This window comes from Streptomyces sp. NPDC059850 (genome assembly GCF_042731515.1).
Lineage (GTDB): Bacteria > Actinomycetota > Actinomycetes > Streptomycetales > Streptomycetaceae > Streptomyces.
Genome location: NZ_JBHWJI010000016.1, coordinates 1 through 114,092 on the forward strand (window position 1 = coordinate 1; position 114,092 = coordinate 114,092).

The 114,092-nt window shown below is 70.2% G+C and carries 103 protein-coding genes, 1 tRNA gene and 1 pseudogene (1 of these 105 running past the window's edge); 39 read left to right on the forward strand and 66 right to left on the reverse strand.

Features of this window, described 5'->3' with window-relative positions:
* Nucleotides 1-91: 91 nt before the first annotated feature.
* From ACFV9T_RS15245 to ACFV9T_RS15260, 4 genes are all read right to left on the reverse strand, one after another.
* Nucleotides 92-2,599, reverse strand: a complete 2,508-nt coding sequence (locus ACFV9T_RS15245) for an ATP-binding protein (RefSeq protein WP_385440202.1) — start codon at nt 2,597-2,599, stop codon at nt 92-94.
* Between the two features lie 136 nt (nt 2,600-2,735).
* Nucleotides 2,736-3,059 carry an STAS domain-containing protein gene (locus ACFV9T_RS15250; RefSeq protein WP_385440204.1) on the reverse strand — a complete coding sequence of 108 codons (324 nt, stop codon included), beginning with the start codon at nt 3,057-3,059 and terminating at the stop codon, nt 2,736-2,738.
* 161 nt (nt 3,060-3,220) lie between these two features.
* Complete coding sequence (locus tag ACFV9T_RS15255) at nt 3,221-4,069, reverse strand: 3-hydroxyacyl-CoA dehydrogenase family protein (RefSeq protein ID WP_385440206.1); 849 nt, start codon at nt 4,067-4,069, stop codon at nt 3,221-3,223.
* Between the two features lie 80 nt (nt 4,070-4,149).
* Complete coding sequence (locus ACFV9T_RS15260; RefSeq protein ID WP_385440208.1) at nt 4,150-4,791, reverse strand: TetR/AcrR family transcriptional regulator; 642 nt, start codon at nt 4,789-4,791, stop codon at nt 4,150-4,152.
* Nucleotides 4,792-4,876: 85 nt separating this feature from the next.
* Here ACFV9T_RS15260 and ACFV9T_RS15265 point away from each other — a divergent pair, with 85 nt between their 5' ends.
* The 3 genes from ACFV9T_RS15265 to ACFV9T_RS15275 are packed head-to-tail and all read left to right on the forward strand — an operon-like array spanning nt 4,877 to nt 7,043.
* Nucleotides 4,877-5,662 (forward strand): ABC transporter ATP-binding protein, encoded by a 786-nt coding sequence (locus tag ACFV9T_RS15265; RefSeq protein ID WP_385440521.1) that lies wholly within the window; start codon nt 4,877-4,879, stop codon nt 5,660-5,662.
* A 17-nt stretch (nt 5,663-5,679) separates the two neighbouring features.
* Nucleotides 5,680-6,435 (forward strand): ABC transporter permease, encoded by a 756-nt coding sequence (locus ACFV9T_RS15270; protein ID WP_385440210.1) that lies wholly within the window; start codon nt 5,680-5,682, stop codon nt 6,433-6,435.
* 35 nt (nt 6,436-6,470) lie between these two features.
* A complete protein-coding gene (locus tag ACFV9T_RS15275; protein WP_385440212.1) occupies nt 6,471-7,043 on the forward strand; it encodes a cob(I)yrinic acid a,c-diamide adenosyltransferase in 573 nt (190 codons plus the stop codon).
* 754 nt (nt 7,044-7,797) lie between these two features.
* On the opposite strand, the gene ACFV9T_RS15280 is transcribed toward ACFV9T_RS15275, so the two are convergent.
* Nucleotides 7,798-8,349, reverse strand: coding sequence for a hypothetical protein (locus ACFV9T_RS15280; protein ID WP_385440214.1), 552 nt, complete (start codon nt 8,347-8,349; stop codon nt 7,798-7,800).
* A 154-nt stretch (nt 8,350-8,503) separates the two neighbouring features.
* On the opposite strand from ACFV9T_RS15280, the gene ACFV9T_RS15285 reads away from it, so the two are divergent.
* Nucleotides 8,504-9,712 carry a sensor histidine kinase gene (locus ACFV9T_RS15285; RefSeq protein ID WP_385440216.1) on the forward strand — a complete coding sequence of 403 codons (1,209 nt, stop codon included), beginning with the start codon at nt 8,504-8,506 and terminating at the stop codon, nt 9,710-9,712.
* 37 nt (nt 9,713-9,749) lie between these two features.
* Entirely contained in the window at nt 9,750-10,412 is a 663-nt protein-coding gene (locus ACFV9T_RS15290; RefSeq protein WP_385440218.1) for a response regulator, read from the forward strand.
* Nucleotides 10,413-10,428: 16 nt separating this feature from the next.
* Here ACFV9T_RS15290 and ACFV9T_RS15295 read toward each other — a convergent pair whose 3' ends face one another.
* The 26 genes from ACFV9T_RS15295 to ACFV9T_RS15420 form a co-directional block, all read right to left on the reverse strand.
* The gene (locus tag ACFV9T_RS15295) at nt 10,429-10,878 is read right to left on the reverse strand and encodes a DUF2550 domain-containing protein (RefSeq protein WP_385440220.1); all 450 of its coding nucleotides are present in this window, start codon (nt 10,876-10,878) and stop codon (nt 10,429-10,431) included.
* Between the two features lie 120 nt (nt 10,879-10,998).
* Entirely contained in the window at nt 10,999-11,376 is a 378-nt protein-coding gene (locus ACFV9T_RS15300) for a F0F1 ATP synthase subunit epsilon (protein WP_385440221.1), read from the reverse strand.
* A 112-nt stretch (nt 11,377-11,488) separates the two neighbouring features.
* Nucleotides 11,489-12,931, reverse strand: coding sequence for a F0F1 ATP synthase subunit beta (atpD, locus tag ACFV9T_RS15305; RefSeq protein WP_385440226.1), 1,443 nt, complete (start codon nt 12,929-12,931; stop codon nt 11,489-11,491).
* A 5-nt stretch (nt 12,932-12,936) separates the two neighbouring features.
* Nucleotides 12,937-13,851 (reverse strand): F0F1 ATP synthase subunit gamma, encoded by a 915-nt coding sequence (locus tag ACFV9T_RS15310; protein ID WP_385440228.1) that lies wholly within the window; start codon nt 13,849-13,851, stop codon nt 12,937-12,939.
* Between the two features lie 2 nt (nt 13,852-13,853).
* Entirely contained in the window at nt 13,854-15,425 is a 1,572-nt protein-coding gene (gene atpA, locus ACFV9T_RS15315) for a F0F1 ATP synthase subunit alpha (RefSeq protein ID WP_385440231.1), read from the reverse strand.
* A 90-nt stretch (nt 15,426-15,515) separates the two neighbouring features.
* On the reverse strand, nt 15,516-16,331 hold the full coding sequence (locus ACFV9T_RS15320) for a F0F1 ATP synthase subunit delta (protein ID WP_385440233.1): 816 nt from the start codon (nt 16,329-16,331) through the stop codon (nt 15,516-15,518).
* The gene (locus ACFV9T_RS15325) at nt 16,328-16,888 is read right to left on the reverse strand and encodes a F0F1 ATP synthase subunit B (RefSeq protein ID WP_385440235.1); all 561 of its coding nucleotides are present in this window, start codon (nt 16,886-16,888) and stop codon (nt 16,328-16,330) included. The genes ACFV9T_RS15320 and ACFV9T_RS15325 overlap by 4 nt, the downstream gene beginning before the upstream one ends.
* Before the next feature lie 37 nt (nt 16,889-16,925).
* Nucleotides 16,926-17,168 (reverse strand): ATP synthase F0 subunit C, encoded by a 243-nt coding sequence (atpE, locus tag ACFV9T_RS15330; protein WP_385440236.1) that lies wholly within the window; start codon nt 17,166-17,168, stop codon nt 16,926-16,928.
* A gap of 73 nt (nt 17,169-17,241) precedes the next feature.
* The gene (atpB, locus tag ACFV9T_RS15335; RefSeq protein ID WP_385440524.1) at nt 17,242-18,111 is read right to left on the reverse strand and encodes a F0F1 ATP synthase subunit A; all 870 of its coding nucleotides are present in this window, start codon (nt 18,109-18,111) and stop codon (nt 17,242-17,244) included.
* Nucleotides 18,112-18,315: 204 nt separating this feature from the next.
* Nucleotides 18,316-18,771, reverse strand: coding sequence for a hypothetical protein (locus tag ACFV9T_RS15340; RefSeq protein ID WP_385440239.1), 456 nt, complete (start codon nt 18,769-18,771; stop codon nt 18,316-18,318).
* 233 nt (nt 18,772-19,004) lie between these two features.
* The gene (locus ACFV9T_RS15345) at nt 19,005-20,357 is read right to left on the reverse strand and encodes an MraY family glycosyltransferase (protein ID WP_385440241.1); all 1,353 of its coding nucleotides are present in this window, start codon (nt 20,355-20,357) and stop codon (nt 19,005-19,007) included.
* 134 nt (nt 20,358-20,491) lie between these two features.
* Nucleotides 20,492-21,160, reverse strand: coding sequence for an O-methyltransferase (locus ACFV9T_RS15350; RefSeq protein ID WP_385440243.1), 669 nt, complete (start codon nt 21,158-21,160; stop codon nt 20,492-20,494).
* A 44-nt stretch (nt 21,161-21,204) separates the two neighbouring features.
* Nucleotides 21,205-22,485, reverse strand: a complete 1,281-nt coding sequence (gene glyA, locus ACFV9T_RS15355; protein WP_385440245.1) for a serine hydroxymethyltransferase — start codon at nt 22,483-22,485, stop codon at nt 21,205-21,207.
* Between the two features lie 67 nt (nt 22,486-22,552).
* Nucleotides 22,553-23,215, reverse strand: a complete 663-nt coding sequence (locus ACFV9T_RS15360) for a protein-tyrosine-phosphatase (protein ID WP_385440247.1) — start codon at nt 23,213-23,215, stop codon at nt 22,553-22,555.
* Nucleotides 23,212-23,859, reverse strand: coding sequence for an L-threonylcarbamoyladenylate synthase (locus ACFV9T_RS15365; protein WP_179936762.1), 648 nt, complete (start codon nt 23,857-23,859; stop codon nt 23,212-23,214). The genes ACFV9T_RS15360 and ACFV9T_RS15365 overlap by 4 nt, the downstream gene beginning before the upstream one ends.
* Before the next feature lie 49 nt (nt 23,860-23,908).
* Nucleotides 23,909-24,754 carry a peptide chain release factor N(5)-glutamine methyltransferase gene (gene prmC, locus ACFV9T_RS15370; RefSeq protein ID WP_385440248.1) on the reverse strand — a complete coding sequence of 282 codons (846 nt, stop codon included), beginning with the start codon at nt 24,752-24,754 and terminating at the stop codon, nt 23,909-23,911.
* A gap of 46 nt (nt 24,755-24,800) precedes the next feature.
* A complete protein-coding gene (gene prfA / locus ACFV9T_RS15375; protein WP_385440250.1) occupies nt 24,801-25,871 on the reverse strand; it encodes a peptide chain release factor 1 in 1,071 nt (356 codons plus the stop codon).
* A gap of 156 nt (nt 25,872-26,027) precedes the next feature.
* Entirely contained in the window at nt 26,028-26,252 is a 225-nt protein-coding gene (gene rpmE / locus ACFV9T_RS15380) for a 50S ribosomal protein L31 (protein WP_385440252.1), read from the reverse strand.
* A 160-nt stretch (nt 26,253-26,412) separates the two neighbouring features.
* Entirely contained in the window at nt 26,413-27,534 is a 1,122-nt protein-coding gene (locus ACFV9T_RS15385; RefSeq protein WP_385440254.1) for an LCP family protein, read from the reverse strand.
* A 317-nt stretch (nt 27,535-27,851) separates the two neighbouring features.
* A complete protein-coding gene (gene rho / locus ACFV9T_RS15390) occupies nt 27,852-29,999 on the reverse strand; it encodes a transcription termination factor Rho (protein ID WP_385440256.1) in 2,148 nt (715 codons plus the stop codon).
* A 400-nt stretch (nt 30,000-30,399) separates the two neighbouring features.
* Nucleotides 30,400-31,314, reverse strand: a complete 915-nt coding sequence (thrB, locus tag ACFV9T_RS15395; RefSeq protein WP_385440258.1) for a homoserine kinase — start codon at nt 31,312-31,314, stop codon at nt 30,400-30,402.
* 485 nt (nt 31,315-31,799) lie between these two features.
* Entirely contained in the window at nt 31,800-32,906 is a 1,107-nt protein-coding gene (gene thrC / locus ACFV9T_RS15400) for a threonine synthase (RefSeq protein WP_385440260.1), read from the reverse strand.
* An 82-nt stretch (nt 32,907-32,988) separates the two neighbouring features.
* Complete coding sequence (locus tag ACFV9T_RS15405) at nt 32,989-34,281, reverse strand: homoserine dehydrogenase (protein ID WP_385440262.1); 1,293 nt, start codon at nt 34,279-34,281, stop codon at nt 32,989-32,991.
* A 108-nt stretch (nt 34,282-34,389) separates the two neighbouring features.
* Nucleotides 34,390-35,781: a diaminopimelate decarboxylase gene (gene lysA, locus ACFV9T_RS15410; protein WP_385440264.1), complete on the reverse strand. Its 1,392-nt coding sequence runs from the start codon at nt 35,779-35,781 to the stop codon at nt 34,390-34,392.
* Between the two features lie 17 nt (nt 35,782-35,798).
* Entirely contained in the window at nt 35,799-36,704 is a 906-nt protein-coding gene (locus ACFV9T_RS15415) for an arginine--tRNA ligase (RefSeq protein WP_385440267.1), read from the reverse strand.
* Between the two features lie 114 nt (nt 36,705-36,818).
* Nucleotides 36,819-37,250 (reverse strand): response regulator, encoded by a 432-nt coding sequence (locus ACFV9T_RS15420; RefSeq protein ID WP_385440269.1) that lies wholly within the window; start codon nt 37,248-37,250, stop codon nt 36,819-36,821.
* Between the two features lie 215 nt (nt 37,251-37,465).
* Here ACFV9T_RS15420 and ACFV9T_RS15425 point away from each other — a divergent pair.
* Nucleotides 37,466-37,537, forward strand: a tRNA-Arg gene (locus tag ACFV9T_RS15425).
* 302 nt (nt 37,538-37,839) lie between these two features.
* On the opposite strand, the gene ACFV9T_RS15430 is transcribed toward ACFV9T_RS15425, so the two are convergent.
* The 4 genes and pseudogenes from ACFV9T_RS15430 to ACFV9T_RS15445 form a co-directional block, all read right to left on the reverse strand.
* Nucleotides 37,840-39,120: an IS701 family transposase gene (locus ACFV9T_RS15430; RefSeq protein WP_385440272.1), complete on the reverse strand. Its 1,281-nt coding sequence runs from the start codon at nt 39,118-39,120 to the stop codon at nt 37,840-37,842.
* Nucleotides 39,121-39,229: 109 nt separating this feature from the next.
* Nucleotides 39,230-40,000, reverse strand: coding sequence for a transposase (locus tag ACFV9T_RS15435; protein ID WP_385440273.1), 771 nt, complete (start codon nt 39,998-40,000; stop codon nt 39,230-39,232).
* A 53-nt stretch (nt 40,001-40,053) separates the two neighbouring features.
* On the reverse strand, nt 40,054-40,755 hold the full coding sequence (locus ACFV9T_RS15440) for an HNH endonuclease signature motif containing protein (RefSeq protein WP_385440276.1): 702 nt from the start codon (nt 40,753-40,755) through the stop codon (nt 40,054-40,056).
* Between the two features lie 69 nt (nt 40,756-40,824).
* Nucleotides 40,825-41,673: pseudogene (locus ACFV9T_RS15445) on the reverse strand (tyrosine-type recombinase/integrase); the annotation flags it as partial.
* Nucleotides 41,674-42,532: 859 nt separating this feature from the next.
* Between ACFV9T_RS15445 and ACFV9T_RS15450 the strand changes: the two are divergent.
* Genes ACFV9T_RS15450 through ACFV9T_RS15465 form a run of 4 tightly spaced genes read left to right on the forward strand, consistent with a single transcriptional unit; the run spans nt 42,533 to nt 49,275 of the window.
* Nucleotides 42,533-44,113: a type I restriction-modification system subunit M gene (locus ACFV9T_RS15450; protein ID WP_385440278.1), complete on the forward strand. Its 1,581-nt coding sequence runs from the start codon at nt 42,533-42,535 to the stop codon at nt 44,111-44,113.
* A gap of 22 nt (nt 44,114-44,135) precedes the next feature.
* Nucleotides 44,136-44,909, forward strand: coding sequence for a hypothetical protein (locus ACFV9T_RS15455; RefSeq protein WP_385440280.1), 774 nt, complete (start codon nt 44,136-44,138; stop codon nt 44,907-44,909).
* Nucleotides 44,906-46,162: a restriction endonuclease subunit S gene (locus ACFV9T_RS15460; protein WP_385440283.1), complete on the forward strand. Its 1,257-nt coding sequence runs from the start codon at nt 44,906-44,908 to the stop codon at nt 46,160-46,162. Before ACFV9T_RS15455 ends, ACFV9T_RS15460 begins: the two co-directional genes overlap by 4 nt.
* The gene (locus ACFV9T_RS15465; RefSeq protein WP_385440285.1) at nt 46,159-49,275 is read left to right on the forward strand and encodes a type I restriction endonuclease subunit R; all 3,117 of its coding nucleotides are present in this window, start codon (nt 46,159-46,161) and stop codon (nt 49,273-49,275) included. The genes ACFV9T_RS15460 and ACFV9T_RS15465 overlap by 4 nt, the downstream gene beginning before the upstream one ends.
* Before the next feature lie 487 nt (nt 49,276-49,762).
* Here ACFV9T_RS15465 and ACFV9T_RS15470 read toward each other — a convergent pair whose 3' ends face one another.
* Complete coding sequence (locus tag ACFV9T_RS15470; RefSeq protein ID WP_385440288.1) at nt 49,763-49,957, reverse strand: DUF397 domain-containing protein; 195 nt, start codon at nt 49,955-49,957, stop codon at nt 49,763-49,765.
* The gene (locus tag ACFV9T_RS15475) at nt 49,954-50,832 is read right to left on the reverse strand and encodes a Scr1 family TA system antitoxin-like transcriptional regulator (protein WP_385440290.1); all 879 of its coding nucleotides are present in this window, start codon (nt 50,830-50,832) and stop codon (nt 49,954-49,956) included. Before ACFV9T_RS15475 ends, ACFV9T_RS15470 begins: the two co-directional genes overlap by 4 nt.
* Before the next feature lie 139 nt (nt 50,833-50,971).
* Between ACFV9T_RS15475 and ACFV9T_RS15480 the strand changes: the two genes are divergently transcribed.
* Complete coding sequence (locus ACFV9T_RS15480; protein WP_385440293.1) at nt 50,972-51,451, forward strand: ATP-binding protein; 480 nt, start codon at nt 50,972-50,974, stop codon at nt 51,449-51,451.
* On the opposite strand, the gene ACFV9T_RS15485 is transcribed toward ACFV9T_RS15480, so the two are convergent.
* The 3 genes from ACFV9T_RS15485 to ACFV9T_RS15495 form a co-directional block, all read right to left on the reverse strand.
* A complete protein-coding gene (locus tag ACFV9T_RS15485; RefSeq protein ID WP_385440527.1) occupies nt 51,423-53,750 on the reverse strand; it encodes an ATP-binding protein in 2,328 nt (775 codons plus the stop codon). The two genes, ACFV9T_RS15480 and ACFV9T_RS15485, sit on opposite strands and share 29 nt — an antisense overlap.
* A 94-nt stretch (nt 53,751-53,844) precedes the next feature.
* Nucleotides 53,845-54,480, reverse strand: a complete 636-nt coding sequence (locus ACFV9T_RS15490) for a DUF6879 family protein (RefSeq protein ID WP_385440295.1) — start codon at nt 54,478-54,480, stop codon at nt 53,845-53,847.
* The gene (locus ACFV9T_RS15495; protein WP_385440297.1) at nt 54,473-54,742 is read right to left on the reverse strand and encodes a hypothetical protein; all 270 of its coding nucleotides are present in this window, start codon (nt 54,740-54,742) and stop codon (nt 54,473-54,475) included. Before ACFV9T_RS15495 ends, ACFV9T_RS15490 begins: the two co-directional genes overlap by 8 nt.
* 189 nt (nt 54,743-54,931) lie before the next feature.
* Here ACFV9T_RS15495 and ACFV9T_RS15500 point away from each other — a divergent pair, with 189 nt between their 5' ends.
* The 7 genes from ACFV9T_RS15500 (at nt 54,932) to ACFV9T_RS15530 (ending at nt 60,449) form a co-directional block, all read left to right on the forward strand.
* Entirely contained in the window at nt 54,932-55,711 is a 780-nt protein-coding gene (locus ACFV9T_RS15500) for a hypothetical protein (RefSeq protein WP_385440300.1), read from the forward strand.
* Entirely contained in the window at nt 55,708-57,027 is a 1,320-nt protein-coding gene (locus tag ACFV9T_RS15505; RefSeq protein WP_385440302.1) for a 7-cyano-7-deazaguanine synthase, read from the forward strand. Before ACFV9T_RS15500 ends, ACFV9T_RS15505 begins: the two co-directional genes overlap by 4 nt.
* 101 nt (nt 57,028-57,128) lie before the next feature.
* A complete protein-coding gene (locus ACFV9T_RS15510; RefSeq protein WP_385440304.1) occupies nt 57,129-57,392 on the forward strand; it encodes a CopG family transcriptional regulator in 264 nt (87 codons plus the stop codon).
* Nucleotides 57,389-57,802: a DNA-binding protein gene (locus tag ACFV9T_RS15515; RefSeq protein WP_385440306.1), complete on the forward strand. Its 414-nt coding sequence runs from the start codon at nt 57,389-57,391 to the stop codon at nt 57,800-57,802. The genes ACFV9T_RS15510 and ACFV9T_RS15515 overlap by 4 nt, the downstream gene beginning before the upstream one ends.
* 55 nt (nt 57,803-57,857) lie before the next feature.
* Entirely contained in the window at nt 57,858-58,679 is an 822-nt protein-coding gene (locus ACFV9T_RS15520) for a hypothetical protein (RefSeq protein WP_385440307.1), read from the forward strand.
* 122 nt (nt 58,680-58,801) lie between these two features.
* On the forward strand, nt 58,802-59,470 hold the full coding sequence (locus ACFV9T_RS15525; protein WP_385440309.1) for a lytic polysaccharide monooxygenase: 669 nt from the start codon (nt 58,802-58,804) through the stop codon (nt 59,468-59,470).
* Nucleotides 59,471-59,588: 118 nt separating this feature from the next.
* Nucleotides 59,589-60,449 carry a hypothetical protein gene (locus tag ACFV9T_RS15530; RefSeq protein WP_385440311.1) on the forward strand — a complete coding sequence of 287 codons (861 nt, stop codon included), beginning with the start codon at nt 59,589-59,591 and terminating at the stop codon, nt 60,447-60,449.
* 6 nt (nt 60,450-60,455) lie between these two features.
* Here ACFV9T_RS15530 and ACFV9T_RS15535 read toward each other — a convergent pair whose 3' ends face one another.
* The 4 genes from ACFV9T_RS15535 to ACFV9T_RS15550 all read right to left on the reverse strand — a co-directional run bounded on the left by ACFV9T_RS15535 (nt 60,456) and on the right by ACFV9T_RS15550 (nt 62,305).
* The gene (locus ACFV9T_RS15535) at nt 60,456-60,800 is read right to left on the reverse strand and encodes a hypothetical protein (RefSeq protein WP_385440314.1); all 345 of its coding nucleotides are present in this window, start codon (nt 60,798-60,800) and stop codon (nt 60,456-60,458) included.
* Nucleotides 60,801-60,856: 56 nt separating this feature from the next.
* Nucleotides 60,857-61,330 (reverse strand): hypothetical protein, encoded by a 474-nt coding sequence (locus tag ACFV9T_RS15540; protein WP_385440315.1) that lies wholly within the window; start codon nt 61,328-61,330, stop codon nt 60,857-60,859.
* A gap of 80 nt (nt 61,331-61,410) precedes the next feature.
* Complete coding sequence (locus ACFV9T_RS15545; RefSeq protein ID WP_385440318.1) at nt 61,411-61,794, reverse strand: DUF427 domain-containing protein; 384 nt, start codon at nt 61,792-61,794, stop codon at nt 61,411-61,413.
* A gap of 31 nt (nt 61,795-61,825) precedes the next feature.
* Nucleotides 61,826-62,305, reverse strand: coding sequence for a MarR family winged helix-turn-helix transcriptional regulator (locus tag ACFV9T_RS15550; protein ID WP_385440529.1), 480 nt, complete (start codon nt 62,303-62,305; stop codon nt 61,826-61,828).
* Nucleotides 62,306-62,454: 149 nt separating this feature from the next.
* Here ACFV9T_RS15550 and ACFV9T_RS15555 point away from each other — a divergent pair, with 149 nt between their 5' ends.
* Complete coding sequence (locus ACFV9T_RS15555; protein ID WP_385440319.1) at nt 62,455-64,764, forward strand: MFS transporter; 2,310 nt, start codon at nt 62,455-62,457, stop codon at nt 64,762-64,764.
* A gap of 109 nt (nt 64,765-64,873) precedes the next feature.
* Here ACFV9T_RS15555 and ACFV9T_RS15560 read toward each other — a convergent pair whose 3' ends face one another.
* Together ACFV9T_RS15560 and ACFV9T_RS15565 are read right to left on the reverse strand one after the other, a co-directional pair.
* Nucleotides 64,874-65,104, reverse strand: coding sequence for a hypothetical protein (locus tag ACFV9T_RS15560; protein WP_385440321.1), 231 nt, complete (start codon nt 65,102-65,104; stop codon nt 64,874-64,876).
* A 63-nt stretch (nt 65,105-65,167) separates the two neighbouring features.
* Nucleotides 65,168-66,394: an MFS transporter gene (locus tag ACFV9T_RS15565; protein ID WP_385440322.1), complete on the reverse strand. Its 1,227-nt coding sequence runs from the start codon at nt 66,392-66,394 to the stop codon at nt 65,168-65,170.
* A 101-nt stretch (nt 66,395-66,495) separates the two neighbouring features.
* On the opposite strand from ACFV9T_RS15565, the gene ACFV9T_RS15570 reads away from it, so the two are divergent.
* The gene (locus ACFV9T_RS15570; protein WP_385440325.1) at nt 66,496-67,509 is read left to right on the forward strand and encodes a LysR family transcriptional regulator; all 1,014 of its coding nucleotides are present in this window, start codon (nt 66,496-66,498) and stop codon (nt 67,507-67,509) included.
* On the opposite strand, the gene ACFV9T_RS15575 is transcribed toward ACFV9T_RS15570, so the two are convergent.
* Together ACFV9T_RS15575 and ACFV9T_RS15580 are read right to left on the reverse strand one after the other, a co-directional pair.
* Complete coding sequence (locus ACFV9T_RS15575; RefSeq protein WP_385440327.1) at nt 67,420-68,280, reverse strand: polysaccharide deacetylase family protein; 861 nt, start codon at nt 68,278-68,280, stop codon at nt 67,420-67,422. The genes ACFV9T_RS15570 and ACFV9T_RS15575 overlap by 90 nt on opposite strands.
* Nucleotides 68,280-68,792 carry a GNAT family N-acetyltransferase gene (locus tag ACFV9T_RS15580; RefSeq protein WP_385440330.1) on the reverse strand — a complete coding sequence of 171 codons (513 nt, stop codon included), beginning with the start codon at nt 68,790-68,792 and terminating at the stop codon, nt 68,280-68,282. The genes ACFV9T_RS15575 and ACFV9T_RS15580 overlap by 1 nt, the downstream gene beginning before the upstream one ends.
* A gap of 320 nt (nt 68,793-69,112) precedes the next feature.
* Here ACFV9T_RS15580 and speB point away from each other — a divergent pair, with 320 nt between their 5' ends.
* Both speB and ACFV9T_RS15590 read left to right on the forward strand, forming a co-directional pair.
* The gene (gene speB / locus ACFV9T_RS15585; RefSeq protein WP_385440331.1) at nt 69,113-70,117 is read left to right on the forward strand and encodes an agmatinase; all 1,005 of its coding nucleotides are present in this window, start codon (nt 69,113-69,115) and stop codon (nt 70,115-70,117) included.
* A 37-nt stretch (nt 70,118-70,154) separates the two neighbouring features.
* Complete coding sequence (locus ACFV9T_RS15590; RefSeq protein ID WP_385440334.1) at nt 70,155-70,691, forward strand: hypothetical protein; 537 nt, start codon at nt 70,155-70,157, stop codon at nt 70,689-70,691.
* 6 nt (nt 70,692-70,697) lie between these two features.
* Here ACFV9T_RS15590 and ACFV9T_RS15595 read toward each other — a convergent pair whose 3' ends face one another.
* Complete coding sequence (locus tag ACFV9T_RS15595; RefSeq protein ID WP_385440336.1) at nt 70,698-71,807, reverse strand: ferritin-like domain-containing protein; 1,110 nt, start codon at nt 71,805-71,807, stop codon at nt 70,698-70,700.
* 119 nt (nt 71,808-71,926) lie between these two features.
* Here ACFV9T_RS15595 and ACFV9T_RS15600 point away from each other — a divergent pair, with 119 nt between their 5' ends.
* The 4 genes from ACFV9T_RS15600 (at nt 71,927) to ACFV9T_RS15615 (ending at nt 75,447) form a co-directional block, all read left to right on the forward strand.
* On the forward strand, nt 71,927-72,853 hold the full coding sequence (locus tag ACFV9T_RS15600) for a diiron oxygenase (RefSeq protein WP_385440338.1): 927 nt from the start codon (nt 71,927-71,929) through the stop codon (nt 72,851-72,853).
* Nucleotides 72,854-72,927: 74 nt separating this feature from the next.
* Nucleotides 72,928-73,746, forward strand: coding sequence for a TetR/AcrR family transcriptional regulator (locus tag ACFV9T_RS15605; protein WP_385440340.1), 819 nt, complete (start codon nt 72,928-72,930; stop codon nt 73,744-73,746).
* A gap of 10 nt (nt 73,747-73,756) precedes the next feature.
* Nucleotides 73,757-74,020: a hypothetical protein gene (locus ACFV9T_RS15610; protein WP_385440342.1), complete on the forward strand. Its 264-nt coding sequence runs from the start codon at nt 73,757-73,759 to the stop codon at nt 74,018-74,020.
* A 149-nt stretch (nt 74,021-74,169) separates the two neighbouring features.
* The gene (locus ACFV9T_RS15615; RefSeq protein WP_385440344.1) at nt 74,170-75,447 is read left to right on the forward strand and encodes an NlpC/P60 family protein; all 1,278 of its coding nucleotides are present in this window, start codon (nt 74,170-74,172) and stop codon (nt 75,445-75,447) included.
* On the opposite strand, the gene ACFV9T_RS15620 is transcribed toward ACFV9T_RS15615, so the two are convergent.
* The 5 genes from ACFV9T_RS15620 to ACFV9T_RS15640 all read right to left on the reverse strand — a co-directional run bounded on the left by ACFV9T_RS15620 (nt 75,444) and on the right by ACFV9T_RS15640 (nt 81,416).
* Complete coding sequence (locus ACFV9T_RS15620; protein WP_385440346.1) at nt 75,444-76,697, reverse strand: styrene monooxygenase/indole monooxygenase family protein; 1,254 nt, start codon at nt 76,695-76,697, stop codon at nt 75,444-75,446. The two genes, ACFV9T_RS15615 and ACFV9T_RS15620, sit on opposite strands and share 4 nt — an antisense overlap.
* A 76-nt stretch (nt 76,698-76,773) precedes the next feature.
* Nucleotides 76,774-77,415: an ATP/GTP-binding protein gene (locus tag ACFV9T_RS15625; protein WP_385440347.1), complete on the reverse strand. Its 642-nt coding sequence runs from the start codon at nt 77,413-77,415 to the stop codon at nt 76,774-76,776.
* A 4-nt stretch (nt 77,416-77,419) separates the two neighbouring features.
* A complete protein-coding gene (locus ACFV9T_RS15630) occupies nt 77,420-77,848 on the reverse strand; it encodes a DUF742 domain-containing protein (protein WP_385440349.1) in 429 nt (142 codons plus the stop codon).
* Nucleotides 77,845-78,330 (reverse strand): roadblock/LC7 domain-containing protein, encoded by a 486-nt coding sequence (locus tag ACFV9T_RS15635; RefSeq protein WP_385440351.1) that lies wholly within the window; start codon nt 78,328-78,330, stop codon nt 77,845-77,847. The genes ACFV9T_RS15630 and ACFV9T_RS15635 overlap by 4 nt, the downstream gene beginning before the upstream one ends.
* On the reverse strand, nt 78,327-81,416 hold the full coding sequence (locus tag ACFV9T_RS15640; RefSeq protein ID WP_385440354.1) for a nitrate- and nitrite sensing domain-containing protein: 3,090 nt from the start codon (nt 81,414-81,416) through the stop codon (nt 78,327-78,329). Before ACFV9T_RS15640 ends, ACFV9T_RS15635 begins: the two co-directional genes overlap by 4 nt.
* Nucleotides 81,417-81,747: 331 nt before the next feature.
* On the opposite strand from ACFV9T_RS15640, the gene ACFV9T_RS15645 reads away from it, so the two are divergent.
* Nucleotides 81,748-82,521 carry a protein phosphatase 2C domain-containing protein gene (locus ACFV9T_RS15645; protein ID WP_385440357.1) on the forward strand — a complete coding sequence of 258 codons (774 nt, stop codon included), beginning with the start codon at nt 81,748-81,750 and terminating at the stop codon, nt 82,519-82,521.
* Between the two features lie 464 nt (nt 82,522-82,985).
* On the opposite strand, the gene ACFV9T_RS15650 is transcribed toward ACFV9T_RS15645, so the two are convergent.
* Nucleotides 82,986-83,519 (reverse strand): MarR family winged helix-turn-helix transcriptional regulator, encoded by a 534-nt coding sequence (locus tag ACFV9T_RS15650; protein WP_385440359.1) that lies wholly within the window; start codon nt 83,517-83,519, stop codon nt 82,986-82,988.
* A gap of 216 nt (nt 83,520-83,735) precedes the next feature.
* On the opposite strand from ACFV9T_RS15650, the gene ACFV9T_RS15655 reads away from it, so the two are divergent.
* Both ACFV9T_RS15655 and ACFV9T_RS15660 read left to right on the forward strand, forming a co-directional pair.
* A complete protein-coding gene (locus ACFV9T_RS15655) occupies nt 83,736-84,617 on the forward strand; it encodes a lysozyme (RefSeq protein WP_385440361.1) in 882 nt (293 codons plus the stop codon).
* Nucleotides 84,618-84,684: 67 nt separating this feature from the next.
* Entirely contained in the window at nt 84,685-85,269 is a 585-nt protein-coding gene (locus ACFV9T_RS15660; protein ID WP_385440364.1) for a TetR/AcrR family transcriptional regulator, read from the forward strand.
* A 72-nt stretch (nt 85,270-85,341) separates the two neighbouring features.
* Here the strand turns inward: ACFV9T_RS15660 and ACFV9T_RS15665 are convergent, their stop codons facing one another.
* The 3 genes from ACFV9T_RS15665 to ACFV9T_RS15675 form a co-directional block, all read right to left on the reverse strand.
* The gene (locus tag ACFV9T_RS15665; protein ID WP_385440366.1) at nt 85,342-85,893 is read right to left on the reverse strand and encodes an NAD(P)H-dependent oxidoreductase; all 552 of its coding nucleotides are present in this window, start codon (nt 85,891-85,893) and stop codon (nt 85,342-85,344) included.
* Between the two features lie 100 nt (nt 85,894-85,993).
* Nucleotides 85,994-88,408 carry an endopeptidase La gene (lon, locus tag ACFV9T_RS15670; protein WP_385440368.1) on the reverse strand — a complete coding sequence of 805 codons (2,415 nt, stop codon included), beginning with the start codon at nt 88,406-88,408 and terminating at the stop codon, nt 85,994-85,996.
* 37 nt (nt 88,409-88,445) lie between these two features.
* Nucleotides 88,446-88,670 (reverse strand): hypothetical protein, encoded by a 225-nt coding sequence (locus ACFV9T_RS15675; RefSeq protein ID WP_385440370.1) that lies wholly within the window; start codon nt 88,668-88,670, stop codon nt 88,446-88,448.
* 159 nt (nt 88,671-88,829) lie between these two features.
* Between ACFV9T_RS15675 and ACFV9T_RS15680 the strand changes: the two genes are divergently transcribed.
* From ACFV9T_RS15680 to ACFV9T_RS15695, 4 genes are all read left to right on the forward strand, one after another.
* Nucleotides 88,830-89,564: a spermidine synthase gene (locus tag ACFV9T_RS15680; protein WP_385440372.1), complete on the forward strand. Its 735-nt coding sequence runs from the start codon at nt 88,830-88,832 to the stop codon at nt 89,562-89,564.
* A 141-nt stretch (nt 89,565-89,705) separates the two neighbouring features.
* The gene (locus ACFV9T_RS15685) at nt 89,706-90,446 is read left to right on the forward strand and encodes a response regulator transcription factor (RefSeq protein ID WP_358623761.1); all 741 of its coding nucleotides are present in this window, start codon (nt 89,706-89,708) and stop codon (nt 90,444-90,446) included.
* Nucleotides 90,443-91,651, forward strand: a complete 1,209-nt coding sequence (locus ACFV9T_RS15690) for a sensor histidine kinase (RefSeq protein ID WP_385440374.1) — start codon at nt 90,443-90,445, stop codon at nt 91,649-91,651. Before ACFV9T_RS15685 ends, ACFV9T_RS15690 begins: the two co-directional genes overlap by 4 nt.
* Before the next feature lie 233 nt (nt 91,652-91,884).
* Nucleotides 91,885-95,715 (forward strand): multifunctional oxoglutarate decarboxylase/oxoglutarate dehydrogenase thiamine pyrophosphate-binding subunit/dihydrolipoyllysine-residue succinyltransferase subunit, encoded by a 3,831-nt coding sequence (locus tag ACFV9T_RS15695; protein WP_385440376.1) that lies wholly within the window; start codon nt 91,885-91,887, stop codon nt 95,713-95,715.
* 73 nt (nt 95,716-95,788) lie between these two features.
* Here ACFV9T_RS15695 and fxsT read toward each other — a convergent pair whose 3' ends face one another.
* Nucleotides 95,789-99,460 carry an FxSxx-COOH system tetratricopeptide repeat protein gene (gene fxsT, locus ACFV9T_RS15700; RefSeq protein ID WP_385440378.1) on the reverse strand — a complete coding sequence of 1,224 codons (3,672 nt, stop codon included), beginning with the start codon at nt 99,458-99,460 and terminating at the stop codon, nt 95,789-95,791.
* A gap of 206 nt (nt 99,461-99,666) precedes the next feature.
* Nucleotides 99,667-100,677, reverse strand: coding sequence for a methyltransferase domain-containing protein (locus tag ACFV9T_RS15705; protein ID WP_385440380.1), 1,011 nt, complete (start codon nt 100,675-100,677; stop codon nt 99,667-99,669).
* Between the two features lie 194 nt (nt 100,678-100,871).
* On the opposite strand from ACFV9T_RS15705, the gene ACFV9T_RS15710 reads away from it, so the two are divergent.
* Complete coding sequence (locus ACFV9T_RS15710; protein ID WP_385440383.1) at nt 100,872-102,170, forward strand: XRE family transcriptional regulator; 1,299 nt, start codon at nt 100,872-100,874, stop codon at nt 102,168-102,170.
* A gap of 63 nt (nt 102,171-102,233) precedes the next feature.
* Nucleotides 102,234-102,416, forward strand: coding sequence for a DUF6104 family protein (locus ACFV9T_RS15715; RefSeq protein ID WP_385440385.1), 183 nt, complete (start codon nt 102,234-102,236; stop codon nt 102,414-102,416).
* A 27-nt stretch (nt 102,417-102,443) separates the two neighbouring features.
* Here the strand turns inward: ACFV9T_RS15715 and ACFV9T_RS15720 are convergent, their stop codons facing one another.
* Both ACFV9T_RS15720 and ACFV9T_RS15725 read right to left on the reverse strand, forming a co-directional pair.
* Entirely contained in the window at nt 102,444-103,259 is an 816-nt protein-coding gene (locus ACFV9T_RS15720) for a BTAD domain-containing putative transcriptional regulator (RefSeq protein ID WP_385440387.1), read from the reverse strand.
* A 20-nt stretch (nt 103,260-103,279) separates the two neighbouring features.
* Nucleotides 103,280-103,942 carry a TetR/AcrR family transcriptional regulator gene (locus tag ACFV9T_RS15725; RefSeq protein ID WP_385440390.1) on the reverse strand — a complete coding sequence of 221 codons (663 nt, stop codon included), beginning with the start codon at nt 103,940-103,942 and terminating at the stop codon, nt 103,280-103,282.
* Nucleotides 103,943-104,075: 133 nt separating this feature from the next.
* On the opposite strand from ACFV9T_RS15725, the gene ACFV9T_RS15730 reads away from it, so the two are divergent.
* On the forward strand, nt 104,076-104,696 hold the full coding sequence (locus ACFV9T_RS15730) for a malonic semialdehyde reductase (protein ID WP_385440392.1): 621 nt from the start codon (nt 104,076-104,078) through the stop codon (nt 104,694-104,696).
* 85 nt (nt 104,697-104,781) lie between these two features.
* Here ACFV9T_RS15730 and ACFV9T_RS15735 read toward each other — a convergent pair whose 3' ends face one another.
* Genes ACFV9T_RS15735 through ACFV9T_RS15745 form a run of 3 tightly spaced genes read right to left on the reverse strand, consistent with a single transcriptional unit; the run spans nt 104,782 to nt 109,022 of the window.
* The gene (locus tag ACFV9T_RS15735) at nt 104,782-105,180 is read right to left on the reverse strand and encodes a nuclear transport factor 2 family protein (RefSeq protein ID WP_385440394.1); all 399 of its coding nucleotides are present in this window, start codon (nt 105,178-105,180) and stop codon (nt 104,782-104,784) included.
* 27 nt (nt 105,181-105,207) lie between these two features.
* Nucleotides 105,208-106,143: an NAD-dependent epimerase/dehydratase family protein gene (locus ACFV9T_RS15740; protein WP_385440531.1), complete on the reverse strand. Its 936-nt coding sequence runs from the start codon at nt 106,141-106,143 to the stop codon at nt 105,208-105,210.
* Nucleotides 106,144-106,202: 59 nt separating this feature from the next.
* A complete protein-coding gene (locus tag ACFV9T_RS15745; protein WP_385440397.1) occupies nt 106,203-109,022 on the reverse strand; it encodes an AMP-binding protein in 2,820 nt (939 codons plus the stop codon).
* Between the two features lie 253 nt (nt 109,023-109,275).
* Here ACFV9T_RS15745 and ACFV9T_RS15750 point away from each other — a divergent pair, with 253 nt between their 5' ends.
* The 3 genes from ACFV9T_RS15750 (at nt 109,276) to ACFV9T_RS15760 (ending at nt 111,933) form a co-directional block, all read left to right on the forward strand.
* A complete protein-coding gene (locus tag ACFV9T_RS15750) occupies nt 109,276-110,211 on the forward strand; it encodes a DUF4097 domain-containing protein (protein WP_385440399.1) in 936 nt (311 codons plus the stop codon).
* Complete coding sequence (locus ACFV9T_RS15755; RefSeq protein ID WP_385440402.1) at nt 110,211-111,317, forward strand: helix-turn-helix transcriptional regulator; 1,107 nt, start codon at nt 110,211-110,213, stop codon at nt 111,315-111,317. Before ACFV9T_RS15750 ends, ACFV9T_RS15755 begins: the two co-directional genes overlap by 1 nt.
* 160 nt (nt 111,318-111,477) lie before the next feature.
* The gene (locus ACFV9T_RS15760) at nt 111,478-111,933 is read left to right on the forward strand and encodes a TIGR03668 family PPOX class F420-dependent oxidoreductase (protein WP_385440405.1); all 456 of its coding nucleotides are present in this window, start codon (nt 111,478-111,480) and stop codon (nt 111,931-111,933) included.
* A 21-nt stretch (nt 111,934-111,954) separates the two neighbouring features.
* Here ACFV9T_RS15760 and ACFV9T_RS15765 read toward each other — a convergent pair whose 3' ends face one another.
* Nucleotides 111,955-114,092, reverse strand: the 3' portion of a protein-coding gene (locus ACFV9T_RS15765) for a hypothetical protein (RefSeq protein WP_385440407.1). It continues 643 nt past the right edge of the window; the window shows 2,138 of its 2,781 coding nt (coding positions 644-2,781); its start codon lies off the right edge, out of view — the gene reads right to left on this strand; its stop codon occupies nt 111,955-111,957.

Here is a 114,092-nt window from a genome sequence, read left to right on the forward strand (position 1 = left end):
TTTGTGTATAAGCCACCGGCGTAACCCCGGTGGGGGTCGGGGGGCTTTGCCCCCGGTTTCGGGAAGGGGCGGGGTGGGGGAAGAAGCCCCGTTACGCGGAGGCGCTTGGCGATGTCGCCGGGCCGCCTGGCGACGGCGGGCCGCTGGCCGTGGTTGAGGTGGATGTCGCCGTGGTCGGCGGGGCCGTGGGCCTGGTTGGTGTGGGAGACGGGGGCGGGGTCGTAGGACCGCCCGTCGTGGGACCGCCCGTCGGGGCGTGCGTGGGCTCGTGCGTGGTCGGGGGCGTCGTCGGTGCCGACGGAGTCTGCGGCTGCGACGGGTCACCGGTTGTCGACGGGTCGGACGGCGTGGGCGACCCGCTCGGGGTCCCGCCGCTCGACGGCACCGAGGACGGCGACGACAGCGGCACATTGCTCAGCCCCGGCTGCGGCGCCTGGCTCGGGGCGTCCGACGGCTCGTCGGCCGTCAGGTCCTTGTCGTCGTCCTGCTTCGACGCCGACTCGCGCGGCTTGACCCGGTCGGACGAGGGCTTGTCGTTGTCGCCGCCGATGGCTCCGAGGGTCACTACGGTGCCCAGCACGGCCACCAGCAGCACCCCGGCCCCGGCGGCGGCCATGTTGCGGCGGGTGCCGGTCAGCGCCAGGTTCCGGAGACTGCCCAGGCGGCGCGGCTTGGTGGAAGTGGGGTTGGAGGCAGGGGCGGGGGCGGGTTGGGTCGGTAGCGCCGCCGTGGCCGCTACCGGGGGTATCTTCGTCGTCTCGCCCACCGGCGTGATGACCGCGGTCACCTGTTCCTCCGGCGAAGGCGAAGACGACGGCGAAGGCGCCGCCGCCGCCGGGGGCCGCGTCCGTACGACGCCCGGCCCGAACGCGTCCGGCATCGCCGCGCCCGTACGGTCGCTCACCAGCGCCAGCGCCCGCCGCCCCGCGACCGTTCCGCGCTTGTCCGCGAGCGCGCCGCGCAGCCCGATGGACGCCTCCAGCTCGGCGCGGGCCCGGTCGAGGTTGCCGGTGCACAGGGCGAGGACACCCAGCTCGTGGTGGAAGTACGCCTCGTCGGCGACCTGTCCGGCCAGCCGCGCCGACTCCTGCCCGTGCCGCACGGCCCGTTCCCAGGCACCCCAGTGCAGCGCCGCCGCGAAGGCGGGGGCGGCGGCGCGGGCCAGATCGACGGCGGCGTCGGCGTGCCCGGCCTCCCGGCCCGTGACCAGGGCGGCCATCGCGGCGAGTATCGCGTCCGCCTCGACGGCGACGCGCTCGGGCGCCACCGAGGGGTGTGCGGCCCACCAGGTGTAGTGCTGGGCCACGGTGTGCGCCCGCCCGGCGGACGCGGCCGCGTCGCCCGCGTACCCGTCCGCCGCGAGCTGGTCCGCGACCCCGGCCGCCAGCCGGTAGTGCGGGCCCACGGTGGTGACCAGGCCGTGGGCGAGCAGTTCGCCAAGCGCCGCGTCCGCGTGCGGATCGTCGGTGAGGGCGGGCAGATGGGCCTGGTGCGGGCATTCGCCGCCGAGCGCGACCGCGAACCGCAGGGCGTCGCGGGCCGCTTCGCCCAGCCCCGCGGCGAGCAGCGCGGCCGGAGCCGCGGCCTCGGGGATCGGGGGCAGGGGCGGCACCGCGTCACGCGGTTCGGCGTCACCCTCCGCAGCGGTGTCAGCGGACGCGTCGGCGGGCGCGTCGGCGGTGGCGTCACCGGCAGCCGCCTCGCGCTGGCGCAGCAGCGCACCCGCCTGTACGAACCGCAGCGGCAGCCCCTCCGACTCGAACCACAGGTCCGCCGCCCAGCTCGCCTCGTCCTCCGCCAACGGGCGCCGCAGGGCCCGCTCCAGCAGCTCCAGACCGGCGGTGCGGCTGAGCCCGGAGAGGAAGACCTCTTCGAGGTGCGAATCGGCGGACGGGGCCGCGACATCCGGCGTGGCGGAGATCAGGAAGGCGCATTCGGGGGTCGCGTCGAGGAACTCGTCCAGCGCGGCGCCGCCGAACTCGATGTCGTCGAGGACGACGACCGCGCCGATCTCCTGCACCACCTCCAGCAGTTCCGCCCGCTCGGGCCGGTACAGCGGGGCGCGGTAGACGGCCGCGTAGAGGTCGTACAGCAGGTCGGTGGGGGTGCGGTGGTAGCCGGAGAGCCGTACGACGCCGTCCGGCGCCAGGCGGTCGCAGTCCGCCGCGACGGCCTCCAGCAGCACGCTGCGCCCGGCGCCGGAGGGCCCGGTGACCCGTACGGAACGGCCTCGGGCCAGCAGCCGGGCCAGTCGCTCGCGCTCCTCGTCCCGCTCCAGCATCGGCAGGTCGGGCACCACCGTGCCGGACGGCCGGGGCGCGGCGGCGGCCCGGCGCAGCTCGGCGCGCTGGTCGGGGGTGTGCCGCTCGGGCCGGGCGGCCCTGGCGGACCGCTCGCCGGGCGGGCAGGGCTCTATCTCGCTGCCGTCGACCGGGTTGACGGTCAGCAGATGGTCGCCGGTGACGATGCGTACGGTACGGACGGGACCGGCGGGCACGTCCGCGTCCCGCGGCGGCTGCGGCTCGGCGGCGGCGTCCGCGGGACGCGGGCTCGGGTCGTCGTGGCCGTGCTCGTGCGGTGCGCGGTGGTGCTGCTCCATGGCCCAGTGCCCCCCAGATGCGTGGCGCGCCGATGTGTGCCGCCGTAGGGATGATGTCCGGCGAGTGCCGGACAAGACCTCGTCACAGTATCCACCGGCCCCGGAACGGCCCGCGCCACCCCGGGGATTCGGGGGTTCAGACGCGCGGCAGCGTCTCCGCTTCGAGCCCGCCCTCGATCGCCAGGATGCGGTGCAGTCGGGTGGCCACCAGCAGCCGCTGCATCTGCGGTGGCACCCCGCGCAGGACGAGCCGACGGCCCACCCGGCCCGCTCTCCGGTGCGCCCCCATGATCACGCCGAGCCCGGTGGCGTCCCAGGAGTCCAGCTCGGTCAGGTCGAGTACGAGATCTCCGCCGCCGGCGTCAACGGCGGTATGCAGGGCCGTACGGGCGTCCGCCGCGCTTCGGACGTCCAGTCGGCCCCCGACGACCAGCTCGGCGTGGTCGCCCCTGATGTACATAATGCGCTCCCCTGGATGGTGCGAGTCGTCGTGTCGTCAATGCGCCATTTCTCTCTACAGAACTGACTGCCCCACACCCGAGGAAGTTGCCGTCTGTAAGCGAACCGATACCGAATTCACCCGAGAGGGTGAGTTCCGGGCCTGGCGCCGCACCAGGGCCCTCAGTAGCGGTAAAAGCCCCCACCGCTCTTGCGGCCGATGTCACCCGCGTCGACCATCCGGCGCATGATCTCCGGTGGCGCGAACTTCTCGTCCTGGGACTCGGTGTAGATGTTGTCGGTGGCGTGCAGCAGGATGTCCACGCCGGTGAGGTCGGCCGTCGCGAGGGGTCCCATCGCGTGACCGAAGCCCAGCTTGCACGCGATGTCGATGTCCTCGGCCGTGGCGACCCCGGACTCGTAGAGCTTGGCGGCCTCGACCACGAGTGCCGAGATCAGGCGCGTGGTGACGAAGCCCGCGACATCGCGGTTGACGACAATACAGGTCTTGCCCACGCCCTCCGCGAACTCCCGTGCCGTGGCGAGCGTTTCGTCGCTCGTCTTGTAGCCGCGCACCAGTTCGCACAGCTGCATCATCGGGACGGGAGAGAAGAAGTGGGTGCCCACGACCCGCTCCGGGCGCTCCGTGGCGGCGGCGATCTTGGTGATCGGAATGGCGGAGGTGTTGGACGCGAGGACGGTGTCGTCCTTGACCAGGCCGTCGAGGGTGCGGAAGATCTCCCGCTTGACGTCGATCCGCTCGAAGACAGCCTCGACGACGATGTCCGCGTCGGCGGCGGCGTCGAGGTCGGTCGTGGTGGTGATGCGGGCCAGCGCCTGTTCGGCGTCCGCGGCGTCCAGCTTGCCCTTGGAGACGAACTTCTCGTAGGAGGCGCGGATTCCGTCCGTGCCGCGCCGCAACGCCTCATCGGTCACGTCGCGCAGCACGACGTCCCAGCCCGCCTGGGCGGAGACCTGCGCGATGCCGGACCCCATGAGTCCGGCTCCGATGACCGCGAGCTTCTTGGCCACGACACACCCCTTCGTCGACGTTCGGTGTGCGTGGACCTTAACGCCCGTTCACCCCTTGCGGCAGCCCCTAGTAAGGCGCGTCACGGTGTGTTCTTCACCGCATAGTTGAGCACCGTGTCGCTGAGAAGCGCCTCCATGACGTCGACCTTCCGGAGGGCGTCCTCGGCCACCTCGTCCACGTCGCCGCCCTCGGCCAGGCCGTGGATGATGCAGCGCTGAACGGCGTTCTGCAGCCCGACCAGTTGGTGGGCGATGAACTCGGGGGTCGGGTCCTCGGGCGCGGCGTCCGCCTCCTCGCGGAGGGTGACACCGAGCCGGTTGACCGCCTTTCCCTGGATGGTGAACAGCCTGGCCATCAGGGTGGGCGACTCCGTGAAGACCTGCCGGAAGCGGTCGTAGCCCGGGGTCAGCCCGACGTACGCGTGCCGCTCCCGGATGTCCTGGCGCAGCTGCTCCGCGATGGCCCGAGCCGCCGACCGGCCGGGCGCGCGCTCCCGTACGAGCCGGGAGGGGCGGTCGACGATCTCCTCCTCGCGGTCGACGAACAGGTCTTCCTTGGCCGGGAAGTAGTTGTAAACCGTGTTGACGGAGACCTCGGCCGCCTCGGCGATCTCCGCGATCGTCACCGTCTCGAAGCCGCGCTCCATGAACAGCCCGGTCGCGACATCCGAGATGTGCTGCCTGGTCTGCCGCTTCTTCCGCTCCCTGAGCCCTTCCGCCATGCCCTCATCCTAGCTTCGCTGGGTTGGCTGCATCTTTGGGGTCATTGCAAAATTTAGGTGACCCTGCTTTTCTATCGGCATGCCCATCCCAGTCATCACCACGAGCGGGCTCACCCGCACCTTCCGGACCAAGAGCGGCCCCGTGGAGGCCGTCCGCGGCATCGACCTGACGGTGGAAGCCGGGGAGATCCTGGGCTTCCTCGGCCCCAACGGCGCGGGCAAGACCACCACGCTCCGTATGCTCACCACGCTGCTCCCGCCCACCGGCGGCACCGCCACGGTCGCCGGTCACGACCTCGCCGCCGACCCGGCCGGGGTGCGCCGCCGCATCGGGTACGTCGCCCAGTCCGGCGGGGTCGACCCCACCGTCTCCGTACGGGAGGAACTGGTCACCCAGGGCCGCCTCTACCGGCTGTCCCAGCCCGAGGCCGTCGCCCGCGCCGGTGAACTGGCCCGTGAGCTGGAGCTGACCGACCTGCTGGACCGGCCGTGCGCCGCCCTCTCCGGCGGGCAGCGGCGCCGCCTGGACATCGCGCTCGGCCTCGTCCACCGGCCCGGCATCCTGTTCCTGGACGAGCCGACGACCGGGCTCGACCCGGCCGGGCGCGCCGACCTGTGGGACCTGATCCGGCGGCTGCGCGCCGAGCACGGCATGACCGTCTTCCTGACCACCCACTACCTCGACGAGGCGGACGCGCTCGCCGACCGGCTCATCGTCGTCGACCAGGGCCGGGTGGCCGCCGAGGGCACGGCGCAGCGGCTCAAGACGGAGTACGGCGGCTCGCCGGACGCCACGCTCCAGGACACCTTCATCGCCATCACCGGGCGCCGCGTCGCCGCACCGCGCGAAACCGCCCCGCTCACCGTCTGAAGCCGGAGGAAGTCCGTATGCCCCACGTCATCTCCGACACGGCCCTGATCTTCCGCCGTCACCTGCGCCAGACCCTGCGCTCCAAACCCGCCATGGTCTTCGGCCTCGTCCAGCCGCTGCTGTTCCTGGTCTTCTTCGGCCCGCTGCTCACCGGCATACCGCTGGGCGGCGAGGGCGACTCGTGGCAGACCATCGTCCCCGGCATCCTCATCCAGCTCGGCATGTTCAGCGCCTCGTTCGCCGGGATCGGCATCATCTTCGAGAAGAACATGGGCGTCATCGAGCGGATGCGGGTCACCCCGGTCAGCCGACTGGCCCTGCTCATGGGGCGGGTGCTCAAGGACGTCGTCCAGCTCCTGCTCCAGTCCGTGGTGGTCGTCCTCGTCGCCCTCGCCCTCGGGCTGCGCGCGCCGGTGCTCGGCATCGTGATCGGCTTCGGCTTCGTCGCCGTGCTCACCGTCTCGCTCGCCTCGCTCTCGTACGCGCTGGCCATGCGGGTGGAGTCGCCGCAGGGGTTCGGCCCCGTCATCAACTCCGTCACCATGCCCGCGATGCTGCTCTCCGGGATCCTGCTGCCGATGTCGCTCGGGCCGCGCTGGCTCGACATCACCTCGCACTTCGTGCCCTTCCGCTACCTCGTGGACGGCGTACGGGCCGCCTTCGCGGGCGACTACGGGGACGGGCGGATCGGGCTGGCCTGCCTGGTCGCCACCGGGCTCGCCGCCGTCGCCGTCACCCTGGGCACCCGCCTCTTCCAGCAGGCCGGGGCATAGGGGGATGGCCCCCGGCTGCGCGTAGGCTCGGCCCCATGGTCAATCTCACCCGCATCTACACGCGCACCGGGGACCAGGGCACCACCTCCCTGGGCGACATGAGCCGCACCGACAAGACCGACCTGCGGATCGCCGCGTACGCCGACGCGAACGAGGCGAACGCCGCGATCGGGGTGGCCATCGCGCTGGGCTCGCTGCCGGACGAGGTCGCCCGGGCCCTGGTCCGCGTCCAGAACGACCTGTTCGACGTGGGCGCGGACCTGTCCACCCCGGTGGTCGAGAACCCCGAGCATCCGCCGCTGCGGGTCGAGCAGAGCTACATCGACAAGCTGGAAGCGGACTGCGACCGCTTCCTGGCGGACCTGGAGAAGCTCCGCAGCTTCATCCTCCCCGGCGGCACCCCGGGCGCGGCCCTGCTGCACCAGGCGTGCACGGTCGTCCGGCGGGCGGAGCGGTCGACGTGGGCGGCGTTCGCCGAGCACGGCGACGCCATGAACCCACTCACCGCGACCTACCTCAACCGCCTCTCGGACCTCCTCTTCATCCTGGCCCGCACGGCCAACAAGGAGGCAGGCGACGTCCTGTGGGTCCCCGGCGAAAACCGCTGACGCGACCTGTTCCCCACCCCGCCCCTCCCCGAACCGGGGCAAGCCCCGGCCCCCGGGCGTCTGTGGGAGACCGGGGCGCGGCCACCGCAAGGCGCGCGTGGGGACGGGACTCCCCCGGTGAGAGCCGCTGCCGCGGGGGCTCGGGGCAGGCCCCGGACCCCGGACGCCCGCGAGGCAGCCACCACAGAGCGGGAACCGGTGGCGGCCCGGGACGTAGTCCCCACGAGAGTCGGGGCAGGGCCCGGCGCGGCCCAGCATGGCCCCGAGAGCGCACCCCAACCGGCGACCCAGCGGCGGCGCCCCCAACCGAAGCCCGGCGGCTCAACCCCAGCGGGCCCGGGGAACCCGGAGCCAGGGCGCAACCCCCAGGCCGGGCCAGGGGCACACACCCCGCCCGAGCCCCAGGGGCGGAGCCCGGGTGGGGGCCAGGCACGCAACCCCAACCGGCGCCAGGGGACGGAGCCCCAACCAGAGCCCGGGGCGCAACCCCAATCGGGACCCGAGGCGGAGCCCCAACCGGAGCCCGGGGGCGCAACCCCAACCGGGGCCCAGGGCGCAACCCCAACCGGGGCCCAGGGCGCAACCCCAACCGGGGCCCAGGGCGCAACCCCAACCGGGGCCCAGGGCGCAACCCCAACCGGGTCCGGGGCGGAGCCCCATCGGGGCCGGGGCTCAGCGCCCCCCCCTGCTGGGGGGCCGGGGGTGTCCCCCGGTTTCGGGGAGGGGCGGGGTGGGGGACTTCCGCCGGAGGCGGCTACCGCGCGTTCGACTCGGCGGGTTCCCGCTTCGGCCACACCGTGTAGGCCAGCGCGATGATCACGTTGATGCCCATGACGAACAGCATCCTGGACTGCCACTCGCGCAGCGAGCCCACGTCGCCGTCGTCGCCGACGTACCAGATCGCGCCCTGGAGCAGGGCCATCGCGATGACCGCCGCCAGGATCCAGCGGGCGGCGGTCTTCCATTCGTGGGCCGCGCGGGCCATGCCGTACTTCGGTGGCTTCACCGGCGGCGGGCCGTCGAAGAAGCGGTGGGCCACCCGGGCGTCGACCCACTTGATCGTCTGGTGGCCCAGGGCGACCGAGAAGCCGATGTAGGTCGCGGCGATGCCGTGCCTCATGTCCGGCTCCGCGCCGTTCTTGAGGTCGATGGCGGTCGCCACGAACAGCACCACCTCCAGCAGCGGTTCGCACAGCAGCACGGCCACGCTCGCACGCGGCATCTTCGCCACGTACCGCAGTGCGAGCCCCACGGCCAGCAGTACCCAGAAGCCGACCTCACAGGCGATGATCAGCGCGACAATCACGGTTCGCTCCCCTCGTTTTCTCCTTCCTCAGCCTTCCGCCCGATCCGGGGGCCCGCCTCGTCGCGGGCGATGAGACCGGGCTGCATCCTTCGATGTAGGGAGGCGGGACCGGGAGGGGAGGCCACGGGGCCGTGGCACGTGCTGTGATGGGGGCATGCCCCAACGCCCCCACCGCGACGACGTGCTGATAGGCCTCGCCGGAGTGTTCGGCGGGGTGTTGCTGTGGACGCTGGGGCTGCACAACAACCCGCCGTTCTTCGGTACACCCCAGTGGCTCGGCCTCGTCGCCCTGGCCGTCATCTCGGGCGCGGAGCTGCTGCGGCGTACGGCACCGGTCGCGGGGCTCGGCATCGGGACCGCCGCCGTGGCCGCGGACCTGTGCAGCGGCGGGCTCGCCGCGACGCTGCTGATGTACACGGACCTGATCTACGCGTGCGTCATGTACGGCACCCCCGCCACCGCCCGCCGCCTCCCCCGGCTGTGCGTGCTGGTCACGGCGGTGGCGACGGCCGTGCCGCTGGCGGTGGTCCGCGAGCCGTGGACGCTGCTGATCGGCATGCTCGTCGCGGTGTTCACCATCAGCCCGGCGTGGACCGGCGTACTGGTCCGCAACCACCGCGAAGAGGCCGCCGCCGCCCGCCTGGAGGCCGAACGCACCGCGCTGCTCGCCGAGCTGGACCGCCGGGAGGCGGTCACCGCCGAGCGCGCCCGGATGGCCCGCGAGCTGCACGACATGGTCGCCAACCACCTCTCCGCGATCGCCATCCACTCCACCGCGGCGCAGACCCTCAAGGACCCGGCCGCGACGGAGGAGGCCCTCGGCGTCATCCGGGACAACAGCGTGCGCGGACTGGCCGAGATGCGACGGCTCATCGGGCTGCTGCGCGACGCGCGCGAGGAGGACCACGCACCGTCCGCCGCGCCCACCCTCGGCGCCCTGGACTCCCTGCTGGAGCAGGCCAGAACCAGCAGCCCGCCGCCGCCCGGCGGCCAGGACTTCGTCCTGTACGACGAGCGCCCGGCGGGCTCCGCCCCGCTGCCCGCCCCGGTCGAACTCGCCGCGTACCGCATCGTCCAGGAGTCCCTGACCAACGCCCTCAAGCACGCCGGGCCGGGCAGGGTGGACGTCACGCTGGCCCACCCCGCGTGCGGTACGGACGGCGGCGCCCTGGAGGTCAGGGTGACCAGCCCGTACGGCGGCGACCGCCCCGCGCCACGGGTGCCCGGCTCCGGCACCGGGCTGATCGGGATGCGGGAACGGGTGACGCTGCTCGGCGGCACCCTCGACGCGGGCCCCGTCCCCGGACCCTCCGGCACCGTGTGGCGGGTCCGCGCCGCGCTGCCGCTGGGCGACGGGGCCTGACGGGGCCTGAGCCATCCACCATCCACAAGGAGCAGCGGTGAATCAGCTACAGCCCACGCCGGAGACGACCAGAGTGCTCGTCGCCGAGGACCAGGCCTCGGTGCGCTCCGGGCTCGTGCTCATCCTGCGGTCGGCGCCCGGCGTCGAGGTGGTCGGCGAGGCCACCGACGGTCAGCAGGCCGTGGAGCTGGCCCGGGAGCTGCGCCCCGACGTGGTGCTGATGGACATCCAGATGCCGCGCCTCGACGGGGTCTCCGCGACCCGGCAGGTGGTCGAGGAGGGGCTGGCCGACGTCCTCGTACTGACCACCTTCGACCTCGACGAGTACGTGTTCGGGGCGCTGCGCGCCGGGGCAGCCGGGTTCCTCCTCAAGGACAGCGACGCGGCACAGCTGGTCGAGGCGGTCCGTACGGTCGCACGCGGCGAGGGGCTGATCGCACCCGCGGTGACCCGGCGGCTGATCGCGGAGTTCGCCCGCTCGGGGAGCGCGACAGCCGACCCCTCGGTGCTCTCGGTGCTCACCCCGCGCGAGCGCGAGGTGCTGGGCGCGCTGGGCCAGGGGATGTCGAACGCGCGGATCGCGGAGCATCTGACCATGGCGGAGGCGACGGTGAAGACCCACGTCAGCCGGGTGCTCGCCAAGCTGGAGCTGCGCAGCCGGGTGCAGGCCGCCGTCCTGGCCCAGGAACTGGGCGTCTAAAACAGAAAAAGCCCGGCTACGCGACGTTGACGCGCTGGCCGGGCGGGGCGGCCTCCAGCCAGGCCAGGAAGCCCGTCAGGGCGTCCTCGCTCATGGCCAGCTCCAGCCGCGTACCGGTGTGCCGACAGGCGAGGATCACCGCGTCGGAGAGCAGGGCCAGCTCTTCCTCGCCCTTGGGCGTACGCCGCTCCAGCACCTCGATCGAGGCCCGCTCCAGGGTGCGCCGGGGGCGGAACGCGTACGAGAAGACCCGGAACCACTCGATCCGGTCACCGTTGTAGCGGGCGATGCCGTACACCCACCCCTTGCCGCTGGGCTCCGCCTCGGGTCCGGGCGCGCCCCAGCGCATGGAACAGTCGAAGGTGCCGCCGGACCGCTGGATCAGCCTCCGCCGCAGCCCGAAAACGAAGAGTCCCGCCACCACCAGCGCGACGACCACGCCGCTCACGAGCAGAGCGAGGACCATCTTCACCGACCTCCTCGCCTCATCCGGAAAAACCGCACCTGCATCGCCTCAGCCGCGGACCGCTGAAGAGGAGCTCCAGCGAGGTCCGCGGCTGAGGTTTCCGACCGTAACGTGACAGGCTCAGTGCACTCCCGCCACCGCACGCAGCCGGACGTCGGCGCGCCGCTCGGCGGCGGCGTCCGCCGCCGACTTCGCGCGCTCCAGCGCCCGCTCCGCGCGCTTGACATCGATTTCGTCGGACAGCTCCGCGACCTCGGCCAGCAGCGAGAGCTTGTCCTCCGCGAACGAGATGAACCCGCCGTGCACCGCGGCGACGACCGTCCCGCCGTCGCTCGTACGGATGGTCACCGGGCCGGACTCCAGCACACCGAGCAGCGGCTGGTGGCCGGGCATGACGCCGATGTCACCCGATGTGGTGCGCGCGATGACCAAGGTGGCCGTGCCGGACCAGACACTACGGTCCGCCGCGACCATCTCGACGTGCAGCTCAGCAGCCAACGTGGCTCCTCGGGTCTGAAACCTGCCGGGTACGACAGGGCTTTCGTCAAAGAATAACGGGCGTGCGGGGAGGGGCGGGACCGGGCCCACCCCTCCCCCATGAGCACCGGGCTCAGGAGACGCCCAGCTCCTTGGCCTTGGCCTTCAGGTCGTCCAGGCCACCGCACATGAAGAACGCCTGCTCCGGGAAGTGGTCGTACTCACCGTCGGCGATCGCGTTGAACGCGGCGATCGACTCGTCCAGCGGCACGTCCGATCCGTCGAGACCGGTGAACTGCTTCGCCGCGTGGGTGTTCTGCGACAGGAAGCGCTCGATGCGGCGGGCGCGGAAGACGGTGAGCTTGTCCTCCTCGCCCAGCTCGTCGATGCCCAGGATGTTGATGATGTCCTGGAGGTCCTTGTACTTCTGCAGGATCGACTTCACGCGCGAGGCGCAGTCGTAGTGGTCCTGCGAGATGTAGCGCGGGTCCAGGATCCGGGACGTCGAGTCCAGCGGGTCCACCGCCGGGTAGATGCCCTTCTCCGAGATCGGCCGGGAGAGCACCGTGGTCGCGTCGAGGTGCGCGAAGGTGGTCGCCGGGGCCGGGTCGGTGAGGTCGTCCGCGGGGACGTAGATCGCCTGCATCGAGGTGATCGAGTGACCACGGGTCGAGGTGATGCGCTCCTGGAGGATGCCCATCTCGTCGGCCAGGTTCGGCTGGTAGCCCACCGCGGAGGGCATGCGGCCGAGCAGGGTCGAGACCTCGGAACCGGCCTGGGTGAAGCGGAAGATGTTGTCGATGAAGAACAGCACGTCCTGCTTCTGCACATCGCGGAAGTACTCCGCCATGGTCAGACCGGCGAGGGCGACGCGCAGACGGGTGCCCGGGGGCTCGTCCATCTGGCCGAAGACCAGCGCGGTCTGCGGGAGCACGCCGGACTCGGCCATCTCCTCGATCAGGTCGTTGCCCTCACGGGTGCGCTCGCCGACACCGGCGAACACGGAAACGCCCTCGTGCAGCTTGGCCACACGCATGATCATTTCCTGGATGAGGACGGTCTTGCCGACACCCGCGCCGCCGAACAGACCGATCTTGCCGCCCTTGACGTACGGGGTCAGCAGGTCGACGACCTTCAGGCCGGTCTCGAACATCTCGGTCTTCGACTCGAGCTGGTCGAACGCCGGGGCCTTGCGGTGGATCGCCCAGCGCTCGGTGACCTCGGACTCGGCCTCGGGCTCGTTCAGGATCTGGCCCAGGGTGTTGAACACCCGGCCCTTGGTGACGTCGCCGACGGGCACGGTGATGCCGGTGCCGGTGTCGGTCACCGGGGCCTGGCGGACCAGGCCGTCGGTGGGCTGCATGGAGATGGCGCGGACCAGGCCCTCGCCCAGGTGCTGCGCGACCTCGAGGGTCAGGGTCTTCTTCGCCCCGTCCTCGGCCGGGTCGGCGATCTCGACGTGCAGCGCGTTGTAGATCTCCGGCATCGCGTCGACGGGGAACTCCACGTCGACGACCGGGCCGATGACCCGCGCGACGCGGCCCGTCGCCGTGGCCGTCTCAACAGTGGTGGTCATAGTTGTCAGTCACTCCCCGCAGAGGCGTCGGCCAGAGCGCTCGCGCCACCGACGATCTCGCTGATTTCCTGGGTGATGTCGGCCTGGCGGGCCGCGTTGGCAAGCCGCGTGAGCGACTTGATGAGCTCATCGGCGTTGTCGGTGGCCGACTTCATCGCCCGCCGGGTGGCCGCGTGCTTGGAGGCGGCGGCCTGCAGGAGGGCGTTGTAGATGCGTGCCTCGACATACCGCGGCAGCAGGGCGTCCAGGACGTCCTCGGCCGACGGCTCGAACTCGAAGAGCGGAAGGATCTCGCCCTTCTTCTGCTGCTCCTCCGCCTTCTCCTCAAGGCTGAGGGGCAGCAGCCGGTCCGCGACCGGGGTCTGCGTCAGCATCGAGACGAACTCAGTGGACACGATGTGCAGCTCGTCCACGCCGCCGTCGGCCGTCTCCTGGAGCACGGCCTCGATCAGCGGTCCGCCGATCTTCTTGGCGTCGGCGTAGGTCGGGTTGTCGGTGAAGCCCGTCCACGACTCCGTGACCTTGCGCTCACGGAAGGTGTAGTAGGCGACGCCCTTGCGGCCGACGATGTAGGTGTCGACCTCCTTGCCCTCGCCGGTGAGCCGCTCGGTGAGCTGCTCGGCCGCCTTGATGACGTTGGAGGAGTAGCCGCCCGCGAGACCACGGTCGCTCGTGATGAGCAGCACCGCGGCGCGCGTCGGGTTCTTGGACTCCGTGGTCAGCGCGTGCTGGGTGGTGGAGCCCTTGGCCACGGCGCCGACCGCGCGGGTCAGCTCGGTGGCGTACGGGGTCGACGCCGCCACCTGCCGCTGCGCCTTGACGACGCGCGAGGCGGCGATCATCTCCATCGCCTTGGTGATCTTCTTGGTCGCGGAGACGGACTTGATCCGCCTCTTGTAGACCTTGACCTGGGCACCCATACTCAGCCCTCGCCCAGCAGCTTGCCGTCCGAGGTCTCGAACTGCTTCTTGAAGCCGTCCACGGCCTCGCCGAGCGCCTGGATCGTGTCGCTGGACATCTTGCCGCCCTCGACGATGCTGGTCAGCAGGCCCTTGTGCTCACGGTGCAGGTAGTCCAGCAGCTCACGCTCGAAGCGGCGGACGTCCTCGACCGGGACATCGTCCATCTTGCCGTTGGTGCCGGCCCAGACGGAGACGATCTCGTCCTCGGTGGAGAACGGGGCGTACTGGCCCTGCTTCAGCAGCTCGACCATGCGCGCACCGCGCTCCAGCGACGCCTTCGAGGCCGCGTCCAGGTCGGAACCGAAGGCGGCGAACGCCTCCAGCTCGCGGTACTGGGCGAGGTCCACGCGGAGCCGGCCGGACACCTGGCGCATCGCCTTGTGCTGCGCGGAGCCACCGACTCGGGAGACCGAGATACCGACGTTCAGGGCCGGGCGCTGACCGGCGTTGAACAGGTCGGACTCCAGGAAGCACTGACCGTCGGTGATGGAGATGACGTTGGTCGGAATGAACGCCGACACGTCGTTCGCCTTGGTCTCGACGATCGGCAGACCGGTCATCGAACCGGAGCCCATCTCGTCGGAGAGCTTGGCGCAGCGCTCCAGCAGCCGGGAGTGCAGGTAGAAGACGTCACCCGGGTAGGCCTCACGGCCCGGCGGGCGGCGCAGCAGCAGCGACACGGCGCGGTACGCGTCGGCCTGCTTGGACAGGTCGTCGAAGACGATCAGGACGTGCTTGCCCTCGTACATCCAGTGCTGACCGATGGCCGAGCCGGTGTAGGGGGCCAGGTACTTGAAGCCCGCCGGGTCGGACGCCGGGGCGGCGACGATCGTCGTGTACTCCAGCGCACCGGCCTCTTCCAGCGCGCCGCGCACGGACGCGATGGTGGAGCCCTTCTGGCCGACGGCGACGTAGATGCAGCGGACCTGCTTCTTCGGGTCGCCGGAGCGCCAGTTGTCACGCTGGTTGATGATCGTGTCGACGCACAGCGCGGTCTTGCCGGTCTGCCGGTCGCCGATGACCAGCTGACGCTGGCCACGGCCGATCGGGGTCATGGCGTCGACGGCCTTGTAGCCGGTCTCCATCGGCTCGTGGACCGACTTGCGGTCCATGACCGTGGGGGCCTGCAGCTCGAGGGCGCGGCGGCCCTCGGTCTCGATCTCGCCGAGGCCGTCGATCGGGTTGCCCAGCGGGTCGACGACGCGGCCGAGGTAACCCTCGCCGACAGCTACCGAGAGAACCTCGCCGGTGCGGTGCACCTGCTGGCCCTCTTCGATGCCGCTGAACTCGCCGAGGACAACGGCACCGATCTCGCGCTCCTCAAGGTTGAGGGCGAGGCCGAGGGTTCCGTCCTCGAACTTCAGCAGTTCGTTCGCCATGGCCGAGGGAAGACCCTCGACCCTCGCGATGCCGTCGCCGGCAACGCTGACCGTACCGACCTCCTCGCGCGAGGCCGCGTCCGGCTTGTACGCCTGGACAAAGTTCTCCAGCGCGTCCCGGATCTCCTCCGGCCGGATCGTGAGCTCCGCCATCTGGGTTCCCTGCTCTCCTTGTTGGGCCCGAAGTAAGTGACTACGGCCCAACTCGGGCCGCTTACATGCTTGTTGAGTTGGTGGCTTAAGTCAGCCGGCCATCCGTCGGCTCGCCTCTTCGAGGCGGTCCGCGATGGTCCCGTTGACGACCTCGTCGCCGATGCGCACCACGACTCCGCCGAGGACCTCCGGGTCCACGTCGAGGTTGAGGTGCACCTGGTGTCCGTACAGCCCCGCCAGGGCGGCGCCGAGGCGCTCCTTCTGCCGGTCGCTGAGCGGCACCGCCGAGGTGACGACCGCGACCATCCGGTCCCGGCGCGCCGCGGCGAGCCTGGACAGCTCGTCGAGACCCGCCTCCAGGCTACGTCCGCGCGGCTGGGTGACCAGACGCACGACAAGCCGCTCGGTGACCCGGTCGGCCCGGCCGCCCAGCAGCTCGCGGACCAGTCCGGCCTTGGCCGTACCGTTCGCGCGCCGGTCGGCCAGCGCCGACCGCAGCTCGGACGAGGAGGAGATGATCCGGCCGAACCGGAACAGCTCGTCCTCTACGTTGTCGAGGGTGCCGGCCCGCTGGGCCGCCACCAGGTCGGCGCTGCTCGCCAGCTCCTCGACCGCGTCCGCGAGGTCGCGCGAGCGCGACCAGCGGGAGCGGACCATGCCGGAGACCAGGTCCAGGACCTCGCCGCCGACCTGCCCGCTCAGCAGCCGCTGGGCCAGCTCGGCCTTGGCCTCGCCGGACTGCGCCGGGTCGGTGAGGACCCGGCGCAGCGAGACCTCACGGTCGAGCAGCGCGGTGACGGCGGCCAGCTCGTCGGCGAGCTTCCCCGCGTCGACGGACGTGTTGTCCGTCAGCGCGTCGAAGCGCTCGCGCGCGGCAGCCAGTGCCTCCCTGCTCGCTCCGTTCATCGTCCGGCCTCGGCCTTCGAGCCGTCGGCCGCCTTGGCCTCGAGGTCGTCGAGGAAGCGGTCGATGGTGCGGCTCTGCCGGGCGACGTCCTCGAGGGACTCGCCGACGATCTTGCCGGCCAGGTCGGTGGCGAGCTTGCCCACGTCCTGGCGCAGCGCCGTACCGGCCTGCTTGCGCTCTGCCTCGATCTGGGCGTGACCGGCCGCGACGATCTCGTCACGCTGCCGCTGGCCTTCCGCGCGCATCTCAGCGATGAGCGCGGCGCCCTGCTCCTGCGCCTCCTGGCGCAGTCGCGCGGCCTCGTGGCGGGCGTCCGCCAGCTGGGCGCGGTAGTCCTCGAGGACCTGCTGGGCCTCGGCCTGAGTTGCCTCGGCCTTCTCCATTCCGCCCTCGATCGCCGCGCGACGCTCGTCCAGAACACGGTTGATGTTCGGGAGGAGCTTCTTGGCGAAGAAGAAGAAAACGATGGCGAAGGCGATCAGGCCGATGACAAGCTCTGGGAGCGGCGGGAGCAGGGGATTCTGCTTCTCCTCCGCAAGGAATTCCAGGGCGATCACATCAGTACCTTTCGTCGCAACAGCTATCGGCAGGTGATCACGGGCCGTAGACGAACGGCATGACCAGACCGATCAGGGCGAGCGCCTCACAGAGCACGAAGCCGAGGATCTGGTTGGCACGGATCAGACCGGCAGCCTCGGGCTGGCGGGCCATGGCCTGGGTGCCGTTACCGAAGATGATGCCGACGCCGACGCCGGGGCCGATCGCGGCGAGGCCGTAGCCGATCGAGCCGACGGAGCCGGAAAGACCTTCAGCAGCGAGGGACTGGAGAGCGGACATGCCGGTTCTTCCTTCTGTTTCATGGGCCGGTGGGGGTTGGCCACCGGATGTCTTGCGGACTGGGACAGGGTGCTCAGTGGTGCTCGGCGAGAGCGCCCTGAATGTAGCTGCAGGCCAGCAGGACGAAGACGTACGCCTGAAGGGCCTGGATGAACAGCTCGAAGGCGGTCAGGAGGATGACCATCACGAACGAGATGCTCGCGTAGGCGATTCCGATGCCGTTCAGCAGGTACCAGCTGGCGATCGTGAAGATCAGCAGCAGGACGTGGCCCGCGAACATGTTGGCAAAGAGCCGGACGGCGTGGGTGAACGGCCGGATGAGCAGGTTGGAGAACAGCTCCAGGACCATGACCAGCGGCAGGACCGGGCCGAGCGACTTGTCGTAGCCCGAGATGTTCTTCAGGCCACCGACGAAGCCGTGCTTCCGGAAGGTGAGGCTCACCCACAGGACGTAGACGATCGCGGCGAGCCCCGCAGGGAAGGCGATGATCGACGTCGCCGGGAACTGGGCCAGCGGAATCACGGACCACAGGTTCATGATCCAGATAAAGAAGAACAGGGAGACCATGAGGGGGACGTACTTGTCGCCCTCCTTCTTCCCCAGGGCCTCGTAGACGATGCCGCGGCGCACGAAGTCGTAGCCCGCCTCACCGACCATCTGGAGCTTGCCGGGGACGACCTTCGCCTTCCCGAAGGCGGCCCAGAAGAACGCCACGACGACGATGGTCGCCAGCCCAGCCAGCAGCATCGGCTTGTTGATCTCGAAGCCGCCGATCGTGGCGATCGGTTCGAACGTGAACGAGTGAAGCCCTGGGGCCGGGAAGCCGCACCCGTCGAAGATGTGGCAATCGGTCTCGAAGGCGAGCGTCTGGTCAGGACTCACCGCGAGCTCCTTCAGCGTGGCGCATGGGTACGGCAACCTCGATGTGTCGGCGCGGCGCATGGCCACGGAACGGCACTGGACTGGTTCTTACGAATGTGGGGGCGGCTTGTATGCACAAGGCCGATGGGCTCACGGGCAGCAGCTGCATGGGCCGCCGATTCCGTCCCGTGGAATCCGGGGGTTCAGCCGCCTGCGCCCGCTGTGCCTCAGATGGCACCGGACGATAGCAGGTGAGCGCAGGCGCCTTTATACCGGGCCTACAGATCACGATGCGGACCCGGCAGGGGAGGCTTCGCTCTCCCTCGCCGGCTTCCGTTCGTGTTCGGCTTCCGGTTGCACGTAGAGAATCTTGGCCTTCATGTGAGCACGGGTCTGCGCCGTGATCCACGTCAGTGTCGCAGCAAGCAGAGAGAACGCGAACGCCCGGGTGCTGAAGAGAGTGGTGTCCTTGAAGACGGCCAGCAGCACGGCGATGAGCAGGAACTGCACCATGTAGAGGGCGAGCGCCATCATCTGGAACAGCTGCGGAAGATACTTCCCGGTGCGCTCAAGCACGATCAGGTCGATCGTCATGACCGCAGCTACGAGAATCGCCCCGAAGGCGGCCCCGATCGCGCCCTTTCCACCGGCGAGCACAGAACTGACGGCGACGGCGACCACCGCGACAACGGCGGTGGGCACGGCGCAACTGAGCAGCGTTCTGGCGTCGTTGGACTGCATGAAGGGTTTCTCCGGCAAGAGTCGGAAGCAACGATTCGTCGTGGACGAGCGTATCCCCGGGGAAGGGAAGAACCTCACGGCGAAGGACCGTCGCACTACGGTCCTTGGGCTCTAGCACCGGGTTTAGTGAACGGTATCACAAACTATTTGATGAGGTCTTTACCTGCTCAATGTGCTGCACGTCACACGAGTGGGTTACGGAGGGTGTATGCCGTTGACGCGCTCTGTAGCCCTTACTGCGGGCTTCCGATCTTCCTGCGGTGCGGGAAACGGGACCGGTCGCCGATCGCGGTGGCGCCGTTGAGCCCGGCCGGAACCGGCTCGGGGGCGGGCTCGGGCTCCTCCGGCCGGGCCACCGGCGCGGGCTCGGTGGCCTGAACGGCCTCGGCGGGCTGCGCGATCTGCTCCGGCGCGGCCGCCCGGCGCCGGTAGCGGGGCGGTACGAACGCCTCCGCCCACCGCGGCACCCGCGGGGTGAAGCGCGGTAGCAGCAACAGCACCAGCCCCACCCCGCTCAGCACGACGATCGCGAGGACGAACCACACACCCGCCGAGTTCACCGAGTACGCGACCGCGCCGAAAGCGATCAGCGCCGACCAGAAGTACATGATCAGCACGGCCCGGCTGTGCGAGTGGCCGATCTCCAGCAGCCGGTGGTGCAGATGGCCACGGTCCGCCGCGAACGGCGACTGGCCGCGCCAGGTGCGCCGGACGATGGCGAGCACCAGGTCCGCGAAGGGCACCGCGATGACGGTCAGCGGCAGCAGCAGCGGGATGTAGACCGGCACGGTGGCGTGCACCGCGGCCGTCTCCGAACCGGCGAACAGCTTCATCGCGTCCGGGTCCACCTGGCCCGTGATCGAGATCGCGCCCGCGGCGAGCACCAGCCCGATGAGCATCGAGCCCGAGTCGCCCATGAAGATCCGCGCGGGGTGGGCGTTGTGCGGCAGGAAGCCCAGGCACATGCCCATGAGGACGGCGGCGAACAGGGTCGCGGGGGCGGCCGCCTCCAGTCCGTAGCCGAACCAGATGCGGTACGCGTACATGAAGAACGCGGCGGCGGCGATGCACACCATCCCGGACGCCAAACCGTCCAGCCCGTCAACGAAGTTGACCGCGTTGATGGTGATGACGACCAGCGCCACCGTCAGCAGCGTGCCCTGCCAGGGGGTCAGCGAGACGGGCCCCACACCGGGCACCGGCAGCCAGAGGATGGTCAGACCCTGGAGCACCATCACACCGGCGGCGATCATCTGGCCGCCCAGCTTGATGAGCGCGTCCACGCCCCACTTGTCGTCCAGCACCCCGAGCAGCCAGATGAGCCCGGCGCCGGAGAGCAGCGCGCGCGGCTCGTTGGACGTCTCGAAGACGTCCTTGAGGTTGGTGAGGTGAGCGGCCACCAGCAACCCCGCGCAGAGGCCGCCGAACATGGCGATGCCTCCGAGCCGCGGAGTCGGCTCACGGTGCACATCGCGGGCCCGGATCTCCGGCATCGCACCAGCCGCGATGGCGAACTTCCGCACCGGCCCGGTGAGCAGATACGTCACCGCAGCCACGATGCACAGAGTCAGCAGGTATTCACGCACCTATTCCCCAGACGTCGCGAGGCAGATCAGGGAACCACACCCTAGGAGACCTCACCCTAGCCTGCTCCGGTTCCCGGTGTGCCGGGGACCAGCGGAGGTGACCGCCAGGTGACGTTCGCCACCCGGGCGCCGGCTCAGCGCGCCTTCTTGTGCAGCAGGGTGACGCCGTCGGCCACCGGCAGGAGCGACAGCTCCACCCGGTGGTCGTCGCGCAGGAAGGCGTTCAGCTCACGAATGGCGACGGTGTCGGGGTCCTGAGCGGCGGGGTCGATCACCCGGCCGAAGAACAGCGTGTTGTCGACGGCGATGAGTCCGCCGGGCCGCACCAGGTCGAGAGCCGCCTCGTAATACGTGCGGTAGCTCGCCTTGTCGGCGTCGATGAACGCGAAGTCGAATGAGTTCGCGCCGCTTTCGGCAAGGAGCCCGGAAAGCGTTTCGGCGGCATTGCCGATACGGACGTCAATACGGTCGGCGACGCCCGCCTTGGCCCAGTACTCGGCGCCGATATCGGGCCATTTGCTGGTGATGTCGCACGTGACCAACCGCCCATCCGGGGGGATGGCCCGCGCCATGCACAGCGTGCTGTAGCCGGTGAACGTCCCGACCTCCAGGACGTTCCGGGCGCCGATCAGGCCGACCAGAAAGGCCAGGAACTGTCCCTCTTCGGCCATCACCTGCATGGCCTGCCCCATCGGCAGTTCACCGGTGAGTTCCCGAAGGTCGCGCAGAATATCGTCTTCGCGCAGCGATACGTCGCGCACATAGGACAGAATTTCCGATGAGGATTCGACCTGATTCGCCATGCGATCAAAGTATTACCGGACCTCACGACGGCGCAATACCGGGGTTACGGCTGCGGATACGGCGGAAAAGCGGCGGCCAGCTCCCTGACCTCCGCGCGCACCCCGCCCCCGCCCCCGCCGGGCGCCGGCTCGTCCGCGCGCAGAGCGGTCGTCAGCAGCGCGCCGATGCGCGCCATCTCGGCCTCCCCCATGCCCTGCGTCGTCACCGCCGCGCTGCCCAGCCGCAGCCCCCGGACGCAGCCGCCGGGTTCGGTGGCGGAGGCCAGCGCGCAGGTGTCCAGGATGATCCCGGCGGCCGCGCAACGGGCCTTCGCCGTACGGCCGTCGAGCCCCAGCGGGGACACATCGACGGTGATCATGTGGGTGTCGGTGCCTCCGGTGGCCACTGTCAGCCCCTCCGCCGCCAGCCCGTCGGCGAGCACCCGCGCGTTGGCGACGACCTGCCCGGCGTACGTGGCGAACGCGGGCGCGGCGGCCTCGCCGAACGCCACCGCCTTGGCCGCCACGGTGTGCATCTGGGCGCCGCCCTGAGTGAAGGGGAACACGGCGCGGTCCGCCCGCTCGGCCAGCTCCGCGCCGCACAGCAGCATTCCGCCGCGCGGCCCGCGCAGCACCTTGTGCGTGGTGGCGCACACGACGTCCGCGTACGGCACCGGGCTCGGCGCCGCCTTCCCGGCCACCAGCCCGATGGGGTGCGCGGCGTCGGCGACGAGGTACGCGTCCACCTCGTCCGCGATGGCGCGGAAGGCGGCGTAGTCCGGATGCCGGGGGTACGAGATCGAACCGCACACGATCGCCTTCGGGCGGTGGGTGAGCGCGAGATCGCGCAGCCGGTCGTAGTCGATCAGCCCGGTGGCCGGGTCGACGCCGTAGCCGATGAAGTGGAACCAGCGGCCGGAGAAGTTCGCCGGAGAGCCGTGGGTGAGGTGGCCGCCGTGCGTCAGCGCCATCGCCAGCACCGTGTCGCCCGGCCGCAGCAGCGCGGCGTACGCGGCGAGCACCGCGGAGGAACCCGAATGCGGCTGGACGTTGGCGTGCTCGGCGCCGAACAGCGCCGCGGCCCGGTCCTGCGCCACCCGCTCGGCGAGGTCCACCTGCTCGCAGCCGCCGTGGTGACGGGCCCCGGGATAGCCCTCGGCGTACTTGTTGGCCAGCGGCGAGGCCAGGGCGGCCAGCACGGCCCGCGAGGTGTAGTTCTCCGCGGCGATCAGCTGCAGCCCGTCCCGGACCCGCTCCAGCTCGCTCAGGATGATCCCGGCCAGCTCCGGATCCTGCCGGGCCAGCTCGCCGAAGTCGGGCCCCCAGGGAACCGCGCTGACGGCCATCGCGTGCTCACCTTCGTCGGGCGTCACCCCCAATGTAGGCCCGCACCGGCGGCAGCGCGCGGCAGGACTACGCGGGGGCCGGAACCCCCGTCAGCGCGGTCACGACCGGGTCCAGCGCCTGGTTGATCTCGTCGCCGATGGAGCGGAAGAAGGTGATCGGCGCCCCGTACGGGTCGTGCACCTCGTCCGCCTCCTCGTTCGGCGCCAGCAGCCAGCCGCGCAGCGCGGCCGCCGCCTGGACCAGCGAGCGGGCGCGCTCGACCACGCCGCCCGCCTCCTCCGGATCGGGCAGCGTCGCGGGGTCTATGGCCCGTACCAGCCGGGTGAACTCCTTGAGCGTGAAGGTGCGCAGCCCCGCCGAGTGGCCCATCGAGATGACCTGGGCCCGGTGGTCGCGGGTCGCGGTCAGCACGAGGTCGGCGCGGATGACGTGCTCGTCCAGCAGCTCCCGGCCGATGAAGCCGTCCGGGTCGGCGCCGAAGTCGGTCAGGACGGTGGCGGCGTGCGCCTCCATCGGCGCGCCCTCATGGCCCCAGGTGCCCGCGCTCTCCACGATCAGCCCGCTGGTGCGGGCGACGCCGAGCCGGTGGGTGAGGGCATGCCGGGTCAGCCGCTCGGTGATCGGCGAGCGGCAGACGTTGCCGGTGCTGACGTGGAGGATGCGGAACGAGGTCTCGGCGTGCTTCGCACGGTGTTCCGCTATGCCACGGCCCGTCTCAGGGGCTGTCAATTCGCCACCTCGAGGTCGGGTACGACCTCACGGAGCTGCTCGGCGGAGAGCGCGCCCGCCCGCAGCAGCACCGGGACCTTGCCGGTGACGTCGACGATGGAGGACGGCACCGCGGCCGGGGTGGGGCCCCCGTCGAGGTAGACCGAGACGGAGTCGCCCAGCATGTCCTGCGCGGCGTCGCAGTCCTGCGGGGACGGGTGGCCGGTGAGGTTGGCGCTGGAGACCGCCATCGGGCCGAAGTCGGTCAGCAGCTCGATCGCGACCGGGTGCAGCGGCATCCGTACCGCGACGGTGCCCCGGGTCTCGCCCAGGTCCCAGGTCAGCGACGGCTGGTGCCGGGCGACGAGGGTGAGCGCGCCGGGCCAGAAGGCGTCGACCAGCTCCCAGGCCTGCTCGGAGAAGTCGGTGACCAGGCCGTGCAGGGTGTTCGGGGAGCCGACCAGGACGGGCGTCGGCATATTGCGGCCCCGGCCCTTGGCCTCCAGCAGATCGCCGACCGCCTCCGCGCTGAAGGCGTCCGCACCGATCCCGTAGACGGTGTCGGTGGGCAGCACGACCAGTTCGCCGCGGCGGACGGCGGACGCGGCCTCGCGCAGGCCGGTCTTGCGGTCGGTCGCGTCCCCGCAGTCGTATCGCCGTGCCATTTTTAACGGTCCTCCTCGTACGTGGCCAGTGTGTGGTGCGGTGCCGCGGTCACGGCATGGCCTTCCGCGCGGTGGCGAATCGGGGCCGTTTGTTCAGGTCGGGGTGGTCGGCGGCGTCCGCCCAGCCACGCTCCTCCGTGAAGATCCACGGCACCTGGCCGCCCTGGGTGTCTGCGTGCTCGATGACGACGACGCCACCCGGACGCAGCAGCCGGTGGGCCGTGCGCTCCAGGCCGCGGATCACATCGAGGCCGTCCTCACCGGAGAACAGCGCGAGCTGGGGGTCGTGGTCGCGCGCCTCCGGCGCCACGTACTCCCACTCGGTCAGCGGGATGTACGGGGGGTTGCTGATGACGAGGTCCACCTGCCCGTCCAGCTCGGGCAGCGCCGTCAACGCGTCTCCTCGCTGGAGAACGACGCGGGACCCCTCGACGTTCTTGCGGGCCCACTGAAGGGCGCCCTCGTCCAGCTCCACGGCGTGCACCCGGGAGCGGGGCACCTCCTGGGCCAGGGCCAGGGCGATCGCTCCGGAGCCGCTGCACAGGTCGACGATGAGGGGCTCGACGACGTCCATGGCCCGGACCGCGTCTATGGCCCAGCCGACGACCGACTCGGTCTCCGGGCGGGGCACGAAGACGCCGGGGCCCACCTGGAGTTCCAGGTAGCGGAAGAAGGCGCGGCCGGTGATGTGCTGCAGGGGTTCGCGGGCCTCGCGACGGGCGACCGCCTCCCAGTAGCGGGCGTCGAAGTCGGCGTCGGGCACGCCGTGCAGCTCCCCCCGCTTGACGCCGTGCACGAAGGCGGCGAGTTCCTCCGCGTCGAAGCGCGGGGAGGGCACACCCGCGTCGGCCAGCCGCTGGGTGGCCTGGGCCACCTCGGCGAGCAGCACATTCACTGAATTCCTCCAGCCGGTCTCGTCCGTGGTTGCGAAGAGGAAGGTCCTACTGTGCCGCCGCCAGCTTCGCAGCCGCGTCGGCGTCGACGCACGCCTGGATGACAGGTGCCAGCTCTCCGTCGAGCACCTGGTCCAGGTTGTACGCCTTGAAGCCCACCCGGTGGTCCGAAATACGGTTCTCCGGGAAGTTGTAGGTACGGATGCGCTCGGAGCGGTCGACGGTGCGGACCTGGCTGCGGCGGGCGTCCGACGCCTCCCGCTCGGCCTCCTCCTGGGCGGCGGCCAGCAGCCGCGAGCGCAGGATGCGCAGCGCCTGCTCCTTGTTCTGGAGCTGGCTCTTCTCGTTCTGGCAGGAGACCACGATGCCGGTGGGCAGGTGGGTGATGCGCACCGCCGAGTCGGTGGTGTTCACCGACTGGCCGCCGGGGCCGGAGGAGCGGTAGACATCGATCCGCAGATCGTTGGGGCCGATCTCGACCTCGACCTCCTCGGCCTCGGGCGTGACCAGCACACCGGCGGCGGAGGTGTGGATACGGCCCTGGGACTCGGTCGCGGGCACCCGCTGGACGCGGTGCACCCCGCCCTCGTACTTCAGCCGGGCCCATACGCCCTGGCCGGGCTCGATGGTGCCCTTGGCCTTCACGGCCACTTGGACGTCCTTGTAGCCACCGAGGTCGGACTCGTTGGCGTCGATGATCTCGGTCTTCCAGCCGATCCGCTCGGCGTACCGCAGATACATCCGCAGCAGGTCCCCGGCGAACAGCGCGGACTCCTCGCCGCCCTCCCCCGCCTTGACCTCCAGGATCACGTCCTTGTCGTCGCTCGGGTCGCGCGGGACGAGCAGCAGCCGCAGCCGGTCGGTCAGCTCCTGGCGGCGCACCTCCAGCTCCTTGACCTCGTCGGCGAAGTCCGGATCGTCCTGGGCCAGCTCCTGGGCCGTCCCGATGTCGTCCCCGGTCTGCTTCCAGTCGCGGTAGGTGCCGATGATCGGCGTCAGCTCGGCGTAGCGCTTGTTGAGCCGCTTCGCCTCGCGCTGGTCGGCGTGGACCGCGGGGTCGGCGAGCCGCTTCTCGAGGTCGGCGTGTTCGCCGATCAGTTCCTCGACCGCCTCGAACATGAGGGCTCCCTGAGTGGGTCTGCGTGGACGCGTGGGGTACGGGCCGGACGGGACGGCCGACGAGGCCGGACAGGACGCCGACGGGCCGTTGACGCAAAACGCCGGTCCGGGTCGCCCCTGCGCGGGGGCGACCGAGGACCGGCGCCGTGCGGGCCGCTACTTCTTGGCGGACCCTGCGCTCTTGCCGAAGCGGGCCTCGAACCGCGCCACACGGCCACCGGTGTCGAGGATCTTCTGCTTGCCCGTGTAGAACGGGTGGCACTCGGAGCAGATGTCGGCACGGACGGTGCCGCCGCTCATGGTGCTACGGGTGGTGAAGGACGCCCCACAGGTGCAGCTGACCTGGGTCTCGACGTACTCGGGGTGGATGTCGCGCTTCAAGGGAGTCTCCTGGTGTCTCGGGAGGGCGCCGGGTCGACGGGCGGGTTTGCACGTCGTGAACCGGGGCCGACGATCCAGTTTGCCAGCACTGGCCGCATCACCCAAAACCGGGGGTGGGGCCGGGATATTCCCGACCCCGTCCGACATCCGCCCGGCGGTCCTACTTGACCACGTTGCCCGCGTCGTTCGCGTCGCCCGCCGAGCCCTTGCTGGCGGCCGCCGGGATCGGCTTGTCCGCCTTCAGCGCCTTCCAGATCAGCTTGGTCTTGGACTCCATCGGCAGCACCCGGGCCGGGTCGTTCGGGTCGTACTGCACGGGCAGCGTGGTCATCTTCATGTTGCCCGAGCCGATGCCCTGGAGGCTCTTGGCGAAGCCCGACAGCTTGTTGACGGAGGCCAGCTCGGAGTCGGTGGTGAGCGCCTTCGTGGAGGTGTTGGCGAGGTCGTACAGCTTCTTCGGGTTGCCGAAGAGGTTGACGCTCTTGATCTGGTCGAGGAGCGCCTTGACGAACGCCTGCTGGAGCTTGATCCGGCCGAGGTCACTGCCGTCACCGACGCCGTGCCGGGTCCGTACGAGGCCCAGCGACTGCTCACCGTTGAGGGTGTGCGGGCCGGGCTCCAGGTCGAGGTGGCTCTTCGGGTCGTGGATCGCCTGGGTGGTCGTGATGTCGACGCCGCCGAGGTCGTCGATCAGCTGCTGGAAGCCGGAGAAGTCGACCTCCAGGAAGTGGTCCATGCGTATGCCGCTCATGTCCTCGACGGTCTTGATGGTGCACGCGGGGCCACCGGCCTCGTAGGCGCTGTTGAACATCGCCTCCTGGACCGCGGGGCTCTCCTTGCCGTCCTTCTCGCACGAGGGGCGCTCGACGAGGGTGTCGCGCGGGACGCTGACCACGCTGGCCTTCTTGCGGCCCTTGTAGACGTGGACGATCATCGCGGTGTCGGAGCGCGAGGTGCCCTCGTCCGTGCCGTACTTGGCGTTCTTCCCGGCCCGGGAGTCGGAGCCGAGGACGAGGATGTCCATCGAGCCGTTGTCGACGTTCTTGGGGCGGTCGGAACCGAGGGCCGCGTCGACGTCGACACCGGTGAGGTTGCCGTTGAGCTTGAAGTAGAGATAGCCCGCCCCGGCGCCGCCGAGGATCAGGACGGAGGCGACCGACCAGACGGTGATGTGCGTGGCCCTGCGGCGTGTGCTGGGACGCTTGCGGCGGCGGCCGGAGGCGCCTCCGCGGGCTCGATGACGGCCCGGGTTCACCGGCGTGCTCTGCTGGTCGTCAGCCATGTGCTCCTCAGTCCTCGTATCCCGGGTACCCCCTGCCGTCACGGTCAGGCGTGGCGTCGCGGATCCGACCTGACAGATGACAGGCCGAGCGCCAGGGTTGCATATCAAGCCACCCCCGTTCTCAGCTGGGGCAGCCCGGACGCCGTTCGTCCCGTTCGTCCGCCTTACCGCTCTCACCTGCGCTTTCGCAGGTGATAAGGGCATCGAGACCGTTCCGTGACTGTCCCTTTTGCTGTGGTTCACCTCTCAAAAAAACCGAGGCCTCCCCGCGGTGCGGGGAGGCCTCGGTCTACGAAGCGTGGCTGATCCGTATGCGGTCAGTCGCCGTTGTTGCCCGGGCTGGGCGTGGTCTTGGCGATCTGCATCAGGAACTCGGCGTTCGACTTCGTCTGCTTCATCTTGTCGAGCAGCAGCTCGATCGCCTGCTGCGAGTCGAGCGCGTGCAGCACCCGGCGCAGCTTCCAGACGATGTTCAGCTCGTCCGGCGCCAGCAGGATCTCTTCCTTACGGGTGCTCGACGGGTCGACGTCGACCGCCGGGAAGATGCGCTTGTCGGCGAGCTTCCGGTCGAGCTTCAGCTCCATGTTGCCGGTGCCCTTGAACTCCTCGAAGATCACCTCGTCCATGCGCGAGCCGGTCTCGACCAGCGCGGTGGCCAGGATGGTCAGCGAGCCGCCGTCCTCGATGTTCCGCGCGGCACCGAAGAACTTCTTCGGCGGGTAGAGCGCGGTCGAGTCGACACCACCGGACAGGATGCGGCCGGAGGCGGGCGCCGCCAGGTTGTAGGCACGGCCCAGGCGGGTGATCGAGTCCAGCAGCACGACCACGTCGTGGCCCAGCTCCACCAGCCGCTTGGCCCGCTCGATCGCCAGCTCGGCGACCGTGGTGTGGTCCTCGGCGGGACGGTCGAAGGTCGAGGAGATGACCTCGCCCTTGACCGAGCGCTGCATGTCGGTGACCTCTTCCGGCCGCTCGTCGACGAGGACGACCATCAGATGGCACTCGGGGCTGTTGCGGGTGATCGCGTTGGCGATCGCCTGCATGATCATGGTCTTACCGGTCTTCGGCGGGGCCACGATCAGACCGCGCTGGCCCTTGCCGATCGGTGCGACCAGGTCGATGATCCGGGTCGTCAGGCCGCCGGCCTCGCTCTCCAGACGCAGCCGGTCCTGCGGGTAAAGCGGCGTCAGCTTCCCGAACTCGGGCCGTCCACGGCCGGTTTCGGGCGCCATGCCGTTGACCGAGTCGAGCCGCACCAGCGCGTTGAACTTCTCGCGGCGCTCGCCCTCGCGCGGCTGACGGACCGCACCGGTGACGTGATCGCCCTTGCGCAGACCGTTCTTGCGGACCTGGGCGAGCGAGACGTACACGTCGTTCGGGCCCGGCAGGTAGCCGGAGGTCCGGATGAACGCGTAGTTGTCGAGGATGTCGAGGATGCCCGCGACCGGGATCAGGACGTCGTCGTCGGAGACCTGCGGCTCGTTGCCGAAGTCCTCGCGGCCACGGCGGCCACGGCGGTCCCGGTAACGGCCGCGGCGCCCGCGGCGCCCGCCCTCGAAGTCGTCGTCGCCGTCGTCGGGGCGCTGCTGCTGGCCCTGGCCACGACCGCCGTCGCGCTGCTGACGGCCACCGCCGCCCTGCTGGCCGCCGTCGTCGCCCTTGCCGCCGCGGCCGCGGTCGCGCTGGCCGCCGCGCTCACGGCGGTCGCCCTTCTGGCCGCGCTCCTGGCGGTCCTGACGGTCGCCGCCCTTGGCGCCCTTGCCCTCGGCGGTGTCCGCCGAGGCCTCGCCCTTGGCGTCGGCCTTGGCCTCGGAACGGGTCTCCGTGCGGGTGTCGACGGCGGTCGCCGTGCCGCCCGACTCGGCGCTGGCGGTGGCGGTGGCCGGCGCGGTCGCCCGGCGGCGACGGCGCTCACCGGCCGGCTGCTCGTCGGCGGCCGACTCCCCGGGCTGGCCCGGGATGTCGATCTGGCCCTGCGAGGCGGTCTTGTCCGCCTTGCCGCCCCGGCCGGACTTGCCGGACTTCTCGGCCTCCGCGGCCTGGTCGTCCTTCTCGGCCTTGGCGGCCTTCTCCTGCTTGCCCGCGTCCGCGCTGTCGTCGCCCGTACGGGCCTTGGAGGTCGTACGGCGCTTCGGCTTGGTCACCCCCTCGGCGGTGGACGGGGCGGCCTCGGAGCCCTGGGCTCCGCCGCCGGATGCGGCCTGCTTCTCCTTGATGACCTCGATCAGCTGGCTCTTGCGCATCCGCGCGGTGCCCTTGATGCCCAGGCTCGAGGCGAGCTGCTGCAGCTCTGCCAAGACCATGGCGTCAAGGCCGGTGCCCGAGCGGCGTCGCCGCGGGGCAGTGCCAGTGGCAGCACCGGTGGCAGGCGCGGAAGCGTCCGTAGCGGGCGCGGCGGCATTGCCGACACCGCTGTCGGAGGTGCCGGAGGCGTTCACGCCCATCAGATCGGTGGTGTCGCTCACGAAGGGTCCTTCCCTGGAGCGGGCGTCGGCCTGTCTGGCTCGGCGACCGGTTGTGCTGTCCGGCTGTGGTCCTTCCGTTACGGACCGGGCCGGGGCGGTGGTCCGCCGGTACGGCGGAGAGAACATTCATGGTTCCGGCGAGGCAGAAAAGTTCGCTTGAATCCGCCACACCGATTCCGGAGCGTGCACGACACTGCTCAGGCAGGCTGCTCAGGCAGTGTGGGAGGCTCCCGGAAGAAGGGTGGTCCCGGAGTGGGACACTGAGCACTGCGCCTCCGAGTACATCCAAGAGGCTTCGAGTGCAGACTTGAGGTTAACACTACCGGATCCAACAAACATTCCCCCTCTCCAACCGGCAATCGAGTTGTGCGGTGCCCGGGGAATTCCCCGGGCGGCTGGGTCAGCTGAGCGGCAGGACGCTCGCCCCCCCGGCGTCGAGAGCCAGCCGGTTGGCCGCCCACCCGTCGCCTGCCAGCCGTGCGACCTTGTCGGCCGCACCGTCCTCGACCAGCGCGAGCACCGTGGGGCCCGCGCCGGAGACGACCGCGGGGACGCCGTCCGCGCGCAGTCGGTGTACCAGGCGCACGCTGTCGGGCATCGCCGGAGCGCGGTATTCCTGGTGGAGCCGGTCCTCCGTCGCCGCGAGCAGCAGCTCGGGACGCCTGGTCAGGGCCTCCACGAGCAGGGCCGCCCGCCCCGCGTTGACGGCCGCGTCCACGTGCGGGACGGTGCGCGGCAGCAGTCCGCGGGCGGTCTCCGTGAGCACCGGCTTCCCGGGTACGAAGACCACCGGAACGATGGAATCGGCAGGGTCCATTCTGATCGCCCGGGCGGCGCCCGCGTCCGTCCAGGCGAGGGTGAAGCCGCCGAGCAGACAGGCGGCGACGTTGTCGGGGTGGCCCTCGATCTCGGTGGCCAGCTCGACCAGCGCCGCGTCGTCGAGCTTCTCGGCGCCGCCTATCGTCACGGCGCGCGCGGCGGTGATCCCGGCGCAGATGGCGGCGGAGGAGGAGCCGAGCCCGCGGCCGTGCGGAATGCGGTTGGCGCAGACCACCTCAAGGCCGCGCGGCTGCCCGCCCAGCAGGTCGAAAGCGGTGCGGAGGGACCGTACGAGCAGATGACTCTCGTCGCGCGGCAGGCCCTCGGCGCCCTCGCCCGCGATGTCGACGTGCAGACCGGAGTCGGCGACCCGGACCACTACGTCGTCGTAGAGCCCCAGGGCGAGGCCGAAGGCGTCATAGCCGGGACCGAGATTGGCGCTCGAGGCGGGGACGCGCACTCGGACGGCGGCGGCGCGGAACGCTGGACCGGCCATCGCTCGATGACTCTCCTTGTGTGACGTGCGATTGCTCGAAGACGTACGGAACACCGCGGGGGCCGTGACAGGACGGCGACGCCGCGCAGAAGTGAAGGCTCTGCGTCGGGGCGGATTCAGTACAGCCTATCGAAGGAAGGTTCTGTGGCGACATAGGGCGCACGGGAGGCGCACGATGCGTGTCGCACTCCCTGTCGTCGACCAGGTCCACTCTACTGGAGGGTTTCGCGCGCCTTCATCGTTCCCGCTCATCTCGTCCACCACTCGAGTGGATCTTTAGACGGCGGCGTCGAGCGGCGTCGAGCGATGTCGGGCGGTTCCGGTGGGAACCGGACGCGGGGGGGCGCCGACGTGGGCGCCGACGTGGGGTTCCGCGGGCCCTGACATGGGGTTCCGAGGGCCCTGACAGGGGTTCCGCGGGCCCTGGCGTGGCTTCTACGGGCCGGGCCGGGGCGCCGTCGTCGGCACCCCGGCCCGCTAGCGCGTTACGCCAGTCCGAGCCGTACGGCCGCCGCGTCGGCGTCCACCGGCACGATGACCGGCTGCGGGGCGCCCGCGACCGCCCAGTCGGGGTCCTTCAGGCCGTTGCCGGTCACCGTGCACACGATGCGCTGGCCCGGGTCGACCTTGCCCTCCTCGGCCGCCTTCAGCAGTCCGGCCACGCTCGCCGCGGAGGCCGGTTCGACGAAGACGCCCTCCTGGGAGGCGAGCAGCCGGTAGGCAGCCAGGATTTGACGGTCGGTCACCTCGTCGATGAACCCGCCCGACTCGTCCCGCGCCCGCACCGCCTGCGTCCAGGAGGCCGGGTTGCCGATCCGGATCGCGGTGGCGATGGTCGCGGGCTCCTTCACCGGCTCACCGCGCACGAAGGGCGCGGAGCCCGCCGCCTGGAAGCCCCACATCCGGGGCGTACGGGAGGACGGGCCGCCCTCGGCCGCGTACTCCTGGTAGCCCTTCCAGTAGGCGGTGATGTTGCCCGCGTTCCCGACCGGCAGGACGTGGATGTCGGGCGCGTCGCCGAGCATGTCGACGATCTCGAAGGCCGCGGTCTTCTGCCCCTCGATACGGGCCGGGTTGACCGAATTCACCAGCGCAACCGGGTACTTCTCGGAGAGTCCGCGCGCGAGCGTCAGACAGTCGTCGAAGTTGCCGTCGACCTGGAGGATCTTCGCGCCGTGCACCAGCGCCTGGCCCATCTTGCCCAGCGCGATCTTGCCCTGCGGGACCAGCACCGCGCAGACCATCCCGGCCCGTACGGCGTACGCCGCCGCCGAGGCCGAGGTGTTTCCGGTGGAGGCGCAGATGACGGCCTTGGCACCGGCCTCCTTGGCCGCGCTGATGGCCATCGTCATGCCGCGGTCCTTGAAGGACCCGGTGGGGTTGGCGCCCTCGACCTTGAGGTGCACCTCGCAGCCGGTGCGCTCGGAGAGCACCTGCGCGGGCACGAGGGGCGTCCCGCCCTCGCGGAGGGTGACGACGGGGCTCGCCTCGCCGACCGGGAGCCGGTCGCGGTACTCCTCGATGATGCCCCGCCATCCGTGCCACTGGCGGGTGCCGGACACGCGAGTCCCGGCGTCAGCAATTGCGTTCATGATTTCCCTTTTTCTCCGCTCGCCCTCTACTCGGCCTCTGCTCCGCCGCTGTCGGCCCGCTACCGGCCCTGCGATCGGCCCGCTACTCGCCCTCGACCCGCATGATGCTCGCGACATCGCGGACGGTGTCGAGCCGGCGCAGTGTCTCGACGGTCGCCGAGAGCGCGGCGTCGCTCGCGCGGTGGGTCACGACGACGAGGGACGCCTCGCCGTCCTTACCCTGCTGCCGGACCGTATCGATCGACACGCCGTGTTCGGCGAAGACTGTCGCGACCTGAGCGAGCACGCCCGGTTTGTCGGCGACGTCGAGGCTGATGTGGTACCGCGTGACGACCTGCCCCATGGGGCTCACGGGCAGCTGACTGTACGCGGACTCGCCCGGCCCCGCGGTGCCCGTCAGCTTGTTGCGGCAGGCCGCGACCAGGTCGCCGAGGACGGCCGAGGCGGTCGGCGAACCGCCCGCGCCCGGTCCGTAGAACATCAGCTGACCGGCCGCGTCGGCCTCCACGAAGACCGCGTTGTACGCCTCACGGACCGAGGCCAGCGGATGGGCCAGCGGAATCATCGCCGGATGCACCCGCGCGGTCACCGACCGGCCGTCGGCGGCGCGCTCGCAGATCGCGAGCAGCTTGACGGTGCACCCCATGCGCTTGGCGGACGCGATGTCGGCCGCGGTCACCTCGGTGATGCCCTCACGGTGCACATCGTCGAGGGTGACCCGGGTGTGGAAGGCGATCCCGGCCAGGATCGCGGCCTTGGCGGCGGCGTCGAAGCCCTCGACGTCGGCGGTCGGGTCGGCCTCGGCGTACCCGAGGGCGGTGGCCTCGTCCAGCGCCTCGGAATACCCGGCTCCGCTGCCGTCCATCCGGTCGAGGATGAAGTTCGTGGTGCCGTTGACGATGCCGAGGACGCGGTTGATGTTGTCGCCCGCGAGCGACTCGCGCAGCGGCCGCACCAGCGGAATCGCGCCCGCGACGGCCGCCTCGTAGTAGAGGTCCGCGCCGCGCTCCTGGGCGGCGGCGTGCAGCGCCGCGCCGTCCTTGGCGACCAGCGCCTTGTTGGCCGACACGACGCTCGCGCCGTGCTCGAAGGCGGTGGTGATCAGCGAGCGGGCGGGCTCGATGCCGCCGATGACCTCGACGACCACATCGATGTCCCCGCGCTTGACCAGGGCGGTCGCGTCGGTGGTCACCAGCTCGGGCGGCACGCCCTCACGGACCCGCCCCGGGCGGCGCACGGCGATCCCGGCCAGCTCGACCGGGGCGCCGATGCGCGCCGCGAGGTCGTCCGCGTGCGTCGTCATGATGCGCGTCACCTCTGAGCCGACGACTCCACAGCCCAGCAGCGCCACTTTCAGCGGACGCGTACGCATCATCCGACCTCGCTTCTCATCCATCTAGGTGGTGCACCAGTCTCTTGCACTGGTCGGGGTTTCCTGCCCCGGGTCCAGTATCCGAGATTTCCTTCTCGCTAACCGACATCGCTAACCGACATCGAGACGGAGAAGGTCCTCCTCCGTCTCCCGCCGGACGATTTCCCGCGCCTGACCGTCCCGGACGGCGACGACCGGCGGCCGCAGCGCATGGTTGTAGTTGCTGGCCATCGAGCGGCAGTACGCGCCGGTGGCCGGCACGGCGAGCAGATCACCGGGGGCCACATCGGCGGGCAGGAAGGCATCCCGTACGACGATGTCGCCCGACTCGCAGTGCTTGCCGACCACCCGGGACACCATCGGCTCGGCCGTGGAGGTCCGGGAGACCAGCGCCACCGAGTACTCCGCATCGTAGAGCGCCGTACGGATGTTGTCGGACATGCCCCCATCGACGCTGACGTACGTACGCAGCCCCGGCAGCTCCTTGACCGTACCCACCTCGTACAGGGTGAATGCGGTCGGCCCGACGATCGCCCGCCCCGGCTCGACGGACAGCCGCGGCACCGAGAGCCCGGCGCTGGCACACTCCCGGGTGACGATCTCCCGCAGCGCCTTAGCAATATCCTGCGGCTCACTCGGGTCGTCATCCGGCGTGTACGCGATGCCGAGGCCGCCGCCGAGGTCGATCTCGGGCAGCTCGACCCCGTGCTCGTCCCGGACCTCCTTGAGCAGCCCCACGACGCGGTGGGCGGCCACCTCGAAGCCCGAGGTGTCGAAGATCTGCGACCCGATGTGCGAGTGGACGCCGATCAGCTCCAGCCCGTCGAGCTTCAGCGCCCGCCGCACCGCCTCGGCCGCCAGCCCGCCCGCGAGCGGAATGCCGAACTTCTGGTCCTCGTGCGCGGTCGCGATGAACTCGTGCGTATGCGCCTCGACGCCGACCGTGACCCGGATCTGGACCGGCTGCCGCTTGCCGAGCCCCTGCGCGATGTGCGCGACGCGCACGATCTCCTGGAAGGAGTCGAGCACGATGCGCCCGACCCCGGCTTCCACAGCCCTGTGGATCTCCTTCGCGCTCTTGTTGTTCCCATGCAGCGCGATCCGCTCGGCGGGCATCCCGGCGGCGAGCGCGGTGGCCAGCTCCCCCTCGGAGCAGACGTCGAGGTTCAGCCCCTCCTCGTGCAGCCAGCGCACGACGGCGCGGGAGAGGAACGCCTTCCCGGCGTAGAACACGTCCGCGTCGTCCCCGAACGCCTCGCGCCAGGCCCGGCAGCGGGCACGGAAGTCGTCCTCGTCGAGGAAGTACGCGGGCGTCCCGAACCGCTCGGCGAGCGTAGCGACGTCGATCCCGCCGACGCTCACCACTCCTTCGTCATTCCTGGTCACCGTGCGGGACCAGACCCGAGCATCGAGCTGATTGAGATCGGCGGGCGGCGCGGCGTAGTGCCCCTCGGGCAGAACATCGGCGTGACGGGGCCCGGCGGGGTGGGCGGAACGGCTCATGCTGTCTCTCTCATTGATCAAATGCGTTTCGGGGCGCTGATACCAAGCAGGCGGAGGCCATTGGCGAGCACGATGCGGGTCGCCTCGGCCAGCCGTTTTCGCTGCGTACCAGGGAGGAAGGCATCAGCAGTGGCAACAAGGTGGCGCGCGACCCGATCGGGCGCGCGATGCCGGGCGGCGGCCTCGACGGTACGGGGAAAGTCCCCGAGCAACCCGAGCAGCGCCGAGTCGTCGGCCCCCTCCGCATCGCCGACGGGCCTCTTCGCCAAGGCATGCGCATACCGCACCCGGAAGAGCGGATTCCCCTCCCGCTGGGCCAGCAGGTGCGCCGGATCCAGATCGGGCAGATCATGCGCGGCGGCCCGCAACAACCCCCACCGAGCGGCATCGGCCCCGAGCCGGGTCACCAGCTCGCGGCCATCGCCCCCCACCCCCCGCACAGCGATGACCTCCCCGCCGACTTCTACGTCGACGGACCCCCCACACCCCTCAACAAGCCCCAAGACCACATGCAGCACCAGCGCGGCCCGCACCTCATCGGCGGGCGCGAAGCGCGAGTGGACCCCCGCGAGCCCGTCCCCGAGCCCGTAAGCGTCCCCCTGCTCAAGCACGACCCCGAGCAGCTGCTCATGCGAGCGCGCATCAAGGGTGATGTTCAAGAATCCAGGCCCGGCGATATCAACGCTCGCGATGCCGGGCGTCTCGACCAGCCGCCGCCGCAGCACCTCGGCGATCCGCGCGGCTGCCCCCTCCCCGCGCCCCCGGGCCAGCTGCAACGCCACATTGGTGGCGTAATCCCCGCACCCGGGCCGCGGCGGAGTCCGCACCTTCACCCGCTCCGGCACGGCGACGCACAGCTCGTCGGCCTCAACGGCGCGACGCACGGTGTGCAGCACAGTGCGGGAGAGCTGGGCGGGTGTCACGGCACCAGCGTATGGGAGGAGGGGGGTAGCTCCGCGAACCGGTTTCGCCCCTCGGACGAACTCTCCCCCACCCCACCCTTCAGACGGCGCCCACCGACCAAGCCACGACCTCGGCTAGCCGGTGGGCCCCACAGCCGGCTCAGCATCACCGGGCGCCGCCGCCCCAGCAGCCCCTTCACGCATCAGCCGCCCCACGAGCTTGACCAGCTCAGCGGGATCGAAGGGTTTCGCCAGAAAGGCATCCACCCCCAGCGTCCGCCCCCGGTCCACCTCCGCCTGCGTACACGCACTGATCATCGCCACCGGCAACTGCCGGGTCCGCGCATCAGCACGCAACCTGGACGCCGTCTGCAGCCCATCCAGTCTGGGCATCACGACATCGAGAGTGATCACATCGGGCCGCACCTGGTGAACGATCTCCAGGCACTCGGCACCATCGGCCGCGGTCACGACCTCGAGACCCTCCAGCTCGAGGTTGACCCTGATCAGCTGCCGGATGACCTTGTTGTCGTCGACGACAAGGACCCGGCCGGACAAGCCAGGCACACCCTGAAGAGTAGGCGCGCCCCCGCCCCCGCGTCCGCGTTTTGCCCACTTCCACCACGTCCGAGGGACCTTCCCCCCACTCCCCCACCCCCCACCCACCCCATGCGCTATAGCCCCTCCGCCCCCTCCCCGCTCTCCCGATAAACGTTCATGACCACCCTCACCAAGCTGGTAGTGTTCTACTCGTCGCAGCGAGACAGCAGCGACGGGCGCAAGCCCCCGTAGCTCAGGGGATAGAGCAACGGCCTCCGGAGCCGTGTGCGCAGGTTCGAATCCTGCCGGGGGCACCTCGCAAAAGGTGCCAGCAGACCCCGCCATCAGCCCACCCGCTGACAGCGGGGTCTTCGCGCATGTGCAGGCGTGTGCCGCTCAGAGTGGGCGTATGTCGGGGTCTGTGGACGAGGCGTGGACGGGATCTTGACCAATCTGCCCTGGCCAACCCCCATAGCCGGGCAGACCCCTGCACGTGGTGTGCAGGGGTCGGAGATCTAGCTAATAGGACTCCGTTAAGTTCGTCTTGATCTTGGTGTCGTGTGTGTCCTGCTGGGCAGGGGTTGGTGGCAGGTGGTGCAAATGCCGGTCCAGCACCTCAAGATGTCTTGGAGGGTGTCGAGGGTCTGGTAGAGAGTGAGCCCGGCCCGGGGACTTTTGGGGCGAGCCGTTGTTCGGTGAGGAAGGCGTGGGCGGCGGTCACGAGGGTGACGTGGTGGTGCCAGCCCGGCCAGGAGCGGCCTTCGAAGTGGTCCAGGCCCAGGCCGTGTTTGAGTTCCCGGTAGTCGTGCTCGATGCGCCAGCGGACCTTGACCAGACGGACCAGGTCGGCGATCGGGGTGTCGGCCGGCAGGTTGGACAGCCAGTAATCGGTGGGAGCCTCGGCCTCTTCGGGCCGCTGGACCAGCAGCCAGCAGTCGGGCAGGACCCCATCCCACCAGCCCTGCTCGGACGAAGCAGCGGCCTTGATCGGACGCTCGACGGCCTTGCCGGCGGGGCGGACGCGCACGGCGGCGAAGCGGGACCGTAACTCTCCGCGTGTGCCCTGCCGCCAGGCAAGGGTGGTGAACGCCTGCGGCTCAAGACCGGCGGCCAGGGCCGCCGCCGACGGTGCGGGATGTCGGTAGCAAGGCTGGGGCCAGCAGCCGACCGGCCCGTTGCGGTCCGGTGCCTCGGGCTCTGTGTCGAACGGGTGGGCGGTCACACCTGCGCGGACGGCCAGCACGTAGTCGATGCCGCGGTCCGCCAGGGCGGCCCGCAGGTGTGCATTGGTGCCGTAGGCGGCGTCAGCCACGACGACCGGCGGCCGCATTCCCCAGTCGGCCAGCGTGTCGAGCATGTCCAACGCCAGCCGCCACTTCTCGCGGTGCCCGGCCTCGGGCGGGACGCGGGTGGCAGTCCTGCGGTGGCTGTCCGCTTCCCATTCCCGAGGCAGGAACAGCCGCCACTGCAGCGGGCAGGAGGCGGTGTCGGTCGCGGCGTGGACGCTGACCGCCACCTGGCAGTTGACGCGCTTGCCCAGCGCCCCGCAGTACTGCGGGGCCACAGCGACCGACATTCTTCCGTCCTTGGGCACCAACACGTCGTCGATCACCCAGGCCGTCGGGGCGATGAGCGGCAGCATACGTTCGCAGATCCGACGCTGCACCGGCACGGGATCCCAGGTGGACTGGTTCACGAACTGCTGAAGGTTCTGCTCGTTGCCGTCCGGCAGCCGAGCGGCCATGGCCTGGATCGACTTACGGCGGCCGTCCAGCATCAGCCCCCGCAGATAGCAGTCGCCCTTGGCCCGCTGGTCCTTGCGCGACACCGAGGCGAACACATCAGCCACGTATAACGCCAACCTGGCCCGTACACGGTTCACTTCATGTGCATCCACACATCCAACATGCCCAGGAACAGCCCGAACCGGAAGACCTAACGGAGTCCTACTCAGTGTTGTCCCGTAAATGATCTACGACGTGTTCGCTGACCTGCTTGTTCCTTCGCTACCCGGCGTGGGTGAGGTTGTGCAGGCGGGCGATGCCGAGCATGGCGTGGTGAACGCCGTCGCCTTTCAGTCGGCAGTCGCGGAGGATCTTCCAGGTCTTCATACGGGCGAAGGCGTGCTCGAGGCGGGCGCGGACCTTGCGGTGGGAGGTGTTGTGCTCCTCTTTCCAGGTGGGGAGCTCGGCCCGGTCGCGCTCGCGTCGGTGCGGGATGACCACTCCGGTGCCCCGGTAGCCGCCGTCCGCGATCACCGTTGCACGGCCGACGGCGGCCTTGGCACCGGACAGCTCCCACGCTTTGCAGTCGTTGCGGTTGCCGGGCAACGGGCGGCCGACCGCGACGACCAGCCCGGTGTCCACATCGATGACGACCTGGTGGTTGGTGGAGTACCGGTAGTTGTTCGACTGCTCGGCGACACTGTGGTCGCGTGTGGGGACCAGGGTGCCGTCCACGATCAGCACGGTGTCTTCGCGGAACCGCTTGCGCTGCTGGAGGGCGAGCGAGAGCCCGAGGTGGTCGATGATGCGGTCGGCCGCAGACTTCGACACCCCGAACAATGGCGCGAGTTGCCGCAGGGTCAGGTTCGTGCGCCAGTAGGTGGCGACCAACGGCACGCGGTCCTCCAGCGGCAGACTCCACGGCCGGCCTTTGCGCACCGGATCTGCACCCTCGCGCCGGAGCGCGGTGATCAGCCTGCCGAACTGACGCGAGCTCAACTCGCTGAACGGGCCTATCCACGAGGGCTCCGACGCCGTGATCACACCAGACACTGCAAGATCATCTCGCCCCTGACCAGCAGATACGGGACAGGTCTTAGGCAGCCTCAATCCTTACTGCGAGCGCGCTCAGCAAGGTATCTCTTCACCGAGTGGCCGAGCAGATCGCCCACATAGAGCCCCTCGTCGTAAGCGGCTCTCCGGAGCTCCTTCCGCTCCTCCGCAGAGAGGATGATGAAACCGAACCAGGCGTCCGGGTGGGTGTGGCCGCAGCACAGGCGCCGGGTGCAATGTTTGGCTTCTACCTGCAGTTCCGGCGATGTCCAGGGCGGATACGGATAGCGTGCCAGCTCCTTCACGCACGCCTCGACACGCTCATGAACCTCTCTCCGCAAGCGCGGCTTCTTGTACTTGCCGTGGTGGTGCTCGAACCATCGAAGCCGGGCAGAGTCCTGTATCTCACGCTGGACCTCAGCCACCCTCTCTGTGATACCCATGACCACCTGCAACGGCAGCTTGTTCCTCGCAAAACCTGCGCCGGGGTGACGGTGCTCCATCTCCATGTCGATCTTCCACTCCGAGGCCGACTTCCTGTTCTTCCAGCGGTTGCACCTGTCGCAGGCCGGCACCAAGTTCCACCAGATATCACGCCCCTTGGTAGCCAACGGTGTTTCGTGCTCCAGCGTGACGGACTGCTCCTCATCGCAGTAAGTGCACTTCCTACCGCGAGCCGTGAGCACAGTGAGCCATACCCAAAGCTTTTGATCCCCTCTGTCCCTGCGAACGGCTGATTCGACAGAGCTCGGCACTTTCCCTCCCCTGACGGCTCTAGGGGGCTCACGTTAAGTGGCGCCACTGACAATGCAGAGCACACACAGTCACTCGTACTCGCGAAGCAGGTCCTCGATACGGCAGTTGGCGACGTCCTGCCGCCCGTCGAGGCACTTGGCGTAGCGGGTCAGCAGGACCTCCACGCTGTTGCCGGCTCGCTCGGCCACCTCGGTCGGGTCGACACCGGCGTTGAGCCACATCGACAGCGCCGAGTGCCGGAGGTCGTACGGCCGACTCGCGAGCGGTGAGGCCGCGACGGCGGGCGGAAGCGCGAGGAGCCGCGCTTCCTGCCACACGCGGTAGTACGTCGAGGACGGGACGACCGAGCCCTTCTCGCGGAAGAACCGCCCGTCGTCCGCCGTGCCAAAGGTGGTCAGGTGCTCGCGGGGCACGGCCACGAGGTGAGGCGGGATCGGCACCCGCCTCACGTCCTCGGTCGGCCGGCTTTTCAGCCCGCGGTCGTCATGCGTCTCCCCCGAGTCGGTCCACTGCTTGCCGACGGAAGGACGGGTGCGATGGAGCAGCGCCGAGCCCCAGCCCTGCTCGGGAAGCTTCAGATCCGTTTCGACTAGGCCGACCGCTTCCGCTGGCCGCAGGCCACCGAAGTACATGGCGGCGAACAGACCCACGAGGCGGCGGCCACGGGCACGTCGGTACCCGCCCACGTAGGAAACCGCCGCTAGGAGGTTCCGTGCCTGCTCCGGATTGGCGACAACCCGAGGGTCGACCTGGTTGGACACCTTCGGCTTCTACCAGCGGACAGCCGTGATGGGGTTCTCACGCAGCTCCCCCAGGTCGACGGCGTAGTTCGCGGCGTTGACGAGCGTCCGACGCTTGCGCCGCACGGTCTCCGCCGCTGCCGCCGTGCCGTCGAGCTTGAGCTTCAGCGAGTCAAGGCACCCGGCTCCGCTGCGCGCTGCGCTCCTGCCTTCGGCCCGCTCCGCGCACGCTGCGCCGACGCGCGCCCACACGTGGATAGGGCCGGTGGCCATAAGTCGAGCACCGAAGACGCTGTGCCCCTGTCAGAACAGTGCCTCCGGCCGGGGATCGGTCGGCACCCGGATGGAGGGGGCGCCATTCCCGGCTGTGGGTCCGTAGGGGTGTGCGTGGCGAGCTCCCATCCCGTCCACCGTCGACCGAGGCGAAGCCGAGCAGACGCGGCCCATGGCGTCCAGGTCGTTCGTGCAGTGGCGCGCTCCACCTGGACGCCATGAACCACGCTGGCTCCACGATGTGTGGGTCGACGGCGGACGGGATGGGAGCTGGGGAAAGTGGAGGGTTGAGCCAAACGCCATCACGGCGCCGCTCAGGGAGTGAAGAACATGGAGATGTACCAATAGGCCCGGAAAGGCTCGTATGCTCAACAAGCGGCAGGCTCCACGGCCGACCCCGGCGGACCGGATCGGCCCCCTCGCGCCCCACGCGGTGACGAGCTTGGCGAACTGCCGCGGGCTCAGCCCGGTGAACGGGGCTACCAGGACGGCTCCGGTGCCGTGATCACACCAGCCACAACAAGAGCATCTCAGTCGTGACCAGCAGTTACGGGACACCGTCTAGGCCGCCTGACCCTCGTCGAATTCGAGACCGTCATGACCACACCGGACCTCCAGGCCGCGTGACCGAACCTGTCACCCGTAACTGCAGGTCACCCATCATGATCGGAACTACAACTGCCATGACTGTGTCGCCGGTACCCTAGGTGCGCACTTCGAGGCAACATGATCGCGCCGTAGCGCGGAGGAGAATAGCTGCAACATGGCACCGACCACCAAAGAACGCCAGCGGGCAGAGCTGCACAAGATGATCTGGCGTATCGCGAACGACCTGCGCGGCAGCGTCGACGGCTGGGACTTCAAGACCTACGTGCTGGGCATGCTCTTCTACCGCTTCATCTCCGAGAACCTAACGGCGTATATCAACCGCGGCGAACATGAAGCTGGAGATGAGTCGTTCGACTACAAGGTGCTTCCCGACGCGCAAGCCGAGTTCGCTCGTGCCGAGGTGGTGGCGGAGAAGGGCTTCTATATTCTGCCGTCGGAACTGTTCGCCAACGTCCGCGAGCGCGCTGCGCGGGACGAGAACCTCAACGAGACGCTCGCTCGGGTCTTCAAGAACATCGAGGGCTCAGCGCTGGGAACCGACAGCGAGGACGATCTGAAGGGGCTGTTTGACGATCTTGACGTCAACAGCAACAAGCTCGGAGGGACGGTCGCCAAGCGCAACCAGAAGCTCGCGAAGCTGCTCGACGCCATCGGCGATCTGCCGCTGGGACGGTTCGAGGACAACTCGATCGACCTGTTCGGCGATGCCTACGAATACCTGATGCAGATGTACGCGGCTAACGCGGGCAAGTCCGGTGGCGAGTACTACACGCCGCAGGAGGTCTCTGAACTGCTGGCGCGCATCGCAGTCGTCGGCAAGAAGCAGGTTAACAAGGTCTACGACCCGGCGGTCGGGTCGGGCTCGCTGCTGCTGAAGTTCGACAAGGTGCTCGGTAAGAACAATGTCCGCCAGGGTTTCTACGGTCAGGAGATCAACCTGACTACGTACAACCTTGCTCGGATCAATATGTTTCTACACGACGTGAACTACTCAGACTTCAACCTCGCGCACGGCGACACTCTCATCGACCCGGCACACTGGGACAATGAACCATTCGAGGCGATCGTCTCCAACCCGCCGTACTCGATCAGGTGGGAAGGTGACGCGAACCCGTTGCTGATCAACGATGAGCGGTTTGCGCCGGCGGGCGTGCTGGCGCCGAAGTCGAAGGCCGACCTGGCCTTCACGATGCACATGCTCAGCTGGCTCGCCGTCGACGGCACGGCCGCGATCGTCGAGTTCCCGGGGGTGCTGTACCGCGGGGGTACGGAAAGGAAGATCCGTAAGTACCTGATCGACAACAACTACATCGACACGGTCATCCAGTTGCCTGCCGACCTGTTCTTCGGCACCACGATCGCCACGTGCATCCTCGTGTTGAAGAAGTCGAAGAGGTTCAGCGACGTGCTGCTTATCGACGCCTCCGCCGAGTTCAAGCGTGTCGGCAACAAGAACAAGCTGCTCGAGGAGCACCAGGCGAGGATCCTCGAGGCGTTTACCACACGTGAGCCGAAAGATCACTTCACCACGCTCGTCAGTAACGAAGACATCGCGGCGAACGACTACAACATCGCTGTGTCCTCTTATGTGGAGTCGGAGGACATGCGTGAGGAGGTCGACATCGTCGAGCTGAACGCCAAGATCGCCGGCATCGTGGCGCGGCAGGCGGAGCTGCGCACCTCGATCAACGCGATCGTTTCTGAGCTGGAAGCGGGGGGAAATGCGCTTGTCTAAACTCCTCTCTGATGCTCCCGCTGTGGCAACCACGCAAGTGGATGGTTTTCTCGGCGGGCACGCACTGAAGTGGGGCAAGCACAAGAGGATCAAAGTGGGGAAGGTCCTCCGCAATTTCCATTGCCGCGCTTGTGTAGCTCAACGGACCTTCATGTCGGGGGACGAGCTCTCATGTTTGGGGCTCAGTGACAACCAGATCAGCATCGACGTCACACTGCAGTGCGTCGAGTGCCAGTCATTCGTGGAGATATGGTTTCTGATCGGAAGCAGTGGCGATATTTCCAGTTTCGCACCGAAAGTGCATATCGAGCGCTACACGGAAAATCTTCGTGACCGCGCTGACCGAGTCGATAGCCATCGTGGCCCGTTCTCCGATCTTGTCAGGAGAGCGCAACTCGCCTATGAAAGCCAGCTCGGTGCCGGATCGATTATCTACCTCCGTAAAATCTTCGAGCTCGTCACGTTCGAAGTGGCCGAAATTGCCAAGATCGAGACTAAGAGGTCGAACGGGAAGCCACGCTCCTTTCGTGACGTATTGAAGGAAGTTAACGAATTTCGCAACATCATTCCGCAGCGATACTCAAGCGATGGCTACCAACTCTTCAGCGAATTGAGCAATATCATCCATGGCGACTCAAGCGAAGAAGAGGCGCTCCAGAAGTACAAGCCCTGCCTCCAGTTGGTCCTAGGCGTAGTTGACGAAGTGAGCCGCGACAACGAATACGCGCAAGCGATCGACGAACTGGGCTGGAACGTCGAAAATATTAACGAAATCGCAGAAGGGGACGTCGCGTGAGCCGTATCGACAAAATTCTCCAGGAGCTGCGCCCAGGCGGCGTAGTTTTTCAGGAGCTTGGTGATTCAGGTACGGTCTTTGGTGGACTGACGGGCAAGTCGAAGGCTGACTTTAGCGATGGTAACGCCCGTTACGTGTCATATACGAACGTGTTCAGCAACCTCGCAGTCGACGTCGAGGCTGATGACTTCGTGAAAATCGAATCCGGCGAACGGCAGCGGGTGCTTAAACGTGGCGATGTGATTTTCACTGGCTCGTCGGAGTCTGCAGGCGAAGTCGGCATGACGTCCGTAGTGACTGCAAAGGTGAACGAACCGCTCTATCTAAATAGCTTCTGCATTGGGTTCAGGCCGAACGATCCGGACCTGCTCGATCCAGAGTTCTCCAAGTACCTGTTCCGATCAAGCGGGATGCGCGCCCAAATCATCAAGACTGCCAACGGTGTGACTCGTTTCAATGTATCGAAGGCGCGCCTCGCGAAGGTGCGAGTACCCATGCCGCCGCTTGAGGTGCAGCGGGAGATCGTCAAGGTGTTGGACCGGTTCACTCAACTTGAGGCGGAGCTTGAGGCGGAGCTTGAGGCGGAGCTTGAGGCGCGTCGCCGCCAGTATGAGTACTACCGAGAACTGATGCTGGACAACGTGACAGCCGAACGGAAGCCCCTCTCGAGTCTGGGCAGGTGGTTCGGTGGTATCACGCCATCGAAGTCAAATCCTGTCTATTGGGAAGGCGGTTCAATTCCGTGGCTTGCGTCGATGGATGTCAGCGATACGACCACGAGCGAGATTCGAGGGCGCGTCACTCCAACGGCGCTTGATGAGACGACGCTTCGTCTCATCCCCTCACCGTCGGTTGCCGTGGTGATGCGATCGAACATCCTCCGTCGAATCATTCCTGTCGGATTGATCGGTATCGACACTACGGTTAATCAGGATATCCGGGTGCTGACGCCGGGCGATGGCGTCAGCGCAGATTACGTCTATCAGGTGCTCCGGGCCGATAGCGAGCGAATCCGTTCGAGTTGCGTACGTACAGATGGATCCATGGCAGCCGTCGATTCGAAGTCATTCTTCAAGTGGGAAATCCCACTCCCCTCCTTTGAAGAGCAGGAGCGAGTTGCGGCCGCGCTTAGCAAGTTCGAGAGTCTTGTACACGACATCAGTGCCGGGCTTCCTGCTGAACGTGGCGCACGTCGCAAGCAGTACGAGCACTATCGTGATCGGCTCTTGACGTTTAAGGAGACTGCGGCATGAGGGGAGCGCAGGCGCGCAAGTACGACCCGATTGCTGTCTCGACTGAAAGTACGGTCGTTGCTGAGTACATCTCCGAAGCCTCCGGAGCCGCGGCGTACCAATCGGAGGCGGCGCTTGAGCGCGAGATGATCCGCCTGCTGGAGGCGCAGGCGTATGAGTATGTCCCGATCACATCGGAGGCGCAGCTGGTCGCGAACCTGCGAATCCAGCTTGAGGCGCTAAACCACGTGTCGTTCTCGGACTCTGAGTGGGAGTCGTTCTTCTCCACCAAGATCGCCGGACAGAACGAGGGCATCGCAGAGAAGACGGTGCGGGTCCAGCTAGACCACGTCCAGATTCTGAAGCGTGACGATGGTTCGACGAAGAACATCACTCTCATCGACAAGAAGAACGTCCACAACAATCGTCTGCAGGTCATCAACCAGTACGAGGTTGACCGGGGCGAGGGCGGAGCGAGCTTCGCTAATCGGTACGACGTGACGGTGCTAGTCAACGGTCTGCCGATGGTGCATATCGAGCTCAAGCGCCGTGGGGTGGACATCCGTGAGGCGTTCAACCAGATCAACCGGTACCGGCGCGATAGCTTCTGGGCAGGCTCTGGGTTGTTCGAGTATGTGCAGTTGTTCGTGATCAGCAACGGCACGCTGACCAAGTACTACTCCAACAGCACCCGCTCGAAGCACTTGAAGGATAACCAGAAAGCTGCCGGCGCGGGCAAGGGCAAGAAATCAAGCAACTCGTTCGAGTTCACGTCGTGGTGGGCGGACGCGCAGAACAAGCCGATCGCGGAGCTGACCGCGTTTGTCAAGACGTTCTTCGCCAAGCACTCGCTGTTGAACGTGCTGACGAAGTACTGCGTGCTGACAGCCGACCGTGACCTGCTAGTGATGCGGCCGTACCAGATCGTGGCGACGGAGCGGATCTTGCGGAAGATCGAGTGCTCGACGAACCGCAGGAGGCTTGGCACCGTCGAGGCGGGCGGGTACGTCTGGCACACGACCGGGTCGGGCAAGACGCTGACGTCGTTCAAGGCTGCGCAGCTGGCGTCGACGCTACCCGATGTCGCGAAAGTGTTGTTCGTCGTCGACCGCAAGGACCTCGACTACCAGACGATGCGCGAGTACGACCGCTTCGAGAAAGGCGCCGCCAACTCAAACGCGTCCACTGCGGTCTTGAAGAAGCAGCTGGAGGATCCGAACGCAAGCATCATCATCACAACTATCCAGAAGCTGTCGACGTTCATCAAGGCGAACCGAGGACACGAGGTGTTCTCGGGCCACTCTGTGATCATCTTCGACGAGTGTCACCGGTCGCAGTTCGGCGACATGCACACCGACATCACGCGAGCCTTCAAGCGGTACAACCTGTTCGGCTTCACCGGTACCCCGATCTTCCCGCCCAACTCCTCGAGCGGAGGGAACCCGCTACTGAAAACCACCGAGCAGGCCTTCGGTGACAAGCTGCACACTTACACGATCATAGATGCGATCACGGACAGGAACGTCCTGCCGTTCCGGATCGACTACATCAACACGATGAAGGTCGGCAACCCGGATGATAAGCAGATCTCGGCGATCGATCGGGAGCGCGCGCTGTCGGATGCGCGCCGACTCTGCGACATCACGACGTACATCCTGGAGCACTTCGATCAGAAGACGAAGCGGCAGGCGAGTTATGAGCACGCGGTCGTCACCAATGTTGCGGAGTCGACCCGGACGAGGCGTCAGGCAGAGGCGCTTCGTGAGAAGAAGCGAGTCCGCGGCTTCAACGCCCTGCTGGCCACCGCCTCAATCGAGGCAGCGCAGCGCTACTACTTGCAGTTCAAGCTTCAGCAGGAGGCGCTCACCCCGGATCAGCGGCTGAAGGTGGGCATCATCTTCTCTTACGGCGCGAACGAAGCCACCGATGACGGGATGCTTGACGACGAGGCCTTTGACACCGATGCACTGAGCGGAGACGCACGCACGTTCTTGGAAGATGCGATCCACGACTACAACGCGATGTTCGGCACCAGCTACGACACCAGCGCCGACAAGTTCCAGAACTACTACAAAGACCTGTCGCAACGAATGAAGAACCGCGAGATCGACTTGGTCATCGTGGTAAACATGTTCCTCACCGGCTTCGACGCGACCACGCTCAACACGCTGTTCGTCGACAAGAACCTGAAGATGCACGGCTTGATACAGGCCTACTCGCGTACCAATCGGATCCTCAACTCCGTCAAGCGCCACGGGAATATAGTCGTCTTCCGTGACCTTGAAGAGGAGACGAACGCGGCGCTCGAGCTATTCGGGAACAAGGATGCCAAAGGCATCGTCATCGTGCCGTCCTACGGCGAGTACTACAGCAAGTACGCCGAGAAAGTCACCGAGCTGCTACAGACCTTCCCGCTCGGCACCCCTATCATCGGGGAGCAGGCGCAGAAGGCCTTCATCAACCTTTTCGGTGCCGTACTGCGGCTGCACAACATCCTGACCGAATTCGACGACTTCGCCGGCCAGGACCTGTTGACAGAGCGCCAGCATCAGGACTACCGCAGTATCTACCTCAACTTGCACACCGAGTTCCGTGCGGAGACCGCTGCGGAGAAGGAACGCATCAACGAGGACGTCGTCTTCGAGATCGAGCTGGTCAAGCAGGTCGAGATCAACGTCGACTACATCTTGATGCTCGTTGAGAAGATGCGGGCCGAGCGTGGGGACGGTGAGGACAAGGAGATTCGTGCCCAGATCTCGCGCGCGGTCGACGCCAGCCCGAGCCTGCGGAGCAAGCGCGACCTCGTTGAAGACTTCGTGAACTCGCTGTCTGTGCACGGCGCTGTCGACGAACAGTGGCAGGCGTACGTGGATGCGAAGCGAGATGCTGAACTCGCGGCGATCATCGAGGAGCAAAAACTCAAGCCCGAGCAGACCCGGGCGTTCATCACGGCCGCGTTCCGTGACGGGCAGATCCGTACGACTGGTACGGAGATTACGAAGATCCTGCCCCCCGTCTCTCGTTTCAGTCGCGATGGCGGCCACAGCGACAAGAAGAAGCGTGTGATCGAAACATTGACACAGTTCTTCGAGCGGTTCTTTGGGCTGGGCGCTGGAGGAAACGACTACCAGTAACGGTTCCTTCGTCTTTGTCGAGCAGGGGCAGCAGAGCCGCGACAAGTTCATGTCCTCTGGCCAGAACGTCGCGATCAAGGGGAAAACCGTTGGCTTCTACCTCTTCAGGCCCACCCAACACATGACAGCTGACAGCTGATCTTGTCGTCAAACTCGTCCGCAGCCAGAGATCGTGGACTATCTGTGGACGAGTTCCGACCCACCGCGCTGCGGGGTAGCGCTGACCTGTGCATACGCCAGGGACCGAAGCGGCCTCCGGAGCCGTGTGCCTGGACGCCCAGAAGGAGGTCGCTTTCGTTGGCGAGCCCCACACACAGAACGACTATCTCGCTGCAGTCGGGCGCAACCGGAAACGTCTACGTCGTGGACCTGTTGGGTGCCGCCTGAAGCGCCGAAGCGGATTGCTCTGCCTTCGCCACGGTTGCAGGGCTGGCCTGTCGGCGCTCGCGGGGATACGGGGCGCTTGGCCGTATCCCCGCGTCGTGCGTCAGGGCTGCGTGGCGAAGGCTACGAACGTTGCCCAGGTCTGCTGGGCGAAGGCGAGTTGGGGGCCCACCGGGTCCTTGGAGTCCCGCACGTGCACAGCGTCGGGCGTGGTGGCGACCTCCACGCACGCGCCGCCCTCGTTGCCGCTGTAGCTGCTCTTGAACCAAGCGAGTCGCGCGGAATCCTCAGTGCTCATCGTTGTGTCTGCATCCTCTCGATCAGCTCCAGGGACTCCCCTGGTGTGAGTGCCTGGGCCCTGATGGTGCCGTACCGTGCGGCCAGGATACGGACCTCTTCGGCGTCCGTCGCCAGTCGCGCGTGGTTCTGAGCCTCCATGTATCCGACCTGCGGTTTCCCTTTGGGGGTCAGCAGGATGAAGGGCCCGCCCATCCCGGCGTGCTCTGTGCGTTCCAGCGGCATCACCTGAAGTTCGACGCTGCGCAGCCGACCCAGCCGGAGCAACTGGTCCAGCTGCTCCTTGTGTACCTCCCAGCCGCCGAGCGGCCTGCGCAGTACGGCCTCCTCGACCACTGCGGTCACCATCGGGGACGGCCAGCGAGTCAGGATCTTCTGCCGGTCGATTCGGCTGGCCACTCGCTGCTCAATCGTCTCCTCGTCCAGCAGCGGCTTTCGCATCTCGTACAGGGCGCGTACGCGTCGTTCGGTCTGGAAGAGGCCCGGGATGTCATGGCTGCTGTAGTCGTTGATTTCTAGGGCCTTCGCTTCCAGCCGTGCATAGTCCTGGAACCATGCCGGGTGACGAACTCGCGCCTTCGCTTTCGCCTGCGCCACGTCGTCCTTCGTGACGCTCAACAGGCCATCCGCGCCGAGAAGGTCGTCCGCGGCATCCAGGAACTCTGGCTGCGGCGTGCGGCGCCCGCGCTCCAGCGATGCGATCTGGTCCTCGCTGTAGCCGAGCCGGTTGCCGAGTTCTCGCTGAGTCCAGCCTGACCGCTCGCGGAGGAGTTTGACCTGCTTGCCCACGGCCCGGTTGAGGTCCGCCGCGCTTTCCACGTCCTCCTGCGGTTCAGGCCGCCGTTCCCCGTCCGGGCCGATACCCGTGTCCGTCACCCGAGTCACCACCCCATGTCGTACGCCCGTACGGTCACGCCCGCTACCCCTGACAACCAGCTGAACGTGCCGGTACCAGCACGCTATGTACTGGCCGTCTTGCTGGTCAGCGTAGGAGCGTGCGGCCACGCTCTGTGACATGTCGCAGGAAATTCACTCTCACCAACTCGTCCGGGGCTCACTCCGCTTCAGTCAGCGCCTCAGCCCCACCCGGCGCGGGGCGCGCCTCGCCCGGCTTCTCGCCGTGCAACAACTCTCCGACTGGGGCTGGGATCACCGGAACCAGTGCACGCACGCCGCCGCGCTGCTCGTTGCCGAACTCGCCGCGAATGCCGTGCAGCACGGGCGTGTGCCCGGCCGGGATTTTCTGCTCACTCTCGTCCTGACGAGGACGGAGGCTGGGCCTGCCGTCTTTCGTATCGAGGTCTCCGACTGCCGAGACGAGCGGCTTCCCGGGCCGGTCTCCGTCACACCCCCGGGTGCCGACGACGAGCATGGCCGAGGCCTGCTTCTCGTCGAGTCGCTGGCGACGCGGTGGGGCGTCGAGCCCAGGCACCCGTGCGGCAAGACCGTATGGGCCGAGATCCAGCTCAGCGCCGGTTCTCCGTCCGGCTGCTGATGGCTTCGCGTGCTGCTGCTGCGCGAGGGTCGCTGAAGTGGGCGAGGAGGCTCAGCGCCTGTGTCCAGTGCTGGTGGGCTTCCTCCGGGCTTTCGTCGCGTACGGCTGAGGCCAGGCCGTCTAGGGACAGGGCCTGGTTCCATGCGTCGCCCAGGTCGCGGTGCGCAGAGGCGGCTTGGCAGTGGAAGTCGGCTGCCTCGGCAGGGCGTCCGAGGCGGCGGTAGACCTCGCCGACGCCCTGCCAGGCCAGGGCCTCTCGGCTGCGGTCGGCGAGGCGGCGGTGCAGGGTGGCGGACCGTTGGTAGGAGGTCAGGGCCTCGGTGTACTGGCCCTTCGCTTGCTGGGCGTCTCCGAGAGTGCGTAGCCAGAAGCCTTCCAGGCGTAGGTTGCGGAGGCTTAGGGCGATGTCGAGGGCGGCCTGGGCCGAGAGCAGGGATGCCTCGACGTCGTCCTGCTCGCGCTGGACATCGCTCAGCACGCGCAGGATGTTGCCCTCGCCGCGCTGATCGCCCCGGGCTCGGTGCGCTGCCAGGGCCTGGTCGATGACGGTGGCCGCCTCCGGGAGGCGTCCGGCGCGGTAGTGGGTGGTGGCGAGGTTGGACAGGGCGGTGGCGGCCCAGTGGGGGGCGTTCTGCTCCTGGAACGTGGAGATGGCCTGCTCGAAGTGGTGGGCAGCGGTGTCGAGGTGTCTGTTGCGGAGGTGGATCAGGCCGATCAGGTTGAGGGAGCGAGCTTCGCCGAGGCGGTCGCCCAGGTCGCGGCGGATCGTCAGCGCGTTCTCGTGGGCTTCCAGGCTCTCGGCCAGGCGGTTGATGCGGGTGTAGGCCATACCGAGGTAGGTGTGAAGTGCGCCTTGTGCGGCGCGGTCGCCCAGCCGTTCGGCTGCCTCCAGACCGATGCGGCCCACGGGCGGCCAGCTTGCGCCTGAGACGGACGGGAACTGCGCGTTCCACAGGACCGTGGACAACTGCCACGCCAGGCGGTCCTGCCCAGCGTCGGCGGCCGTACGGACGGCCTGGAGGAGGTTGTCGTGCTCGCGCTCGGCCCAGTCCACGGCAGTGTCGTAGTCGGCGAACGTCAGCGGGCTGATGTCGTCCGCGGCGGGCGTGAGGGGCAGGCGGTCCTCGGCCGGGTTGAGCCAGCTCTGCGCGGCGTCGGCGGTGTGCAGGTACCACTCCAGCACGCGCCGCAGGGCTGCCTCCCGCTCAGTCGGCGGCTCCTCCTGCTGGGCCTGGTCGATGGCGTAGGCACGTAGCAGGTCATGGAACTGGTAGCGGTTCGGGGCGGTCTGTTCCAGGAGGTGAGCACCGACCAAGGAGTCCAGCAGCTGTCGGGACCGGCTGATACTGGTCGAGCCTGCCAGAGCCGCGGCGGCCCGCAGACCGAACTCGGGGCCGGGGTGCAGGCCGAGCAGGCGGAACACGCGGGCCGCCTGTTCGGGCAGGGCGCGGTAGGACCAAGCGAAGACGGTACGGATGGCTTCGGCCTCCTCATCGTCGCCCGTGCTCAGGGCGTCCCAGAGGGACGATTCGTCGCACAGGTCGGCGATCAGGTCGTCCAGCCGGAGGTGGGGGTGGCTGGCGGCACGTTCCGCCGCTATCCGGAGCGCGAGCGGAAGTCGGGCGCAGAGCCGGGCCAGTTCGGCGAGCTGGCGTTCGTCGTCGGCCGGCCGGTACCCCGCGGTGACGGCGCGCAGCAGGGCAACCGCCTCCGACTCCGGCAGCACGCCGAGGGTGAACCGACGGGCTCCGTCGCGGATGGCGAGGCCGGAGAGGCGGCTGCGGCTGGTAACCAGGACCAGGCTGTGTGCGCTCCCGGGCAGCAATGGCCTGACCTGGCCGACGGTGGCCGCGTTGTCCAGGACGACCAGGACGCGACGGTCGGCAAGCAACGAGCGGTACAGCGCGGCGGCCGCGTCGAGATCCTGCGGTACGGCTTCGGCTGGGACGCCGAGCGAGGTCAGCATGCGGTGCAGAGCGTCGCGTGCCGCTACCGGCTCCCCGGGCTCGTAGCCGCGCAGGTTGGCGTACAGCTGGCCATCCGGGAAGCGCTCCCGGATCTGGTGCGCCCAGCGCAGTGCCAGCGAGGTCTTCCCGGCTCCTGCGGTGCCAGCGATCACGTAGACCGAGACGACGAGCGGGCTGTCGTCCTCGCTGGTGAGGACGGCGTTCAAGTGGGCCAGCTCATCGGTTCGGTTGACGAACCCGCCTACGTCGGCCGGGAGCTGGCGCGGGACGGGGCTGGAGGGGGTGGCCGGGTCCGGTGCGCGTGGGGCGTGGAAGTGGATGCCTCCGTGGATATTTCTCGCCTGGACGACGTCACCTGAGGTTCCCGACAGCTCGTTTTGGGTGCTGCCGACGTGCTCGTCCTGTCCGTCTGGCGCTGCGATCGGCCTACTCCCCTCCTGCGCTCAGCTTCGGCGGACCGAGGGGCGCCACCTCGCGGTCGAAGTAAGGGATCACGTCTTCACCCACCGCGTAGAGCGCCTTGATGTAGTTCTCCCAGCGCTCGACGAGGTCGGGGTCGGTGTAGCGGATCGCGCCATTCGCGACGCCTTCCTCGGTGTAGAGGACCTGGAAGAGGGTGCGGCCGCCGAGGACGACCACCTCCGGGAGCGGCGCGGAGTTCTCCGAGGCGGCTACCTGTTCGGCGGGGACGATCCTGATCCGCTGGCCGTGCTCCGCGCGCTGCCGTTGGGAGTGGAGTTCCCACTGCACGTACGGTGTCAGTGGCTTTTCGACCACCCGTACGCGGTGGAAGGCGTAGCCCCTGCGTTCTTCCTTCTGAGCGGCTGCGGCCAGGGTGTCGCGCCGGGCGGCGAGGAGCCGCAGCGCCTCCTCCCAGTCGCCTCGGCGCAGGGCGTCCCGGCTCGGGCTGCCCTGCTCCTCGAAGTGCTGTCGGCGCTCCAGCTTCCAGGAACTCCCGTCCCGGATCGCGTCCTCCCGTTGCCGGAAGTCCTCCTTGTAGGCGGGCCGGGTGAGCCGATCGCCCTGCTCGGGGACGAGGACGGGGGCGACGAGATCAAGCATCGGGGATGTCCTTCTTCGCGGCGCTGAGCATGTTCCCTGGGATGACGACCAGCCGCTCGTCCGGAGCGAGGTTCACGCCCTGCGGGAGGCGGAGTCCGTAGGCAGCTGTCAGATCCCTGCCGATCACGGCCACGTCGCCGTTGTCGAGCTGCCAAATGTCCGGGCACTCGTCATTGCCGTCTGAGTTTCCGAGTTCTGCGGCCGATTTCCCTAATCGACGCTCGAACAACGCGGACGGGTCGGCCTCCCAGGCGCGGGCCATCGCTGCCTCCGGTCGACGGGGTCGAGCGCGCTGTGGCTACCCACTGTATCCAGGGACCCACCCGAAGGTGAGGGGTCGCGCGGTCGTCCCTCTGCTCCTGCCTGGCTGGTGCGCGCCCTGTCCATGACATCGGTTTCTTGCTCTCCTGGTAGAGCGACCGTGCCGCTGGTCGGAGGGGGCAGGTGAGGCATGGGTACATCGTCGCGATGGCCGGGCCCGGGTGGCCGCACGGGCGTGGCGGGTGAGTGGAGTCGCGCGAGCAGGCGGGTCTCGGCCTGGCGGCCGGGGCCTGATGAAGCGGCGGGGCTGGACGACATCGCCGCGGAGCACTTAGCCGTGCTCCACCGCACCCTTCGGGAGGAGCCGTCGGCATTCGGCCTGTACGAGGCGACCTGCGCGGCCGGGGAACGGCTGACCACCGCCGTGGACGACTGGGCCGTGAGCCGGGACGGTGATGAGTTCGCCGCCCGCTTCATCACCGCCGTGGGAGGCGAAGGCGGCACCGTGGCGGACGCCGCCGTACGACGGGCCGCCGCAGTGTCCGTACGGCGGCTCCTGGAACGGCATCCGGAGGTTGGTACTCCGAGCGGCAGGGGCTTGTCCGGGGAGGTGTTCTGCCTTCTGTATCAGGGGTTCTTCGCCGGTGTCGTGGCCGAGTTCCTGCGTACGGCGGTCGCCGAGAAGGTCAAGCTCGTGGTGCCGCTGCTGCCCGCGCTCGATCCCGAGGACCACATCGCCGACTGGTTAGCCGAGCGCGTTCTGGGTCTGCTGCCGGACCCGTGTGAGGAGGCCGCACAGGCAACAGAGTCGGTCGAGGGGCCGATGGGCTCCCTTCAGTTCGTCGCGCAGGGGCTCGTCCCCCGGGCGGCCGGCCGGGCGCTGGGGCTGCTCTCCGACGAGCCGAGCGGGGATACGGACGGAACGACGTACGAGGACGGCACGCCGTACAAGGGGGACACCGCCGCATGACCGAAGCCCGCACCCGGCTCTTCTGGCTCTCCCATCCGAATGCCGAAGCACCGCCACCGCACTGGCGGCCCCTCCACGACGCCGTGTACTGGGAGCGCCCGTCACGTGGGCCGGACCGGCGGCAGTTGTTCGCCCCGGCCCCGGACTGGGCGGATGATCTCCAGCGGGTGGCGCGGGCTGTCTTCGCGGCAGACCGGTACACCCGCCGTGTCGAAGGCTTCGACCGCTGGACTCGCCGCATCACCCTCTCCGTACCGGTCGCCCACCCCGAGCGGTGGGTCCGCGCCGTGCCTGCCCTGATGGCCGTCCTGGGGACCGTGACAGGGGACCTGTGGGAGGTCGTCTTCCGGCCCTTGCACGAGACGTCGGTCCGGCAAAGGCCCCTCACCTTCGCGGCCGAGGAGTACGCGCACGAGGTCGCCCTGTTCTCCGGCGGTCTCGACTCCCTCGGTTGGGCAGCACAGCGGGCTGCCCTGCCCGCTTCCGGCGCCCTGCTGCTCGTCTCCTTCGAGGAACGGAACTTCGAGGCGCTTCAGGACCAGGTGTACGAGGCCGTACGCGGCCTGCGGCGACGTCCGGTACGGCGTCTCGCCCAGAGCCAGACCGTGCGTAAGCCACGTGGCAGCGGCATCAAGCTGGAACGCACCACCCGCTCACGCGGCCTGCTGTACGCGGCGACCGCCGTGCACGCGGCCGCCGCGGAACGCATCCCCGTCGTCCACCTGCCGGAGAACGGTCAACTCGCTCTCAATCCGCCGTTGTCCGCCGCCCGGGCCGGGGCCTGCTCGACCCGTTCGGTGCACCCGTGGACGCTTCACCACCTCAACCGGGTGATCTCCGAGGTCGCGGAGCCTGGGTCCGCGATACGCGTCGAGAATCCCTTCGCCACGCTCACCAAAGGGGACGTCTGCGCGGTAGCGCGTGACGCGGGCCTGCCGCAGCGGGTGCTGGAGTCCACCCTGAGCTGCGGCACTCCCCCGGACCGTCATCCCGCTGGGCCCGCACTCGCCCACTGCGGCCTCTGCTTCCCATGCCTGGTACGCCGCTCGGGCCTGCTGAGCGCGTTCGGCGACGACCGCACACCGTACGCGGCCGATCCCTGGGACCCTGCCCTACCCGCCTCCCGTACCGGCAACTGGCAAGCCCTGCGGCGATGGCTGGACACCGAGTGGAGTCTGCTCGATCTGGTCGCCGACGCTCCGCTACCGCCCGATGCGCGGACGGACGTGCTCCTGGAGGTGGTCGAGCGGGGCAGGGAGGAGTTGCGGGCGCTCGTTGCGTGGGCAGGCGGGAGGGCGGCGCGGAAGGCGTCGTGACCCGTGCCCGTTCCCTACTCGGCCAGGACATGCCTTCTTCCAGCTCCACCCGTCTTCGTGCTCGAGGCGCCGCCGGTAGCATGAGGGGTAGCATGAAGGGCATGAGCGAGCCTACGCAGAAGTACTCGATCACGATGCCACGGGACATCGCGGAAGCCGCTCGCGCCCGGAGCGGGCCGTCCGGCCTTTCCGCCTACGTCGCCGCGGCCGTAGCCCGACAGATCGAGCGCGACAACCTCAACGAACTCATCGCGGTCGCCGAGGCCGAGCACGGGCCCATCGGCGACGAGGAAGTCCAAGCACTCCGAGACCAGCTCCAGCAGGCCCGTAGGCAGCAGACGGACGACGGAGCGAACGCCGCGTGACCCGCTCCGCTGCCGTCCCCGGCGGCACCCTGGCCCTCGACAGCGAGGGGCTGGCCAAGGCCGTACTGCGAGACCGCACGGTCACCGGATGGCTTGCCCTGGCCCGTGCCGACGACATGCGGGTGATCACCAGCGCCGCCACCCTCGTGGAGGTGGTACACCCCCGGATCAACCGGCCAGCCTTGGAGTGGACCCTCTCGCGCATCGTCGTCGAGCCGGTCACCGAGGACGTCGCCCGCCACGCCGCCGCGCTCTTGGCCGGCGCCGTCCTGCACGGGCACAAGTACGCCATCGACGCCATGCTCAGCGCCACCGCCCTCGCTGCCCCCGGGCCCGTGACCGTACTCACCTCCGATCCGGAGGACCTCACGGCACTGTGCGGCGGGCGCGTCACCGTCATCAAGATCTGACCGCCCGCGTGGCCCAGCCGGGCAGAGGAACTGCACCTGATTTCTGGGAGTGCCTGTGTTGCCGCCCACCGTCATTGTTGGCCTTCACGGGGTCCTCGAACGCAATCCGTGGTTCGACCGGGTTGTGGAGCAGGACGACGAGGGTGCCGTTGAGGAGGATCTCCTCAGCCTTGCGATTGATCGGGCCGGGGCGTATGGGTGGCAATCCGTGAGTGGCTGGCTCCATGAGGACGGAAAGGTCACGGCTCGGCACGAGCCCACTTCCTGGGCCCATGAGGAGGTCGGCGGGAATTGGGCACAGGACGGAAGAGTGCATCAGCTGGCGTGGCTGCAGGCTGGAGTTCTGACTGATCCTCCGCTGCCCGGTCTTCCCGTTCGGCCGATTTCTTTGGTGCTGTCCGAGGCGTTGGCTCGGGTGGGTACGGTGACGTTCAGCGGCATGCATGCGCTGCTGCCGCTGCAGGCGGCCGCGCGCAATACCGCTTTCCATCAGATTGAGTTGGCGCCGTGGTTCGGTCTGGCGGATCCGGATGCTCGGTACGAGGTGGTGGTCACCGTGTCCCGCCAGCCCCAGGAGGGCGGGGCGGACGGGCGTGATGCGGTGGCCGTCTGTGACGCGGTTCGGGAGATGGCGCAGGGGGCGGCGGATGTCTCCGTGGCCGCGACGGGAGGCTGTCCGCCGGGGGTGGAACTCGACCTCGATCGTGTGCTGCATACGGAAGGCATGCGCGAGGTGATGCGGTTCCGCTGCCGTACGCGGGAGTGGTCACCGGACATCGCGGTGTGGCTGGTGGAGATGGTCGCGGACGGACTGCGGGGAGCGGGGCGGGTGGCGCCCGTGGTGGTGACGGCCTCGCTGGGGTCATTGTCGACGTAGTCCGCGCTGGGCGACGACACGTTTCGCACGGGGTCCGTCGGGCAAGCTGGCATGTGGGAGCGCTCCCACATGCCTCCCACATCTCTCCCACTCCCCCACGGACGATGGAGGAAGATCGCGCAATGTTTTGTCATGAACGCGGCATCTCCTTACGCTGGGCCTCTCGCGCCCTCGGCCTGCTCTCCGCGCTGCTGCTCGCCCTGATCCCCTGGTCGGGCACCGCCAGCGCGCACGGATCCGTCATCGACCCCGCCTCCCGCAACTACGGCTGCTGGCTGCGCTGGGGCAGCGACCACCTGAACCCGGAGATGGCCCAGAAGGACCCCATGTGCTGGCAGGCCTGGCAGGCCAACCCGAACGCCATGTGGAACTGGAACGGCCTCTACCGCAACGGCTCCGCCGGTAACTTCCCGGCCGCCGTCCCCGACGGGCAGCTGTGCAGCGGTGGGCGCACGGAGGGCGGGCGCTACAACTCCCTCGACACACCCGGCGCCTGGCAGACCACGAACATCGGGCGCAACTTCACCGTGAAGCTGTACGACCAGGCCAGCCACGGGGCGGACTACTTCAAGGTCTACGTCACCCGGCAGGGCTACGACCCCACCACGCAGCCGCTGAAGTGGAGTGACCTGCAACTGGTCACCACGACCGGCAAGTACGCCCCCAGCCAGAACTACTCGATCAACGTCAGCACCTCCGGCTACACCGGCCGCCACGTCGTCTACACGATCTGGCAGGCCTCGCACATGGACCAGACGTACTTCCTGTGCAGCGACGTGACCTTCTCCTGAGCCGCCGCCCCCGCCGCCCTCGCCGGATGCGTCGCGTCCGGCGAGGGTCGCTCTTCGGCGGTATCGTCCGGCGGTTCCGGGGCACTCGGTATCCCCATCGTTGAGGGGAGTTGGAGACATGACTCACTTAGCCAGCGGGATACGGGCCGGTGCGTTCGGGGCCGTGGGGCTGCTCGCGTGCGGGGTGCTGACCGCGTGCGGAGGCGACGGGGACTCCGAGGGCAAGGGCGGGGAGACTTCGTCGGCGGCGGGTGGCGCCGGGGGTACGGCTGCGGTGCGTACCGCGTACGCCAGGACCGCCGAGGAGGAGACGGCGCGGATGACGCTCCGTACGGAGACGTCGGCCGCGGGGAAGTCCGCTGCCGCGGGCGGCGAGGGGGTCATCGACCTGGAGGACGGCGACAGCGTCATGACCATCCGGGCCGGGGGCCAGAAGGTCGAGCAGCGCGTCGTCGACCAGGTGCTGTACCAGAAGCTTCCCCCTCGGCAGCGGGCGCAGGTGCCCGGTGACAAGCCGTGGATCAAGATCGACCTGCGGAAGGCCGCCGCCGAGCAGAACAGCGGCAGCAGCAATCAGATCAACGACCCCGCGCAGTCTGCCGGGCTCGCCAAGGGCATCACCGACCGGAACACCAAGAAGGTCGGCACGGCCACGGTCGACGGCGCGCGGACCATGCGCTACCGGGTCACGGTCGACGTCGACAAGCTTTCCGGCACCGCCGCGTTGAAGCGCCAGGTCGGCCCCACCGTCCCGATGGACGTCTGGCTGGACGACCAGGGCCGCATCCGCCGCCAGCAGGTCACCATGGACCTCAAGCCGACGGACCGGGCGGACGAGACCACCGCCGTCCCGCGGAAGATGACGGTGCGCACGCTGATCGAGTTCTCGGACTTCGGCACCGAGGTGGATACGGACGCCCCACCGGCCGGGCAGACCACCGACATGACGGGCAAGATCGACAACCAGCAGCAGAGCTGAGCGGGCTCAGGGAGAGGTGAGGAGCAGCATTGCCATCGTCAGCTGAGCCAACCACTGCAGCTTGACCGCCCAGGAGCGGGCTGTGGGGAACGGCAGGCGCTTCCGGGGGCAGCTTGCGGCGTAGAGGCCCAGCACCGCCGATGCGAGAAGTGCGCCCCAGATCACCGCACCGGGCGTTGAGGAGCACTGGTTGCCGTACATCACGCAGTTGGCGGCGCGCTCCGTCATGAGCGAGAGGACGATGCTGATGATGGCGGTGGGGATCAGCAGGGCGACGCCGACCTTCGCCGCGGTGCGGAGTCTTCGGTCGTGTGCCGCGTCGGACGTGTCGGCGGGGGCTGTCTCGTTCATTCGTCCACCCAACCGCGGGCGGGGTGTGGAGGGATCGCCTCGGGGGCTCAGTTGCCCTAGGTACGGGGGCTCAGCTGGGGGCAGGGGAGGTCGGGGGCTGAGGGGTTTGGGGAGCAGGTGACTACCGCCAGGGAGAGGAACGACGTGCGGCCTGTGTAGAAGCCCAGGGAGATGTCACCGCCTTCAGACAAACGGTCCGCGGCTGTGGCTACCAGGCGGGAGAGGCGGGCGGTGTCGGCTTCTTCTCGGGAGAGGAAGCCGGGGGCGTGGGCGGTGAGTTGTTGGCCCAGCCAGGTGGCGGCGTCCTTGGGTTCGTGGAAGGTGGCGCGGATGAGGGCGGGGGTTTTGAGGAGCCAGTACGCCGTCTCCATGGGCGGCAGCTCGGAGCGGCGGAAGGTGTCGAGGAGGGCGCGGTAGTGCTCCTCGTCCTCCGGGGTGACCGGGGGCAGGGGGCTGTCGGGGAGGCGGCGGAGGGTTTCGTGGTCGAACTGCTCCTTCTCGCCCAGCCAGGAGTACGCGTGGAGGTGCACGCGTCAGCCGTTCCCCCGGGGAGGGAGGGGGACGTCCGCTGATGGGGTGATGGGGGCGCGGAGGGGCGTTAGCCCCGGGGTCAGGAGACCGTGATCTTGGCTACGGAGTCGTAGAAGGAGAGGTGGTTCTTGATCTCGGGTACCGCGTCGATCGGCTGTGCGTACGTCCACACGACGTCGGGGCGCAGCTCCGCGCCGCTGTCCGGACCTATGTACGTCCAGTACGCCGCCTCACCCTTGAAGGGGCAGGTGGTGCGGGTGTCGGTGGGCTCGAACAGGGTGAGGTCGACGTCCTCCGGGGGGAGGTAGTAGCGCACCGGCAGGCCGGTCTCGTGCAGGAGCAGCGGGCGGTCCGTCTCGGCTACTACCTGGCCGTCGATGGTGACCTTGATGTGCTGGGTGCCGCGTTCTATCTCTACTCGGTGGCCGGAGGTCGAGTTGGTGTGGGGGTGTGGGGTGGGCATCGCGTTCTCCTTGAGTAGGGGCGTACTCAGGTCAACGCGTTCCCTCGGGCGGGGATTCCGATTCTTCCGCGCGGGGCCACGGGCGGCCGTCGTGCGCTTCCACCTCGCGGTTGAAGCGGGTCAGGGCCTCGCCGAAGCGGGACAGGTCCTCCTCGGTCCAGTCTTCGAGCAGGCGCGACAGGCTGGTGCGGCGGCAGTCGCGTTCGGCGGTGAGGCGTTCGGCGCCCAGAGTGGTGACGCGGAGTTTGCGGGCGAGGCCGCCGTCGGGGTCGGGGATGCGCTCGGCCAGGCCGCCGCGCAGCAGGGTGCCGGTCTGGCGGTTGACGGTCGAGACGTCGAGCTGGAACGCGTCGGCGAGCTGGCCGATCGACATCGCGCCCTCCGCGTCCAGGCGGGAGAGGAGCAGGTAGGCGGAGCGGTCCAGGCGATCCGGGGAGGGCGCTTCGGCGGGGGCGTCGGCCGATGCCTTGCGGTCACGAGGGGTCAGGACGTGGCACCTGGCTACCAGCATCAGCTCGCGTTCCAGCAGTTCCAACCGCTCCAGCACGCTTCCTCCTCGTCGCCCGCGCTCCATGAAACAGAAGTGTGCACGATACACATCATGTGTAGGATGCACATCTCCCACTCATCCCTGTTGTACCGCTTGGAGGCCTCATCCGCATGGCCCAGTCAGCCCCAGCTCGCGTCGAGGAGCCCACCAGAGCCGCGCCGGTCGGCGCCTCGCTCCCGCAGCGCGAGGTCGGTGGCGGTTTCGTGGCAGTGCTCGCGTTCTGCGGCATCGCCGTATCGGTGATGCAGACGCTGGTCGTCCCGCTCGTGAGCGAGCTGCCGCAGTTGCTGCACACCACCAGCTCGAACGCGTCGTGGGTGGTCACCTCGACCCTGCTCGCCGGGGCGGTCTCGACTCCCGTCATGGGGCGGCTCGGGGACATGTTCGGCAAGCGCCGGATGCTGATGGTCGCGCTGACACTGCTCGTCGTCGGGTCGCTGACCTGCGCCGTCACCTCCGATCTGGTGGTGATGGTGATCGGCCGGGCGATCCAGGGCGGGGCGATGGGCGCCATTCCGCTCGGCATCAGCATCATGCGGGACGAGCTGCCGCCGCAGCGGCTGGGCTCGGCGATGGCCCTGATGAGTTCCTCGCTCGGCATCGGCGGTGCGCTGGGGCTGCCCGCCGCCGCGTTCGTCGCGCAGCACACCAGCTGGCACGTGCTGTTCTACGGGGCCGCCGGGCTGGGCGCGATATCGATCGCGCTGGTGCTCGCCGTCGTCCCGGAGTCCGCCGTACGCACCCCCAGCCGCTTCGACCTGGTCGGCGCGCTCGGGCTCACGGCCGGGCTCGTCTGTCTGCTGCTGCCGATCACCAAGGGCGGCGACTGGGGCTGGGCGAGCGGTACGACGCTCGGGCTGTTCGGCGCGGCCGTGGTGATCCTGCTCCTGTGGGGCGTCTTCGAGCTGCGCACCGCCGAGCCGCTGGTCGATCTGCGGACCACCGCGCGCCGCCAGGTGCTGCTGACCAACCTCGCCTCGATCATGGTCGGCTTCTCGTTCTACGCGATGTCGCTGATCTTTCCGCAGCTCCTGCAGTTGCCTGAGGCCACCGGCTACGGGCTCGGCCAGTCGATGGTCATGGCGGGGCTGTACTTCGCCCCGATGGGCGTGGCGATGATGGTGGTCTCGCCGCTGTCCGCGCGCATCAACGCCGCCCGCGGCCCCAAGGTCTCGCTGATCAGCGGCATCATCGTGATCGGCGCGACGTACGGCGCGGGCCTGGTGATGATCGACGAGATCTGGCAGATCGTGGTGCTGGCCACCGCGCTCGGCGTCGGCATCGGCATCGCGTACTCGGCCATGCCGACCCTGATCGTCAGCGCCGTACCGGCCCGCGAGACGGGCGCGGCGAACGGTCTGAACACCCTGATGCGGTCCATCGGCATGTCCACCTCCAGCGCGGTGGTGGGGGTGATCCTGGCCCGTCAGACGACGGACTTCGGCGGGGTCGCGCTGCCGAGCAAGGAGGGCTTCCAGACGTCGTTCATGGTGGCGTGCGCGGCCTCGATCGTGGGTCTGCTCATCGCCTTCTGTCTGCCGGGGCGGCGTCCTGCCGCCGTCACATCCGCCCCTGCGGCTGTCTCCGCGCCGACCACACCGGAGCCCGCGCCGGAGCCCGCGCCCGCCGAGACGGCCGAGGACGTTCCCGACCGCACCGGCAGCGTCATCCACGGCCGGGTCCTCGGCCCCGACGGCACCCCGCTGGCCGACGCCGCCGTCACCCTGATCGACACCGGCGGCCGCCAGCTCGGCCGTACGGTCACCGGGCGCGACGGCAGCTACACCGTCACCGCGCCCGGCGGCGCGAGCGTCGTCCTGATCGGCTCGGCCCCCGGCCACCAGCCGCAGGCCGCCACGCTGCTGGTGTCGGACGTCCCGGTCCTCTGCGATCTGCGGCTGGCCGGAGGCGGCGGGCTCACCGGGGCCGTCCGGGCCGAGGGCGGCGGGCCGCTGGCCGGGGCCACCGCCACCGCGACCGGCGCGGACGGCGAGGTGGCGGGCTCGGCGACGGCTGACGAGAAGGGTGAGTTCGCGCTTCCGGAGCTGCCCTCCGGCACGTACACGCTGACGCTCAGCGCCGACGGACACCGTCCGCACGCCACCCAGGTCGCGCTGACCGCCGGTGAGCCGGTGCGGGTCGATGTGTCGCTACGGCCCGCGGCGCGGGTCGGCGGCACCGTACGTGACCAGGGCGGACGTCCGCTGGAGGACGCCCGTGTGGCGCTGCTGGACGCCTCCGGCGATGTCGTCGGGCAGTGCGTGACGGGCACGGACGGGGCCTTCGGCTTCGAGGGGCTGACCGGTGAGCACTACACGGTGGTCGCCAGCGGCTACGCACCCGCCACCAAGCCGGTCACGGTCGGCGGCGCCGCGTCGTCGGACGCCCGGGACGTGGACTTCCTGCTGAGCCACGGTTAAGTCATAGGTGATCTCTGTGCCGCCCCGCGCCCGCGCGGGGCGGCACAGCAATGAGCACAGGCAATGAGCGCAGGCAAGACCCACCCCCGGCGGATGTGCCGCTCCGGCTTCATTCCTCGGGCAGGCTCTCCCACGCCTCGCCCTTGCGGAACAGCTCGTATCCCTCCGCGTCCGCGATCGACTCCGCCTCCGCGCGGCTGCCGACAGAGATCTCGTACGTATGGCTGTCGACCGTCGCGTGGACACCCTTGCCGTCGGTGATCGTCTCGATCGAGTGCGTCTCGTAGATGACGCGCCCCGGCTCGGTCTTGCTCCAGACCACGTGCATGCTCACTGCCATCGGATCACTCCCGAAGACGAGCCCCCTGGTTTCAGGGTCTCACGGCACGCGGATACCGCCCGGCTACCGCCTTCCGAAGATCGCCACATGCGCCAGGGCCAGCACCGCGAGCGCCCCGCCGAACCACATGACGCCGACGAGCGCGATCCCGTCCGCCGCCCGGCCGCCGAGCAGCGCGCCCAGCGATATCGCGATGTTGAAGACGCCGACGAACAGCGCCGAGGCGGCCTCCCGCGTCTCCGGCGCCGCGTGCAGCACCCAGGTCTGCGAGGTCACCGAGACCCCGCCGTACGCCAGCCCCCACAGCACCAGCAGCGCGACCGCCCCGCCGAGGGTGCCGCCCGCGACCGGGACGAGCAGGACCGCGGTGGCCAGGGCGGTGAAGATGACCATGAGGGTGCGGCGCGGGTCGCGGTGGGCGGTGGCGCCCGCCAGGAAGTTCCCGGCGATGCCCGCCACGCCGTACGCCAGCAGCAGGGTGCTGATCAGCCCCGGCCGTACGCCCGAGACGTCCTCCAGCACCGGACGGACGTACGTGTACGCGCCGAAGTGGCCGGTGACCAGCAGCGCCGTGGTGATCAGCCCGACCCGCAGCCGGGCGTTGCGGAACAGCCCCGGCACCTCGCGCAGCCGGATGGTCTCGGTGGCGGGCAGCGGCGGCAGGGTAACGGCGAGGGCCGCGGCGGTCGCCAGCGCCAGCGCGCCCATCCCGGCGAACGCGGCGCGCCAGTGGAACAGGTCGCCGATGAGCGTTCCGACCGGTACGCCGAGGACGGAGGCGACGGCGATCCCGCTGAAGATCAGCGAGGTGGCGGGACCCGCGGACTTCTCCGGTACGAGTCGTACGGCGAGCCCCGCGGCCAGCGACCACACCCCGCCGATGCACACCCCGACCACCACCCGGGACAGCAGCAGCACGGCGAAGGTGGGCGCGAGGGCCGAGGCGAGGTTGGCGGCGGCGAGGAGTGCCAGCAGGCCGCACAGCACCAGCCGCCGGTCGAGGCGGCCGACGGTGACGGCGAGGAGGGGCGCGGCGACCGCGGCGACCAGCCCGGGGACGGTCATGGCCAGGCCCGCCGTACCGGGCGAGACCCGCAGCGCGGAGCCGATGGAGGTGAGCAGGCCGACCGGGAGCATCTCGGTGGTGACGACGGAGAAGGTGCCGAACGCCACGGCGACGACGGCGAGCCAGGCTCTGAGCGGCGAGTGCGGTGAGTGCGCGGGCGCGGCTGACCCGGATGCGCCTGCCGGAGTGGTGAGTTCCGTGGTAGGGGGCGTGGAATTCGACATGACTCAAATGAACCGCCGCCCCCGGCCGGGAACAACGCCGAAGTCCTCAGTCTTCTATGAGCCAGACTCATCGATCGGTGGAGGACCACAGGAGGCGGCCGATGTCCGGGCTGGAGATCCGCGAACTGGAGTGTTTTCTCGCGCTCAGCGAGGAGTTGCACTTCGGGCGGGCGGCGGAGCGGCTGTACGTATCGCAGAGCAGGATCAGCCAGTTGCTGCGCGCGCTGGAGGGGCGGATCGGCGCCCGGCTGCTCGACCGCACCAGCCGACGGGTGCGGCTGACCCCGCTGGGCGAGCGATTCCTGGCCGAACTGCGGCCCGCGTACGACGCGCTGTACGGGGCGGTCGAGGGGGCCAGGGGCGAGGCGCGCGGCCTGACCGGCGTGCTGCGCGTCGGCTTCCAGGGGGCCGCCGACGAGCGGGTGATGGGCGCGCTGGCCGCCTTCCGGGAGCGGCATCCCGGCTGCGAGCCGGAGACGGTGGAGATCCCGATGGCCGATCCGTTCGGCGCGGTGCGCGGCGGTGAGGTGGACGCGGCGATCGTCTGTCTTCCGGTCGAGGAACCGGATCTGGTCCTCGGTCCGGTGTTCTCGCGGCAGCGGCAGACGCTGGTGGTTCGCGCCGGGCACGCCTTCGCGGGGCGGGGCGCGGTGGACGCCGAGGAGCTGGCGGGCTGCCCGCTCGTCGCGCCGTCCGACCCCGCGCCGCGCTACTGGCGGGAGTTCATGGCCCCGCCCGTCACCCCCGGCGGCCGCCCGATCCCGGACGGGCCGCGGGTGCGCACCCTCCAGGAGGGGCTGACGGCGGTCGCGGCGGGCCGGGGCGGGATGCTGCTGTGCGCGCCGACCGCCGAGTACCACGGGCGCCGCGACATCACGTTCGTGCCGGTGGAGGGGTTGCCGGAATCGACGCTCGGCCTGGTGTGGCGGCGGGGCGGGGAGACGGCGCGGATACGGGCGCTGCGGGAGGCCGTGGCCGAGCTGTGCGGGCCGCCGTCCCGGGTGCCCCATCCGCGCCGCACCGGCCTATCCGGCGGCCGTCCAGATCCGTTGCAGCGTCCCGTAGTCGACCACCGCGATGCCCTCCTCGCGGAGGATGTCGCGGGCCTGCGGTGAGGTCAGGAAGGCGTGGTCGGTGCTGCGGACCTGCCAGCCGCCGGGGTCGACGGCCCGCGCGTGGGCGTCGTCGAGCCCCGGGTGTACGGCCCATTCGGTGAACCCGGGCGGCAGGTCGCGCAGCAGCCGGGCGTACTGGGCCGCCTTGCCGTCGATGTCGAGCGCGAAGCTGTCCAGGAACGGGTGGTCGAGGGCGGGCAGTCCGCGCCGCCGCAGCGCGTCCCGCGCGGGTTCGCGCCAGATCCGTACCGCCAGGCCGTACTCCGCGCCCAGCGCGAGCGTCAGGTCGCGGATGTCCTCGCGGCCGCCGTCGGCCAGGCAGTGCCAGTCCAGATGGGCGGGGGCGAGCCCGGCGTCCCGTACGGCGTCGATCTGGGCGCGGAACTCGCGCTCGACCTCCGCCGGGCGGGCCCGGGCCAGCAGCTCCGGGATCGCGGCGGACGCGTACAGCTCGCCCGCCCCGTCCAGCAGCGACGGCACCCGCTCCTTCGGCGACAGCGGTCCCCAGGAGTAGTGGGGCAGGTCGCGGACGAGGGTGAGGTGGACCCCGAAGGGGATGTGCGGCCGCGCGCGCAGCAGTTCCATCGCGTGCGGCGCCGCCGGGCACGGCACCATCAGGCTGCACGAGGCCGCGATGCCGTCCTCGATGGACTCGATGACGGCGGTGTTGACCGCCGGGTACATGCCGAAGTCGTCGGCGTTGAGGAGGAGCGCGCGGGCGTCGGCGGGCAGGCCCAGCAGCTCGGTGGCCGTAGGGTCTGAAGGGCTCATCAGCGGGTCTCCCGTCGCATGCACACCCGTGGCCAGCGGTCCAGCCCGTGCCCGGCCTCGCTGCGGCGGATCTCCCACAGCCCGGGGGTGAGTTCGGCCTCCGCCAGGGTACGGAATCCGCAGCGGGCCGCGTAGTACGGGGCGTTCCACGCGACGTCCACGAACGTGGTCAGGGTCAGCGCGGGGACGCCGTCGGCGGCGGCGCGCGCCGCTACGTACTCGATCAGCGTCCGGCCCACCCCTCGGCGGGCACTGTCCGGGTGCACCGAGATCTGCTCGATGTGCGTGTTGCCGTCAACGGGGTCGGTGATCACGTAGGCCATGGCCCGGTCCGTGTCGTCCACCGCCACCCAGGCCCGCCCGGCGCGCTGATAGCGCTCCAGCTCGGCCAGGCTCAGGGGCTCGTCGTCGGCGATCTCGTCCATCCCGATGTCCCGGAAGCACCGTCCCGCGGCGCGCTCTATGTCCTGGAGATGGGGAAGTTCCTCGATGGTGCTCGTTCGAATCCGCACCCCACCATCATCCTCCGGAACCGCCCGGCAAAGGGGTGCCCCCCACCGCCGTGGAGAGCACCCTTTGGCCGTTCTTTCACACAACCGCCCCCGGCCCGGGCCATCCCCACATGACCTCGGCCTTTCCGGTGGCGGTGATCAAGAACCTAGCAAGACCTGGGCATCGGGGCGAAGTTGGAGGGGCATACCGGCTGCCCCATAGGGGCGTGGTTCCTCTATAGGGGGAGGCCGCAGTGGGCAATCACCCATTCGGGGGATTGAATGGGTGATGTAGGTGACGACTGCTGAGCAACCCCCCACGTGAAAGGCCCAGTTCCGCCATGAGCGCGACCGATCGCGACCCCGCCATGCCCGTTCCGCCCGAGGAGACCGAGCGCACGCTGCGCTTCGCGGGGCCCGCGACGTTCGGCCGCGTGCCGCGCCTGGACCAGGTCGGCACCACGGACATCGCCGTGGTCGGGGTCCCGTTCGACGCGGGTGTCTCCTACCGGCCGGGCGCCCGGTTCGGCGGGAACGCGATCCGGGAGGCGTCGCGGCAGCTGCGCCCGTACAACCCGGCGCAGGACGCGTACCCGTTCCACTACGTCCAGGTCGCGGACGCCGGTGACATCACCGCCAACCCGCACAACCTCGAAGAGGCCATCGAGAACATCGAGGCGGGCGCGGAGGAGCTGCTGTCCACGGGCGCGCAGCTGATGACGCTGGGCGGCGACCACACCATCGCGCTGCCGATCCTGCGCTCGGTGGCCCGCAAGCACGGCCCGGTGGCGCTGCTGCACTTCGACGCGCACCTGGACACCTGGGACAACCACTTCGGCGCCCAGTACACCCACGGAACGCCGTTCCGCCGCGCGGTCGAGGAAGGCATCCTCGACACCTCCGCCCTCTCCCACGTCGGCACCCGCGGCCCGCTCTACAGCAAGGGCGACCTGGACGAGGACACCAAGCTGGGCTTCGGGATCGTCACCTCGGCCGATGTGATGCGGCGCGGGGTGGACGAGGTCATCCAGCAGCTCAAGGAGCGCATCGGCAAGCGGCCGCTCTACATCTCGGTGGACATCGACGTCCTGGACCCCTCGCACGCCCCCGGCACCGGCACCCCCGAGGCGGGTGGCCTCACCTCCCGCGAGCTGCTGGAGATCGTGCGCGGGCTCGCCGACTGCCACCTGGTCTCCGCCGACCTGGTCGAGGTCGCCCCGGCGTACGACCACGCCGACATCACCTCCGTGGCCGCCTCCCACACCGCGTACGAGTTGGTCACCCTCATGTCCCGGCAGATCGCCTTCCTGCGCTGGGTGGAGGAGCAGCAGCAACAGCAGGCGTAGGGGAACCGCGCGGGACCGGCGGCGCGTCGCAGCGATCATGAATGCGCTGCAGGACCTGATCGACGACTACGAGTGCGTCTACCACGGCTACTACCTGGGCGACGACGAGGAGATCGACTCGGTGGTGACCGCGTGCGCGGACCGGCTCGAAGAGGCCCGGGCGGCACACGGCACCGGCTCCGCCGACGTGGCGTTTCCGGCCCTCGCCCTGGTGCTGATGCACGGGCACGTGATGTGGCACTCGGCCCCCGGCCTCGCCGACCGGGTCGCCGTCGCGCTGCGCGCCGTCGCGGCGGACGGGGTACGGGCGGCCTGCGGCCATCCGGGGCACCCGAGCGACCAGGGCCTCGACATCGAGCAGCTGGAGTGCTTTCCCACCGCCCTGGAGCTGATCGGCGACCCCGCGACCGAGGACGTGTCCTGGGACCAGCTCACCCAGCGGTCCGGCCGGGCCGACTCCGGCGAACTCTCCCCCGCCGAGGCGGAATCCCGCTGGCGCTGCCCCCGCGCGCTCGCCGAGTTCGCGGCGGCGGCCGCGGAGGCCGTCCGCCCCTCCGGTCCAGTGGACAGCTGAGCCGCCTCAGCCGTCCGCCGCGCCCTGCGCGATGGCCTCCTCGACCTCGCCGGTACGGGCGGCCTCCTCGGCGGCGAAGCGCTGGGCGTCCAGGGCCTCGGCCAGCTCCTCGTCCTGGTTCATCAGCAGGTCGAGACTGCTGTCGCCGAGTTCCAGGACGCCCATGTCGACGTAGGCGCGCTGGAGCCGTTCGCCCCACAGGCCGATGTCCTTCACACACGGCACGATGCGGCTGAACAGCAGCTTGCGGAACAGGTGCAGATACGGGGAGCGCTCCGCGTACTCCTCGGCCTCGGCCTTCGGGATGCCCAGGTTCTCCAGCACCTCGGTGCCGCGCAGCCGGTCGCGCATGAGGTAGCAGCCCTCGATGACGAACTCCTCGCGCTCGCGCAGCTCCGCGTCGGTCAGATCGCGGTAGTAGTCACGCAGCGCCATCCGGCCGAAGGCCACGTGGCGGGCCTCGTCCTGCATGACGTAGGCGAGGAGCTGCTTCGGCAGGGGCTTGTCGGTGGTGTCGCGGATGAGGCCGAAGGCGGCGAGGGCCAGGCCCTCGATGAGGACCTGCATGCCCAGATAGGCCATGTCCCAGCGGGAGTCGCGGAGGGTGTCGCCCAGCAGCGCCTGGAGGTTGTCGTTGATCGGGTAGACCATGCCGACCTTCTCGTGCAGGAAGCGGCCGTACAGCTCGGCGTGGCGGGCCTCGTCCATGGTCTGGGTCGCGGAGTAGAACTTGGCGTCGAGGTCGGGCGCCGATTCGACGATGCGGGCGGCGCACACCATCGCGCCCTGCTCGCCGTGGAGGAACTGGCTGAACTGCCAGGAGGCGGCGTGGCGGCGCAGTTCGGCCCGGTCCCGGCCGGACATCCGGTCCCAGTGGGGTGTGCCGTAGAGGGCCAGCGATTCGTCGGGGGCGCCGAGCGGGTCGTACGGGTCGACCTCAAGGTCCCAGTCGATCCGCTTGGTCGCGTCCCACTGCTTGTCCTTGCCCTTCTGGTACAGGCCGAGCAGCCGGGCCCGGTGGTCGTCGTACTCCCAGCTGAACCGGGCGGCGCCGCCCGCGGGCACCTGCCACATCGGGTCGCCGGGGTCCATGGCGTAGAGGTCCTGCGTCGACACGTCGTCTCCTTCGCCTCGCTAGCGCACCAACACTTCCGCGGGGGATTGACGGGCTTGCTGACACAGAGTCTCATAAGGGTTGTCCGGCCGCGACCACTTGCGCGAGGTGTTCCCCAGCGATGACGACCCCGACCGAATCAGCCGCGCCCCGGGACGCGCTCGGGCTCCTCAAGGACCGGGAGAAGGTGGCGGAGCGGCTGCTGCGGGCCTCCGCCCGGCACTCGTTCGACCCGGACACCGAGCTGGACTGGGACGCGCCGCACGAGCCGGACAAGTGGTTCTGGCCGCCGGAACTGGTCTCCCTCTACGGCACCCCGATGTGGCGGCGGATGTCCGAGGAGCAGCGGATGCTGCTGTCGCGGCACGAGGCGGCGGCGCTGGCCTCGCTCGGCATCTGGTTCGAGATCATCCTGATCCAGCTGCTCACCCGGCACATCTACGACAAGCCCGCGACCAGTGCCCATGTCCGCTACGCGCTCACCGAGATCGCCGACGAGTGCCGCCACTCCCAGATGTTCGCGCGGCTGATCGCCAAGTGCGGCACCCCCGCGTATCCGGTGTCCCGGCTCCACCAGAACCTGGGCCGGTTCTTCAAGACGTTCTCCACCACGCCCGGTTCGTTCACCGCCACCCTGCTGGGCGAGGAGGTGCTGGACTGGATGCAGCGGCTGACGTTCCCCGATGAGCGCGTCCAGCCGCTGGTGCGCGGCGTGACCCGGATCCATGTGGTGGAGGAGGCGCGCCATGTGCGGTACGCCCGGGAGGAGCTGCGCCGCCAGATGGTGCGGGCGCCGCGCTGGGAGAAGGAGCTGACCCGGGTCGGCTCGGGCGAGTTCGCCCGGGTGTTCTCGCTCGCCTTCGTCAACCCGCGGGTGTACACGGACGTCGGGCTCGACCGGCGGGCGGCCGTCGCCCAGGTGCGGGCGAGCGGGCATCGGCGCGAGGTGATGCGCGGCGGGGCCCGGCGGTTGACCGAATTCCTCGACGATGTCGGGGTGCTGCGCGGCGCGGGACGCAAGCTGTGGCAGAGCAGCGGCCTGCTGTAGCGCGGGTCCGTGCGGGCCTCTTCATCAACGGGCCGCCCCTCGGTGTGCGTCCCGGGGCGGTTACGCTGCCAGGCATGACGACGAGCAGTGGCACCGCCCCGGCGGAAGCGGACGTCCCCGCTGACGCGGACCGGGCGGCCGCGGCGCCCCCGGCCACCGTGCGCCGCGCGGCGTACCGCAGGCTCAGTGTCGAGGCGCGGCGCGCCGAACTGATCACCGCCGCGCTCGGCCTGTTCGCCCACCACGCGCCCGAGGACGTGTCGCTGGACGACGTCGCCTCGGCCGCAGGCGCCTCCCGCCCGCTCGTCTACCGCTACTTCCCCGGGGGCAAGCAGCAGTTGTACGAGGCGGCGCTGCGCAGCGCCGCCGACGAGCTGGAGGGGTGCTTCGAGGAGCCGCGCACCGGCCCGCTCAGCGCCCGCCTGGGCAACGTACTGGACCGCTATCTCACCTTCGTCGACGAGCACGACGCGGGGTTCAGCGCGCTGCTGCACGGCGGCAGCGTGGCCGAGACCTCGCGGACGAGCGCCATCGTGGACGAGGTGCGGCGGGCCGCGGCCGAGCAGATCCTGCTCCACGTGGCGGCCGATGTGGCGGACGAGCCCGCCGAGGAACCCGGCGCCCGGCTGCGGATGATGGTGCGCACCTGGATCACGGCGGTCGAGGCGGCCTCGCTGATCTGGCTGGACGAGAACAAGCAGCCGTCGGCCCGGGAGCTGCGGGACTGGCTGGTGGACCACTTCGTGGCACTGCTGACCGCCACCTCGGCGACCGATCCGCAGGCGGCCCGGGTGATACGGGCGGCCCTCGCCGCGGAGCCCGCCCACGGCCCGGTGGGCGCGCTGGTGCGGCGCGTGGCACCGGTGTTCGGCGAGGCGCGGCACCTGCTGTGAGGGTGGTGCGGTGAGAAGCGAGGAGACGCCGTTCGTCGGCGGGCCGCTGGACGGCCGGGTGCTGCCGGTCCTGGTCGGCGCCACGGGCCAGCCGCCGAAGACGTACGAGATCCCGGTCCCGGACGAGGCGGGCGGCCCGCCGACCGTCCACATCTACCGCCGCACCCCGGCGAGCACGTCGCGGCTGGGCCTGATCCGGGGCTGGCGGTACGAGTACGACCCGGAGGGCACACCGCGCGGCGGGCCGAAATGGCCGTGGTCCAAACGGGGCTGAGACGTGCGCGGAGGCTGCTCCGCCGCACTCCGGACGGGTGACCGTGTTGGGCCGACTTGCCCATCATTCTCCCGAAAGTACGACTGTCACGCCGCGTTCCTGCTGAGGTGGTCGTCGGACCCCGTTCCCGCAGCCGGAGGTGTGAGCCCGTGTCAGGACGGATCGTAGGCTCGGTCTGCGCGGCGGCGATCACGGCGACCGTCGCGCTCGTCCCGCCCGTCCCGGCGGCCACGGCCGCCCCCGCCCAGCCCGACCGGCCCGCCGACCGGTCCGTCGCCGGGCTGCTCACCCAGCTCAAGACGCTGTACCGGAAGGCCGAGGAGGCGACCGAGGCGTACAACGCGACCGAGGAGAAGCTGCGCAAGCAGCGGGCGAAGACCCGCGATCTGACCGACGACCTCGCCGACAGCCGCACCGACCTGGCCGCCAGCCGTCAGGACGCGGGGCGGCTGGCCCGTCAGCAGTACCAGGGCCACACCCAGCTCTCCTCGTACACCTTCCTGCTGACGCTGCTCACCCCGCATCCGGAGAAGGCCGCCGACCAGGCGCGCGAGCTGGACCGGGCGGCGGGCCGGGAGGCCGCCGTGGTGGAGCGGCTGACCAAGGGCGAGCGGCACGCCGACGCCCTCGCCACCAAGGCCAGGACCGCCCTGGACAAGCAGCTGTCGCTGAGCGCGAAGAAGAAGAAACAGCGCGACAAGGTCAAGAAGCGGCTCACGAAGATCGAGAAGATGCTCGCCTCGCTGACCGCCCGCCAGATCACCCAGGTGGCGGAGCGGGAGCGCGAGGAGACCAACAAGGCGCAGCGCAAGCTGGTCGCCTCCGGGGTGCTCGGCGGTGCGACGACCCGTGCCCAGGGCGCCGCCCCGCCGCCGCCCGCCCCGGACCCCGGACCGGCCCAGGGGACGGGGACGGACACGGGTGGCGGGCAGGACACCGGCGGCGGGCAGGGTGCGGGGACGGTGCCGAGCCGCCCCGCCCCGGGCGCGGGCACAGGCGCGGGCGGCGGTACGGCCGCCACCGGCGCGGGGCCCAAGACCCCCGGGCGGCTCCCGATGGCCTCGGCGTCGGCCGGGCAGCGGGCGCTGCGGTGGGCGCTCAACCAGATCGGCAAGCCGTATGTGTGGGGTGCCGAGGGGCCGAACTCCTTCGACTGCTCGGGGCTGACCTCCCAAGCGTGGGCGCATGCGGGACGGACCATTCCGCGCACCAGCCAGGAGCAGTGGCGCCAGCTGCCGAGGATCTCGCTCAGCCAGCTGCGCCCCGGCGACCTGGTGATCTACAACAAGGGCGCGAGCCATGTGGCGATCTACGCGGGCGGCGGCCAGGTGGTGCAGGCGCCCCGGCCCGGCACCACCGTGCGGCTCTCCCCGCTCGCGTCCAACCCGGTGCAGGGCGTGGTCCGTCCGGGCGCGGCCCGCCGCTAGGAGGCGTGGGTCAGGGAGGCCAGATAGGCCGACGCCTTCTCCGGCTCGTAGAAGAAGTGCTCGAAGTCGGACGGGTCGTCGAAGCCGTTGGCGATCCGGTCGGCCACCGGCTGCAGGCCGACGCCCGCGCCGAGCAGTTCCACGATGTGCTCGGGCGGCGGGGCGAGCATCGCGTTGGTCCACTTGGTGACGTGCTGGGCGGTCGCCCAGTAGCGGTCGAACGTCTCGCGCATCCAGGCGGCGTCGAACGGCCGGTCGCCGTGGGCGACGATGCTCTCCAGGTAGGACGCGGCGCACTTGGCGGCCGAGTTGGAGCCCTGCCCGGTGATCGGGTCGTTGGCCACCACGACGTCGGCGACGCCGAGCACCAGGCCGCCGCCGGGCAGTTCGCCGATGGGGTTGCGTACGGTCGGCGCGTACCGCCCGGCGAGCGTGCCGCCCGCGTCGGTCAGCTCGACCTTGGTGGCCCGCGCGTACTCCCACGGAGTGAACCGCTCCATCAGCTCCAGCGTGGTGGCCAGATGCGCGGACGGGTCGGTGACGCCCTGGAACACATCGGCCGGGCCGCCCGGGACGCCCTCCCAGAAGAGGATGTCGGCGCGCCCGCTGGTGGTGAGGGTCGGCATGACGAACAGCTCGCCGACGCCCGGGACCAGGTTGCAGCGCACCGCGTCGTAGTCCGGGTGCTCGGGGCGCGGGCCCAGCCCGTGCACGTAACTGACGGCCAGCGCGCGCTGCGGGCTGTCGTACGGGGAGCGGGCGGCGTCGCGGCCGAAGAGCGAGACCAGTTCGCCCTTGCCCGCCGCCACCAGGACCAGATCGTGGCTCTGGGTGAAGAAGTCCAGGTCGGAGACGGCCACGCCATGGATGACCAGCTGGCCGCCGCGCTGTTCGAACAGCTCCATCCAGCCCGCCATCTTGATGCGCTGGTCGACGGACTGGGCGTAGCCGTCGAGCCGCCCGACCCAGTCGACCGCGCGGGCGTGCGGCCCCTCGGGCGTCGGCGGTCCGGCGATGGACACGCCGAGGCCTTCGATGCGCGGCGCCCGCTCCTCCCAGAAGTTGAGCTTCAGGTCGCGCTCGTGCTGCAGCGCCGTGTGGAACATGACTTGCGTGGACATGACGCGCCCGGAGCGGATCTCGTCAGCCGTGCGGTTGGCCATCAGGGTGACCTCGTAGCCCTCGGCCTGGAGACCGAGGGCGAGTTGGAGGCCGGACTGACCGGCGCCGACGATGAGTATGTTCCGCATGGCTGTGACTCTCTCTCAGGCTCAGGACAGGAAGAGGAACGGGGCATTCCATTCCCCGAGCGGAGCTGAGGTTAGTTCACTCGGGTGAGACGTCAACGGCGTGGCCCACCAGGGCGAGCAGCGCGTCCACCACCGTCACCCGCTGCCGCGCGTCCATGGTCACCACCGGCACCTCAGGCTTGACGGAGAGTGCGTCCCGGACATCGTCGGGGCCGTAGAGCGGGGTCCCCTCGAAGTGGTTGACCGCCACCACATACGGCAGGCCCAGGCTCTCGAAGTAGTCCAGCGCCGGGAAGCTGTCCTCCAGCCGCCGGGTGTCGGCCATCACGACCGCCCCGATCGCCCCGCGCATCAGGTCGTCCCACATGAACCAGAACCGCTGCTGGCCCGGGGTGCCGAAGAGATAGAGCACCAGATCGGACGCGAGCGTGATCCGCCCGAAGTCCATCGCGACGGTCGTGGTCAGCTTCTCGGGCGTCGCGCCGAGGTCGTCCACGTCCTCGCTGGCCTGCGTCATCAGGGCCTCGGTCTGCAGCGGAGTGATCTCCGAGACCGAGCCCACGAACGTCGTCTTCCCGACGCCGAAACCCCCCGCTATCACTATCTTCGTGGCGATCGGCGCCCGGGAGCGGTCCGTCTGCCAGCTCTGCAGCCGTTCTTCGGCACCGGGTATACCGGCGCCGGGTATCTCCGACACATGCGGCGGGGTCACCGTCATCGTCTCAGAGTCTGCGAAGTCCAACGAGCACCCTTTCGAGCAACGCGCGATCCGGCTGTCCCGGGCCCCGCCCGGTGCCGTACACGCGGATCTTTCCCTGATCGGCGAGATCGCTGAGCAGGACGCGGACCACGCCCAGCGGAATCTTGAGCATCGCGGAGACCTCCGCGACCGAACGCATTCTGCGGCACAGGTCGATGATGGCCCGTATCTCCGGCAGCATCCGCGCCCCCGGTCCGTCGCCCTGTGCCTCTTCCGGCGCCGGAGCCAGGGCCGGGTCCACCGGTCCGTCCACCGGTCCGTCCGCGGGCTCCAGCGACGCCACGAACGTCTCCACCAGCAGCACATGCCCCGTGCGGGTGCGCCCTCCGGTGAGCGAGTACGGACGCACCCGCCCCGGTCTGCGAGCGGCCCGGCCGGACGCCGCCGTCACCGCGCCGACTCCAGCGACCTCCGTAGTTCGGACCGCAGTTCGGGGGTGAGCACATGTCCGGCCCGGCCCACGAACAGCGCCATGTGGTACGCGACCACCGACATGTCGCAGTCCGGGGTGGCGTGCACCCCCAGCAGCGAACCATCGCTGATCGACATGACGAACAGACTGCCCTCGTCCATCGCCACCACCGTCTGCTTGACTCCGCCGCCGTCCATCAGCTTCGCCGCGCCGAGCGTCAGGCTGCCGAGCCCCGACACGATCGTCGCGAGGTCCGCGGTGGAACCCTTCGGGCCGTCCTGGACCGTCGGGCCCGTGGGCGCGGCGACGTGCCGCGCGTCGGAGGACAGCAGCATCAGCCCGTCGGACGAGACGACGGCCACCGAGCGGACCCCCGGCACCTCCTCGACCAGGTTCGCCAGCAGCCAGTGCAGATTACGGGCCTCGGAACTCAACCCGTAGGTACTACTGGGCGCATTCACCCGCGTGCCTCCTCAACCGTGCCGCCCCCGTCCTGCGCCCCCGTTTGCGCCGTGCCCCGCTGTTCTGCCGCGCTGTGTGCGGCGATCTCGGCCTCCGCGTCCCGGTGGCCGTCCCGCGCGCCGCGCTGAAACCCGCCCAGCCTACGCCGCAATTCCTCCGCGTTCACCGACCCTGTGCGCTCCTGCGGGTCGGTGTCGCGGAGGGCCACGCTCCGCGGTGTCCGCTTGGGAAGTCCCTTGCCGGTGCGGGGCAGTTGGCCGGTCGCCTCCGGGGCGCGGGTGTGCTGGTCGGGCCCTATCGCGTACGGGTCGTGTGGCTGGTCCCGCTGCTGCGGCTGCTCCGGCTGCTCCGGCTGATCCACCGGACCGGCCGGGTCCGCCGGGCCCCAGGCGTCCGCCGCGGCGGGCCGCACCGCGCGGGCGTCGAACGGCTGCTCGCCGCCCGGCGCTTCCTGCGGATGGTCCGCCGGAACGCCGCCGGGCACGGTCAGTTCCATGGTGCGCTCGGTGGCCTGGGCCGTCTTCGGGGTGCGCTTCGGCAGGACCGGCAGCTCCTCCCCCACCGGGCCGGGGGCCGGATGCCCGCGCGGCGGCGTCGGCTCCATGAGGTACGGGTCCTCGTCCGCGCCGCCCGCCCAGGCCTCGCCGGGGGCGGCCCACGACACCGTCTCGGGGACGGCGCTCTCGGGGCCCGCGTCCTGCGCGGCGGGTTCCGGTTCCGGCTCGCGCTCGGGGGTGGGGTCCGTACGGTCCGTACCGCCAAAGTCCGTACGGTCCGTACCGCCGAAGTCCGTACCGTCCGTACCGCTGAAGTCCGCCGCGCCGACCGCGCCGACCACTTCGGCCGCGTCCGCCGCCGGGCGGCGCTGGCCCGGTACGCCTCCGCCACCCGCGACCCGGCCGTGGTCCGGGAGGGCGTTGCCATTGGCCTCGGCCGCGGCGCCCGGGAAGGCGGGCAGGCCGGTGGCGCCGCCGAGCGGGCCGCTCGCGGCGGCGGGCGGGGCGGGCGGGAGTCCGGCGCCGGGCGGGCCCGCCGGGAGGATCTTGACGGGCAGGACGACGACGGCGGCCACCCCGCCCGGCTGCTGCTCGCGCAGCGACACCCGTACGCCGTGCCGCGCGGCGAGCCGGGTTACCACGTACAGGCCGAGCCCCAGCGGATCGTCCGGCTGCGGGCCCTGGCAGTACTCGGGGACCGGGTCGGCGAGCCGTTCGTTCAGCTCGGCGAGGCGCTCGGGCGTCATGCCGATGCCCTCGTCCTGGACGGAGAGCATGACCTCGCCGCTCTCCAGCAGCCAGCCGGACACCTGCACCGCGGCGTCCGGCGGCGAGAACGCCGTGGCGTTCTCCAGCAGTTCGGAGATCAGGTGGCTGACGCTGTCGGCGGCGAACCCGGCCACCTGCGCGTGCGGCGGCAGCGACTGGATGTGCACCCGGTCGTACCGCTCGACCTCGCTGATCGAGGCGCGCAGCACGTCCAGCAGCGGCACCGGGCCGGGGTGGTTCGTCTGGTGCTCGGAGCCCGCGACGATCAGCAGGTTCTCGCCGTAGCGGCGCATGCCGGTGGCGAGGTGGTCGAGCTGGAACAGCGTTTCGAGCCGGTCGGGGTCCTGCTCCTGCTCCTCCATGGACTCGATGATCGCCAGCTGCCGCTCGATCAGCCCGAGGCTGCGCAGCGCCAGGTTGACGAAGCTGCTGTGGACCCGGGCGCGCAGCCCCTCCAGCCGGGTGGCGACCGCGTCCCGCTCGGCGCGCAGCTCGGCCGCCTCGTCGGCGAGTCGGCGCCGCTCACCGGCCCAGTGGGTGCGTTCGCCGTCGAGCCGGGTCAGCCTCTCGTGCTGGCGCAGCGCCGCCTGGTGGAGTTCGTTGACGGCCCGTACGGCGTCGGCGAACTCGTCGTTACGGCCCTTGAAGGCGATCGGCTGCTCGGCGGCCGGGCTGGCCGCGACCCGGCGGGCGCCGCGCCGCAGCGCGGACAGCGGGCGGGTCATCGAGCGGGCGCTGTGGATGCTGGTGCCGAGGGCGAGCAGCAGACAGGCACCGGCCAGGGCGATGCTCACCTCCAGGGCGGTGACCTCGTCGTCGCGCAGCTGCCCGAGCCGGGTGATCTCGGCGGAGGCGAGCGCGGACTCGGCCCCGCGCATCCGGTCGATGCGGGCGGTCAGGGCCGCTTCGAGGCGGCTCTTGTTGACGAACAGGTCCTGACCGGAGAGCTGGGGCTGATCGGTGAGCCGGTCGAGGTAGCGCTCGGCGGTGGTGACCTCGGTGCCGTTGACGGTGCGGTCGTAGGCGTCGCGCGCGGAGGCCGGGGCGAGCTGCCGGAAGTCGGCCAGCGCGGACTGCTCGCGCACCTCGGAGCGCTGGGCGGCCACGGTCAGCCGGGACCGGCCGCCGCGGTCGGCGAGCGCGGCGAGCAGCAGCCCACGGGTGGCGGACGCCTGCTCCACGGCGCGGCCGAGCGGGGCGAGCGCGGGGGCGGGACCGGTGTCGGCGTCGGGCGGGAGCTTGCGGGCGAGGGTGTCGGCGACCCGGTTCAGCGCCTGGACGGCCTCGGTGTACGCGTCGAAGACGTCGAGGGACGAGCCCTTGCCGGTCAGCGCCTGCTGACGGATCTCGGGGAGCGTGCCGAGCAGCGCGGCGAGGGCGGCCGGGACCTGCCCGCGCACCTCCGCGACCTGCCGGTCGACCCGGGCGCGCTGGTCCTCGGAGACGCCGCCCCCGGCGGCGGCGGTGGTGGTACGGCCTGCGGCGACGAACGCGGTCATGGCGTCGCGTTCGTCGGCGAGGGAGTGGGCGAGGGCCACCGTGCCCCGGTTGGCCTCGGCCAGCTCGACCAGCTTCTGCACCTCGGTGGCGTCGTCGAGGGCGCTGAGGACGGCGGGGGCACCGGCGGCGAGGACGGCGACGGAGACGAGGGCGACGGACGCGGTCAGCCGGTTGCGGACGCGCGCGGGGCGCCCCCGTGGTGGCTCCGGCGCCGCCGTGGGTTCTGGAAGGGGCCCGGCCGCTTCCTGTTCCTGCTCGTGCTGATCACGGGACTCACTGACGTGCTCGCGCTTGGTGCCCCGAAGCCGCTTCTTCCGCACCGGTGCTCACCATCTTTTCTCGCCCGACCGCTGTGGTTCCAGACCGCTGTGGTTCCAGAGGTGACGACGGATCAATTCTTGTGTTTCCCCACCCCCCGGCAGGGATTCCGACCCTTCCAGGGACGGCTACGGGGCGGGTACGCATCACCCACCCGGCCCACCCGAACGAGTGAACCGCATTGCGTAGTTGAGCACCAACTTTCGTCCCGGACCATACCCGGCGGCCGAATTTCCCGGGCTGGAAAACGCTTGCCCGTCCTGGCAGGATGCCCATCCCCCTGCCCATCCCCTGCCCACGCCCGCACCAGGGCGTGCGCGGCAGAATGACGGCATGCGCATCGAACTCGCGACCGCCCCCGGCGATCCGCAGCGCCCCAACGAGGACTACGCGTCCGTGGCCCTGCCCGCGTCGGGGCACGGCGGCGCGCTCGTGGTACTGGACGGGGTCACGCCGCCGCCCGATGGCGACACCGGATGCGCCCACGGCGTTCCCTGGTACACCGTCCGGCTGGGCGGCGCGCTGCTCGAACTGACCGGTTCGCGGCCGGATGCGACGCTCACCGACTGCCTCGCCTACGCGATCGAGCGCACTGCCGAGGCACATAGTTCAACATGTGACCTTTCTCACCCTCTTACTCCGCAGGCGACCGTCGTCGTGGCGCGCTGGGGCACGGACCGGGTCGAGTACCTGGTGCTCTCCGACTCCGCCCTGCTCATCGAGCGGACCGGGGGCGCGGTGACGGCCGTGCTCGACGACCGCATCGACCGGCTGCGCGCCGAGGGGCGGCGGGTCGGCCCGCTGCGGAACATCGAGGGCGGCTTCTTCACCGCGGCGGCCGATCCCACGGTCGTCACCAAGGCGGTCACCGGCAGCCTGCCGCGCACGGAGGTACGGGCGCTGGCGGCGCTCACCGACGGGGCGTCGCGCTGGGTCGAGGTGTTCCACGAGGGCGACTGGGCCGCCTGCCTCGGACTGCTGCGCAAGGAGGGGCCGCAGGCGCTGATCGACCGGGTACGGGCGGCGGAGCACGCCGACCCGGACCGGGCGGCCTTCCCGCGCGGCAAGGCCCACGACGACGCGGCGGCGGTCTTCGTCGAGCCGTAGCGGCCCGCGCTCGCGCGACGGCCCGCCCGTCGGCCTGGGCGGCCGCACCTGTGCGGGGCGTAGCAGCCGAGCGGCGGCGGCCGTTGCGAAACGCGGCCGCCCCCACCGAGCGCGGGGCCCGCTGCCGCGACGGCCGTTGAAGCGCGGCTGCCCCCGCCGAGCCGCGACGTCCGCTGGCGCGGCGGCCGCCCCCACCGGCGCGGGCCCGACCTCACCGGACCCGAGCAGCCACACCCGTACGGGACGTCCTCGCCGAGCCACGGCGGCCATCGGCGCGCGGCCGCCCCGCCGAGGCGCGGCACTCGCCCGCGCCGATCCCGAGCCGTCTCGCTCGGGGTGGGTGCCCCGTCCGGCGGGTCGTCAGCGGGCCCGCCCGCCAACGCGTCCAGAGGCCGGGTACCGCAGTCGCCACACCCGCGTCGCCGGATCGGCGCGGCTCGCCGATCCTGGCGTACATGAGCGCCCTACTGGTCCCGCTCCGCGCGGGCTGTCTGCCCGGGCTCGTCGGCTTCCTGCGAGCTGTTCAACTGGTGCAGCAGCCGCGCGAGTTCGGCGACCTCGCTGCGCTCCCAGGCGGCGAGACGGCGGGCGTACCGCGCGCGCCGGGCGCCGCGGACCCGGCGGAAGCGGGCCCGGCCCTCGTCCGTCAGCTGCACCAGGAAGGCCCGGCCGTCCGCCGGGTCGGGCGCCCGGGTCACCAGCCCGAGCCCCTCCAGCGCGCGCAGCTGACGGCTCATCGTCGCCTTGCCCACACCGATGTAGGCCGCGAGGTCCGTCGCGCGCTGCTCCCCCGCGTCCTCCAGCCGCATCAGCAGCCCGTACGCGGCGGATTCCAGGTCGGGGTGGACCTCGCGGGCCAATTCGCCCGAGGAGGCGCGGGCGCGGCGGAGGAAGACCGCCAATTCGCGCTCCAGCGCCAGAAACGCGTGGTCCACACCAATTCCACCCACGGTCGCGCCCGCACCCTCCTCGGGGGGCGTTGCCCCGTTGTTGTGCACGTCAGAGCCCTCTCCGGGTTTTCACATCGTGAAAGTTTCTTGCCCGCGCGGCTGTTACCGCAGCTCCCTCAGTATTTCGCAGGATTAGACCAACGGCAGCCCACTCCGGCCCTTCCTCCTCGCTATCTACGCCCATAGCGTCGTTCCTGACATGGCCATTCCAATCGCATCCCCCCACTCCCCCCGCTCCCCCCACCGAGGCTTCGGAGGCACGCCATGCCTGTGCTCAGACCCGGCCCCACCCGGCGCACCCCCAGCGCGCTGACCGGCCTGCTCGCCGCTCTCCTCACCGCCCTCCTCACCGCGTCGTTCGCGCTGTCCGCCCCCGCGTCCGCCGACGACGACCCGGCCGTGAACAGCGGCGGCACGAAGGCCATCCCCCACCCCGAGGACGACTGGGCGGGTTCGCAGATACTCAAACACGAGGGCGGCTCGACGACCGGCGAGCCCCCGTCGCCGTCCGATCTGCTCGCCACCGTCGAAGGCGTGGACGTCAGCAGCCACCAGGGCAACGTCGCCTGGTCGACCCTCTGGAGCAGCGGGGTCAAGTTCGCCTACGTCAAGGCGACCGAGGGCACCAGCTACACCAATCCGTACTTCTCCCAGCAGTACACCGGCTCGTACGGCGTCGGCATGATCCGCGGCTCGTACCACTTCGCACTGCCGGACAACTCCTCCGGCGCCGCCCAGGCCAACTACTTCGTCGACCACGGCGGCGGCTGGAGCAAGGACGGCAAGACCCTGCCGGGCGCGCTGGACATGGAGTACAACCCCTACGGCGCCACCTGCTACGGCAAGAGCACCAGCGCGATGGTCAGCTGGATCAAGGACTTCACCAGCACCTACAAGTCGCGCACCGGCCGCGATCCGGTGATCTACACCTCCACCAGCTGGTGGAAGACCTGCACCGGCAACTCCAGCGCCTTCGGCGGCGCCAACCCGCTGTGGATCCCGCGCTACGGCTCCTCCGTCGGCGAGCTGCCCGCGGGCTGGGGCTTCCACACCATCTGGCAGTACACCTCCTCCGGCCCGACGGTCGGCGACCACAACCTCTTCAACGGCGCGATCGACCGGCTGAAGGCCCTCGCCAACGGCTGAGCCTCATTCGTTCCTCACCTCCCTCGCCCTCCGGCGCACGGACAGGTCTGTCTGTACGCTGGAGGGCATGACCACGAGCAGCGTCCGCCCCTCCGCGCGCGACCGCATCCTGTCCACGGCGACCGAGCTGTTCAACGCCCACGGGATACGGGGCGTCGGAGTGGACCGGATCATCGCCGAGTCGGGCGTGGCCAAGGCGACGCTGTACTCCCACTTCCGCTGCAAGGACGATCTCGTCCTGGCCTATCTGCGCGCCACGGACACCCACTGGCGCGGGGCGCTGACCGAGGCCGCCGAGGCCGCCGGGCCCGATCCGCGCGACCAGCTCACCGGCGTCTTCGACGCGCTGAGCGCGGCGGCCCGGCGGGACGGCTTCCGCGGCTGCGCGTTCACCCGCACCGCGGGCGAGACGGAGCCGGGCACCGCCGCGCACACCGCGACGGCCGAGCACAAGCGCGCCGTACGGGCCTGGCTGACCGAGCTGGCCCGGGCGGCCGGAGCCGCCGACCCCGCGCGACTCGCCCTGCGGATCTCGCTCCTCGTCGACGGCGCGATGGCCGCGGCGGCGCTGGAGCCCCGGCCGGAGTTCGCGGAGGCGGCGCGGGAGACGGCGCGGGTGCTGATCGCGGAGGCGTGCCCGGCCCGGGTGTAGCCCCTAGGACTCCGAATACGGCGAAGGGCCCGGCCGCGTACGAGCGGCCGGGCCCTTCCCCCGTATGCGCTGTCACACCGTGGCGAGGTCGCGCTCGCGCACCACCCCGGACGCCAGCAGCGCGCGGTAGTCCTCCTGGTACGCGGCGAGCGCCGCGTCGTCCACCGCGTGCGTGCCGTGGATGACGAACGGCTCCTCGTACGTCATCCCGGAGATGTTCGCCGTCGCGTCGAAGGGCTTGAGCAGCTCGGCGACCGTGAAGCGGTTGAATCCGCCGGGCCGGTACATCTCCTCCGCGGCCCCCGCCGTGGTGGCGACGAGCAGTGCCTTGCCCCGCAGCGAGGTGCCGTTCGAGCCGTACGCGAAGCCGTACAGGAACACCTCGTCCAGCCACTTCTTCAGCAGCGGCGGCGCCGAGTACCAGTAGAAGGGGAACTGGAGCACGATCCGGTCGTGCTCCAGCAGCAGCCGCTGCTCCCGCTCGACGTCGATGCGCAGGTCCGGGTAGGTGGCGTACAGATCGTGGAGCGTGACGCCGTCCACCGGACGGGCGGCCTCGGCGAGGGCGGCGTTGACGCGTGAGGCGGCGAGGCCGGGGTGGGCGAGGACGACGAGAGTGCGCACGGCTTTCCTCCGCTGGGAACGGCATACGAACAGACAGGTCTGTCTGGTTCGCCGCCCAAGCTACCAGACAGACCTGTCTACCCTCAATGAAGTGCGTCCGTCACGCCGCCACCGGGACCTCCGGGGCGCTCGCCGAGGCGGGCTGGAGCGCCAGCTCCAGGACCTGCCGGACGTCCGAGACCGGGTGGACGTCGAGCTTCGCCAGCACCTCGGGGGGCACATCGTCCAGGTCCGGCTCATTCCGCTTGGGGATGACCACGGTGGTCACCCCGGCCCGGTGCGCCGCCAGCAGCTTCTGCTTGACGCCGCCGATCGGCAGCACCCGCCCGGTCAGCGAGACCTCGCCCGTCATCGCCACGTCCGGCCGCACCTGGCGGCCCGACAGCAGCGAGGCCAGCGCGGTGGTCATGGTGATGCCCGCGCTCGGGCCGTCCTTGGGCACCGCGCCCGCCGGGACGTGGAGGTGGATGCCGCGTTCCTTCAGATCGGCGACCGGAAGCTCCAGCTCCGCGCCGTGGGAGCGCAGGAAGGACAGGGCGATCTGGGCGGACTCCTTCATGACGTCGCCCAGCTGGCCGGTCAGTGTCAGCCCCGCGCCGCCCGTCTCGGCGTCCGCGAGCGACGCCTCCACGTACAGCACGTCGCCGCCCGCGCCCGTCACCGCGAGCCCGGTCGCCACTCCGGGGACGGAGGTGCGGCGCTCGGCGGGGTCCTGCGCGGACTCCGGGGTGTGGTGCGGCCGCCCGATCAGCGGACGCAGCTCCTCCACCCCCACCGTGAACGGCAGTTCGCGCGTCCCCAGCTCGTGCTGGGCCGCCACCTTGCGCAGCAGCCGCGCGATCGAGCGCTCCAGGGTCCGTACGCCCGCCTCCCGGGTGTACTCCCCGGCGAGCTTGCGCAGCGCCTCGTCCGCCACCTCGACCTCGCCCGGCTCCAGACCGGCGCGCTCCAGCTGCCGGGGCAGCAGGTGGTCGCGGGCGATGGTGACCTTCTCGTCCTCGGTGTAGCCGTCCAGCCGCACCAGCTCCATGCGGTCCAGCAGCGCCTCCGGAATGGCCTCCAGGACGTTGGCCGTGGCCAGGAAGACCACATCGGACAGGTCGAGTTCGACCTCCAGGTAGTGGTCCCGGAAGGTGTGGTTCTGCGCCGGGTCCAGGACCTCCAGCAGGGCCGCGGCCGGGTCGCCGCGGAAGTCGGAGCCGACCTTGTCGATCTCGTCCAGGAGGACCACCGGGTTCATCGAGCCCGCCTCCTTGACGGCCCGTACGACCCGGCCGGGCAGCGCGCCCACGTACGTACGCCGGTGGCCGCGGATCTCCGCCTCGTCGCGGACGCCGCCGAGCGCGACCCGGACGAACTTCCGGCCCATCGCGCGGGCCACGCTCTCGCCCAGGCTGGTCTTCCCGACCCCGGGCGGGCCGATGAGCGCCAGCACGGCCCCGCCGCGCCGACCGCCCACGACTCCGAGGCCGCGGTCGCTGCGGCGCTTGCGCACCGCCAGGTACTCGGTGATCCGCTCCTTCACGTCCGCCAGACCCGCGTGGTCGGCGTCGAGCACCGCCTGGGCGCCCGGGATGTCGTACGCGTCCTCGGTGCGCTCGTTCCACGGCAGCTCCAGGACCGTGTCCAGCCAGGTGCGGATCCAGCTGCCCTCGGGGCTCTGGTCGCTGGCCCGCTCCAGCTTGTCGACCTCCTTCAGCGCCGCCTCGCGCACCTTTTCCGGCAGATCGGCGGCCTCGACCCGGGCCCGGTAGTCGTCGGACTCGTCCTCCGGATCACCGTTCAGCTCGGCCAGCTCCTTGCGCACGGCCTCCATCTGCCGCCGCAGCAGGAACTCGCGCTGCTGCTTGTCGACGCCCTCCTGGACGTCCTTGGCGATCGACTCGGCCACGTCCTGCTCGGCCATGTGATCGCTCAGCCAGCCCACGGCCAGCCTGAGCCGCGCCACCGGGTCGGCCGTCTCCAGCAGCTCCACGCGCTGGGCGACGCTGAGGAAGGGCGAGTATCCGGAGTTGTCGGCGAGCTGCGAGACATCGTCGATCCCCTGCACCCGGTCCACGACCTGCCAGGCACCGCGCTTGCGCAGCCAGCTGGTGGCCAGCGCCTTGTACTCCTTCATCAGCTCGGTGACGGCACCGGGCAGCGGATCGGGCACGATCTCCTCGACCGCGGTGCCCTCGATCCACAGCGCGGCCCCGGGCCCGGTCGTCCCGGCCCCGACCCGCACCCGCCGCACCCCGCGGATGAGCGCCCCGGGATCTCCATCGGACAACCGCCCCACCTGCTCGACGGTCCCGAGCGTGCCGATCCCCGCGTACGTCCCGTCGATACGCGGCACCAGCAACACCCGCGGCTTCCCCCCATCGCCATCGGCCCGGGCAGCGGCCTGCGCGGCCTCCACGGCGGCGCGCACATCGGTATCGGAAAGGTCCAGCGGGACCACCATGCCGGGCAGCACGACCTCGTCGTCGAGAGGCAGCACGGGCAGGGTGAGCGGTGTAGACAGCGAAGCCATGATCTCCCCTTCGGCAGGCAAGTTGAGCTATGCAGACTCAATGCGCGTAAGGCCTCAGGTGTTCCCAGCGCTGCGTTCGCTGTGAGCGATCGCCTGACCGCGTCGCTGAGCGGCACGGCGGGCGTATGGCCAGCAGGGTGAGCAGCGGCCGCTGGGAGAGGTGGGAGACGTCGGTGCTGGAGCCGGTGAGCACGGCGTGGACGGTGTGGGGGTCGCCGAGGTGGGCGTAAAGGCCGGTGCCGAGGAGGATCAGCGCACCCATCCCCGTGAGTCATCTCACCGGTCCCGCGATGTGAAGGTCGACACATTTGCGCCACATCTCCGCGCCATCAATCGGTTGGACCGGCGGGTCGCCTCGGCGCGAGGATGAGGGCGTCAGGTCATACGAGCCATCCGAGGAAGCCCCGGGAGGACCCGCGCCATGCAGTCGCCGTACGACATCGCCGACGACCGGCCGGTGACCGTCGACCGCCGGGAGGGGCCGTACGGCGAGGTCGTGCTGCGGCGGCGGGGCGGCGGCTCCGGTGCGGGCGTCCGCTCAGACAGTGCTGTCTTCGAGATCATCGCCAATGGGTGCTTCCTCATGGACACCTCCGACGGCCGCTCCGAGCGTCTGCTGATCCGCGCCGCGCTCGGCGCGCTGCCGCCGGGGCGTCCTTCGCCCGCGCTGCTCATCGGCGGCCTCGGCGTGGGGTTTTCGCTGGTCGAGGCGGTTTCTGAACCCCGGTGGGGGCGGATCGCGGTGGTCGAGCGGGAGGCTGCGGTGATCGACTGGCACCGGGACGGACCGCTGGCGGCGCTCTCCGGCGAGGCGCTGGCCGACCCCCGGACGGAGATCGTCCACGCCGATCTCGTCGCGCATCTGCGGCACCCCACGGAGGGCGCGCGACCGTACGACGCGCTGTGCCTGGATATCGACAACGGCCCCGGCTGGACCGTCACCGAGGACAACGGCGGGCTGTACTCGCCCGCCGGGCTCGCCGCCTGCGCGGACCGCCTCACCCCCGGCGGGGTGCTGGCCGTCTGGTCGGCCCAGCCGTCGCCCGCGTTCGAGCAGGCCCTCCGGAATGCCGGGTTCACATCGGTGCGTACGGAAGAGATCACCGTTGCCCGGGGTGTGCCCGACGTGGTGCATCTCGGGATTCGAGGCGCGTAGCCGAGCCGCGTAGGCTGCCCTTACGCTTGCTTGCCTACGAAAAGTGGCCGGTTAATGACCAGGCGCGGAACGCGTGGGTTTCGGCACGCGCGCAAACGGTAGGCGGCCGCGGATTCATGAGAACGACGCAGGGGCGGGCGTATGGAGCAGATGCACAACGGCCACAACGGGGGCGCCACGACCACCCCGGGCGCGCAGCGCCGGATTCTCGTCGTCGAGGATGATCCGACCATAGTGGACGCCATCGCGGCCCGGCTGCGCGCCGAGGGATTCCAGGTGCAGACGGCCGCGGACGGCCCGGCGGCCGTGGACACGGCCGAGGCATGGCAGCCGGACCTGCTGGTCCTCGACGTGATGCTGCCGGGCTTCGACGGTCTGGAGGTCTGCCGCCGGGTGCAGGCGCGACGGCCGGTGCCGGTCCTGATGCTGACCGCGCGGGACGACGAGACCGACATGCTGGTCGGGCTCGGAGTCGGCGCCGACGACTACATGACCAAGCCGTTCTCGATGCGCGAGGTGGCGGCCCGGGTGCATGTGCTGCTGCGGCGGGTCGAGCGGGCGGCGCTGGCCGCCAACACCCCGCGCAGCGGGATCCTGCGCCTGGGCGAGCTGGAGATCGACCACGCCCAGCGCCGGGTGCGGGTGCGCGGCTCGGACGTCCATCTGACGCCGACCGAGTTCGACCTGCTGGTCTGCCTGGCGAACACCCCGCGCGCGGTGCTCTCCCGGGAACAGCTGCTGGCCGAGGTGTGGGACTGGGCGGACGCCTCCGGCACCCGGACCGTGGACAGCCACATCAAGGCGCTGCGCCGGAAGATCGGCGCGGAGCGGATCCGTACGGTGCACGGCGTCGGCTACGCCCTGGAGACGCCCGCGGCATGAAGAAACCTCCCGGGACCACATGGGCTCTGGACCGGCACATCCGGCGGGTCCGGAGCCTGTCCCGGAGCCAGCGCATCCGCACCACCTGGAACAGGGTGTGGGAGGCGCTGCGGCCGTTCGATCCGTACCGCTCGGTCAAGGCGGCGCTGGGCGCGCTGGTCATCGGGTCGGTCATCATCACGACCCTGCTGGTGTTCGCGGCGATGCACTCGGACACCGAGCTGCGCGTGATCACGGTCTTCTCGATCATCGCCTCGCTGCTGATCACCCAGTTCGTGGCGCATGGGCTGACCGCCCCGCTGGACGAGATGACCGAGGTCACCAAGGCGATGGCGCACGGCGACTACACCCAGCGGGTGCGGGCGGCGCAGCGCCGGGACGAGTTCGGGGACCTGGCGAGTTCGTTCAACCGGATGGCGGCCGACCTGGAGGCGGTGGACACCCACCGCAAGGAGCTGGTCGCCAACGTCTCGCACGAGCTGCGCACGCCGATCGCGGCGCTGCGGGCGGTGCTGGAGAACGTCGTGGACGGCGTCTCGGAGGCGGACCCGGAGACGATGCGGGTCGCGCTGCGCCAGACGGAGCGGCTGGGACGGCTGGTCGAGCAGCTGCTGGATCTGTCCCGGCTGGACAACGGGGTGGTGCCGCTGCACGCCCGCACCTTCGAGGTCTGGCCGTATCTGGCCGGGATCCTCAAGGAGGCCAGCATGGCCAAGGGCGCGGACGCGGGCTCGGGCAAGCACACCCGTAAGGACGTCCATCTCGATCTCGACGTCTCGCCGCCGGAGCTGACCGCGTACGCGGACGCCGAGCGGCTGCACCAGGTCATGGCCAACCTGATCGACAACGCGATGAAGCACAGCCCGGCGCACGGCCGGGTCAGCGTGCGGGCACGGCGCGGTGAGGGGCCGGGGGCCCTGGAGCTGGAGGTGCAGGACGAGGGCCCGGGCATCCCGGAGGCGGAGCGGCACCGGGTGTTCGAACGCTTCAACCGGGGCAGCCTCTCCCCCAACGCCGGGGGCCCGGCGCCCGGCGCCCGGCCGCGGCCCGGTCAGGGCAGCGACGGCGGGACCGGTCTGGGCCTGGCCATCGCGCGCTGGGCGGTCGATCTGCACGGCGGACGCATCGGGGTGGCTGAATCCCCTCGGGGCTGCCGAATCAAAGTCACCCTTCCGGGGGACGTCCAGAGATCAAAATTGACGTAAAGTCGGTGACGGAAGCGCACATCTGAGCGGTGTGGGTGCACTTTTGCGTACCCACATCCCGGACGGTCATAGCGGAACCACGTGTGTTTCCCGCCACGCCATGCGCTGAAACCCGCCGATGAGTGTGACTTAGACGACGATGACCAGTGCGGCCTGCACGTAAGGGGTTAAGAGGCGTAGCCTTTATTCCCGCTGTCCACCACCTTGTGAAGCGGAAGAGGGCGGTTACCGCCGTGTCGCCACAGTCCCCCAACACCTCGAGCGTCTCGACCGACGAGCAGGACGGGCAGGGAGCTAGCCCTGCCGCTGCCTTCGGCCCCAATGAGTGGCTCGTCGACGAGATCTACCAGCAGTACCTCCAGGACCCGAACTCGGTCGACCGAGCCTGGTGGGACTTCTTCGCCGACTACAAGCCGGGCCAGGACACCGGTTCAGCGGTGGCCGCGCCACCACAGGGAGTGACCGGAGGCGCTGCCCCGGCTCCCGCCGCCGCGGCTCCTGCCGCGGCCCCCGCCGCGAAGGCCCCGGCCCCGGCCAAGCCCGCGGACGCGAAGCCCGCCGCGGCCGCCCCGGCGCCCGCGAAGCCCGCCGCGGCCCCGGCCGCCAAGGCTCCGGCCCCGGCCAAGCCCGCACCGGCCAAGCCGACCCCCGCCGAGCCCACGGCCTCCGCGAAGCCCGCGAAGGCCGAGCCCGCCGCCGGTCCCGAGCTGGTCACGCTGCGCGGCCCGTCCGCCGCGGTCGCGAAGAACATGAACGCGTCGCTGGAGCTGCCGACGGCCACCTCGGTCCGCGCGGTCCCGGTGAAGCTGCTGTTCGACCAGCGCATCGTCATCAACAACCACCTCAAGCGCGCCCGTGGCGGCAAGGTGTCCTTCACGCACCTCATCGGCTACGCCATGGTGCAGGCGCTGAAGGCGATGCCCTCGATGAACCACTCGTTCACCGAGAAGGACGGCAAGCCGACCCTGGTCAAGCCGGAGCACATCAACCTCGGCCTCGCCATCGACCTGGTCAAGCCCAACGGCGACCGCCAGCTCGTCGTCGCGGCGATCAAGAAGGCCGAGACGCTGAACTTCTTCGAGTTCTGGCAGGCCTACGAGGACATCGTCCGCCGCGCCCGCGCGAACAAGCTGACGATGGAGGACTTCACCGGAGTCACCGCCTCCCTCACCAACCCCGGCGGCATCGGCACCGTGCACTCCGTGCCGCGCCTGATGCCCGGCCAGGGCCTGATCGTGGGCGTCGGCGCGATGGAGTACCCGGCCGAGTTCCAGGGCACGTCCCAGGACACCCTGAACAAGCTGGGCGTCTCCAAGGTCATGACGCTGACCAGCACCTATGACCACCGGGTCATCCAGGGCGCCGCCTCGGGCGAGTTCCTGCGGATCATGAACCAGCTGCTGCTCGGCGAGAACGACTTCTACGACGAGATCTTCAAGGCGCTGCGCATCCCCTACGAGCCGGTCCGCTGGCTCAAGGACATCGACGTCAGCCACGACGACGACGTCACCAAGGCGGCCCGGGTCTTCGACCTGATCCACGCCTACCGGGTCCGCGGCCACGTCATGGCCGACACCGACCCGCTGGAGTACCGCCAGCGCAAGCACCCCGACCTCGACATCATCGAGCACGGGCTCACCCTGTGGGACCTGGAGCGCGAGTTCGCGGTCGGCGGCTTCTCGGGCAAGTCCATGATGAAGCTGCGCGACATCCTGGGCGTGCTGCGCGACTCGTACTGCCGCACCACCGGCATCGAGTTCATGCACATCCAGGACCCGAAGCAGCGCAAGTGGATCCAGGACCGCGTCGAGCGCAGCCACGACAAGCCGGAGCGCGAGGAGCAGCTGCGCATCCTGCGCCGCCTCAACGCGGCCGAGGCGTTCGAGACCTTCCTGCAGACGAAGTACGTCGGCCAGAAGCGGTTCTCCCTGGAGGGCGGCGAGTCCGTCATCCCGCTGCTGGACGCCGTGCTGGACGCGGCCGCCGAGTCGCGCCTGGACGAGGTCGTCATCGGCATGGCCCACCGCGGCCGCCTCAACGTCCTCGCCAACATCGTCGGCAAGTCGTACGCGCAGATCTTCCGCGAGTTCGAGGGCAACCTCGACCCGAAGTCGATGCACGGCTCCGGTGACGTCAAGTACCACCTGGGCGCCGAGGGCACCTTCACCGGTCTCGACGGCGAGCAGATCCAGGTCTCGCTGACCGCCAACCCCTCCCACCTGGAGGCGGTGGACCCGGTCCTGGAGGGCGTCGCCCGCGCCAAGCAGGACATCATCGGCAAGGCCGGTACGGACTTCACCGTCCTGCCCGTCGCCCTCCACGGCGACGCCGCCTTCGCCGGTCAGGGCGTGGTCGCCGAGACGCTGAACATGTCGCAGCTGCGCGGCTACCGCACCGGCGGCACCGTGCACATCGTCATCAACAACCAGGTCGGCTTCACCGCCGCCCCGGCCGCGTCCCGCTCCTCGATGTACGCCACCGACGTGGCGCGCATGATCGAGGCGCCGATCTTCCACGTCAACGGCGACGACCCCGAGGCCGTCGTCCGGGTCGCCCGGCTGGCCTTCGAGTTCCGCCAGGCGTTCAACAAGGACGTGGTCATCGACCTCATCTGCTACCGCCGCCGCGGCCACAACGAGACCGACAACCCCGGTTTCACCCAGCCGCTGATGTACGACCTGATCGACAAGAAGCGCTCGGTGCGCAAGCTCTACACCGAGTCGCTGATCGGGCGCGGCGACATCACCCTCGAAGAGGCCGAGCAGGCGCTGCAGGACTTCCAGGGCCAGCTGGAGAAGGTCTTCACCGAGGTCCGCGACGCGGTCTCGGCCCCGGCCCAGCCCGAGATCCCCGAGCCGCAGCCGGAGTTCCCGGTCGCGGTGCAGACGGCGGTCTCCCAGGAGGTCGTCAAGCGGATCGCCGAGTCCCAGGTCAACACCCCCGACCGGATCACCGTCCACCCGCGGCTGTTCCCGCAGCTCCAGCGGCGCGCGGCGATGATCGAGGACGACACGATCGACTGGGGCATGGGCGAGACCCTCGCCATCGGCTCGCTGCTCATGGAGGGCACCCCGGTCCGGCTCGCCGGACAGGACTCCCGCCGAGGCACCTTCGGCCAGCGCCACGCGGTGCTCGTCGACCGCGAGACCGGCGACGACTACACCCCGCTGCTCTACCTCTCCGACGACCAGGCCCGCTACAACGTCTACGACTCGCTGCTCAGCGAGTACGCGGCGATGGGCTTCGAGTACGGCTACTCGCTGGCCCGCCCGGAGTCGCTGGTCCTGTGGGAGGCGCAGTTCGGTGACTTCGTCAACGGCGCGCAGACCATCGTCGACGAGTTCATCTCGTCCGCCGAGCAGAAGTGGAGCCAGACCTCCGGCGTCACGCTGCTCCTGCCGCACGGCTACGAGGGCCAGGGGCCGGACCACTCGTCCGCCCGTATCGAGCGCTTCCTCCAGCTGTGCGCGCAGAACAACATGACGGTCGCCATGCCGACGCTGCCGTCGAACTACTTCCACCTGCTGCGCTGGCAGGTCCACAACCCGCACCACAGGCCGCTGGTCGTCTTCACCCCGAAGTCGATGCTGCGCCTGAAGGCGGCGGCCTCGAAGACCGAGGAGTTCACCACCGGCGCCTTCCGCCCCGTCATCGGCGACGAGACGGTGGACCCGGCGGGCGTCCGCAAGGTGATCTTCTGCTCCGGCAAGGTCTACTACGACCTGGAGGCGGAGCGCGAGAAGCGCGGTGCGAAGGACACGGCGATCATCCGCCTGGAGCGGCTGTACCCGCTGCCGGGCGCCGAGGTCCAGGCCGAGATCGCCAAGTACTCGGGCGTCGAGAAGTTCGTCTGGGCGCAGGAGGAACCGGCCAACCAGGGCGGCTGGCCGTTCATGGCCCTCAACCTGATCGACCACCTGGAGCTGGCGGTCGGCGCCGACGTCCCGGCGGCCGAGCGGCTGGTCCGCGTGTCGCGCTCGCACTCGTCCTCGCCCGCGGTGGGGTCGAACAAGCGGCACCAGGCGGAGCAGCAGGCGCTGGTGAGCGAGGCCTTCGAGATCTGAGGCCCGTTACGTACGCACCGGAAGGCCCGGCCCCCGCGCATCGCGGGAGCCGGGCCTTCCGGCGTACGGGCCCTCAGATGGGCAGCGGCTCGAAGTCCCAGAAGGGGCGCTGACGATCGCGGGCCGCCACGGTCTCGGGGTGATCCGGCCCCAGGACGGCGGCCAGGCCCCCGAGGGCTACCTCCTCGATCACATCCGCCTCGTCCCGTCCGCCCCGGATCGCCCGCAGGTCCTGGGCCAGCGCGACCGCGGCCAGCAGGGTCAGCGGATGCCGTTGACCCAACGCCTCGGCGGCCCGGTGTGCGGTCTCCCGGCTCATCGCGCAGGCGTCCCCGCGGTCCCTGTTGTCCTGTACCGCCGACGCGTTGAGCGCGATGCCCAGCGTCCAGGGGTGCCGGGCACCGACAGCGGCGGTCATGCCCTTGAGCGCTGTCTCCAGGCACAGTGCCCGATCCTTCACGGGCAGCATGAGCGCCTCGTTCGCCTGGGCCCCGATGGTGTACGGGTGGCTTTCCCCCCGAGTGAACAGGTACTCGCCTGTGGTCCTCGCGGCGATGCCCAAGGCCCGGTCGTCACCCGCACGCCGGAGGGCGCTGGCGGCTCCGGTCGCGATCATCAGCGTCGGCGGAGCGTCCTTGCCCAGCAGGTGGACAGCCCGTTGCCACAGGCCGTGGATGTCGTCGACGTCACCGCCGCATCGCCACAGGTGGTACTCGGCGGCCAGCGTCCATGGATGGTCGCCGCCCAGGACCGCGCGGTGCCGCTCGGCGCTGGGCCCCTGCAGCGCCAACGCCTCCTCGTAGCGGCCGGACAGCCGCAGGTCGTACGCCCGTTCCGTCTCGCATGCCAACGTCACCAGCGCCCTCGGGCCCAGTTCCGCACGCGCGCTGCCCAACGCCCGGTCGGACAGCTTCGCGGCCGCGGCGTAGGAGCCGAGCATCCGCAGCGAGGCGGACATGCTGCGGTGTGCGTTCCGCTTCTCGTTGCCCTCATCGGGGCACAGCGCGGCGCACAGTTCACCCTCCTGACAGGCCAGTTGATACGCCTCGTCGTACCGGCCGACGCCGCGCAGATCCGCGCCCACCCTGCCCATCGCGGCGAGTGCGCCCATGCCGTCGGACTCGGCCAGGCCCTCCAGCACACTGCGGTCCAATCCCTCCGCGGCGACGTAGTCCCCGGTCGCACGCAGCAGCGCGGCCTCGCACACGGAGAGGTCCGGATAGTAGCCCGCCGCCTCTTCGGCGATGTGCGTGCCCGTCTCGTAGTCGCCGCTGAGGGTCAGGTACCGCAGGAAGCCCGGAAGGATCCGGCGTGACAGGGCGTCCGAGGACTCCAGCGCGCCCGAGTAGTCCAGATGCGGGAGGAGTCTGGCGTACCGCGGCCAGGTGGTGGGGTCGTCAGGACGGCCGGGGTCCACCGCCGCGAGCGCCGTACGCACCAACCGCGCGTCCTTCTCCCGCCGCTCCCCCGGCGTACGCCGCCGCACCGCGTCCCGTACGAAGCGGCTCATCCACACGGCGTCGTCCGCCACCCGCACCACCGACCGCTGCACCAGCTTGCCCACGGCCAGATCCAGCTGGCTCGGGTTGTCCAGCAGGGCCGCCACCGCCGGGGACACCTGGTCCACCGGGACGGCGCGCAGCAGGGCGAACGGGACCGGGCCGGGGGCGAAGAGGGCGCACACGCTGAGCAGTTCGGCCGCGGCCTTGGTGGTCGCCCGCAGCCGGGTGATCAGGTCCTTGAAGGCGGAGTGGTACGGCATCGGGTAATCCGCCGCGGCCCGCACCGGGTTCGGCTCGCCGTCGCTCACCATGCGTACGTACTCCGCCACCCGCGTGGTGGAGCCCTGCAGCCAGCCCGCCGTCTGGTCCAGCGGCAGCGGCAGATCCTCCACGGCCGCCGCCAGCCGGTCCGCGTCCTCGGGCCTGATGCGGGGCGCCCGGCCGCGTACGAACGCGACGCTCTCCTCCCGGCTCAGCGGCGGGACGGCCAGCAGTTCGGCGTAGTGGTCGGCCCAGGCCCGGTTGCGCGCGGTGACCAGCACATGGCCGCGCCCGGCGGGCAGCAGGTCGGCGATGGCCTCCGGGTCGTCGGCGCCGTCCAGGACGAGCAGCCAGCGTTCATACGGATCGCCTCGCCGCAGGGCGTCCAGCGCGGCCCGGACGGAATCGTCCTCCGGGGCGAGGTCGGCAAGGCGACCCTCCAGCGTGGGCCGGTCGGCCCCCGAGGCCCACCACACCACGTCGTACCGGCCCGCGAACCGGTGGGCGTACTCGGCGGCGAGCTGCGTCTTGCCGATGCCCGGCAGCCCGACCAGCGCGACCACCGCCGTGTCGGCGGGGGCGGCCTCCAGGCGGTCGTGCACCTCGGCGAGCAGCGCGTCGCGCCCGGTGAAGCGCGGGTTGCGGCGCGGTACGCCGTCCCAGACGGCGGGCGGAGCGACGGGGAAGCGGGGGCCCTGCCGGACGGGAGCCGGGACAAAGGCGAGTATCTCGACGGGCAGGCCGAGCCCGCGCAGCAGGCGCCGCCTCGCCTCCTCCTCGTCCAGCCCGCGCAGGTCGACGGCGCCGAGCCGGGTGGCGAGGCGCGGCGGGGTGCGGTCGGCGATGGTGAACGCGACGAACGGCAGATCGGACAGCCTCGCGCCGAGCGCCGCGTGCCACGCCTCCTCGAAGTGCTCGCTGAGCAGCAGCACGTGGCCACGGTCGGCGAGGAACAGGTCCTGGTCCGAGGGCTGCCAGCGCCGAATGGTCACCTCGGGTACGCCCGCCGCCTCCAGCCGGTGGGCGGCCCAGGCGGCCCAGGGGCGGTGGGCACCGGCGTACGTGACCGTGATGGGCTGAAGGAGCCGGTTCGAGCCCGCCCGGACGACTTCGGTGGCTTCCGCTTCGGCCCCCTCGGGCGGAACGACCCCGCCCTCCCGGGCCCGCGCCTGCGCCAACTCCACCTCCAGCTGCCGCGCCCAGGCGTGCGCGAGCCGCAGCCGATGTTCCACCGGCTCCTCGGCCTCAGCTTCGGCCTCGGCCTGCTCCCCGGCCGCCTCCTCCTCCGTCTGCAGCTGATGCTCCAGCGCCTCGCACCGCCGCTCGGCCTCCAGCGCCTGCCGCCGGGCCTGCTGCAACTCGCCCTGCAGGCGGGCGACTTCCTCGCGCAGCCGATCGCGTTCCGTACGTAACCCCTCGTGCTCCCCGCGCAGCCGCTCGACCTCCGCCTCCCGCTCATCGCGCTCCAGCGAGGCCGACACCGCTATCTGCCGCTGCTCGACCTCCATCTCGGCGATGCGCTGTTTCCGTACCAGCAACGCCTCCGACAGCGCCTCCGCCCGCACCTCGGCCTGCTGCCGCTGCCGGTCGGCGTCGGCGAGCTGGTCACGGAGCCGCTGGAGCTCCCAGCCCACCTTGTTGGTGGCCTGCAACGCCCGCCGTTGCAGGGTGTGCACATGGGCCATCACCTCGGCCGAGGAGGCCCGCCCGGTGGCCTTGGCCGCGTGCGTGAGCAACCGGTCCACGAACTCGGCGGGCGGTACGACGGTCCCGTTGAGATAACGCGAGACGGTGCCCGCGTCGTAATGCACCCGTACGGCGAAGACCCGCAGCGACACCCCCACCGCCCCGAACAGCTCCCGCAGACTCCGGGCCAGCTCCCGGCACTCCGGCTTCACCGCGTCGGGGATCGGCTTCAGATCCCCGATCCGCCGCTCCGGCACCAGTTCCCCGCCGACTACCTCGTCCGTCTCGTCCGTCATGGGCGCCCCTCCCCCGTTGCGGCCCTCTGCAACACGTGCGGCCTGCCGCAACACCCCAGACCCCGCACACCGTGAAGGTACTCCCGGCGGCCCTCGCCGGTCTCACGAAAGCAGGACGAAGATGCCGAACCGCCGCCCCACCGCCCTCCTCACCCTGACCGCCGCCGCCCTCACCGGCGCCGTCCGCGCGGTGGTGTCCTGGCTGCTCAGCCGCACGACGGAATGACGGCGCCGGGGCGGCCGAGCCACGCGGTCTGGCCGTCTGCGGTGACGGTGAGGCCGAAGTCGTACAGCTCCGGTGAACCGGCCTCCCGCCACCACTCGTACGCCCGCTCCAGCTCGCTGAACAGATCGCGCGGGCCCCACTGGTGGACGCCGCCGTCCCGCACATACGCCCAAGAGTCGGCCGTGGCCAGCCATCCGTCCTCGGCCCAATGCACTCCGGGAAGCCGGAGCCCGAGGGCGAAGCGGGCGTGGAAGTCGGTGTCCAGGAAGGACGGATCGAGCGCGGTACGGCTGTCGCGGCTCTCCTCCCACGACGCGGCGGAGTACACCTGGCCGAGCGGCGAATCCGGTCGGCGCTGGCCGCGCAGATCCATGAACGACATCGGCTGGTCGAAGTGGCCGCTCGCCGAGGCGCCGTCGTCCGCGACACGGAGGCGCACCATCCCCTGCGGCTGGAGCGTCGTCTTCCACGGGGTGACGACGAGCCCGCCGGGGCGGGTCTGCTCCACCCAGGCGAAGGGAACCCGCTGGAGCGAGGCCGTGCACAGCACCCGGTCGTACGGGGCGTCGGGCGCCCAGCCGTCCTCACCGTCCGCGGCCACCACGCGGGGGTGATACCCGGCCTCGGCCAGCCGCCGGGCGGCCACCTCCGCCAACCCGGGGTCCACCTCCACGGATGTCACGCTCGCCGCACCGGCACGTTCGCACAGCAGGGCGGCGTTGTACCCCGTGCCGGTGCCGATCTCCAACACCCGCGTGCCGGGGCGCACATCCGCGGCGGCGAGCATGGTGAACACGGCGTCGGGAGCGCTGATGGAACTGGTCGGCAGCGTGCCCTCGGCCGCGCGCAGCGGGCGGTAGGCGTCGTCCCGCCAGACCCACACCGTGTCGGGGACGAACGCATGGCGCGCCACCTTGAGAAAGGCCTCCCGCATCCACGGCTCGGCGAACCCGCCCAGGCCGTCGAGGGCCTCGGCGGCCTGGACCCGCATGTCATCGGGCCTCATTTCGGCGCCGTCGGCTTCCCGTGGTTGCCCATGGAGTTGGTTCCCTTCAACTGTCCCGTGTCATCAGCGTGCCGCTGCTGGGAAGCTCCCGATTCCCCATCAGGGGTATCCCCATGATGGGTACAATCCGGCTTGAGACTGCTGATATCCCCTTCTCGTCACCGAATCTTGGGAATCACATGTCCAGCTACCTCTCGCCCGCCGCGCTTCCTCCCCACGTCCTTGATCGATCCGACGTACGGAGGGCGCTGGAGCGCCATGATTTCGGGGCCGTCTTCAAGCTGGCCCGGAAATGGGGCGGGGTCAGCTTCTCGAAGATCGCGGACGCCTGCGGCATCAAGCCGGAACGGGTGGGCAAGCTGGCCCGGGGCGAGGGCTCGATCGCGACGTACGAAAAGATCACGCAGATCGCCGACGCATTACGCATCCCAGGACACCTGGTGGGTCTCAGCCCCCGCCCGTGGGAAAGCGGCCAGCCACGAACGGCCGCTGACGAAACGGCGCCCATCGCATCGCTTGAGCTGCCTTCCCTCGCCCCGGATCACGATCTGCTCGACCGATTGACGAAGACCCTCCGTGGGGCCAGCCGCGCCGACAGCGCGACCCTCGACTGGCTCGACCGCCTGCTCGCCGAGCACCGTAAGGCGGAGGACGACATCGGATCACGCCCGCTCGTCGGGATCATGCGACAGCAGCTGGCGACCGTGGTCGGCCTCCACGGCGCGGCCTCGGGTGACGTGGCCACCCGCGTCGTGCGACTCGCCTCCGAGCACGCGCAATTCCTCGCGTGGATGGCGCAGGACCAAGGGAACCTGTCGGCCGCTCTCGCCTGGTACGACCGTTCCCACGATTGGGCCCTGGAAGCGGCTGACGCCGACATGGCGGCCACGACGCTCAGCATGAGGGCACACACGGCGTGGTCCACGGGCGACGGCCGCCGCTGCGCCCGGCTGGCACAGGCCGCCCGGTGGGCAGCCCCCGGGACGTCACGGGGCGTCCAGGGCATGGCGGCCCAGATGGAGGCGCGCGGATACGCGCTGAGCGGAGAGGCCGACGCGGCCCACCGTCTCCTCGACGAGGCGCAGCGCCTCATCGCCCGCGCCACCGAGCAGCCGGAGGACGAGCCGCCGTGGATGTACTTCTACGGCGAGAACTGGTTCACCCTGCAGCGCGGCATGACCGCGATGCATCTCCAGCGCTGGGACGCCGCCGCCGACCTGCTGCACACCGGCATCGACGCCCTTCCCGCCTCGTACCGACGCGACCGGACCTGGTACGGCGCCTGCCTCGCGCACGCGCTCGCCGCAGCCGGTCATGCCGACGCGGCCGCGCACACCGCGCTCGGCTGCTCTGCCGACGCCTCGGCCGTTGGCCGACCTCACGCTTGGAACGAGTTGCACACCACCGCCGCGCTGCTCCTCCGGCGCGGGGCGGGCCAGGCGCGAGGCTTGATCGACGCACTGGCCGACTGCGGCTGAGCATCCGGGCGGGGCCGCATATCCTGGGGTGGTAGATCCATCTCACCCACCCCGGAGAACCCCTTGTACTTCACCGACCGCGGCATCGAGGAGCTGGACCAGCGACGCGGCGAGGAGGAGTTCACCTTCGAGTGGCTCGCCGCGCAGCTGCGCACGTTCGTCGACCTGAACCCGGACTTCGAGGTTCCGGTGGAGCGGCTGGCGACCTGGCTGGCCCGGCTCGATGACGAGGACGACGACATCTGAGGACGGCCCGTACGGGCACCGCGGCCGCTACGCCACCACCGGGCCGCGCCCCGGGGTGCCCGCCTCGTGGTCGAGGCGCGGGTCGGAGATCAGGACGGCCTGCTGGAGGCGCTGGAGCTTGGCGGAGGGTTCCAGGCCCAGGTCCTCGGCCATGGTCATGCGCAGCCGCTGGTAGACGGCGAGGGCGCGGGTGCGCTGGCCGGAGCGGTGGAGGGCCAGCATGTACTGGCTGTGCAGGCCCTCGTGGAAGCGGTGTTCGACGACGAGCGAGGCGAGATCGCTCAGCACTTCCAGATGGCCGCCGAGCCGCAGCCGGGTCTCGATGCCGCGCTCGATGGCGGTGAGCCGGGACTGCTCCAGCCGGGCGACCTCGGCCTGCAGCGGGCGGCCGTGCGGGGTGACGTCCACGAGGGCGGGGCCCTGCCAGAGGGCGAGGGCCTGCCGGAACGCGGCGTCGGCGGCCCGTTCGTCGCCGCCCTCCAGGGCGCATTCGGCCTGGGTGACGAGGGTGCGGTAGTCGTGGACGTCGAGCTGTCCGGAGCGCAGGACTAACGCGTAGCCGCCGGGCCGGGTCTGCAGGACGTCACGGGTGACCGCGGCGGAGGACGTGCCGAGCACCTGGGCGAGCAGTTTGCGCAGGTGCAGGATGTACGTCTGGAGGGTGGTGAGCCCGGTGCGCGGCGGCTGGTCTCCCCACAGCTCGGCCATCAGGGACTGCACCGGCACCATGCGGCCGTCGCTGAGCAGCAGCAGGGACAGGACTTTGCGCGGTTTCATCGCGCTGGGGACTCCGGACAGAGCGCCGTGGCGCAGGGTCAGCGGTCCGAGAACGTTCGCACGCATGGGTGCCACCTCCTCGCACGTCATGTGCGGTACGCGCGGACAATCAGGTCGGCGGCCTTCTCGCAGATGGCCGTGGCATCGACGGCGGCGATCGGGCGGGTGCCGTACATCGACTGGTACAGACCCTGCTGGACGATCAGGGCCACGAACTGCTGGGCGGCGGAGGCGGGGTCGGGGACGTCCAGCTCGCCCCGGTCGGAGCGGCGGCCGAGCAGTTCGGCGAGGTACTTCACCAGCTGCTGGGGCTCGCCCTCGGCGCAGGCCGGGCGCAGCGCGGGATGGCGGGCGACCTCGGCGATGATCAGGCGGCGCAGCGCGGAGGCCCGTTCGTCGAGGAGGACGCCGAGGACGCGGTGGCCGAAGGCGGTGAGTGCCGCGCGGACGTCCACGCCGTCGCCCTCCGCGGCGGGGACACGCGGCGACTCGGGGGCGAAGCCCGCGGCGACCCGCTCCCGCTCGCCGTCGACGGCCGCGAGGAACAGCCGCTCCTTGTCGCCGAAGTGGTTGTAGACGGTCTGCTTGGAGACCCGAGCCTGGTCAGCGATGACGTCGACACCCGCCCGGGTGTAGCCCTCACGCAGGAAGACGGCGACGGCCGCCTCCAATATCGCCTGGCGCTTGGCGGGCTGCGGACCCGCCGGCCGTCCCGCGGCGCCGCGCCGCGGACCGTTGTCCGTCCGCAACGGTCCAACCTCCTCGCTGTGAGCCGGTCTTGCCCTCAATGGACCTGTGAGTCTAGCCTTCCGTCACTGCGATGGACTAGCCCGTCCAGTCCATTTAATTCATCATCACGCACGAGCCTTGAGGAGAAGCTCCATGAGCGCACCGGAGAACAGCGACGCCCTGCGGCACCTCACCCTCGCGCCGGAGGCGCAGAACCAGCTGTTCCTGGAGGCCCGTACGGCCAACACCTTCACCGACGAGCCGGTGACGGAGGACCAGGTCCGCGCCATCTACGAGCTGGTGAAGTACGCGCCCACCTCGATGAACCAGCAGCCGCTGCGCATCGTCATGGTGCGCTCCGAGGAGGCCCGCGGCCGGCTCGTACCGCACATGATGGGAGCGAACCAGGAGAAGACCGCGAAGGCGCCGCTGGTGGCGATCCTCGCCGCGGACCTGGACTTCCACGAGGAGCTGCCCAAGCTCGTGCCGTTCCTGGAGAACCCGCAGAACATCTTCGCGGAGCCGGTCATGCGGGAGGGGTCGGCGAAGTTCAACGCCGCGATCCAGGTGGGCTACTTCATCCTGGGCGTGCGCGCCGCCGGGCTCGCGGCCGGGCCCATGAGCGGCTTCGACCCCGCGGGCGTCACCAAGGAGTTCTTCAGCGACGGCCGCCACCAGGCGGTCTGCGTGGTCAACATCGGCAAGCCGGGCCCGGACGCCTGGATGGGCCGCCTGCCGCGACTGGAGTACGACGAGGTCATCACCACCGTCTGACGCCGGACAACACCCTCGCAGACTGGCCGCCCGCCCTCGCGGCAACGAGGGCGGGCGGCCTGCGTCCGTACGAAAGCGGGCGGCGTCAGCTCTCGATCAGGTCGTGGAAGGCCACGGTGTCGAAGATGTCCTCCATCCGCGCCGCCTTGCCGTCCCGCATCGTCCACGAGTGGACGAAGTCCAGGGTCACGGTCCTGCCGCCGCGCGACGTCACCTCCCGGGTGCCGAACACCACGACCCGGTCCCCCTGCTCGATGAACTCCTCGGGCGCGAGTCTCATCCCGCCCAGCACGCTCGGGACGTGCGCCAGGAACTCCTTGACCCCCGCGTGGCCCAGCTTGGTGCCGCCGAGGCCGTACTTCGCCATCCCGGCCGGATGGACCCATGCGACGTCCGGGTGCATGCCCGACAGGATTCCCTCGATGTCGCGGTCCCGGAATCCCGCGTAGCAAGCGCGGATGGTGTCGATGTTTCGTGATGCCACGGGCCTTCGTCTCTCCTCGGGGTCGGCTCAGACGGCGTACTGCGGCTTGATGTGCTCGGGATGGAGGGCCTGGAGCGTGCCGCGTACGCCCTCGCGCCACGGCACCCGGCAGGGCCCGGTGATCTCCCGGCGGCGCGTGGGGGCGAACTGGTACGTCTCCCTGGTCACCTCACTCGGTACGAGCCGCGCCTCCACGCCGCTCAGCTCCTCCAGGTACCGCACCAGATCGGTCACCCCGACCGGCTCGTCGCCGCCCCAGTTGACGAGGGTGGCGGGGGACGACGCGGCCGCCCACAGCGCGGGCACCTGGGAGACCAGGTCGTCGGTGTGCAGCAGCGAGCACCAGTTCTGGCCCTCGACCGGCACCGGGATCGGCTCGCCCGCGAGCATCCGCTTGAAGTACAGCATCGGCACCCCGCCGTAACCGCCCGGGCCGTACGCGATGTTGAGCCGGGCGATGGTGGTCGGCAGGTTCAGCACCCCGGCGAACGCGCGCACCGCGCCCTCGGCGGCGATCTTGCCCACGGGGTAGCAGGGCAGCCAGTCGGCCACCCCGTCGATGGGGTCGCTCTCGGCGTAGGGGTGGTCGAGGGTCTGCCGCTTGTAGAGCGCTCCGGTCGAGACGAACAGGAACGATTCAGCGGTGCGGCAGTGGGTCATCAGCCGTCCGCAGGCGAGGGAGTTGACCTCGACGGCCGCGTTGTAGTCGCCGTCCTCGCCGCGCCGCACCGCCGAGTGGAAGACATGGGTGAAGTCGTCCGGCAGCCCCTCGTAGCCCGACTCCCCCAGGTCGTTCATGTCCCAGCGGTGGGTGGTGATGCCCCGGGCGCGCAGCGTCTCCTCGGCGCCGGGGGCGCCGAACCGGCCCAGGCACCACACCTCGTTGTCTGCCGCCAGCGCCTCCGCCACCGGCCCGGCGACCTGCCCGCTGCCGCCGGTGACCAGGATCTTCTTGCCTTCCACCGTGCTCTTCTCCTTGTCCGTGCCGCCGTCGTGGGCAGCGGTCCAGGTGATCCGTCGGGTCATCCGTCGCCCAGCGCGCGGTCCAGCTCCTTGCGGAGGATGGCCTGGAAGACCGCGACATGCTGGGGGCCCATGAGGGTGTAGTGCTCACCGGGTACGTCGAGGTACCGGTTCGGCTCCGTGGTGTGCTCGTCCCACCTGCGGAGTTCGTTGTTCAACCAGTCCTCCTTGGTGCCGCGCAGCGGGATGGCGCAGAAGACCGTCATGGCGCGGGTGGTGCCGCTGGGCTGGTACGTACGGCCCAGGCCGGTGAGCCCGTGGGCCAGCTCCGCCCAGGCGCTGAACTTTCCCATGTCCAGGTCAAGTTCGGCCAGCCTCCGCTGGGGAGCGAGCCGCAGCAGCCGCGCGAGCTGTTCCCGCTGGGGCAGGGCGCGCAGCTCGCCCGGGAGGTCCAGGGACTGCCTCTTGTTGATCAGGTCGAGGAAGAAGGCCAGGTTGACGGCGGTCTCGATGAAGTCGAGTTCGTCCATGCGGTACTTGATGTGCGGCGGCAGATTGAAGCTGCCGGTGAAGTCGACACGTTCGCCCTCCGCCTCCAGCGCCTTGGCGATCTCGAAGGCCACGGCGCCGCCGTACGAATACCCGGCGACCGCGTACGGGCCGTGCGGCTGCCTGGCGCGGATGGCCCGGACATAGCAGTCCACCATCTCCTCGAAGCTCTCGAAGGGCTTCTCCCCCTCGTCGAACCCCCGGGCGCGCAGCGCGTAGAACGGCCGGTCGCCGACGAAGTACTTGGCGAGGTTGACGAAGACCAGGACCTCACCGACGCCCGGGTGCACACAGAACAGCGGCGTCTTCGCGCCGCCCGTCTGCAGCGGCACGACCGGGTCGTACGCCTCGGCGGCGGGCGACGCGCCCCCGGTCAGCCGGGCGGCGAGCTGCCGCACCGAGGGCGCCGTGAGCACGGTGATGATCGGCAGGTCCGCCACCCCGAGCCGCCGGGTGACCTGGTGCCGCAGCCGCAGGATGTCCAGGGAGGTGCCGCCGAGGTCGAAGAAGCTGGCCGTCGCGCTGATCCGCTCCGGGACGGTGTCGAACATCTCGGCGTAGATCTCGGCGAGGACCCGTTCCGTCCCGCCCTCCGGCGGGGTGTGGCCGCCGAGGCGCCGGGTGGTCAGCTCCGCCACCCGCTCGATGACGTCGTCGAAGCCGCCGGACTCCAGCCGCTTGCGCATCCTGCGGCGCAGCGTCTTGCCCAGGCTGGTCTTGGGGAACGCCTCCTTGGGCAGCGGCAGGATGAGGAACGGCCGGAAGCCCCAGTGGATCACCACGGTGGAGCGCACGGCGGTGATCAGGCGGTGCAGTCCGGATTCGTCGTCGTCCGCGAGTTCGGGGTGGACGGCGATCACCAGCTGTTCGGTGTCGCAGCCCGGGCGGCGGGTGGGGAACGCCGCGACATAGCCGCCCGCCACCCCGTCGAGCTGCTCCAGCGCGGCCTCTATCTCATGGCTGAAGTAGTTGACGCCGTTGACGATGACGCTGTCCTTGCTGCGTCCGACGAGGGTCAGCCGCCCGTCGTCGATGCGGCCGAGGTCGCCGCTGCGGAACCAGCCGTCGGGGGTGAAGGCCTCCTTGGTGGCCGCCTCGTCGTGGTAGTAGCCGCTGGTGATCATCGACCCGCTGAGCTGGAGTTCCCCGACCTCGCCCGGGGGCAGCGGCCGGTGGTCGTCGTCGGCGACCCGGATGCTCAGCCCCTCGACGGGGGTGCCGAGGTTGGCGAACTCCTGGCCCAGGTCGGTGATGGGGAAGGCCCGGTTGTAGACCGACCCGGCGCAGGTTTCGGTCATCCCGAAGGCGGGCCAGAGGGCCGAGGGCCGCAGCCCGTACGGGGCGTAGAGGGCGAGGAACGCCTCGCCGGTGGCGACGACATTGGCCTCGCCGCCGCTCACGATATGCCGCAGCGAGCTGAGGTCGAGCCCCTCACCACCCGCCGATATCTCCTCGGCCAGCTCCCGCGCCGAGGCATTCAGCGGGCCGAGGAGGAAATTCGGCGTGAAGGTCATCGTGACCTTGTGGCGGGAGGCGATACGGAGGAAATTCAGCGGCTCCTCCAGGACGAGAGATGCTTCAGCATGCAATTGTTCGGCGCCGACGTAGAGCGGGAGCATATGCGCTTCCAGGAGGGCGGCGACATGGTCGTAGGAAATCCAGTTGAAGGTTGTATCGGCGGCGGTGAGCCGCTGCTTCCCGGCCTTTCCCGCCATGGACGCGAGAATGTTTCCATGGGTGAGCATGACCGCTTTGGAATTCCCGGTGGAACCGGAGGTCAGCACCAGCAGGGCGAGATCGTCCGGTGCGGCGATGTGCACTCCGGGTGACGCGCCGCCGTCCGGTACGGGCACGGCCTCCGCGCCCCGCAGATCCTCCACCGTGGCGGTGGCGAGCCCGGGCACATGCGGCAGCTCGGCGCCCATCGCCTCGCTGGTGACCAGCAACGGATCGTCCAACAGCTCTTTGAGGTGGGCCAGTTGGGCGGCCCAGCGGGCCGGGTCGCCGGGGACCGGGACCGTCGGGCACGGCACGAAGCCGCCGAGCAAGCAGGCCCAGAAGACCGTCAGGAACTCCCGCTGGCCGTCCAGCAGCAGGGCCACCCTGTCGCCCGGCCGCAGCCCGCGCCCACGGAGCGGCGCGAGGAGTCGCGACGAGGATTGCAGAAGTTCCGCATAGGACTGGCGTGTTGCGTCGCACCCCGCCTCGGCGGTCACGTAACGTACCCCGGAATCGGCGTAGTGGTGCGCGGCCCTGAGGAGCACCTGGGCAACGGAGCACAGATCTTGAGAATCACTTGATACCGAGTATTTCAAGGGTTGTGACGCCATTACCTTCACTGCCCTCTTTCTTCTCGAATCGAAGGCACGAAGGTAACAGCCTCGAACATTCGTACTCCATGACGCTCCACCAGCGCTCTAGTGATGCTCTAGTGGCAATTCCCGATAAAGCCACCCCGGCCAGGCGTCTTGGTCCGGGGCCGCGCTCGCGCCCGCGACGGGCTTGACTCCAGCGATCCGCGATATATCGTGTCTGTACGGACACGATATGTTGCGTGACCGCATCCAGCCAGGGAGGCCAGGGATGTCAGCCCGGTCAGAGTGGTCGTTCGGCGAACCACAGAAGCTCACCTTCGACGAGCCCGTCTCCGCGCTCCACGTACGCATCGTGGACGGCACGGTCGACGTGGTCGGGACCGACGGCGGCCCGGCCCGGCTGGAACTGTCCGACATCGAGGGCCCACCGCTGAAGGTGACCCTGGAGGACGGCACCCTGAGCGTCGCGTACGACGACCTGCCCTGGAAGGGGCTGCTCTCCTGGCTCGACCGCAAGGGGTGGCACCGGACGGTCCATGTCACCCTCGCGGTGCCCACGGACACGGCCGCCTCGATCGGCGTCGTCAACGCGTCCGCCGTCGCCTCCGGACTGGGCGGCCGGACGGAGCTGCGCGGCGTATCGGGCGACGCCACCCTCGTCGGACTGACCGGTCCGGTGCGCGCCGACACCGTCTCCGGCCGGGTGGAGGCGCAGGCCGTCACCGGCGACCTGCGCTTCAACTCCGTCTCCGGCGACCTCACCGTCATCGAGGGCTCGGGCCCGGTCGTCAAGGCGGACTCCGTCAGCGGCGACATGGTGCTCGACCTCGCCCCCGCCTCCGCCTCGCAGCGCGCGGACATCAGCCTCACCACCGTCTCCGGTGAGATCGCCATCCGGCTGCCGCACCCCGCCGACGCCAGGGTCGAGGCGAACACGGCGAGCGGGCCCGTCTCCAACGCCTTCGAGGATCTGCGGGTCACCGGCCAGTGGGGCGCCAAGCGGATCACCGGGCACCTGGGCTCGGGGCAGGGCCGCCTCAAGGCCACCACCGTCTCCGGCGCGATAGCGCTGCTGCGGCGCCCGCCCGCCGACGGAGACGGCGACGATGTCAGCGGCCGCACCGACAGCACCGACCGTACTAACAGCACCGACAGCAGCGACAGCACCGACAGCACCGGCGGCCCGCAGGGAAAGGTCCTCTGATGCCCCCCGTATTCGCCCACGGCCGACTCCGCCTGTACCTGCTCAAGCTGCTCGACGAGGCCCCGCGCCATGGGTATGAGGTCATCCGGCTGCTGGAGGAGCGCTTCCAGGGGCTGTACGCGCCCTCCGCCGGGACCGTCTACCCGCGCCTGGCCAAGCTGGAGGCGGAGGGCCTGGTCACCCACACCACCGAAGGCGGCCGCAAGGTCTACTCGATCACCGACGCCGGACGCGCCGAACTGGCCGACCGCAGTGGCGAGCTGGCCGACCTGGAGCTGGAGATCCGCGAATCGGTGGCCGAACTCGCCGCCGAGATCCGTGAGGACGTGCGCGGCTCCGCCGACGACCTGCGGCGGGAGATGCGGGAGGCCGCCCAGAAGGCCCGCACCTCCGGTGGTACTACCGGCGAGGGCGAACACGGCCCCTGGGAGGGCCCGTGGGACAACGCCGAGGGCTGGCGGCAGGCCAAGGAGGAGCTGCGGCGCGCCAAGGACGAGTGGAAGGAGCAGGCCCGCCGCGCGAAGGAGGAGAGCCGCCGCGCCCGGCAGGACGCCCAGCGCGCCCGCAAACAGGCCAAGGACGCCCAGGAGTTCGCGCTCGAAGAGGTCCAGCGGGTCGCCCGGCGGGTTCAGGAGCAGACCCAGGAGCACATCCGGGCGGGCGACTGGCAGCAGGCGGTACGGGACGGACTGGCCGAGGTGTCGCGCAGCGTGAGCCGCCTCTCCCGGCAGGGCACGACCCCGCCGGGGCGGGCGGACACGGGCGACGCGACGAAAACCGCCTCCCCGCGCGCGGACGCGACCGAACCGGACTCCGGCACCGCCCAGCAGGCTACCGCCGATGCCGGTGCCCACGTGCATGGCGGCGACGGGGACGGAGACGGCGGCGGCGCACCGGCCGAGCCCGCGTGGGCCGGGGAGTTCACCCCGTCAGGCGACCCCGCCCGCGATCTGGACCGGCTGCTCGACCGCTTCCGCGACGACATCCGCGACACCGCCCGGGACCACGGGGTGACCGATGCCCAACTGGCCGACGCCCACCGCCGACTGGCGGCGACGGCGGCCCGGATCACCGGCCAACTGCGCGGCGCCCCGGCCAAGGACTAGGGCCTGTCGTTTGGATCAGGCCCTAGGGCGTCCCCGAGCCCCGGCCACGCAGTGGGCCTTGTTTTTTTTATCGGCCCGTGGGGGGCCCCCGCGCCCGGGGCGCGCTTCGGGGGGGGCTTCGCCCGGCCGCCGGAGGCGCCCCCGCAGTAGCCTCGCCGGTATGCGACTGGAGACCCCCGAGGCGCGGCGGCGCTTCGCCCGCGCCCGGGTGCTGCGGCTGGCCACCACCGACGTGGACGGCCGACCGCATCTGGTGCCCGCCACCTTCGCCCTCACCACCCCGGACCACGGTGGGGACACCGTGGTCACCGCCGTGGACCACAAGCCCAAGCGTCACCAGGACCTGAAGCGGCTGCGCAACATCCACGCCAATCCGGCGGTCTCTCTCCTGGTCGACCATTACGACGAGGACTGGCGGCAGCTGTGGTGGGTGCGGGCCGATGGCCGGGCCCGGATCGTTCCGGCCGAGGCGGCGGCCGAACGGGCGGACCCGGTGCGACGGCTGGTCGGCAAGTACCCGCAGTACGCCGACCGGCCGCCGCGCGGACCGGTGATCGCCATCGAGGTCACCCGCTGGTCGGGCTGGGCGTACGCCGAGGCCCCGGCGGACCGCTGATCAACTCCCCTTCCCCTCGGCTCAGTCGTCCCCCTTGCCGTCTCGCTGGTCGCGCGGACAGTCGAACGCGCCCCTGGGACCCCAGCTCTTCGCCTCGTCGCCGCTGTCGCGTATCCCGCATTCCAGCGCGACCTCCGGCGACGCGCCCCTGGTGTCATGCAGGATGAGCAGCCGCTTGTTGACGGGCACCTTGGCGCCCTGGCCGAAGATCAGCGAACCGGTGGCCCCTCGCAGCCCCTCCGCTCCGCCCACCCCCTGCTCCAGCTCCGACTGCACCCCGCCCCGCCCGAAGGGCGCCGTGCCCGCGCTCTGGTACGCCGCGTTGATCCCCTCGGACAGCACCCCGAGCGCGTCCCACGCGAGCGGCACCCGGGCGTCGTTGCTCCACAGGTCGCTCCCGTAGGCGGCGGCGTACCTCCGGTGGAAGTCGTCGCCCTTCACATTGGGCGAGTTGTCCTCCGCGAGGGCCTGAGCCGCGTAGTACAGCCGCAGTCTGAGGTGCTTCTCGCTGGGGCGCTGCTGCTCGACCACCGCGTTGTCGAGGTCGTTGCCGCCGAGCACGGTCGACTGGCCGTTGCAGCTGGTACGGCGGTCGAAGTCGTCGAGGAGATTCTCGAACTCATGGGCGCGGGCCGCCCAGTACACCACCGTGCGCGGCTCCTCCTTGAGCCTTCGGCATATGCTGTCGGCCATCTGTGAGGCGTGGGATACCCATTCGTCCCCTCGGTCTCTGTGTCCGGGCGGTGGCGCGGCGGAGGGGCGCTGGACCGGATACCAGATGCGGTGGACGTCCTTGAACGCCTCCGCGAACCGGTCGCTCAGATTCGCGCTGTAGATGTCGGTCGGATCCCCGATCACCACCGCCTTCCTGGCGGGGGCGCAGGTCCCGGGCGCGGTCTGCACGATATTGGCGTGCCGCGCGAAGTTGGCCGCGATGCGCGCCTCCCGGTGGTTGTCGGGGGCGACCTGGCGGTACATCGGCGAGCGCTGCATCTCCTCGGCGGTCGCGGCGGTGCCGACCATGGGCAGCCCGGCCTCGGTGAGGATGTCCCGGGCCTTCAGCGTGCCCGGGCGGCTCTGGCCGAGGCCGACCACGCCCAGGATCTGTTCCCCGTCACCGGCGCGCTCGGCGGCTTTGACCTCCTTCTTGAGTGCGCTGGCCACCGCGGGTGCCTGGGAGAAGCGCTCGCCCGCGTCCATCAGGCGGACCTTCAGCCACACCTTGCTGCTCTTCTGCTGGGCCGCCTGTTCATTGATCTCCTCCTGGGCCAGCGCGATGCCGCGCACCTCGGGGATGGCGCCGCTGTACTTGGCCTCGTCCCAGTCGGCGGCGGTCACCGGCACACCCAGATAGCCGACCGTCCGGACCACGGCGCCGGACCGGGCGGCCTTGTCGGCCCGCTCGTTCTGCCGGGTGATCGCCGCCACCGCGTCACCGTAGACCTCCCGCGGGCTCCGGTTCGGAGGGCTGCTCCGCCCGCCGCCGTCACCACCGGCCTTCGATGAGCCACCGGACGCGGACGGCGAACCGGCCGCGGACGCCGCCGGGGAGGCCGACGCGGCCGGGGACGCCGACGCGCCGCTGCCGCCCAGGCAGGCGGTGTCGCTGCTCTCCGTCAGCCGGGCCAGGGCGTAGCCACCGAGCAGCCCGAGCACGGTAACGCCCGCCACCGCCGCGACGGCGGCCTCCACCAGCGGCGCCCCATCGGAACGGCTCCTGCCGACGGCGATCTCCGGATAGCGGCCGAGCCAGCGGGCCGCGTCCTCGTCGTCCCCCTGCGGCTCGACGAGCACGCGGACGACCCTGGCGCCGCCCGCGCCGGTGGTCCCGATCCAGGACTTGAGCGTGATGGCCGCTTCGGCGAAGCTCTCCGTACGCTCCCGGCCCGGGCGCACCGCGGCCACCAGCATCACCCCGGTGGCCCCCGTCTGCTCGACCGCCCGGGGGAACTGCTCCAGCAGCCGCCCGGTGTCGTCACCGATGGCCGGGGGCTGCGGGAAGACGAGCACGACGCGATGGCGGCGGCGCCGCCCCCAGGGCGAGAGCCGGGGATGGCGGAAGGCCCGCTCCAGGTCGGCGAGCAGGGCCCGCAGCAGCACATCCACGATCGGCTCGCGCCGCGCGGCGCCGGGCGCGCCCACGGTCAGCCGACAGGCGT

Bases quoted from the DNA above. Each gene is read 5' to 3' on its own strand.
- ACFV9T_RS15755 (WP_385440402.1), top strand. From the start codon at position 110,211: ATGCCCCCCGTATTCGCCCACGGCCGACTCCGCCTGTACCTGCTCAAG.
- ACFV9T_RS15760 (WP_385440405.1), top strand. From the start codon at position 111,478: ATGCGACTGGAGACCCCCGAGGCGCGGCGGCGCTTCGCCCGCGCCCGG.
- ACFV9T_RS15555 (WP_385440319.1), top strand. From the start codon at position 62,455: ATGGCCCAGTCAGCCCCAGCTCGCGTCGAGGAGCCCACCAGAGCCGCG.
- thrB (WP_385440258.1), bottom strand. From the start codon at position 31,314: ATGGCCGGTCCAGCGTTCCGCGCCGCCGCCGTCCGAGTGCGCGTCCCC.
- ACFV9T_RS15750 (WP_385440399.1), top strand. From the start codon at position 109,276: ATGTCAGCCCGGTCAGAGTGGTCGTTCGGCGAACCACAGAAGCTCACC.
- ACFV9T_RS15450 (WP_385440278.1), top strand. From the start codon at position 42,533: ATGGCACCGACCACCAAAGAACGCCAGCGGGCAGAGCTGCACAAGATG.
- ACFV9T_RS15525 (WP_385440309.1), top strand. From the start codon at position 58,802: ATGTTTTGTCATGAACGCGGCATCTCCTTACGCTGGGCCTCTCGCGCC.
- ACFV9T_RS15680 (WP_385440372.1), top strand. From the start codon at position 88,830: ATGCAGTCGCCGTACGACATCGCCGACGACCGGCCGGTGACCGTCGAC.
- ACFV9T_RS15310 (WP_385440228.1), bottom strand. From the start codon at position 13,851: ATGGGTGCCCAGGTCAAGGTCTACAAGAGGCGGATCAAGTCCGTCTCC.
- ACFV9T_RS15655 (WP_385440361.1), top strand. From the start codon at position 83,736: ATGCCTGTGCTCAGACCCGGCCCCACCCGGCGCACCCCCAGCGCGCTG.
- ACFV9T_RS15530 (WP_385440311.1), top strand. From the start codon at position 59,589: ATGACTCACTTAGCCAGCGGGATACGGGCCGGTGCGTTCGGGGCCGTG.
- lon (WP_385440368.1), bottom strand. From the start codon at position 88,408: ATGGCTTCGCTGTCTACACCGCTCACCCTGCCCGTGCTGCCTCTCGAC.
- ACFV9T_RS15730 (WP_385440392.1), top strand. From the start codon at position 104,076: ATGAGCGCACCGGAGAACAGCGACGCCCTGCGGCACCTCACCCTCGCG.
- ACFV9T_RS15285 (WP_385440216.1), top strand. From the start codon at position 8,504: ATGCCCCAACGCCCCCACCGCGACGACGTGCTGATAGGCCTCGCCGGA.
- ACFV9T_RS15350 (WP_385440243.1), bottom strand. From the start codon at position 21,160: ATGGCGAATCAGGTCGAATCCTCATCGGAAATTCTGTCCTATGTGCGC.
- ACFV9T_RS15545 (WP_385440318.1), bottom strand. From the start codon at position 61,794: ATGCCCACCCCACACCCCCACACCAACTCGACCTCCGGCCACCGAGTA.
- fxsT (WP_385440378.1), bottom strand. From the start codon at position 99,460: ATGACGGACGAGACGGACGAGGTAGTCGGCGGGGAACTGGTGCCGGAG.
- ACFV9T_RS15720 (WP_385440387.1), bottom strand. From the start codon at position 103,259: ATGCGTGCGAACGTTCTCGGACCGCTGACCCTGCGCCACGGCGCTCTG.
- ACFV9T_RS15275 (WP_385440212.1), top strand. From the start codon at position 6,471: ATGGTCAATCTCACCCGCATCTACACGCGCACCGGGGACCAGGGCACC.
- ACFV9T_RS15560 (WP_385440321.1), bottom strand. From the start codon at position 65,104: ATGGCAGTGAGCATGCACGTGGTCTGGAGCAAGACCGAGCCGGGGCGC.
- ACFV9T_RS15480 (WP_385440293.1), top strand. From the start codon at position 50,972: ATGTCGCAGGAAATTCACTCTCACCAACTCGTCCGGGGCTCACTCCGC.
- ACFV9T_RS15470 (WP_385440288.1), bottom strand. From the start codon at position 49,957: ATGAGCACTGAGGATTCCGCGCGACTCGCTTGGTTCAAGAGCAGCTAC.
- speB (WP_385440331.1), top strand. From the start codon at position 69,113: ATGAGCGCGACCGATCGCGACCCCGCCATGCCCGTTCCGCCCGAGGAG.
- ACFV9T_RS15620 (WP_385440346.1), bottom strand. From the start codon at position 76,697: ATGCGGAACATACTCATCGTCGGCGCCGGTCAGTCCGGCCTCCAACTC.
- ACFV9T_RS15625 (WP_385440347.1), bottom strand. From the start codon at position 77,415: ATGACGGTGACCCCGCCGCATGTGTCGGAGATACCCGGCGCCGGTATA.
- ACFV9T_RS15500 (WP_385440300.1), top strand. From the start codon at position 54,932: ATGGGTACATCGTCGCGATGGCCGGGCCCGGGTGGCCGCACGGGCGTG.
- ACFV9T_RS15490 (WP_385440295.1), bottom strand. From the start codon at position 54,480: ATGCTTGATCTCGTCGCCCCCGTCCTCGTCCCCGAGCAGGGCGATCGG.
- ACFV9T_RS15565 (WP_385440322.1), bottom strand. From the start codon at position 66,394: ATGTCGAATTCCACGCCCCCTACCACGGAACTCACCACTCCGGCAGGC.
- ACFV9T_RS15550 (WP_385440529.1), bottom strand. From the start codon at position 62,305: ATGCTGGTAGCCAGGTGCCACGTCCTGACCCCTCGTGACCGCAAGGCA.
- ACFV9T_RS15575 (WP_385440327.1), bottom strand. From the start codon at position 68,280: ATGAGCCCTTCAGACCCTACGGCCACCGAGCTGCTGGGCCTGCCCGCC.
- ACFV9T_RS15685 (WP_358623761.1), top strand. From the start codon at position 89,706: ATGGAGCAGATGCACAACGGCCACAACGGGGGCGCCACGACCACCCCG.
- atpB (WP_385440524.1), bottom strand. From the start codon at position 18,111: ATGCGCCGCGCCGACACATCGAGGTTGCCGTACCCATGCGCCACGCTG.
- ACFV9T_RS15245 (WP_385440202.1), bottom strand. From the start codon at position 2,599: ATGGAGCAGCACCACCGCGCACCGCACGAGCACGGCCACGACGACCCG.
- ACFV9T_RS15250 (WP_385440204.1), bottom strand. From the start codon at position 3,059: ATGTACATCAGGGGCGACCACGCCGAGCTGGTCGTCGGGGGCCGACTG.
- thrC (WP_385440260.1), bottom strand. From the start codon at position 32,906: ATGAACGCAATTGCTGACGCCGGGACTCGCGTGTCCGGCACCCGCCAG.
- ACFV9T_RS15590 (WP_385440334.1), top strand. From the start codon at position 70,155: ATGAATGCGCTGCAGGACCTGATCGACGACTACGAGTGCGTCTACCAC.
- ACFV9T_RS15705 (WP_385440380.1), bottom strand. From the start codon at position 100,677: ATGCGGGTCCAGGCCGCCGAGGCCCTCGACGGCCTGGGCGGGTTCGCC.
- atpE (WP_385440236.1), bottom strand. From the start codon at position 17,168: ATGTCCGCTCTCCAGTCCCTCGCTGCTGAAGGTCTTTCCGGCTCCGTC.
- ACFV9T_RS15510 (WP_385440304.1), top strand. From the start codon at position 57,129: ATGAGCGAGCCTACGCAGAAGTACTCGATCACGATGCCACGGGACATC.
- ACFV9T_RS15260 (WP_385440208.1), bottom strand. From the start codon at position 4,791: ATGGCGGAAGGGCTCAGGGAGCGGAAGAAGCGGCAGACCAGGCAGCAC.
- lysA (WP_385440264.1), bottom strand. From the start codon at position 35,781: ATGAGCCGTTCCGCCCACCCCGCCGGGCCCCGTCACGCCGATGTTCTG.
- ACFV9T_RS15385 (WP_385440254.1), bottom strand. From the start codon at position 27,534: ATGGCTGACGACCAGCAGAGCACGCCGGTGAACCCGGGCCGTCATCGA.
- ACFV9T_RS15645 (WP_385440357.1), top strand. From the start codon at position 81,748: ATGCGCATCGAACTCGCGACCGCCCCCGGCGATCCGCAGCGCCCCAAC.
- ACFV9T_RS15365 (WP_179936762.1), bottom strand. From the start codon at position 23,859: ATGGCACGGCGATACGACTGCGGGGACGCGACCGACCGCAAGACCGGC.
- ACFV9T_RS15295 (WP_385440220.1), bottom strand. From the start codon at position 10,878: ATGGTCCTCGCTCTGCTCGTGAGCGGCGTGGTCGTCGCGCTGGTGGTG.
- ACFV9T_RS15675 (WP_385440370.1), bottom strand. From the start codon at position 88,670: ATGGGTGCGCTGATCCTCCTCGGCACCGGCCTTTACGCCCACCTCGGC.
- ACFV9T_RS15505 (WP_385440302.1), top strand. From the start codon at position 55,708: ATGACCGAAGCCCGCACCCGGCTCTTCTGGCTCTCCCATCCGAATGCC.
- ACFV9T_RS15570 (WP_385440325.1), top strand. From the start codon at position 66,496: ATGTCCGGGCTGGAGATCCGCGAACTGGAGTGTTTTCTCGCGCTCAGC.
- atpD (WP_385440226.1), bottom strand. From the start codon at position 12,931: ATGACCACCACTGTTGAGACGGCCACGGCGACGGGCCGCGTCGCGCGG.
- glyA (WP_385440245.1), bottom strand. From the start codon at position 22,485: ATGGCCGTCAGCGCGGTTCCCTGGGGGCCCGACTTCGGCGAGCTGGCC.
- ACFV9T_RS15600 (WP_385440338.1), top strand. From the start codon at position 71,927: ATGACGACCCCGACCGAATCAGCCGCGCCCCGGGACGCGCTCGGGCTC.
- ACFV9T_RS15660 (WP_385440364.1), top strand. From the start codon at position 84,685: ATGACCACGAGCAGCGTCCGCCCCTCCGCGCGCGACCGCATCCTGTCC.
- ACFV9T_RS15270 (WP_385440210.1), top strand. From the start codon at position 5,680: ATGCCCCACGTCATCTCCGACACGGCCCTGATCTTCCGCCGTCACCTG.
- ACFV9T_RS15710 (WP_385440383.1), top strand. From the start codon at position 100,872: ATGTCCAGCTACCTCTCGCCCGCCGCGCTTCCTCCCCACGTCCTTGAT.
- atpA (WP_385440231.1), bottom strand. From the start codon at position 15,425: ATGGCGGAGCTCACGATCCGGCCGGAGGAGATCCGGGACGCGCTGGAG.
- ACFV9T_RS15535 (WP_385440314.1), bottom strand. From the start codon at position 60,800: ATGAACGAGACAGCCCCCGCCGACACGTCCGACGCGGCACACGACCGA.
- ACFV9T_RS15405 (WP_385440262.1), bottom strand. From the start codon at position 34,281: ATGATGCGTACGCGTCCGCTGAAAGTGGCGCTGCTGGGCTGTGGAGTC.
- ACFV9T_RS15495 (WP_385440297.1), bottom strand. From the start codon at position 54,742: ATGGCCCGCGCCTGGGAGGCCGACCCGTCCGCGTTGTTCGAGCGTCGA.
- ACFV9T_RS15605 (WP_385440340.1), top strand. From the start codon at position 72,928: ATGACGACGAGCAGTGGCACCGCCCCGGCGGAAGCGGACGTCCCCGCT.
- ACFV9T_RS15745 (WP_385440397.1), bottom strand. From the start codon at position 109,022: ATGGCGTCACAACCCTTGAAATACTCGGTATCAAGTGATTCTCAAGAT.
- prfA (WP_385440250.1), bottom strand. From the start codon at position 25,871: ATGTTCGAGGCGGTCGAGGAACTGATCGGCGAACACGCCGACCTCGAG.
- ACFV9T_RS15690 (WP_385440374.1), top strand. From the start codon at position 90,443: ATGAAGAAACCTCCCGGGACCACATGGGCTCTGGACCGGCACATCCGG.
- ACFV9T_RS15320 (WP_385440233.1), bottom strand. From the start codon at position 16,331: ATGAACGGAGCGAGCAGGGAGGCACTGGCTGCCGCGCGCGAGCGCTTC.
- ACFV9T_RS15340 (WP_385440239.1), bottom strand. From the start codon at position 18,771: ATGCAGTCCAACGACGCCAGAACGCTGCTCAGTTGCGCCGTGCCCACC.
- ACFV9T_RS15465 (WP_385440285.1), top strand. From the start codon at position 46,159: ATGAGGGGAGCGCAGGCGCGCAAGTACGACCCGATTGCTGTCTCGACT.